The sequence below is a fragment of the Paenibacillus sp. FSL P4-0081 genome (assembly GCF_000758565.1).
GTDB lineage: Bacteria > Bacillota > Bacilli > Paenibacillales > Paenibacillaceae > Paenibacillus_AQ > Paenibacillus_AQ phytohabitans.
In genome coordinates, this window is record NZ_CP009280.1 from 1845488 (window position 1) to 1960830 (window position 115343).

At 47.6% G+C, this 115343-nt stretch carries 80 protein-coding genes and 5 pseudogenes (1 of these 85 cut by a window edge); 61 read left to right on the plus strand and 24 right to left on the minus strand.

Annotation, left to right across the window (positions count from 1 at the left end; all coding sequences use genetic code 11):
• The 7 genes and pseudogenes from P40081_RS07970 to P40081_RS08000 all read left to right on the plus strand — a co-directional run.
• Positions 1-393, plus strand: partial view of a hypothetical protein gene (locus P40081_RS07970; protein WP_042134576.1) — the 3' end only. The gene continues 1377 nt to the left of window position 1, outside the view; 393 of the gene's 1770 nt are visible here — the last part of the coding sequence; its start codon lies beyond the left edge, outside the window; the stop codon is at positions 391-393.
• A gap of 517 nt (positions 394-910) precedes the next feature.
• Positions 911-1684, plus strand: coding sequence for a hypothetical protein (locus tag P40081_RS07975; protein WP_042134578.1), 774 nt, complete (start codon positions 911-913; stop codon positions 1682-1684).
• 464 nt (positions 1685-2148) lie between these two features.
• Entirely contained in the window at positions 2149-2679 is a 531-nt protein-coding gene (sigK, locus tag P40081_RS07980) for an RNA polymerase sporulation sigma factor SigK (RefSeq protein WP_081965720.1), read from the plus strand.
• A 912-nt stretch (positions 2680-3591) separates the two neighbouring features.
• Positions 3592-3774: pseudogene (locus tag P40081_RS39260) on the plus strand (DDE-type integrase/transposase/recombinase); the annotation flags it as partial.
• Positions 3768-3962, plus strand: a pseudogene (locus P40081_RS07990) (IS200/IS605 family transposase); the annotation flags it as partial. The pseudogenes P40081_RS39260 and P40081_RS07990, both read left to right, overlap by 7 nt.
• A 306-nt stretch (positions 3963-4268) precedes the next feature.
• Positions 4269-6965: a right-handed parallel beta-helix repeat-containing protein gene (locus P40081_RS07995; RefSeq protein WP_042134580.1), complete on the plus strand. Its 2697-nt coding sequence runs from the start codon at positions 4269-4271 to the stop codon at positions 6963-6965.
• A 496-nt stretch (positions 6966-7461) separates the two neighbouring features.
• Positions 7462-7850 (plus strand): annotated as a pseudogene (locus P40081_RS08000) (sigma-70 family RNA polymerase sigma factor); the annotation flags it as partial.
• Between the two features lie 87 nt (positions 7851-7937).
• Here P40081_RS08000 and P40081_RS08005 read toward each other — a convergent pair.
• Positions 7938-8786, minus strand: coding sequence for a helix-turn-helix domain-containing protein (locus P40081_RS08005; RefSeq protein ID WP_042134583.1), 849 nt, complete (start codon positions 8784-8786; stop codon positions 7938-7940).
• A gap of 139 nt (positions 8787-8925) precedes the next feature.
• Here P40081_RS08005 and P40081_RS08010 point away from each other — a divergent pair, with 139 nt between their 5' ends.
• The gene (locus P40081_RS08010) at positions 8926-12009 is read left to right on the plus strand and encodes a glycoside hydrolase family 2 TIM barrel-domain containing protein (protein WP_042134585.1); all 3084 of its coding nucleotides are present in this window, start codon (positions 8926-8928) and stop codon (positions 12007-12009) included.
• Positions 12010-12245: 236 nt separating this feature from the next.
• Here P40081_RS08010 and P40081_RS08015 read toward each other — a convergent pair whose 3' ends face one another.
• The 6 genes from P40081_RS08015 to P40081_RS08045 all read right to left on the minus strand — a co-directional run bounded on the left by P40081_RS08015 (position 12246) and on the right by P40081_RS08045 (position 19258).
• Entirely contained in the window at positions 12246-13196 is a 951-nt protein-coding gene (locus P40081_RS08015) for an NAD(P)H-dependent flavin oxidoreductase (protein WP_042134586.1), read from the minus strand.
• Positions 13197-13786: 590 nt separating this feature from the next.
• The gene (locus P40081_RS08025) at positions 13787-14797 is read right to left on the minus strand and encodes a glycoside hydrolase family 130 protein (RefSeq protein WP_042134590.1); all 1011 of its coding nucleotides are present in this window, start codon (positions 14795-14797) and stop codon (positions 13787-13789) included.
• A gap of 34 nt (positions 14798-14831) precedes the next feature.
• Complete coding sequence (locus P40081_RS08030) at positions 14832-15785, minus strand: MTP-1 family protein (protein ID WP_231575305.1); 954 nt, start codon at positions 15783-15785, stop codon at positions 14832-14834.
• 30 nt (positions 15786-15815) lie between these two features.
• Positions 15816-17375, minus strand: coding sequence for an extracellular solute-binding protein (locus P40081_RS08035; protein ID WP_052421718.1), 1560 nt, complete (start codon positions 17373-17375; stop codon positions 15816-15818).
• A 58-nt stretch (positions 17376-17433) separates the two neighbouring features.
• Positions 17434-18306 carry a carbohydrate ABC transporter permease gene (locus P40081_RS08040; protein ID WP_042134591.1) on the minus strand — a complete coding sequence of 291 codons (873 nt, stop codon included), beginning with the start codon at positions 18304-18306 and terminating at the stop codon, positions 17434-17436.
• A 16-nt stretch (positions 18307-18322) separates the two neighbouring features.
• Positions 18323-19258 carry an ABC transporter permease gene (locus tag P40081_RS08045; RefSeq protein WP_042134593.1) on the minus strand — a complete coding sequence of 312 codons (936 nt, stop codon included), beginning with the start codon at positions 19256-19258 and terminating at the stop codon, positions 18323-18325.
• A 223-nt stretch (positions 19259-19481) separates the two neighbouring features.
• On the opposite strand from P40081_RS08045, the gene P40081_RS08050 reads away from it, so the two are divergent.
• Complete coding sequence (locus P40081_RS08050; RefSeq protein ID WP_042134595.1) at positions 19482-21806, plus strand: helix-turn-helix domain-containing protein; 2325 nt, start codon at positions 19482-19484, stop codon at positions 21804-21806.
• Positions 21807-22364: 558 nt separating this feature from the next.
• Here P40081_RS08050 and P40081_RS08055 read toward each other — a convergent pair.
• A complete protein-coding gene (locus P40081_RS08055; protein WP_081969874.1) occupies positions 22365-25538 on the minus strand; it encodes an amidase family protein in 3174 nt (1057 codons plus the stop codon).
• A 207-nt stretch (positions 25539-25745) separates the two neighbouring features.
• On the opposite strand from P40081_RS08055, the pseudogene P40081_RS08060 reads away from it, so the two are divergent.
• Positions 25746-26108, plus strand: a pseudogene (locus P40081_RS08060) (sigma factor-like helix-turn-helix DNA-binding protein); the annotation flags it as partial.
• A 121-nt stretch (positions 26109-26229) separates the two neighbouring features.
• Here P40081_RS08060 and P40081_RS08065 read toward each other — a convergent pair.
• Entirely contained in the window at positions 26230-27195 is a 966-nt protein-coding gene (locus P40081_RS08065; RefSeq protein WP_042134598.1) for an NAD(P)H-dependent flavin oxidoreductase, read from the minus strand.
• Between the two features lie 170 nt (positions 27196-27365).
• Here P40081_RS08065 and P40081_RS39265 point away from each other — a divergent pair.
• Positions 27366-27529: pseudogene (locus P40081_RS39265) on the plus strand (RNA polymerase subunit sigma-70); the annotation flags it as partial.
• A gap of 34 nt (positions 27530-27563) precedes the next feature.
• Here P40081_RS39265 and P40081_RS08070 read toward each other — a convergent pair.
• The gene (locus P40081_RS08070) at positions 27564-28406 is read right to left on the minus strand and encodes an AraC family transcriptional regulator (protein WP_042134600.1); all 843 of its coding nucleotides are present in this window, start codon (positions 28404-28406) and stop codon (positions 27564-27566) included.
• Between the two features lie 180 nt (positions 28407-28586).
• On the opposite strand from P40081_RS08070, the gene P40081_RS08075 reads away from it, so the two are divergent.
• The 6 genes from P40081_RS08075 to P40081_RS08100 all read left to right on the plus strand — a co-directional run bounded on the left by P40081_RS08075 (position 28587) and on the right by P40081_RS08100 (position 37918).
• Entirely contained in the window at positions 28587-30770 is a 2184-nt protein-coding gene (locus P40081_RS08075; RefSeq protein WP_042134601.1) for an alpha-galactosidase, read from the plus strand.
• 100 nt (positions 30771-30870) lie between these two features.
• Positions 30871-32655, plus strand: a complete 1785-nt coding sequence (locus P40081_RS08080; protein ID WP_042134602.1) for a sensor histidine kinase — start codon at positions 30871-30873, stop codon at positions 32653-32655.
• On the plus strand, positions 32639-34201 hold the full coding sequence (locus tag P40081_RS08085) for a response regulator transcription factor (RefSeq protein ID WP_231575402.1): 1563 nt from the start codon (positions 32639-32641) through the stop codon (positions 34199-34201). Before P40081_RS08080 ends, P40081_RS08085 begins: the two co-directional genes overlap by 17 nt.
• 85 nt (positions 34202-34286) lie before the next feature.
• Positions 34287-35243 carry an ABC transporter permease gene (locus tag P40081_RS08090; RefSeq protein WP_042134604.1) on the plus strand — a complete coding sequence of 319 codons (957 nt, stop codon included), beginning with the start codon at positions 34287-34289 and terminating at the stop codon, positions 35241-35243.
• A gap of 84 nt (positions 35244-35327) precedes the next feature.
• Entirely contained in the window at positions 35328-36164 is an 837-nt protein-coding gene (locus tag P40081_RS08095; protein WP_081969875.1) for a carbohydrate ABC transporter permease, read from the plus strand.
• Between the two features lie 50 nt (positions 36165-36214).
• Positions 36215-37918 (plus strand): ABC transporter substrate-binding protein, encoded by a 1704-nt coding sequence (locus P40081_RS08100; protein WP_042134606.1) that lies wholly within the window; start codon positions 36215-36217, stop codon positions 37916-37918.
• Between the two features lie 236 nt (positions 37919-38154).
• Here the strand turns inward: P40081_RS08100 and P40081_RS08105 are convergent, their stop codons facing one another.
• Positions 38155-38703 carry a TetR/AcrR family transcriptional regulator gene (locus P40081_RS08105; RefSeq protein WP_042134607.1) on the minus strand — a complete coding sequence of 183 codons (549 nt, stop codon included), beginning with the start codon at positions 38701-38703 and terminating at the stop codon, positions 38155-38157.
• Between the two features lie 187 nt (positions 38704-38890).
• On the opposite strand from P40081_RS08105, the gene P40081_RS08110 reads away from it, so the two are divergent.
• The 6 genes from P40081_RS08110 to P40081_RS08135 all read left to right on the plus strand — a co-directional run bounded on the left by P40081_RS08110 (position 38891) and on the right by P40081_RS08135 (position 44346).
• Complete coding sequence (locus tag P40081_RS08110) at positions 38891-39892, plus strand: NADP-dependent oxidoreductase (protein ID WP_042134608.1); 1002 nt, start codon at positions 38891-38893, stop codon at positions 39890-39892.
• A gap of 13 nt (positions 39893-39905) precedes the next feature.
• Complete coding sequence (locus tag P40081_RS08115; RefSeq protein ID WP_042134610.1) at positions 39906-40916, plus strand: NADP-dependent oxidoreductase; 1011 nt, start codon at positions 39906-39908, stop codon at positions 40914-40916.
• Positions 40913-41689 carry an SDR family oxidoreductase gene (locus P40081_RS08120; RefSeq protein ID WP_042134612.1) on the plus strand — a complete coding sequence of 259 codons (777 nt, stop codon included), beginning with the start codon at positions 40913-40915 and terminating at the stop codon, positions 41687-41689. Before P40081_RS08115 ends, P40081_RS08120 begins: the two co-directional genes overlap by 4 nt.
• Before the next feature lie 107 nt (positions 41690-41796).
• Complete coding sequence (locus P40081_RS08125; protein WP_042134614.1) at positions 41797-42375, plus strand: TetR/AcrR family transcriptional regulator; 579 nt, start codon at positions 41797-41799, stop codon at positions 42373-42375.
• A gap of 150 nt (positions 42376-42525) precedes the next feature.
• Positions 42526-43224 (plus strand): SDR family oxidoreductase, encoded by a 699-nt coding sequence (locus P40081_RS08130; protein WP_042134616.1) that lies wholly within the window; start codon positions 42526-42528, stop codon positions 43222-43224.
• Between the two features lie 42 nt (positions 43225-43266).
• Positions 43267-44346, plus strand: a complete 1080-nt coding sequence (locus P40081_RS08135) for an alkene reductase (RefSeq protein ID WP_042134618.1) — start codon at positions 43267-43269, stop codon at positions 44344-44346.
• A gap of 194 nt (positions 44347-44540) precedes the next feature.
• On the opposite strand, the gene P40081_RS08140 is transcribed toward P40081_RS08135, so the two are convergent.
• Positions 44541-46001 (minus strand): MDR family MFS transporter, encoded by a 1461-nt coding sequence (locus P40081_RS08140; RefSeq protein WP_042134620.1) that lies wholly within the window; start codon positions 45999-46001, stop codon positions 44541-44543.
• A 163-nt stretch (positions 46002-46164) separates the two neighbouring features.
• Between P40081_RS08140 and P40081_RS08145 the strand changes: the two genes are divergently transcribed.
• The 5 genes from P40081_RS08145 (at position 46165) to P40081_RS08165 (ending at position 54005) form a co-directional block, all read left to right on the plus strand.
• Positions 46165-46764, plus strand: a complete 600-nt coding sequence (locus P40081_RS08145) for a TetR/AcrR family transcriptional regulator (protein WP_042134622.1) — start codon at positions 46165-46167, stop codon at positions 46762-46764.
• Positions 46765-47057: 293 nt separating this feature from the next.
• Complete coding sequence (locus P40081_RS08150; protein WP_042134623.1) at positions 47058-50141, plus strand: ATP-binding protein; 3084 nt, start codon at positions 47058-47060, stop codon at positions 50139-50141.
• Between the two features lie 25 nt (positions 50142-50166).
• Positions 50167-50583 (plus strand): LytR/AlgR family response regulator transcription factor, encoded by a 417-nt coding sequence (locus P40081_RS08155; RefSeq protein WP_052421719.1) that lies wholly within the window; start codon positions 50167-50169, stop codon positions 50581-50583.
• Positions 50584-50730: 147 nt separating this feature from the next.
• On the plus strand, positions 50731-53334 hold the full coding sequence (locus P40081_RS36245; RefSeq protein ID WP_156118561.1) for a glycoside hydrolase family 28 protein: 2604 nt from the start codon (positions 50731-50733) through the stop codon (positions 53332-53334).
• 5 nt (positions 53335-53339) lie between these two features.
• Positions 53340-54005 carry a YczE/YyaS/YitT family protein gene (locus P40081_RS08165; RefSeq protein WP_042134625.1) on the plus strand — a complete coding sequence of 222 codons (666 nt, stop codon included), beginning with the start codon at positions 53340-53342 and terminating at the stop codon, positions 54003-54005.
• Positions 54006-54281: 276 nt separating this feature from the next.
• Here P40081_RS08165 and P40081_RS08170 read toward each other — a convergent pair whose 3' ends face one another.
• Positions 54282-54689, minus strand: coding sequence for a MerR family transcriptional regulator (locus P40081_RS08170; RefSeq protein ID WP_042134627.1), 408 nt, complete (start codon positions 54687-54689; stop codon positions 54282-54284).
• A 120-nt stretch (positions 54690-54809) separates the two neighbouring features.
• Between P40081_RS08170 and P40081_RS08175 the strand changes: the two genes are divergently transcribed.
• The 8 genes from P40081_RS08175 to P40081_RS08210 all read left to right on the plus strand — a co-directional run bounded on the left by P40081_RS08175 (position 54810) and on the right by P40081_RS08210 (position 67698).
• Positions 54810-55859, plus strand: a complete 1050-nt coding sequence (locus P40081_RS08175; protein ID WP_042134630.1) for an NAD(P)-dependent alcohol dehydrogenase — start codon at positions 54810-54812, stop codon at positions 55857-55859.
• A 252-nt stretch (positions 55860-56111) separates the two neighbouring features.
• Positions 56112-60176 (plus strand): S-layer homology domain-containing protein, encoded by a 4065-nt coding sequence (locus tag P40081_RS36250; RefSeq protein WP_081969876.1) that lies wholly within the window; start codon positions 56112-56114, stop codon positions 60174-60176.
• Positions 60177-60406: 230 nt separating this feature from the next.
• Positions 60407-60952 carry a PadR family transcriptional regulator gene (locus P40081_RS08185; protein WP_042134632.1) on the plus strand — a complete coding sequence of 182 codons (546 nt, stop codon included), beginning with the start codon at positions 60407-60409 and terminating at the stop codon, positions 60950-60952.
• Positions 60936-61427, plus strand: a complete 492-nt coding sequence (locus P40081_RS08190; protein ID WP_231575306.1) for a hypothetical protein — start codon at positions 60936-60938, stop codon at positions 61425-61427. Before P40081_RS08185 ends, P40081_RS08190 begins: the two co-directional genes overlap by 17 nt.
• 211 nt (positions 61428-61638) lie before the next feature.
• Positions 61639-63906 carry a helix-turn-helix domain-containing protein gene (locus P40081_RS08195; protein WP_042134636.1) on the plus strand — a complete coding sequence of 756 codons (2268 nt, stop codon included), beginning with the start codon at positions 61639-61641 and terminating at the stop codon, positions 63904-63906.
• Positions 63907-64136: 230 nt separating this feature from the next.
• Positions 64137-65093, plus strand: a complete 957-nt coding sequence (locus P40081_RS08200; RefSeq protein WP_042134638.1) for an ABC transporter permease — start codon at positions 64137-64139, stop codon at positions 65091-65093.
• Between the two features lie 14 nt (positions 65094-65107).
• On the plus strand, positions 65108-66007 hold the full coding sequence (locus P40081_RS08205; protein WP_042134639.1) for a carbohydrate ABC transporter permease: 900 nt from the start codon (positions 65108-65110) through the stop codon (positions 66005-66007).
• A 59-nt stretch (positions 66008-66066) separates the two neighbouring features.
• Positions 66067-67698 (plus strand): type 2 periplasmic-binding domain-containing protein, encoded by a 1632-nt coding sequence (locus P40081_RS08210; RefSeq protein ID WP_042134641.1) that lies wholly within the window; start codon positions 66067-66069, stop codon positions 67696-67698.
• 259 nt (positions 67699-67957) lie between these two features.
• Here P40081_RS08210 and P40081_RS08215 read toward each other — a convergent pair whose 3' ends face one another.
• The gene (locus P40081_RS08215; RefSeq protein ID WP_042134642.1) at positions 67958-68413 is read right to left on the minus strand and encodes a GNAT family N-acetyltransferase; all 456 of its coding nucleotides are present in this window, start codon (positions 68411-68413) and stop codon (positions 67958-67960) included.
• Between the two features lie 152 nt (positions 68414-68565).
• Here P40081_RS08215 and P40081_RS08220 point away from each other — a divergent pair, with 152 nt between their 5' ends.
• Both P40081_RS08220 and P40081_RS08225 read left to right on the plus strand, forming a co-directional pair.
• Complete coding sequence (locus tag P40081_RS08220) at positions 68566-69018, plus strand: MarR family winged helix-turn-helix transcriptional regulator (protein ID WP_042134644.1); 453 nt, start codon at positions 68566-68568, stop codon at positions 69016-69018.
• 68 nt (positions 69019-69086) lie between these two features.
• Positions 69087-70493 (plus strand): amino acid permease, encoded by a 1407-nt coding sequence (locus P40081_RS08225; RefSeq protein ID WP_081969877.1) that lies wholly within the window; start codon positions 69087-69089, stop codon positions 70491-70493.
• Here P40081_RS08225 and P40081_RS08230 read toward each other — a convergent pair.
• On the minus strand, positions 70490-71122 hold the full coding sequence (locus P40081_RS08230; RefSeq protein ID WP_042140865.1) for a LysE family transporter: 633 nt from the start codon (positions 71120-71122) through the stop codon (positions 70490-70492). The genes P40081_RS08225 and P40081_RS08230 overlap by 4 nt on opposite strands.
• Before the next feature lie 116 nt (positions 71123-71238).
• On the minus strand, positions 71239-71760 hold the full coding sequence (locus tag P40081_RS08235; protein ID WP_042134645.1) for a DUF3231 family protein: 522 nt from the start codon (positions 71758-71760) through the stop codon (positions 71239-71241).
• 231 nt (positions 71761-71991) lie between these two features.
• On the opposite strand from P40081_RS08235, the gene P40081_RS08240 reads away from it, so the two are divergent.
• Positions 71992-73272, plus strand: coding sequence for a bacillibactin exporter BcbE (locus P40081_RS08240; protein ID WP_042134647.1), 1281 nt, complete (start codon positions 71992-71994; stop codon positions 73270-73272).
• Between the two features lie 11 nt (positions 73273-73283).
• Here P40081_RS08240 and P40081_RS08245 read toward each other — a convergent pair whose 3' ends face one another.
• Positions 73284-75152 (minus strand): ATP-dependent DNA helicase, encoded by a 1869-nt coding sequence (locus P40081_RS08245; RefSeq protein WP_231575307.1) that lies wholly within the window; start codon positions 75150-75152, stop codon positions 73284-73286.
• A 349-nt stretch (positions 75153-75501) separates the two neighbouring features.
• Here P40081_RS08245 and P40081_RS08250 point away from each other — a divergent pair, with 349 nt between their 5' ends.
• The 15 genes from P40081_RS08250 (at position 75502) to P40081_RS08320 (ending at position 94964) form a co-directional block, all read left to right on the plus strand.
• Positions 75502-76572 (plus strand): SGNH/GDSL hydrolase family protein, encoded by a 1071-nt coding sequence (locus P40081_RS08250; protein ID WP_042134651.1) that lies wholly within the window; start codon positions 75502-75504, stop codon positions 76570-76572.
• 205 nt (positions 76573-76777) lie between these two features.
• Positions 76778-77656, plus strand: a complete 879-nt coding sequence (locus P40081_RS08255) for a LysR family transcriptional regulator (RefSeq protein WP_042134652.1) — start codon at positions 76778-76780, stop codon at positions 77654-77656.
• 205 nt (positions 77657-77861) lie between these two features.
• Entirely contained in the window at positions 77862-78764 is a 903-nt protein-coding gene (locus P40081_RS08260) for a transporter substrate-binding domain-containing protein (RefSeq protein WP_052421722.1), read from the plus strand.
• Positions 78765-78787: 23 nt separating this feature from the next.
• Positions 78788-79465 (plus strand): amino acid ABC transporter permease, encoded by a 678-nt coding sequence (locus tag P40081_RS08265; protein ID WP_042134654.1) that lies wholly within the window; start codon positions 78788-78790, stop codon positions 79463-79465.
• Positions 79432-80145: an amino acid ABC transporter permease gene (locus tag P40081_RS08270; protein WP_156118562.1), complete on the plus strand. Its 714-nt coding sequence runs from the start codon at positions 79432-79434 to the stop codon at positions 80143-80145. The genes P40081_RS08265 and P40081_RS08270 overlap by 34 nt, the downstream gene beginning before the upstream one ends.
• A 32-nt stretch (positions 80146-80177) precedes the next feature.
• On the plus strand, positions 80178-80963 hold the full coding sequence (locus P40081_RS08275) for an amino acid ABC transporter ATP-binding protein (protein WP_042134658.1): 786 nt from the start codon (positions 80178-80180) through the stop codon (positions 80961-80963).
• A 16-nt stretch (positions 80964-80979) separates the two neighbouring features.
• Positions 80980-81405 (plus strand): RidA family protein, encoded by a 426-nt coding sequence (locus tag P40081_RS08280; protein ID WP_042134660.1) that lies wholly within the window; start codon positions 80980-80982, stop codon positions 81403-81405.
• Positions 81406-81425: 20 nt separating this feature from the next.
• Positions 81426-81860, plus strand: a complete 435-nt coding sequence (locus P40081_RS08285; protein WP_042134661.1) for a RidA family protein — start codon at positions 81426-81428, stop codon at positions 81858-81860.
• Positions 81860-83131, plus strand: a complete 1272-nt coding sequence (locus tag P40081_RS08290) for an amidohydrolase (RefSeq protein WP_042134663.1) — start codon at positions 81860-81862, stop codon at positions 83129-83131. The genes P40081_RS08285 and P40081_RS08290 overlap by 1 nt, the downstream gene beginning before the upstream one ends.
• 286 nt (positions 83132-83417) lie before the next feature.
• The gene (locus P40081_RS08295; protein WP_042134665.1) at positions 83418-84620 is read left to right on the plus strand and encodes an ATP-binding protein; all 1203 of its coding nucleotides are present in this window, start codon (positions 83418-83420) and stop codon (positions 84618-84620) included.
• 17 nt (positions 84621-84637) lie between these two features.
• Positions 84638-90352, plus strand: a complete 5715-nt coding sequence (locus tag P40081_RS08300) for a HAMP domain-containing protein (RefSeq protein WP_042134667.1) — start codon at positions 84638-84640, stop codon at positions 90350-90352.
• A 407-nt stretch (positions 90353-90759) separates the two neighbouring features.
• Positions 90760-91050 carry a Gfo/Idh/MocA family oxidoreductase gene (locus P40081_RS08305; protein ID WP_042134669.1) on the plus strand — a complete coding sequence of 97 codons (291 nt, stop codon included), beginning with the start codon at positions 90760-90762 and terminating at the stop codon, positions 91048-91050.
• 555 nt (positions 91051-91605) lie between these two features.
• Positions 91606-92817, plus strand: a complete 1212-nt coding sequence (locus P40081_RS08310; RefSeq protein WP_042134671.1) for a sensor histidine kinase — start codon at positions 91606-91608, stop codon at positions 92815-92817.
• Between the two features lie 127 nt (positions 92818-92944).
• Positions 92945-94165, plus strand: coding sequence for a copper amine oxidase N-terminal domain-containing protein (locus P40081_RS08315; protein ID WP_042134673.1), 1221 nt, complete (start codon positions 92945-92947; stop codon positions 94163-94165).
• Positions 94166-94328: 163 nt separating this feature from the next.
• Positions 94329-94964, plus strand: coding sequence for a serine/threonine-protein kinase (locus tag P40081_RS08320; protein ID WP_042134675.1), 636 nt, complete (start codon positions 94329-94331; stop codon positions 94962-94964).
• A 22-nt stretch (positions 94965-94986) separates the two neighbouring features.
• Here the strand turns inward: P40081_RS08320 and P40081_RS08325 are convergent, their stop codons facing one another.
• Both P40081_RS08325 and P40081_RS08330 read right to left on the minus strand, forming a co-directional pair.
• Entirely contained in the window at positions 94987-95460 is a 474-nt protein-coding gene (locus P40081_RS08325) for a hypothetical protein (protein WP_042134676.1), read from the minus strand.
• Positions 95453-95773: a hypothetical protein gene (locus P40081_RS08330; RefSeq protein ID WP_042134678.1), complete on the minus strand. Its 321-nt coding sequence runs from the start codon at positions 95771-95773 to the stop codon at positions 95453-95455. Before P40081_RS08330 ends, P40081_RS08325 begins: the two co-directional genes overlap by 8 nt.
• Before the next feature lie 675 nt (positions 95774-96448).
• Here P40081_RS08330 and P40081_RS08335 point away from each other — a divergent pair.
• Positions 96449-97972, plus strand: coding sequence for a glycoside hydrolase family 43 protein (locus tag P40081_RS08335; protein ID WP_042134679.1), 1524 nt, complete (start codon positions 96449-96451; stop codon positions 97970-97972).
• A 92-nt stretch (positions 97973-98064) separates the two neighbouring features.
• Here P40081_RS08335 and P40081_RS08340 read toward each other — a convergent pair whose 3' ends face one another.
• Together P40081_RS08340 and P40081_RS08345 are read right to left on the minus strand one after the other, a co-directional pair.
• Entirely contained in the window at positions 98065-99009 is a 945-nt protein-coding gene (locus P40081_RS08340) for an NAD(P)-dependent oxidoreductase (RefSeq protein ID WP_042134681.1), read from the minus strand.
• Between the two features lie 57 nt (positions 99010-99066).
• Complete coding sequence (locus tag P40081_RS08345; protein ID WP_042134682.1) at positions 99067-99927, minus strand: helix-turn-helix domain-containing protein; 861 nt, start codon at positions 99925-99927, stop codon at positions 99067-99069.
• Positions 99928-100056: 129 nt separating this feature from the next.
• Here P40081_RS08345 and P40081_RS08350 point away from each other — a divergent pair, with 129 nt between their 5' ends.
• Positions 100057-101766 (plus strand): ABC transporter substrate-binding protein, encoded by a 1710-nt coding sequence (locus P40081_RS08350; protein ID WP_042134685.1) that lies wholly within the window; start codon positions 100057-100059, stop codon positions 101764-101766.
• Positions 101767-101852: 86 nt separating this feature from the next.
• On the opposite strand, the gene P40081_RS08355 is transcribed toward P40081_RS08350, so the two are convergent.
• Both P40081_RS08355 and P40081_RS08360 read right to left on the minus strand, forming a co-directional pair.
• Entirely contained in the window at positions 101853-102869 is a 1017-nt protein-coding gene (locus P40081_RS08355) for an alpha/beta hydrolase (protein WP_052421723.1), read from the minus strand.
• Between the two features lie 72 nt (positions 102870-102941).
• Positions 102942-103838 (minus strand): AraC family transcriptional regulator, encoded by an 897-nt coding sequence (locus P40081_RS08360; RefSeq protein ID WP_042134687.1) that lies wholly within the window; start codon positions 103836-103838, stop codon positions 102942-102944.
• A gap of 347 nt (positions 103839-104185) precedes the next feature.
• Here P40081_RS08360 and P40081_RS08365 point away from each other — a divergent pair, with 347 nt between their 5' ends.
• The 5 genes from P40081_RS08365 (at position 104186) to P40081_RS08385 (ending at position 113808) form a co-directional block, all read left to right on the plus strand.
• Positions 104186-107569, plus strand: coding sequence for a tetratricopeptide repeat protein (locus P40081_RS08365; protein WP_042134689.1), 3384 nt, complete (start codon positions 104186-104188; stop codon positions 107567-107569).
• A gap of 37 nt (positions 107570-107606) precedes the next feature.
• Positions 107607-109568 carry a glycoside hydrolase family 2 protein gene (locus P40081_RS08370; protein ID WP_042134691.1) on the plus strand — a complete coding sequence of 654 codons (1962 nt, stop codon included), beginning with the start codon at positions 107607-107609 and terminating at the stop codon, positions 109566-109568.
• 16 nt (positions 109569-109584) lie between these two features.
• Positions 109585-111945: a beta-galactosidase gene (locus P40081_RS08375; RefSeq protein ID WP_042134693.1), complete on the plus strand. Its 2361-nt coding sequence runs from the start codon at positions 109585-109587 to the stop codon at positions 111943-111945.
• Positions 111946-111976: 31 nt separating this feature from the next.
• The gene (locus P40081_RS08380; RefSeq protein WP_042134695.1) at positions 111977-113263 is read left to right on the plus strand and encodes a cellulase-like family protein; all 1287 of its coding nucleotides are present in this window, start codon (positions 111977-111979) and stop codon (positions 113261-113263) included.
• A 146-nt stretch (positions 113264-113409) separates the two neighbouring features.
• On the plus strand, positions 113410-113808 hold the full coding sequence (locus tag P40081_RS08385; protein ID WP_042134697.1) for a DUF488 domain-containing protein: 399 nt from the start codon (positions 113410-113412) through the stop codon (positions 113806-113808).
• 93 nt (positions 113809-113901) lie between these two features.
• On the opposite strand, the gene hmpA is transcribed toward P40081_RS08385, so the two are convergent.
• Positions 113902-115083 (minus strand): NO-inducible flavohemoprotein, encoded by a 1182-nt coding sequence (hmpA, locus tag P40081_RS08390; protein ID WP_042140868.1) that lies wholly within the window; start codon positions 115081-115083, stop codon positions 113902-113904.
• Positions 115084-115343: the final 260 nt, after the last annotated feature.

Genomic DNA, 115343 nt, shown 5'->3' on the forward strand with positions numbered 1-115343 from the left:
ATTCCTAATTTACAGAGGTTATTAAGTATACCAGTTGCTACAACCGAAGAGAAGTTTGAAAATTTTGTGAACACGGTAATGCAATCATTAATAGAGGTGCTGAATAAGGGGAATAGGAATAGCTACTTTTTTGTTGACTTTAAAAATTACTTTCCTAAAATTCAAAGAGTTCTTCATAAAATTAGAGTATATAGAAATGCGGGACATCATTTAAAGCTAGACGATCAAGTTAAAGAAAATTATTTTTTGTTTTTAAATGAAGATTTAAATGGGGCATTGCCGATATTTGTGGAAAACGGGTATCATATTCTACAGACGAAATTAATACGTGATCTTTATGATGTACTAATTGCAGAAGTAAACAACATTCGCTCAGTGTTTAATAGTTTGTGAATGCGATATTATTATTGTTAAACATGCTCAATAAATCAGGAAAGATAAAATGGTTAGAGAATAATTTTAATCAACTTTATTATCCAACCTCAAATTATGTCTGGTGAAATAAATGAGCGGAACCAGCGACAAAACAACGAATTACTAATTTTAAATTAGTATATTTAGAGAATTTGATTTGATAAATTTAAGTTTTGCCCTGAGGTCAGATGATATAAAAATGTGAATTCACAATACGGACAGCATGAGCCGCTCTGAGATTATAAGTGCGGCTCTTTTCAATTCTAGGGTAAGATGAATCCAAAGATGGTGGAGTTAATGCCATTGCTTATAACCCGCGCTCTGTTTTTGGTGGATAATATATGATGAAAAAATTTTATCAAGGTAACCTGAAATAGTGAAGTTTAAGATACTGTAAAATGAACATTAACTGAGAACTCTCCAACAGTTACTTGGAGCATTTGATTGGAAAAGAATTTTTACCTTTAAAAAATTCCAAAGTGGAGGGTAAGTATGTATGGAAACCTTTTTAAAGATCGTTCTGGCTAGTAGTAGTGTGCTTGCTATAAACTTTGTCTCAAAAACTCTAACGTCAAATAGCTTTGATAGATTACTTATTCCAAAATACCAAAAAATGTTGCAAACGGTTTGTGCCTTTATTATTTTAGTTGTTCTTTTTGTTGGTTATGGTGTACTTTTTGGTGCCTTTTTTAGTCAAATCAAAGATTTCAAACATACAGATGCAGCTGTGTTCCTTCTTTTCCTCGCATATGTTATTGGATTAATGGGTATAGGATGTGGTTGCTTATTGAAACTACGAAAGGAAAAGAAGACAGGCCTGGAATTAAATTATTCTGAGAAAAAGGTTGAATATATTATCGTTTCATTAGTTTTTCTGAATATTATTGTATATGGGTATTTCTTAAACGAGTTTTACTTATTGCTTGGAGTTAAAAAGGAACAGTATTACGGAGATATTGTTACATGTATTCTTGTGTTTTTTTCCATTACTTATCTTTTATTAAAAGCACAACTATACTTGCAAGGTTATAGGAAAAAACGTTGGCGTTACGTATTGTCCCCCACTCCAGAAAAAATAGAAGAAAAACACCTATATGTATTGTATGCAATATCTGCTACTCAACTTGTTCTATCAGAAGAGGATGAAAATGTACAGGATCCCATAAGTATTTATCTTTTTGATATGACTAAGCAAACTTATATGCATTTTGAAAGGGTATTAACCATAAAGAAAGAGGATGTTACAAAAACCATTTTTCTAAAAGGTTAGCCAACCTTGAAGGTAAAGAGCATTAGTTTGGAGTTAGTCCTACGAGTCAAGAGGAGCAAATCGTGGTTTGAGTGAGATGAAGTATTGGACCAAATAGTTAAAAAATTTGACTATGGAGGGAGGCGGGAGGTTGCGTCTTGAGGTTCTATATACGTTTGGATGTCCATGGTTCCGCAGGCTTTATCAGCTAAAACAACACTTCTGGACAGCGTTACGCCAGAGAGGAATTGGGGCACTATTCAATCATGGATACTTCATCATGTTTGAAATAGGAGTAACGAATACCCACCGCATCCACTGCTGCATGAATTTTGGTGTTTCGACCCACCTAAGGAAAATCCGTTCTCTTAGTTAGTTTCTACGTTTTTTCAAACTACTCCTTTATCTTCTTCATCTGCGCCTGCTGCGCTCTTATTCCTGTATAATGCTAAGCTGATTATATGTGAAATAAATTTCATTATTTTTTGACATCGCATCGTGTCCACAACCTCAAAAAATTCGACAACACCGGCGAAGACATGGAGGACCTCATCTCCATCGGCACCATCGGGCTGATCAAGGCTATTGAGAGCTATCGCCCGAATAAGGGCACGAAGCTAGCGACTTTTGCGGCCCGTTGTATAGAGAATGAAATCCTGATGCACTTGCGTTCGTTGAAAAAGACACGTAAGGACGTGTCCCTGCACGATCCGATTGGGACAGACAAGGAAGGCAACGAGATTACGCTGATCGATATCCTCGGTTCCGAGGCGGATGATGTGATTAAGGAAGTAGATCTCAAGATTGAGAAGAGCAAGATATACCGTAACCTCGACATTTTGGACGAGAGGGAGAAAGAGGTAGTCGTCGGTCGCTTCGGCCTGGATACCGGAGGAGAAGAACGGACGCAACGGGAAATCGCTAAGGACCTAGGGATCAGCCGTAGTTATGTATCGCGAATCGAGAAGCGCGCGTTAATGAAGCTTTATCATGAGTTTTATAAGGCAAAGCGATAACTTTTAAAAGCGACTTGTCCTCGGATGAGTTGCTTTTATTATTTTAATAATGCAGGTTATGAGTTTGAGTACATCTCAGTATAACCGATAAAAAGGAGAGTTTCATAACAATGAGCTACAAAGAAATATATGATCTCCATGTTCAATTTTTACATACGTATGAAAAACACGAAAAGCATCAAGGTCCATATCAGAGAGAAATAAATCATTTCATAAAGACAGTTTTTCCTGACGGAGGATGTGCTTCAAAAAAATTTTGTGTTAAATCAACTTGTAAAGATACATGAGAAGGGAAGGGCGGAGATAGTGAAATGGTTCAGAGAATTACTTCAAATGAGAATAAATATTAGAGAAGTACAAGTGGGCTTTCTTGAACTAAGGAATAATTCTTTTTTAACCTGTGCCTTTGTCGGAATGCATTGCCAAGATACTAACGGAAAAAGTCAGCCTGTTGATTCAGATTAATTTGCTACAAGGAACTTTAATTACCTATAATGCCATAAGTCATGCCGCTCACCTCGAGAGAGTTGGCTTTACGTATACCTTTTTTCCCAACTATGATCTCTGAAGGGGCACTAGCCAACAAGAAACGCTTTCGGTATTGCGTTAATGATAGTTTAGCGATACGTATGTATTATAGTATTCATAATGTGCTAATTAGGGAATTAAGACTGTTTTTATCAAGGATAAAAAAAGTCTTAAAATGGGAGACGCTATAAAAAAACCGACTAATCCCAATAAACCATTATGCGGCGAAAGGAATTAAATATATGACAATAATTAAAAACCTTATTCCTGGGGGACTGACCCCATAACGTGAGACAATATCAGAACACCTTTCAAGAAAACGGAACCCTGTCGTAAGATAGGGAGATAATCTTGGAGGTGTTTTTGCGTTGGCAACTAGAGTGAGTGGCTTACAGTATAGCGGACAAGCAAGACACATCTTTAGTTTTGGATACGCTGAATCAACTTCCAAAATGGGCAAATATGCTGCTTCATTGTGACCAAGGCAGCGTATACACGTCTCAGATGTACCAGACTGCAGTCAAAGGAAAAGGCATTACCATGAGCATGTCCCGCAAGGGAACGCCCGGCTAAAGTATAAATATGGGAATCGAAAGTTTTGGGTGGAGGGGTAATATGTGAGCACCGTAGGTTTAAATGAAGTCACCGTAGCTAAGTACATTCGTGAACAAGAAGCACATGACCAGGCGATAGATAAACCGAATGTAAAAGAGTACGAAGATTCATTCTGTGACAAAAGGAACAAAAAGAAATAAGCCTGTTTAACGGTTAAGTGAAAATTACAAATTACACTGAGCCTGAACAAATTTGTGGTCAGGCTAACGTCTTTAGGCGCAGTAGCGCAACAGGGGGTTATACCCCAAGAGCAAACCACCCGTTGGTCGGGTGGTCCTGATTGTCTTGCGAGGAAAGAGTCTGCACAAACGTCCGGATAGCATCCCCAAGAGGTCCGGATAACACGGGCAAAACGATTTATAATAAAAATGCTTTCCAAAAAGATACTTTTTGTCTTCATGCAATACAGGTAACGGCTCAGATTCTTACACACTGGAGGGAATGAAATGTTGAAAAAATTAAGCATCCGTAAGTTACTGGTGTATGTGCTTGTCCTGGCCCTCGTGGCACTGCAGTTACCGGGCGCCCCGAGGGTCTCGGCAGCAGCACAGACCTATGAAGCGGAATCCGCAACACTATCAGGAGGGACAGCGGCAGCTTCCGATCATACCGGTTACACCGGGACGGGATTTGTCGGCGGCTATACGGACAACAATAAAAGTAATGCTTCCGTGAAGTTTACTGTAAGCGTTTCCTCAGCGGGCAATTACACAGCAGCTCTAAGATATGCCAACGGTACCGGTTTCGCGCAGACCTTGAGTCTGTATATTAACGGCACTAGGCTGAAGCAAATTACGCTGCCGGCAACTGCGGACTGGAATACTTGGGGAGCGGCTGCCGAAACGGTTTCCCTGAATTCAGGCAGCAATACCCTTATGGTCAAATTTGATTCAACAGACAGCGGCAACGTAAATCTGGATAATCTCATGGTGGACATCTCCCTGGGCACCAATCTGGCCCTGAACAAAACTATAACTGCGAACAACACGTATTCCGGTTATCCTGCCGGAAATGCAGTGGACGGAAATGCAGCTACTTACTATGAAGGCGCGGCTAACAGCTATCCGAATACATTAACTGTAGACCTCGGAAGTGTGCAGAGTGTGAATACAGTCGTGCTTAAGTTCCCCTCCACCTGGGGGACAAGAACCCAAACGCTGTCCATACTGGGCAGCACCAACAACACATCTTACAGCACGCTGGCTGCTTCACAGACCTACTCTTTCAATCCGGTCTCGAACAATACGGTATCTATCTCCTTTACAGCGGCTTCTACGAGATATGTCCGGCTGAATTTCACAGCCAATACCGGCTCAACTGCGGGCCAGGTGGCGGAATTCGAAGTGTACGGCTCTGGCGCAGTTACACCGACAGCCACACCAACAGCAACCGCTACACCAACTCCAACTCCAACTTCTACACCTACACCGACGTCAACAGCTACACCAACCCCGTCCGCTGGAACCTATGGGGCGACTATGCCTTATGACACCTACGAAGCGGAGAATGCCTCGTACACCGGAGCGCTCATCGGCCCGCCCACTACAGCCGGCGAGCTTGCTTCCGAAGCATCTGGCCGAAAAGCGGTGAAGCTGACCTCCGCAGGCCAGTATATGCAAATTACCCTTGCCAAAGCTGTACAGGGTGTCACGATCCGTTATGCAATCCCGGATAATGCAGCCGGAACGGGCATTGATTCCGCGATCAGTATGTATATTGGCGGAACGCTGTTCAAGGATATCAGCCTGACCTCCAAATACAGCTGGAACTACGGGGAATGGGGGACTGAAGGCGGCGAGATCCGCTGGTCCAACAATCCCAATGCGGCTTCAACTACACCTGCACATATGTTTGATGAAGTATCCGTTGTACTGGATAAATCGTATCCAGCCGGAACGGTTATTAAGCTGCAGCGAAATGCCTCTAACCTGAACTTCAGCACTACCGCCTACGTAACCGTCGATCTGCTCGAAACGGAAGCGGTCCCGGCAGCACTTACGATGCCGTCAAATTACGTCCCGGTCACCTCGTATGGTGCAATAGCTAACGATGACATCGATGATACTACTGCTATCAATAACGCGATTACTGCCGTTAAAAACTCCGGCGGTACCTACAAGGGCGTGTGGATTCCCGCAGGAACCTTTACCTTGAACAACGGCATCAGAGGCGCCGGCTATAACGAAAGCGGCACAAGACTCTACCTCGATAGCGGCGTGTCCGTCAAAGGGTCTGGGGTCTGGTATTCCACCCTGTCAGGCATTTATGCGGGCTTCTACTTGAGAGGCGGCAATGTTACCCTGTCCGACTTTAAAATTAGCAGCAATGACCTTATCCGTGACGACTACAACGGTGTGACCGGAGTTGAGGGAAACGGTACGAATTCCACCATGAACAATCTGTGGATTGAACACGGAAAAGTAGGCTTCTGGTTCAATCAGACAGATGGCGTTACCATTTCCAATTCCAGGGTCAGAAACGTCTGGGCTGACGGCATCAACCTGCATAGAGGGACTTCGAATTCTACCGTTACGAATAACTCGATCCGTAACAGCGGCGATGATGGCATGGCCATGTGGTCGGATACCTACCTGGATACCAACAATACGTTCAGCTATAATACCGTACAAATTCCTACACTGGCGAACAACATCGCTATTTACGGCGGCAAGGACAACAAGGTTATCGGCAATTTGCTCACAGATACCGTGCGGACAGGCGGAGGAATCTCCTTCGGCACTAACTTCAGCCCGCCGTCCATGACCGGAACGTTAACGGTTCAGAATAACAAGCTGCTGCGCACAGGCTCCGCCCACCGTGACTATGGCTATCAGATCGGCGCGATCTGGGCCTACTGGCTGAACAACAGCGGTAAGGCGCAGAATCTCGCGGTCACCGTGTCCGGCAATACGATTCAGGACAGCACGTATTCCGGGATTTTCATTGAAGAACCGGCCCCGAATATTTCAGTGACCTATGCATCCAATACGATCCTGAATGCCGGAACTTACGGCGTATATATCCAGAGCTCCGCAGCCGGAAGCTCGGTGTTTAACAGCAACACGGTTACAGGCGCACCTTCAGGCAAATTCCTGAATACTTCGAGCAGTTTTACCGTTTCGGGTACGGGGAACAACTGGTAGACTTCGGAAGTAGACAGTACAAATAATAAAAGTTTTTTAAGCGGCCTTGGTCCTGAATTCAATGAGACTGAGGCCGTTTAGCTTTGCCCGCAACCGTTCGTATGCAATTAGGGGCGGACCATTATTATTCAAAAAATATATCTGAATCCTATGTATTGAACAAATAAGGACGTTGACATTATTTCGTTTAGAACTTGTGATTATGAAATGAGTATTGATGAGAATGGAATAATTTTGACCTGGAATATTTGGATGTGAGAACGCTGCATCTTTTATATGAGCATAAAAGGATAATGAATATAAGACTTAGCTATTTGAGTTTAAACGTAGTGAACATTTCTCCTGAAATATTGACCCGATATAGCAAATTAGAAAAAGAATCGTTGATTCTAAGAAATCTGAGTATTAAGTGTGGATTTACAAAAAGTTATAAGACATTTGATACAATCACATATCGATTTAAACAGATGATTGATGAAGAAGAAGAGATATTAACTTTGCTGCCCGCTGTATTGAAAACGAAATCCTGATGCACCTTCGTTCGCTGAAAAAAACCCGTAAAGATGTGTCCCTGCACGATCCGATTGGGACAGATAAAGAGGGTAACGAAATCACGCTGATTGATATCCTCCGATCCGAGGCGGATGATGTGATTAAGGAAGTTGACCTTAAAATCGAGAAGAGTAAGATCTACCGCAATCTCGATATTTTGGATGAAGGGGAAAAGAGGTCGTCGTCGGCCGCTTCGGCCTGGACACCGGCGGGGAGGAACGGACGCAGCGGGAGATCGCGAAGGATCTGGGGATCTCGCGGAGTTATGTGTCAAGAATAGAGAAGCGGGCGCTCATGAAGCTATACCATGAATTCTATAAGGCGAAAAGGTAAACTCATAATCACAAGGTAATATCCGTTAACAATAGAGCATTTATAAAGCAACTTGTCTGCGGATGAGTTGCTTTTTGTTTTTCAAACTTAATTTTGAACAGGTTTTGTTTTACGGATATATCGTCCTGGAGATACCCCTTCTGACTTCGTAAATTGTTTGGTGAATGAATATATATCCCCGTAACCAAGACTAACGGCTACGTGTTTGATGGGAAGTCCGGATAGCAGCATCATTTTTGCCTGTCTCATTAAATGTTCAGTGTGATATCGCTTAGGGGAAATCCCCGTAGTCTCTTTGAAAAATTTCCGAAAGTTCTCGTAGCCCATATTCACGGCAGATGCCACTTCCTGAATATCAAAGTGAGTATCATTGGAGACACTAATCAGCTCGCAGGCTTTTGTTATTTTACTTTCATTTTCATTGCTATGAGCATTATGAATGCTACTGTGTAATCTGATAATCAAATCCTGAGACTTCATTAGCAGGGAGGGAAGACTTTCATCTGTTGCACTTTTCAAGGCTTTCAGCAAGGAAACAAAATCAAAGAAAAAATCATTCGTATGCAGTGTCGATTGGACTTCCTTATCGGAATTAATAATTCCAAGTGTCTTTAAGTATGAATAGACAGGATACCCGACACTGATATAAAACTCGATCCATTTACCATCTGGTTCAATTGCAGTAGAGTGCAAACGTTCAGGTAAACGTTGAACAAGATCACCTGCTTGCATATGAGTAACGGTACCGTCCGTAGAAATAAACGTTCCACTGCCTTGCAAGACTACAAAACAGCTGTAATATCCTATCTTAAAATCATATTGAGAACGCTCTGCTGATCTTTTCCGCATAAAGCCGCAAGATACAATACCCTGATTAAAATCTTTGCCGATACATCGGTAGATTACATCATTTTCATTAATGTCTTCAAAATTCATGTATTCACACTCCTACCAAAATGGATAAATGTAATACCAGAATCAACATTTAATATAAGGGATTTTCCTTATATTATAGGGGTATCTACATTGAAAGATCAACCAATTAGAACAATGGACGGGAGTGTTATTTAAGCCGATGAAGCTAAGCAGAGATTGGGAAAATCAATATGTTACTCAAAAAAACCGTTATCCCATGCATGAGCCCTACGGAGTATACGAAACCGTTGAACAGGCTTTAAGCGGAGACCGGAGAAAGTCTAAATACGTAAAAAGCCTGAATGGAATGTGGAAGTTTAAATGGTTCGGATCTCCCGGTGAAGTAACGGATGAATTCTATAGTCCTGAACATGATGTGTCCCATTGGGATAATATTCCAGTCCCTTCCAATTGGGAGCTTTCGGGGTATGGAAAACCTGTATACACCAATATGTTGTATCCCTTTGTTCAAAAAGGGGAGGGCTCACGTCACGAAATTCAACTCAAGAATAATGAATACATTTTGAATCCGCCTCATGTGCCAGAGAGTAACCTTACCGGTTGTTACGTCCTTACGTTTGAAGTTGACGAACAGTTTAACGAAAGGGATATATTTATCGATTTTGGAGGTGTAGAATCATGTTTTTATCTTTGGTTAAACGGAAAAATGGTTGGTTATTCTCAGGACAGTAAGCTTAACGCTTCTTTTGATATCACGGATTACATTCAAAAGGGACAAAACCGTATAGCTGTTCAGGTTATGCGGTTTGGAGCCGGGACTTATCTGGAGGATCAGGATTACTGGCATCTCTCGGGGATCTACCGGGATGTTCTCATTTATGCAAAACCACGTATGCGCATTCATGATTATAAGATCGAAACCCTCTTTTCAGGGAATTACAACAATGCCGAATTAAGAGTGACGGTTGCACCTAATAATCAAGCGAATGGTTATGGTGAAGCCCATGTGCGGTTGTCCCTGTATGATAGCGAACAGAAATTGGTTACTGAGTTTGAAACGCCAAAGTTTGCGGATTGTGATTTCTACCTGCAAGAAAAATATGTAGCAAAGGTTACGAAAACCATTTCAAATCCTCAATTGTGGAGCGACGAGAGCCCTTACCTCTATAAATTGGTATTAGAAATGATTGATTTGTCTGGAAATGTAATTGATATTGAGAGTGCGAATGTCGGCTTCCGTGAAGTGAAGATCGATCGAAAAGGGGTTCTGAGAATTAACGGGAAGCGTCTCATTATACGGGGAACCAATCTTCACGCCTTTTGTCCTGAATCAGGACGAGTCGTAACAACAGAATATATGCGTGAGCAAATCCAGGTCATGAAATCGCTGAATATCAATGCGGTAAGAACAAGTCACTATCCGCACGCAATCGAATGGTATGACCTGTGTGATGAACTGGGCATTTACCTGGTGGATGAAGCCAATATTGAAACACACGGTCTTGGCGGCCAGTTAAGCGCATCCCCCGAATGGACACATGCGTATATGGAACGGGCTACACGGATGGTTCTGAGAGATAAGAATCATCCATCCATTATTCTCTGGTCTCTGGGTAATGAATCCGGTTATGGAGCGAATCATGCTGCGATGTACGGCTGGATTAAGGAGTATGACAAAACAAGGTATGTTCAGTATGAGTCTCTGAATCCTCCGGCAAATATCTCCGATATTATGGCGCCTATGTATCCTCAGAAAGATTGGATCCTGGATGTCATGGCGGAAAGCGAAGATTTGCGTCCTTTTATTATGTGTGAATATGCGTACGCGAAAAGTAACAGTAACGGGAACTTTAAGGAATTTTGGGATCTCATTCATAAATTCCCGCGGTTTCAAGGAGGATTTATTTGGGATTTTCAGGATAAAGCGCTGGTTAAGCATGATAAAGACGGGAATAAAAAGTATGTCTATGGCGGGGCATTCCAGGAAGAGGTTACAGATCCTGCTCCTGATATGTGCCTGAATGGTATTGTTTTCCCTGATCTCACTCTCAAGCCGGCTGCGAATGAAATAAAAAATGTACAATCTCCTATCCAAATAGATTACATGCCTGGGAATAATGGTTATCGAATTTATAATCATTACACGCATCGGGATTTAAGCCATTTGAATATGACTTGGGAGCTGGTTTGCGATGGCAATGTGATGGAAAGCGGTAGTTTGCCTAGATATCACACAGCACCCGGATCCGTTGATAAGCTTCAAGCGCCATACGATTCGTCTAAAGTCTCCGGGGAAGCTTTTCTTAATTTCTATGCTTATTTGGACGAGGACACCTTTTATTCTAAGAAGGGAACCTGTATTTATGCCTGCCAGATAGAGATTAAAGATTCTGTTAATAAAGTGCATACCGGAGATATTGAAAAGGATAGCTTGAACTATGATGAAACGACAAATGAAATTCGTATCTATAATGAAAATACAACGGTTCTTTTCTCGAAAGAAACGGCAGAGTTCATTTCTGTAAAATACAATCACAAGAATTATTTCACGGGAGGAACCAATAACTTCTATCGCCCTCCAACAGGAATTGATGGAGGTATTCATCTTGAATCGTCCAATTATGCAGATGAATGGAAAGCTCTCGGGCTCCATTCCAATGAGAAAGAAATCAAAAAGATTCGGGTATTTGCAGCACCGGCTGCTGTTATCATTCAAGTTCATGGTGTATATCATGGATGCATTGAAACCAAAACCAATTATACCGTCGGCGGCAAAGGTATAGAAATCACAAATACAGTTGTGAACAATGCCAAGGTCGACACCCTCCCGAGAATTGGGCTTAGCTTTAAGTTCTCTGATGCTTGGAAGAAGATGAAATGGTACGGCCGCGGGCCATGGGAAAACTACGCGGATCGTAAATCTGCCGCATTCGTTGGAGTATATGAAAGCACTGTAGAACAGCAGCACGTACCCTATATCTTACCGGTAGAATGCGGTGGTAAGGAGGATGTCCGGTATTTATATTTGTCATCCCAAGAACAAGCAGTAAAAGTATCGGCAGCGGGACATTTCCATTTTGATATTCATGGGCACAGTATTGAGCAATATGACAACGCCGCCTATGAAGACGAGCTGGGAAATTCAGATTCTGTTTATCTTAATATTGATTACAAACATGCAGGTCTTGGCGGAGATACCGGCTGGACCAAAAATATTCACGATCCATATAAAATTAAGAAAGGTATCTATGTTTATACGGTAACTATAGAAATCATTTCTTAAAAATCGAAATAGAAGCATCCGCTGAAACCATTGTTTAAACCAGACTAGAATGAAAGATTCACAGGTTTATCTCAAATAACCGGTATTCTAACTATGTAGGCAAAAAAAGCGCAGAAGCCGAATTCCGGTTTCTGCGCTTTTACTTAAGCTTAAGGGAGCAACGTGGAATTTCTCAAAACGAAATAGCTTAGAGGAAAATGAGATAAATATAAGGACTTATAAGATAGAGGTAATATTTATGCCCTTTGATACTCATTCATTAAATTGTCGATAATCTGCTGTACGGACAAAATCTCTTTAATCTCATGAACTCTGGACCCGGCAAAAACCAATCCGTTCTTAACATCTCCTCTAAGGGAAGTAAGCAGGGATTCCATTGTACAGAAGCGATGTGAACAAACCTTTAGACAATCATAGCATTTGGCTATCTTTAATTTGGCATCATTACTGATCCGGTCTGTAAATTCATTTCGAATCGCTCTTCCTTCCAGACCCACAGTAGACTTGATTAGGACAGTATCTCCTTGCTGAGCATCTACATACCTTTGCTTGAAGGCTAAGGGAGCATCACACTCATGGCTTGCCACAAAACGGGTACCCATTTGAACACCAGATGCGCCCATCCGAAGGGCTTTTGCGATATCATCCCCTGTCAGAATTCCACCCGCAGCAATAACCGGAATCGAAACGGCCTCTAAGACTTCAGGAAGGATATCAAACATGGGTCTGTCTGTACCTAAATGTCCCCCGGCTTCGAACCCTTCCACAACGACTGCGGAGGCACCAAGTCTTTCGGAAATTCGGGCTAATTTGGCGGATGAAACAATAGTTACGACAGGAGTACCATATTCTCTACCCCAAGCATAAATATCTCTAGAAATTCCGGCTCCGGAAATAATAAAGTCAACCTTTTCTTCTAAAGCAACCTTCATTTTCTCGGCAAAGTCCTTCACTGCGAATAGTACATTCACACCGATATAGCCAATTCCTTTAGAGAGTTCTCTTGTTTTGCGAATATGCATTCTCAGCTCTTCAGCAGTGATCCCTGTACCAGAGATGGTGCCGATCCCGCCCGCATTGGCTACAGCAGCGGCTAGTCCACTTAAGGATATGCCTACACCCATTCCACCTTGAATAACAGGAACTCTCGATTTAATATGTCCGAATTGGATTGTTGGAAGTTTCAATTACACACCTCTTTCGCAAGTTGAAGGAATACGATATATCGTAACACAGTTAAGTCTTTCCCGGATGTGACTGTAAACATGCTCAAACTATGTTAAATATCATGTCTTTCCACTTGTGATACAATATTTTAAATTGAAGTATTGCTTGTTAATGATGATATTCAAAGGAGATTTAGAATGAAACGCTTTCGCTGGAGCATTGCAGTTTATTTCGTGCTGTTCGTGTTTTCGGGAAGCCGTTCCGCATATCCGCTATGCTGATTACCGGGCGTACTATGAAGCGGTTCTGCTGTTGGGGGAAGGGAAGGGTGCACAAGCGCGGGAACATCTTGAGTCAATCAGGAAGCAATGGATGAGATCAGCGCTGCTCGCAGAAATTGAACTCCAAGCAGGTAATAGCGAAACTGCTATCACTCATGCCAGGGAAGCAGTAAGCGCTTCGAGAGGCGTCCAGCGTTATGTGTTACATAAGGAATACGAAAGAACGTTACCGCAAGCGGTTGAAGCTGTAACATGAGTTTTACAAAGTAAAAACGGGTATCCTCTTCATTCAAGGATGATACCCGCTTCTGTTAGTTAGGATGCCAGTCTCACTGTCCCAAACAAAGCCGGATCAGATCATCGACATGGGCGGTAGCCAGACATTCTACGGTATCGGCGGCTCCGTAATAAATTTTCACTTCGCCATCGTCCTCCAGGATCATGCCGCCGGGGAAGATGACATTATTGCGGAAGCCTCCGTCTATTTCGTAGGGGGCTTCAGGTGCAAGCAGCGGCGAGGCACTCATCCCGAGAATCTTCTTCGGATTGTCCAGGTCAAGCAGCATAATACCTGCGGTATACCGTTTCTTCCAGGACGGCTCCCAGCCGTGCTTCCCTCTGTCGGGATCGATATCCACCGCATGGAAGGTGGTGAGCCAGCCTCGATCCGTCTTGACTGGCGGCGCTGCCGGACCGATCTTGTCATTGGCGAACGGTACCTGCTCTACCGCCAGCAGCAGATCCGAACGTCCCCAATAGATCAGATCCGGCGACTCCGAGATCCAGGTGTCGAACCGGTCCTTGCCTCCGCGGCTGTATACAGTGAACGGCCGTTCCAGCCGCACATAGTTGCCGTTGATCTTCTCCGGGAACAGTACCATATTCCGCAGGTCCGGCGTAGACAAGCTCAATATTTCAAAGGATTCGAAGTCATCCGTGACTGCGACCCCTCCCCGGATACCATGACGTGTATCTACAGCGAAGCACATGTAGCAACGGCCGTCGATTACCGTCAGACGCGGATCGTAAGCGCGCACAACCTCTTCGTCATGCAGCTTGAATACCGGCTTGGGCCCTGCCGTCCAGTGAATGCCGTCTTCACTGAAGGCGATACCCAGATCCGTTGTATTAGTCGGTTCAAGGGTCTGCTTGTCGAGTGAGCCATAGTCATTGCGGAATACCATCACATACCGGCCGCCGAACTTAACCACTCCTGCATTGAACACAAGTGCGGTGGGATAAGGGACCCGGGCCGCATCCAGTACAGGGTTGGCCGGATGACGGTGAATGAGCGGACTGGATGCCAAAGCTCCTATGATGGATGTATTTGTATTAGTCATCGTAGAATATCCTCCTTGGATTATGAACTGCGTGCTAGACAATGCTTCCATAGGGTGCGAACGGATAGTCGATCGTAATACGTCCGGCCTGGCAATCACCAACGCCGCTGTACAGATCAGCCTTGCCGTCCCCCCGCATCACGATCCCCGAAGAAAAGACGCAGTCCGTCAGATACGGTGTCTTGGCGGGTCCCGGCGGGTAGCAGGAACGGCTGCCAATCAGATGCAGGTCATGGGATTCCCGGGTGATGGGATCGAAGATAAAGGCCATATTCAAATATACCTTGATTTCCTGTCCGTTCTCATCCTTATGCTGATAACAAATATGGCCGATAATCCCGATCTTGCCGCTGTCCAGCAGATAAGCCTGATTGACGCCTCCCCATTCGCCTGCACCAAAAATACCATGAATGTAAGGTGCATTCTCAATGACGTCTGCAGTCAACTCTTCCAGCTTGTCAATAACGGTGAAGCCTATCATGGATTCGCTGCCGTATTGGCCTCTCATCTCGCTGCCCCGCGGGCGCGAGAAGACACCAATCCTGCCGTCCGCCAGAGCAACAAGGCGAATATCTTTCATTTTGTTAGGACCGGTAGTGAAGTAGTACAAATCGTGGAGGTCAGTCCCCCGGTAAAAATACCCGAAAAACGTGCTGTATTTGCCGCTTTGATACTGCACATGCGTTCCGCCCAGGACAAGCTCATCACCGATTTCACTGATAAACGGGTCCTCCAGCGTATAAATCATGCTATTATCTACCACGGTCCACTCATCGTGACCGGTCTCCTCGAAGAGGCGGACCCAGGAGCGGGCCCATTCTTCGCGGCGTTCTACCCGGCCGAACAAGTAACGTTTGCCATCCCGTTCAAAAGGAATCGAAATATTATAGACATCAAACCCTTCCACGTTTTTAAATGATAAGGTTGCGCTTTCATAAATGGTTTTTGACGCTTCAAATTCTTTTTTTTGCTGGTGCAGGCTCAACATTTCCCCACTCCTTTATTGTATCAGCTCTTTTTATTGAAGAGAAGATTGATACTCCTGAAACTGTTTTTGGTATTCCGCAACTACCTTGTCCAGACCCGCTTTCTTCATTTTGTCCAGCGCTTCCGGGAATGCCTTATCGTAGTCCAGCACACCCATATAGATCGGAGTGATGCTGGCTGAAGCTTCTGAGAGAATATTGGTATATTCCGTTCTCACATTCGTTGGATCAAAAATAAAGTTGGCCGCAATACTATTGACCGCTTTGGGATTTGGCTCAAATAAGACTTTGTTATTGTCAGGAATACTATTCTCCAGGTCAAAGCGCATAAAGTTCACATTCCCGTTCTGCGAATCGGAGCCCCTGTACCTTGGATTGTTATTGTTATTCGGATCTTTGATCGGCTTGAGGCCCTTTTCGCCATCTTTGGTGTAGTGCTCACCCTCTATGCCATATTGAACCAGATCATAATTGTCTTGGCTGGCCAGCATCCAATCCATGAATTTCACGGCTGCCTCCGGATGTTTGCTGTTCACCGGTACGGCATTTCCGTTCTTGAAGGAGAGGGGCCGCAGATATTCTTTCTCCGGGTTAAACCATACTACTCCGATATCGTCTACTGTAGCTTTTGGATTGTATTTCTGGAGCCCGTTCAAGCTTCCGCCGGTTCCCAGGCGTACGAACCATTCCCCGCTGTCGAGCTGAGCATCTACCTGCTCCTGCTTCATGACTAGGATATCAGGATTCGTAAGTTCTTTGGTGTACAGCTCGCGCATGAAAGCAGCATCCTTCTTGAATTCTTCCGTCTCTATCCAGGATTTGACCTCTCCGTTCTGATTGACATAAAAGAATTTATCCTTAACAGTGAACGGGAAGCTGTCATAACTCCGGTGTAAGATGGAGGTATGCAGGGATATCGGGTCAAAGTCCGCCCGGGTGCCCAAATAGGGTTTGTTTTTCCCTTTCCAGTTCTTCATCACAATCTCCCAGGCGCTAATCAATTCAGCCGGAGTTGTCGGTTCTTTCAGATTGTTCTCGCGGAGAATGTCGCGGCGGATATTGAATTGCCCCTCGCTAGCCATTTCAACCCAGTAGGAGGGGACGATATAATATTTTCCGCCGATGGTTGCCCCGTTGAAGATATCCTCCGGGATATGCTTTTTGAGGTTTGCTCCAACCTTTTCAATTTCCTCTGAGATATCTGCCAGCGCACCCCGGGTATAGTAGTTAGAGAACGGAGTGCGGTCCTGCATGACATGAAACAAATCAAAATCTTCACCGGTGGACAGCATCAGGTTCAGCTTCTGGTCCCACGCATCCCAGGGGATGAAGATTTTCTCCACTTCAACGCCGACACCATCTGCAGCCAGCTTCTCATTGACTTTTTCGAACACCTTTTGGTAATCTTTGGGCTCGGTGCCGGGAACCACGTATTTGATCCGGACGACCTCAGAAGTATTATTATTGTCCGACTTCGGGGATGAAGCATTATTCTCCCCGTTTGCAGCCGGGCTGTCGGACGCCTTGCCGCACCCGATCAGTGTAGAAAGGGCAAGCACCACAGCACATAGAATGGCGTAATGTTTTTTCATGAATAATATAGACCTCCTCTTTTTATGCCTTATTTATGTTAACCCCTAAGGGATGACATCAGCCTTTAACTGAACCTATAACCAGACCTTTCACGAAGTACTTTTGCAGATACGGGTAGAGGAAGATGATCGGTCCGATCGTCACGATGGCTGTCGCCATCTTGACCGACTCCGAAGGAAGCGTAACGTCGCTTGTGCCGGCAAGCATGGCCATCTCGTTCAGCATGCTGATCTCCGATTGCATCTGCAGAAGCATAAATTGCAGCGGATACAAATCTTTGGTGTCAATCAGCATGATCGCATTCCACCAGTTGTTCCAATAATCCAGTCCATAGAAGAGGGCAATCGTCGCGAGTACCGGCTTACATAACGGAAGGTAAATCCTAAAGGCAATCACAATATCACTCGCTCCGTCTATGGTGGCTGATTCCCGCAGCGAGTCGGGAATTCCGTTCATGAAGTTACGTACAAGGAAGAGGTTGAACGGGCTGAACAGGAGCGATGGAATAATCAGGGCCAAGATATTATTAGTTAATCCGAGCGACCGGTTCATCAGATACCAGGGCACAATCCCGGCTGTGAAAATCATGGTGATAAAGAAGTAAAGGGCCAGCAGATTGCGGTTTTTCACATTTTTGTTCGCTAGTGTATAGCCTGCCATAGAAGTAATCAGAATAGCCAGCGTGGTACCGACGACCGTGACAAAGATAGAAATTCCGTAGCTCTGAATGACTTGGGAGCCGCCCGTGAAGATCAGCTTATAGGCATAGAGAGAGAATTTCTCCGGAAAGAGGCTGTAGCCGTTCTTAAGAATAGCATCCTCATCCGTGATGGAGATCATCAGCACGAGCAGCATCGGAAGCAGGCAAAGCGCCGAATACACCGCAGTCAGCGTGTACATGAGCGTCTTGCTGATTGACATTTTTTTCATAGTTACTCCTCCGGATTTAGTATAATGCGCCATCTTTGAAGAACCTGCGGGTAATGGCATTTGTCCCAAAGACAAGGATGAATCCGATGACCGACTGGAAAAGTCCAACAGCCATGGCTTCGGAGGGGTCGCCAATCTGCCGCAGGGACCGGAATACATACGTATCAATGATATCCGTGGTCGAATATAGGGTGCCGTTGTCACCGATGAGCGCATAGATCATTCCGAAATCGCCGTACATAATTTTGCCGACAGAGAGCATCGTCAGGATAATAACCGTGGGCATCATTAGCGGAAGCGTAATCCGGAAGCACATCTGCAGGCGGTTAGCCCCGTCAATCTCGGCTGCTTCATACAACGTCTCGTCGATACCGGTAATGGTCGCCAAGTAGATAATGGCACTCATTCCGGCTCCCTTCCACACATGCATGACCGTGAGAATCGCTGGCCAGGACTGCGCCTCGGTATACCAGTTCACTGAGGACATGCCGAGCTGGTTCAGCGTTTTGTTCACAATTCCCATATCCATTGAGAAGAGCGCATACAGCACATAGCTAATGACGATCCATGAGATGAAATTCGGGAATAACATCAGGGATTGACTGATCTTAACAAACAGCTTTTTGCGCAGCTCGTTTAGAACCAGTGAAATGGCCAGTGCCATCAGCGTACCAAAAATAATAAAGAGTAAGTTCAGGTAAATGGTGTTAAAGGTGACCGTAAGCGCTTTGTTGGACCGGAAGAAAAACTCAAAGTTTTTGAATCCCACCCATTCGCTATGAAATATTCCCTTGGTATAATTAAAACGCTGGAAAGCAATGACCATATAAGGATACGTCATATAGCCGAAAATAAACGTGTAGGCCATTGCCGGCAAAACCAACAAATAGGATGTACCATTCCTGCGGATGTCAGAAAGAATGCCTAATCCCGGACGCCGTTTTTTTCTCAATTCCTGTTCCCCCCATTTGTTATAAATGACGATTGCCTTGATTCCAGATTAGCCATCGCATCACAAAGTGTCTATTTCAAAACCAGGATAACGCTTTCAAATTCAAATTCAAGGCTTTCAAAAAAACGGAATGGCTTTCATTTTGGCCTGATTCAGTACCTTTTCGGCCCAAAATGTACTATAGTTTAGAAATGATAACGAGCAGTGTTGGGAGGAATTCAGCATGCGGACAACCATCAACCGGCTTGTTCGATACAAGGCATTTCAAAAGCTCACCATCTCATATTTCCTTCTCGTTCTTCTGACCGTAAGCCTGCTATCCGGTGTACTTTTCTCCCTGTTCTCCAGAAGTGCCATAAAGGAGATAGAACGTAATTCCCGGGCGATGTTATCCCAGGTTACCTACGCCTCCGATGTAGTCTATAATCAGGTCATCACTATAGGAAATACACTGCTTATTCAACCGGAAATCCTGTCATTTCTGAATGAGACGGTGGAGGACAAGGTAAGCAATTATCATATTTTTCAGCAGATCGAACAAATTACAAATGTGAACCCATATATACACAGTATCGGAATACATCGGCCTTCTACAGGAACTACCATTGATACAGCCGGGCTTCCGTTTGATTCTTCTCTTACCACCCTTAGCGCGAAGCAGTATATGGAGTTCAATCCGCGCAGTCTGAAGGCCCCGGGCCGCAACAACGGGAAGTCATTACAGTTCCTGACCTTCTTGCTGTACCCGAATTTCTCACCCCGGACCACAGGCAATCCGCTGATCTATATCAATGTGGAGGAGCAGTCGATTTTGACGACCATCCGCAAGATCAGCAACGCGGACGCCGCTAATAATGTTTTTGTAATCAATAATGAAGGTAAGGTGCTGTCTCATACCGATTCCAACCTGTTTCTGGAGGATTTATCCGAAGAGGAGTATGTGCGGAAGATATTAATCGAGAACCATAAGGAGAGCAGCTTCACCACAACGATTTCAGACCAAAGGAATCTGGTCACTTATGTAAAGTCAGAGGAACTGGACTGGTATTTTGTAAGCGTTTCACCGTATTCCGAGCTCATCTCTAACATTGACCAGCTCCGGGGGATTACGCTGCTGGTTACAGCCGGAATTGTACTCGCAGGTCTATTGCTCTCTGTCCTTTTGACCTCCAACATGAATAGACCCTTATCGGCACTGCTCGAAAAAGTCATGCCTAACCCGGCCAATCCGGCATCCGGTTTGGCGCCTATTGATGAATACAAGCTGATGACCGAGGTGTTCCAGTCCTATCATGAACGTGAGAAGTCGATGCAGTTTGTAATTACCCACTCGTCCCGGACCGTCCGGGAGCATTACCTGCATGCCTTGCTGCGTGGTCATTCACTGGAGCACTCGGTTTCGAACGAAATTATTAAGGATATCGGCGAGGAGGTAGCAGGGCCTTATTTTGGCGTTCTGGTATTCAAAATCAATGAGCTTGAACCACTAGGGGAGGGGATAGAGGGGAAACAGCAGTCCTTGCTGCGGTTCGCACTTGGGAATATCGCAAAAGAGATGCTGGAGCATATCGGCCCATGTGATGTTCTCATTATGGGAGGAAGTGAAGCTGTTGCCATCCTTCAATACACGGACAATCAGCTCCCGGAAGAACTGGGGCCTGCCTTGCGCAATATTCAAAGCTTCCTGAATCGCTACTTCAAGGTGACGGTATCTATAGGGATAGGAGATATATCCTGTGGAAAGGGGAATATTCCGTCCTCGTACACTTCTGCACAGCAGTATGTGAAATACCGGCTCATCTATGGGAAGGAAGCGATTCTGGATGCTATAGCGACACGCCGCCATGTGTTGACAGCCTTGAGTTACCCCAGCGCCTACGAGAAGAAGCTGATTGATGCTGTACAGGACGGCAAGCCGGAACCAATGGTTAGCGCAATCGAAGAATTTATAGATAAAATATCCAGCGGTTCCGTTCATCAGGTCATCACCTTTAGCACTCAACTCATGTTGTCTTTGCTTAAACATTTTGACTATTTACAGCATGTGCCGGAATCTAATTTCAATGATTACCTGCAAGCAATAACCGATATTGAACGGGCTGAAGATCTGACGGAGATCCGTAACCTATTCAACCGCTATTGCAGTACCATCTGCACATTAATTGAAGACAAGAATCACTGGCTGAATGCTCAAAAGCATAATATTCTCATCGAAAAAGCACAGAATTACATTCATGAACATTATGCCGAGCCTAACATCTCCCTCGATCTGGTGTCGAGCATCGCCGGACTGTCACCCAGCTATCTGGGGAAATTGTTCAAAGGAGCGACCCGGCAATCCTTCAGTGAGTACTTGAACAACACCCGGCTGGAAAAAGCAAAGGATCTGCTTGCTTCTACCTCTGAGACTGCGGCCAGGATCAGTGAATCGGTAGGGATATACAACATCACTTACTTCTCCACCTTGTTCAAGAAAAAGTACGGGCTGACACCTTCTGCGTTCCGCGAACAGGAGGCGATGAAAAGCACTATGAGTGATGAGGAGTGATATAAAAAACATCTGCTCTTCAGCAGATGTTTCTTCACTTGTTTACGGCTGCTCCGCATATCTCCACCAGGCAAATGTTCCGGCTATTCCGATTATCCCTGTATACGCAAGTATCAATATACTGCTGAGCTGTAAGGAACCGGTGCTTTGAAATACCGACGGGATGGTCCAAGGGAAATACGGTATAATCGCCAAACCTTTTGTGCACTCCGTCAATTAGTTCCCTTAGCGGTTAAAATCCGGAGACCAAGGCGACCGCTGCCGCTTTTCCGCGGGTCGTTCCGTCCTCTCCGCTGTTTAAGCGGGAAAAGGTTCTTCAAATCTTTCTAAAATCACAAAAAGAAACTGTCCTTTGGTAAAATGGAGGTACCACCCAATCACTTCAAAAGGAGCGTTTTCTTTGAGCAATGGGACCAAAAACAGAAAGCAGCGATTCTCCAATAACGGGAGAATCGCTGCTTTTTTAACGTTTGAAGCTTTTGAGAAATTTGAGAATCTGACTTGTCAGTAGAATATCTGCTTTTGGGACAGCCTCTTGTCTTTTATTCCTTGAGCTTCTTAATTCGCAGTCTCCAGTAATCTGGAGACCATTGTTGCAAACTCTGCTCTGGTAATATCTTTTCCAGGCTTAAAGGTACTATCCTCGTAGCCAGTAATAATATTATTGGATGCGAGTGCATCAATGGAATCATAATACCATGCATTTCTATTAACATCTTTGAAGGATGTGTTTCCAGTACCTGTAAGCTTAAAGGCTCTAGTGATCAGTGCCGCTAATTCACTGCGGCTTATCTTGCCGTTCGGACGGAAGGTTCCATCGCTATATCCGTTCATCAGGCCTGCTCCGGCTGCTGCGCCGATATACGTATTAGCCCAATGTGTTGGAGATACATCTGTAAAGCTGCTAGCCTGTCCTTCCAGCCCCATGTACGTTGCAATGACCTTGATGGATTCGGCACGGGTCAACCCTGAATCCGGACGGAAGGTTCCATCAGAATAACCCGTAAGTAATCCCTTGGCTATAAGCACATCAATGCTTGCTTTTGCCCAGTGATTAATGGTATCTGCGAAACTGACAACTTCCGGCGTAGGTGTTGGTGCTGCTGGTTCTGCAGGTGCTGGTGTTGCTGTAGGAGCCGGTGTTGGTGTGGGCGTTGCTGTTACCGGGGGAGTTACGGTACCTCCTCCAGGACTTGGATTGCTTGGTTCATTATCTACTGGATCAGGATTAGTAGGGTTAGAGACGTATTGAAGTGCTGGAGCATAGGCTGTAAGCAGTCTGGCTTGACTTTGTTGCTCAAGAGCATAGCCCATACCTAGAACTTTGGCATCGTCCCATGCTCTGCCAACAAGCTGCATGGAGATGGAATATCCGCTGTCGTTCGTTCCTACAGGAACAACTACCGTAGGGAGGCCGACATTAGACGTTAATACGCCCGTGTTGCGGTCAGAGCTTAATTGAGAGGCTGCTGCGTCATTGTTATATACGTCACTGATAAAACCTGCGTAAACCACAGCATCCACGCCATTCTCGTCCATCCAGCCTTTAATAACTTCCTTATAGTCCGTTCTATATTTGATGTAATCTTGTACAGCTTGTTCAGTCATGCGGGTAGGCTCTGTATATCCTCTTTGATTATAGATAAGCACCTTATCTGAAGCCAGTACACTTGCTCCATCAATGTAAGGGAAGTTCTTATGAAGCTCAATATAGCGCGCCCAACCTTCAGTAGATCCATTAATGCCTGAAGGACGGCTAGGCGCTGACGGTATTTTTGACATTTCAACCATTGTCGCACCCGCTGCCTGAAGCTCGGAGAACTTATTCATTACGGCTTGTCCGGTATCATCATCGGCATAACTAGAGACAAAGGAAGCAGGGATATATCCGATTTTCTTTCCTTTCAATGCATTAGTATCCAGAGATTCCTTCCAGTCAGCCGGACGCTTATGGTCTGCATCGGCAGTCACTGTGAAGATATCCTGTGGATCTGTACCCGTTGTAGCATTCAACATGATGGCCAGGTCAGTTACTGTCTTAGCAATGGGACCTGCATAATCCTGTCCCCAAGTGAGCGGCAATACACCTGTAGTACTTGCCATGCCGTCTGTACCACGGAAGCTTTTTAAGCTGGCGCCTGTAGTTGGTGCATAGAGAGATACCCCTGTCTGTGATCCCATGGCTGCTGCTGCAAAATCAGCTGCAACAGATACTGCCGAGCCGCCGCTTGAGCCAAAGGAGGTTTTCGATGGATACAGGGCATTCCATGTCTGCTGCCAGCCGCTCTCGCTAAAGCTTCCGCTGTTGGCGAACTCGGAAGTATTTACTTTACCAATAATGACAGCTCCAGCTTCCCGCAGCTTATTGACCTGGAATGCATCTGAATCAGGCCGCCAGCCTTCAAGCGCTTTGCTGCCGCCGGTAGTAGGCATATCCTTGGTATCATAGATATCTTTTATCGCAATGGGAATACCGAGCAAATCCCCCTTTGCACCTTGTGCGCGGGCGTTGTCAGCAGCTTGTGCCTGGGTAAGCGCAGTTTCAGAGACATGCAGGAAGGCATGGAAGCCAAGCTGGCCTTCATCGTATACCTTGATTCTATCCAAATAAGCCTGAGTAATTTGCACGGAAGTAGTTTTACCGCTAATCATATCCTGCTGCATTTGTGCAATGGATTTATTCGTAACATCATAGGGGGAAGAAGTGATGAATGCTTTAGCAGCAGGAGCCTCAGGAATCACCAGGGGATCTCCAGTATCCAGTCCCTCTATAGCAGAGATATCCCAGTTACTGATTGAACGGATTTGTGCGTTGGTTAATCCGGATATATCCAGCTGGCTATTAAGCCCGTTTAGCATCGTCACCAGATTCTTCAGGCCTTCTTCACCGGCTTCGCCCACTTGTACATAATGCACCAGGGATTTCGACTGACCCGGCTCAATATTTAATGTATTAATGAACCCGTAGAAATTCGCATCATTTCCGGACTTAGCTAATGGTGTTGTGAATGGATTCTGCTGCTGATTGCCTAAGCTAGTTAATCCATTCTCAAATGGATGTGGAGACCCGACTGCAACGCCCAGCGGCTTATTGTCTTTGGCACTGCTGTCTACAACAATCCATGAATCATCCGTAGTCACCTCCAGATCATTGGAGTAGGTTGCCTTGACTACTGAAGCATTTGCTGCTGTACCATACCCCAGAGAGCCGCCGAAAGAGACATCAACCTTTACGTTCATATCATTTTTATTAGTAAAAGTATCAAAGAATCTCGTACGATTATTTATAGTATCGACATACACATCACGTGTAACAGTTACATTTCCCAGATTTACAGACTGAGTCGAAGTGAATCTATTCACACCATCGTATTTCAAGTCAAACCCGCGCATCATTTGACCATTCATCAGTGAAGCTGTAGGCGACGACACTTTAACGAAGATATTACCGAAGCCTTGTACTTGTGTAGTACCAACGGTACGTAAACTTCCTGTGTCTAAGCTAGGCGCAAAGACATCATGAATCTCCCATACTGTGCCGCTTGCTGAAGTAACCCGAGTTAAAGCATCAGCGGTCTGAAACGGAATGACACTCGAAGCGATAACAGATAACGCAATGGACGTAGCTATAAATTGCTTTTTACTCCAATTATTTTTTGCTGGTGAATATTCGGAGCGGGGGGAACCAGAATGATTTCTTTTAGTTTTACTTAGACGTTTCAGCTTATTCATTTCAGTAATCTCCTCTTCCTGTATGTATATTTATTAATTAATGTTAGGAAATATAACATCATTATTTCTATCAGTCAATAACTATTAAAAATTTAATATATTTTTAGAGTTCTGATATAGATTAAATACTATATTTATTAAAATCTATAATATATATGGTAACTATCAGATATATTAACTAACATAATATGATACGTATGGTTCTGAATACCGATGTACCTCCGTTCGCTGAAAGAGACCCGAAAGGACGTGTCACTGCACGATCCGATTGGGACCGATAAAGAGGGCAACGAGATTACGCTGATTGATACTCTCGGCCCAGAGGCAGACGATGTGATAAAGGAAGGGGATCTGAAGATTGAGAAGAGTAAGATCTACTGCAATCTCGCTATTCTCGATGAACGGGAGAAAGAAGTCGTGGTAGGGCGGCTTGGACTGGATACCGGTGGGGAAGAGTGGACGCAGCGGGAGATTGCGAAGGAACTGGGGGGCTGGCGGAGTTATGTGTCGCGGATTGAGAAGAGGGCGCTCATGGAGCTTTATCATGAATTTTATTATTTTATAGATTAGGGGGCTTTATGATGACTTAATAAATATAACTAAATTTGAGTATCAAGCAAAAAAACCACTTATGCTCGGAAATCCCAAGCTTCTTAAGTGGTTAATCGTGCTTTTAAATTTTAGAACAACCTTAAATTGTCGGGTTCAATGCCCCTTGGTACTCATTTATTAAATTGTCGATAATCTGCTGTACGGACAAAATCTCTTTAATCTCATGAACTCTGGACCCGGCAAAAACCAATCCGTTCTTAACATCTCCTCTGAGGGAAGTGAGCAGGGACTCTATTGTACAGAAGCGATGTGAACAAACCTTTAGACAATCATAGCATTTGACTATCTTTAATTTGGCATCATTTCGGATGCGGTCCGTAAATTCATTTCGAATTGCTCTGCCTTCCAGACCCACAGTAGACTTGATTAGGACTGTATCTCCTTGCTGAGCATCTACATACTTTTGCTTGAAGGCTAAGGGAGCATCACACTCATGGCTAGCCACAAAACGGGTACCCATTTGAACACCAGACGCGCCCATCCGAAGGGCTTTTGCGATATCATCCCCTGTCAGAATTCCACCCGCAGCAATAACCGGAATCGAAACGGCCTCTAAGACTTCAGGAAGGATATCAAACATGGGTCTGTCTGTACCTAAATGGCCTCCAGCTTCGAACCCTTCCACAACGACTGCGGAGGCACCAAGTCTTTCGGAAATTCGGGCTAATTTGGCGGATGAAACAATAGTTACGACAGGAGTACCATATTCTTTACCCCAAGCATAAATATCTCTAGAAATTCCGGCTCCGGAAATAATAAAGTCCACCTTTTCCTCCAAAGCAACCTTCATTTTCTCGGCAAAGTCCTTCACTGCGAATAGTACATTCACACCGATATAGCCAATCCCTTTAGAGAGTTCTCTTGTTTGGCGAATATGCATTCTCAGTTCATCCGCAGTGATCCCTGTACCAGAGATGGTGCCGATCCCGCCCGCATTGGCAACAGCAGCGGCTAGTCCACTTAAGGATATGCCTACACCCATTCCACCTTGAATAACAGGAACTCTCGATTTAATATGTCCGAATTGGATTGTTGGAAGTTTCAATTACACACCTCTTTCGCAAGTTGTTGACATTATAAAACTCCTCTGGAGGAATAAGATATATCGTAACAAAGTTAAGTCTTTCCCGGATGTGACTGTAAACATGCCCAAACTATGTAAAATATCATGTCTTTCGACTGTTTTATTTATGATGTTGATATTAATTGAGGATTCAAGAAACAGTCGTGGTCGGACGGTTTGGTTTAGATACCGGCGGGAAGAGCGGAGGTAGCGGGAGATTGCGAAGGATCTGGAGATCTTGTGGAGTTATGTGCCGCAGATAGAGAAGAGGATGCTCATGAAGCTGTATCATGAGTTTTATAAGGGGAAGCGTTGAAGAAGAACTGCACCGGGCAGCTCTTCTTTTTTTTCTAAGTTTGAACCTTTGTTGGCGACGCCAGCATTTCGACCCGGTAATGTTTGGGTGAGGAGCCCTTTAGTTTCTTAAACATTTTGGAGAACAGCAAGGCATCATTGTAGCCTACGGACCTGGAAATATCAGCAATAGACAGTCCGGTGTTCCCCATCATTTCGCATGCCTTATTAATTCTATGGCGGATTAGATACTCCTGAATGCTGAGTTGCATACTCTGTTTGAACAACGAGCACAAATAGCTTCGATTGAGTCCGATAAATCGGGCAATATCCTCAACGGTAAACTTATACGGATAATTCATTTCAATGAAATTCTGTACTTTCTCGATGTAAATCTCTGTCCTTGATTCCATGTATTCTGGGGAAGTCACCGGACTGGACTCAATCAGAAGAGACAGCAATAAATAAAGCAGACCCGTCAGCTTGGTTTCCTGAGCTTTACCTAATCCTCCCGATTCAATCATCATCTGTAAATACTGTTCTATCCTATTGTCCCGGTCATAGCAGAAGATAGGGGAGCTCTTCGATAAACCTGCTTGCTTGAGAAGCGGTTCTGCTGCTGTCCCGTCAAACCCGAACCAACAATAAGACCAAGGGTTCGCGGTTCCAGCCTGATAATATGTGATTATATCCGGATAAATTAAAAAGCCTTGTCCTCTCCGCAGCTCATAGCGGGTACCGTCAACCTCATAGAACCCTTCCCCATCCAAAACATAATGGAGTAAATAGTGGCTCCTTACCGCCGGGCCGAAAAAGTGACCCGGTAGGCAATCCTCATTACCAAACTGAGTAAGATGTAGTCCCATATGCTGTTTACTGCGGGGCAAATATTCAATCACAGCAAAACTCCTTTGAAATTAATATCCAGCATTATAACATAATTAGTGATCATCATGCTATGTACTAAATGTGTATAGATAGTATATCCTTTTAGGGACAAACACCATTCGGTTAAGGATTAATCAAGTATTAAACCATGAATGGATGGGGTTTGCTTATCGAAAGAAGGGAGTTTGGTTATGGGCATCATCGTTCAAGAACAAGCAGGGTTGTTTCATCTGCAGTCCATGGGTATGAGTTATATCATTCAAATTATAGACGGGTACCCAGTACATATCTATTGGGGAAGCAAACTGAATCACCGGGAGCCAATGTCCAATATGCTTATCCATACCCCGGATACAGCCGGATTAGACCGCTTGCCTCAAGAATACCCGCAATATGGAAGCGGAGACTTTCGGAACCCGGCGTACCAGGTTGAGCTTGTGGATGGAACACGTATTACGGAGCTAACATACACGGGTTATCGGGTGACTAAAGGTAAGCCGTCTCTGACTGGACTTCCGGCCGTATACACCGAGGATAAGGCGGAGGCGGAGACGCTGGAGTTGGAATTAACCGATGCGTATTCGAGTCTTAAAGTGACACTTTACTACAGTATCTTCGCGGACCGGAATGTGATCGTTCGCTCGGCACTTTTCAGCAATGCAGGCGGACAGAAGTTACGGCTTCGCCGCGCCTTGAGTGCAAGTGTCGACTTTCCAGGCAAACGGGATTATGAGATTGTGTATCTTTCCGGCGCCTGGGCCAGGGAAGGGAATATTACCCGTAAGCCGCTTCATCAAGGAGAAACCCGGATCGACAGTAAAAGAGGCATGAGCAGCCACCAATTTAATCCTTTTGCCGCTTTGATCACTCCCGAAACGACGGAAGCTCAAGGTGAAGCTTTCGGGTTCAGTCTAGTTTATAGTGGCGGCTTTGAGGCGGATGCCGAAGTTGATTCCTTTGGCTCTGTACGGTTCAGCATGGGTATCAATTCCTTTGATTTCGCATGGCTGCTTAGTCACGGTGAAAGCTTTCAGACACCGGAGACGGTTATGGTCTATTCCGGACAAGGACTCGGAGAGATGTCACGGACGTATCATCGTCTGTATCGCACCCGGCTGTGCCGGGGAAGACACCGGGATGAAGAACGTCCTGTTCTGGTTAATAACTGGGAGGCCACCTATTTTGACTTTAACGCGGACAAGCTGGTATCGATAGCGGAAGAAGGAGCGAAGCTGGGGATCGAGCTGTTTGTGCTGGATGACGGCTGGTTCGGTAAACGGGATTCAGACAATTCCTCTTTGGGCGACTGGTTTGAGGATCGCCGGAAGCTTCCCGGCGGACTGGCAGATGTTGCGAAACGTATTAACGGCCTGGGACTAAAGTTCGGACTCTGGGTTGAACCAGAGATGATCTCTCCGGACAGCGAGCTGTACCGCAAGCATCCGGACTGGTGTCTTCATGTCCCTGGACGCAGACGCAGCGAAGCCAGATGGCAGCTGGTTCTCGATTACACCCGCCAAGAGGTGCGCGATTATATTTTTGACTCGCTTTCTGCTATATTCTCCGGCGTTTCTGTATCTTATGTGAAGTGGGACATGAACCGGTGTCTGACGGAGATAGGTTCAGCCGAATTACCGCCGGAACGGCAATCAGAGACCGCCCACCGCTATGTTCTTGGATTGTATGAGCTGTTAGAACGTATCACAAAGGCGTTTCCGGATATCCTTTTCGAGAGCTGCTCCAGCGGAGGAGGCCGCTTCGATCCGGGAATGCTCTACTACATGCCGCAAACCTGGACCAGTGACAATACGGATGCGGCGGAACGGCTGAAGATTCAATTCGGCACCAGCCTGGTTTATCCCATAAGTGCAATCGGGGCTCATGTATCGGCCGTACCGAACCATCAGGTTGGAAGAATAACTCCGCTTGATTTTAGAGGCAATGTTGCTATGTCCGGAAATTTTGGATATGAGTTGGATTTGACGAAATTCACTGACGAAGAAAAGGAAACGGTTCGGCGCCAGATCATTACCTACAAAGAAATTCGCGGCTTAGTCCAAAAAGGGGATTTATACCGGCTGAAAAGTCCTTTTGAAGGCAACGAGTCCGCCTGGATGTTTGTATCCGGGGACAAGAAGGAAGCCTTGGTCTACTATTTTCAAGTTACAGCGGTGCCGAACGCACCCCGGAGTTATCTGCAGCTCGCCGGTCTTGAACCCGAATTCGGATATGAAGTTCTGCCGGAGTGCAGCGGGTCTAGGTCTATTTATGGGGGAGATAGACTGATGAAGCTGGGACTGCCCCTGTCCTATCAACAGAAGGACTATGAAAGCGGCTGGTTCAGAGTCCGGGCTATAGATACGCTGAGGGATTGACCGCAATGAATTCATCATAATTTCGAATAGTGACTGCCCCTTTCCTATGAGAAGGGGGCATTTTTCGTGAAGCGGCCAATAGGGCCCGGGAGGATGAGCGATGTTTTTTTTTCGCATGATGAACGATATGAAAATGAAAAAGAAATTGGCCCTTACCTTTATCTCCGCTGCCGTTCTTCCTTTGATGTTATCTGGTCTGTTCTTAACCGGGAAGCTTCGGGAGATTGTTATCAAGGATGCCTTAACCCAAATTTCAAACAATGTGGAGCGTGTTCAAAAACGGACGGAAGAGCTGCTTAAGGTGCCGCTGGATATTTCTTACCGGCTGACGGTTGATAACAGGATGAAAAGAGTAGCCGCCCAAAAATACGAGGATTACGCGGAGGTTATTCAAGCCTACCGAGAATATACGGATATCCGGGACTACATTCAGTTGTACAAAGAGATATCCGGCATTCGTGTGTATGTCGTGAATCCGGGGGCACTCAATAACTGGGAGTTCATTCAACCGGATGAGAGGATCATGGCAAAAACATGGTACAAGGAAGCCATAGAACAAAAAGGGCTTGCCGGTTGGAATCTGATCAGAGACGAACAAAGCGGATCGGAGCAGCTCAGCCTGATCCGTTCGTTTCCGGCTGACTCGCTTGGACGTAAAGGCGTCCTGACTATTAACGTAGATCAACGGCAACTAAGCTCTATTCTGGATCAGGAATCCTTTATCACAATGCTTGTGGATAACAAAAACCGGATTGTCGGCTCCAATGAGGCCGGTTATTTGGGGAGGAAATTATCAGTAATGGATGGAGACCCACAGATTCTATCCGGACAAGAGGGAAGTTATGACACGGTAATCAATGGCAGAGACTCTAAAGTAGTTGTCGCCAGCCTGGAACCCGAAAACAGCTGGAACGGGCTTCGCATTATTTCGATTTTTACTTATTCAGACATTATGAGGGATGCCAACCGGGTTATTCGGCTTGGGGCCATTGTAATAGCGGCTAGCCTGATTTTTGCAGTGGTGCTTATCTATGCTTTTGCATCTCTGCTGTCCGGGAGGCTTCTTCGTTTAAGCAAGCATATGACAAGGGTAGGGTCCGGTTCCTGGGAAGCTTACCTCCATATTGATGGCAAAGATGAAGTGGGGTTATTGTCCAAGCAGTTTAATTCGCTTATCAGAAGTGTGCATGAACTGGTTCAAGAAGTTCAGGAAACGAATAATCAAAAAAATCTGGTAGAGCAGAGACAGAATGAGATGCGATTCAAGATGCTGGCGAGTCAGATCAATCCGCACTTTCTTTTTAATTCGCTGGAATCGATCCGCATGGAAGCCCATATACGCAAGCAGGATGATATCGCAGAAGCGGTATGGCTTCTGAGTACGCTTCTGCGCAGCAGCCTGGAGGCCGGTAACGGGAGTATTCCTCTGTGCAAGGAGCTTGAGCGTGTGCGCTGTTATCTTGATATGCAAAAGTTCCGGTATGAAGACCGCTTGGAATACCGCCTAGTGTCTGATCCTGATCTGGATACCATGCCTGTCCCTCCGTTGATTATCCAACCGCTGGTGGAGAACTCAATCATCCATGGTCTGGATAACCGCGAAGAGGGAGTAACGGTATGGGTTGAAATAAGCAGGGTCCCGAAGGGGGCCTCAGTTAAAGTGAGTGACAATGGAGCAGGCATCACGCCGGAACGGCTTGCGGGTATCCGGGCGGAGCTTGCCGAATCCATACATGAGCAGGAGAGCGAGCGGATCGGTATTCGAAACGTGAACGACCGGCTTGTGCTGCTGTACGGGGGAACGAGCGCCCTGAACATTGAGAGCACGCCGGGACAAGGCACTGTCATTACATTTTATATTCCTGGAGGTGTACCTGTTGATTAAGGTCGTTATCGTGGACGATGAGCCAAAACTCAGGCAAGGACTGCAGACGCTAATTCCATGGGGAAGCCTGGGTTATACCGTTGTGGCTGCCGCAGGAAACGGCAGAGAAGCCTTAAAGATCATTGAGGAGGAAGCTCCGGAAGTCGTTGTAGCAGATATCCGGATGCCCGTTATGGATGGCTTGCAGCTCATTGAGCAGGTAAGAGCGGCTGGTCATAACACGCAATTTATTATTTTGAGCGGATATGCGGATTTTGAGTATGCCAAGCAAGCGATCCGGTACGGTGTGGCCGGATACCTGCTTAAACCGGTGAATATCGGTGAAATGTCAGCTACTTTACAGCTTGTGAGGGAACGGATTGAAGAGGAAGAACGTAAGCGGACAAGCCCTCAGGCAGAGACACTGGACCGGGACTTATACCTGCATCGTCTGCTGGTCCCTCAGGAGAAGCCGGGAGAAACGATAAGGCTTGGTGCCGGCATAGGACAACCTGATTTGTTATGGAGCGGCAGCTACGAAGTCGTGGTTATTGTTCCGCGTGTTCCGGAAGCGGAACTGCCGGATGCGCTCAACCGGCTGGCGGCTGGGCTCAAGGTAATGGCAGAGGAGCGGAACCTGGGGGCTGTAACCGTCATTTCTCCCCATGTGGTGCTTCTGCTCAACACGCCGCTGCGCGGATCGCAGCGGCGCGATAACCTGTATGGCGAGATCCGGAATATTGCCGCCGGAATCCGGTTTATTGCGGCAACCGGGGGGGCTGTTACCGAAGCCGGACTTATTTGTAATTCTTATTCGAAAGCCAGAGAAGCGGCGAAGCTGTCTTTTTTCAGTGATAGAGATCGTCTCCTGGAGCCGGATTATCCCCCTGTCTGCCCGCCGGTACCTGCCGGTTTAACCGAAGACAGCAATGAAGAGTTCATGAGGGATTTAATCCTCCGCCTGTATTACTGCCTGGATGTAGGGAATAAGGCCATGGTAGCGCAGCTGCTAAATGAGGCGGCAGCGATGTATTGCGGGCAGCGGCAAGATGAGAATCACGTTAAACAAGCCTTCTTTTTTCTTTGCAATGGAATCATTCATAAGCTTGCCGCCGACTCCCGTTTAGAAGGGGAATCGATGGAGAAGGTCTCACGTTTCTTGAACGGGATCTATCAGCATGACCGATTACAGCAGCTAATAGAGGATATCCGCCGCTTTCTTCTGGATTTTGTGGAGGAATCTGATACACAGGGCAAAGAGCATGAATTCAAGAGAATGATCGACTTTATTCATAAACATTATGCGGAAGACTTGAAATTATCAACATTGGCCGGGCTGCTGAACTATAGTACCCCTTATTTGGGTCAGTTGTTCAGAATGAAGACCGGAGAGTATTTTAATACCTACCTGGACAAAGTACGTATCCGGAAAGCCAAGGAACTGCTGGCCCAAGGAATGAAAGTGTATGAAGTGGCAGAGCAGGTGGGTTACACGAGCGTAAATTACTTTTTCAGCAAATTTAAAAAGTATGAAGGCCGGTCGCCGTCGGATTATAAGAATCCATAATTTCTAGATGATTTTTCCCGAAATCATTGGTATAGGAAGCCCCTCCTCTCTAATTTATGATAGTTATGAAGAGAGGGGAGGAAGTATGAAAACGATAACGTTGAATGCGGAAAACGTATACACAAAAAGAAAAAAGAGCGCTTGGAGGGAGCTAATAAATCAGAAGTATCTTTACTACATGTCTATACCTTTTGTTCTTTGGGTGTTTGTCTTCCAGTACTTGCCTTTGTGGGGCTGGACGATGGCCTTCCAAAAATATAGACCCGGAGTGAGCTTTTTCGACCAAAAGTGGGTGGGCTTTGAGCATTTTCGTACCTTGTTCAAGGATGACCATTTTTATCAGGTGCTTCGAAACACGCTGGCGATGAGCTTTATGGGGCTGATTGCCGGATTTATCGTGCCGGTCGTTTTTGCATTGCTCCTCAATGAGGTTCGTGTTCAGGCATTGAAGAGGTTCGTCCAGACCGTTTCCTATCTTCCGCATTTTGTTTCCTGGGTAGTTGCTGCAGGGATCGTTACCAAAATGCTATCCACGGACGGCGGAATTGTAAACGATATCCTTCTCGGCCTGAACCTTATTGATCAACCGATTCAGTTTATGGCACAGGGGAACTTATTCTGGGGAATCGTGACCGGTTCAGATATATGGAAGGAAACAGGGTGGAACGCCATTATATACCTTGCCGCCATTTCCGGGATTGGCCCGGAATTATACGAAGCGGCCAGGGTGGACGGAGCGAGCCGTCTGCGGCAAATATGGCATATTACACTGCCTGGCATCCGGCCGACCATCATCGTTCTTTTAATTATGTCGATTGGACATTTACTGGGTACTGGGTTTGAGAAGCAATTTCTGCTGGGGAATCACCTGGTCATTGATTACTCTGAAGTGCTGGATTTGTATGCGCTTAATTATGGTTTGGCTATGGGCAGATACTCCTTCGGAACGGCAATCAACATTTTCAACTCGGTGATCAGCCTGCTTCTATTGTTTGCTGCCAATGGTATATTTAAGCGGTTTACTAACGAAAGCATCATGTAGATAGAGAGAGAGGAGGGGTTCCAAATCAACCACCGTTCGAAATCAACACAGGACCGGATACTGGCATTCGTAGTTTATCTGTCTATGATTGTGGTAACCGTATTGACGATATATCCGTTCTTGAACGTACTGGCGATTTCTCTTAACAATTCAGTAGATACCGTCCGGGGCGGGATTACCATCTGGCCGCGGGAGTTCACGCTGGATAACTATAGCCTGATTTTCACTTATGGAAGCTTAATAACCGGATTTAAAATATCCGTACTGCGGACGCTTATCGGTACTATAGCAGGTCTGATCAGCGGTTCAATGCTTGCTTACACACTTGCGCGCAATGACTTTCAGGCGAGGAGATTTATATCCATCTTTCTGGCGGTTACCATGTACATCTCCGGCGGTCTGATTCCGGGATTCATATTGATGAGAGATTTGAACCTGATCGGTACCTTTGCGGTATACATTCTGCCGGGACTTGTAAGCGCCTTTAATGTCTTCGTGATCCGCTCCTTCATTGATGGACTGCCGTATGCGCTGCAGGAGTCTGCGAAGCTGGACGGAGCCAACGACTTTACGATTTACTGGCGTGTCATTTTACCGCTGTGCAAGCCGGCCTTGGCTACCGTAGCCCTTTTCCTCGCGGTAGGACAATGGAATTCCTGGTTCGACACGTATCTGTTCAATGGGTCGGACGAAGCATTAACAACACTACAGTATGAGTTAATGAAAATTCTGCAAAGCACAACGACAAGTGCAACGAATTCCCAGGACGCGGCGAATATGGCTGAGCGGATGTCACAAATTTCACCGGAATCCGTCAAAATGGCAATCACGATTGTCGTCACTGTGCCTATTCTTGTCGTATATCCCTTCCTGCAAAAGTATTTTGTCAAAGGAATGACGCTTGGAGCTGTTAAGAGTTAGATCGTTCTTGTTCAAATAGCATTTTATCCATTATCTAGGGGGTTAGCTTCATGAAGCCAGATAAAAAAGGACTGATACTGTCTTCCGTGCTTGCGCTGACGTTAACGACGACGCTTGCTGGCTGCGGAGGGAATAACGGCTCCATTGCCGGAGAGGACAGTAACAAGGAAGGTGCTTCCGGTTCGGATGTAAAGCCGGTCACGCTTACTTATTTTTCAGAGGACAGCAGTACCAATTGGAATAACATGCAGGATGAAGTAGGTAAGGTTATTGCCGAAAAAACCGGTGTGACACTGGATGCCGAGTTTGCAGTGGGTGATCCGGTTCAAAAAATGTCGCTGATTGCGGCAACAGGCAATTATCCTGATTTGATCGCCGCAAAGGCGGATGTCGGCAAGCTTGTTGATGCCGGAGCTGTGCTCGATTTAACGGAATTGATAGACAAGCATGCACCTAATATTAAAAAACTGCTCGGTGATAAACTTGTCCGGACCAAGTACAGCTTAGATAACCAAGCAATCTATGCGGTTCCCACATGGTCCGCCGTAGATGAGAGGAAGTTTAAAGCCGACGGAGGCTTTGAACTGCAGCACCGTGTTGTCAAAGAAGCCGGTTATCCGGAAATACGCACAGTACAGGATTATGAAAAAGTCATCCAGGAGTATATCACCAAGCATCCGACGGACGAAAACGGAAATAAAAATATCGGCCTTTCCCTGAACGGAGACGACTGGCATATGTATCAGGTCACCAATTCGGGATTTCAGACGACCGGAGGGCCGGATGACGGGGAATATTTCATTGATCAGGAAACACATCAGGCAACGTATCACTTCCGCCGTCCGGAAGAAAAAGAGTATTTCCGCTGGTTGAATCACATGAACGATATCGGCCTGCTCGATCCGGAGAGCTTTGTGCAGAAGACTGACCAGTTCAAGGCGAAAGTCGCCTCCGGCCGGGTTCTGGGTCTGGCTGATCCTGAATGGGATTATGGAGATGCCCAAAATGCGCTAAAGGCTGCCGGGAAATTGGATCAGACCTATGGGCATTATCCGGTCACGATGAGTGAGAAATACAAGGACACCAGCTTCTGGCCGGCAGGCTTTGACGGAGGGTATGGTATTTCAATCTCAAGCAAATGCAAGGACCCGGTGCGTGCGATTCAGTTCCTCGATTACCTTGCCTCGGAAGAAGGGCAAATCCTGAACAACTGGGGAATAGAAGGGAAACATTACACGGTTGAAAACGGTAAACGGATGGTTATTCCGGCTGTACAGGAACGCATGGATAACGACAATGCAGCCTTCCAAAAAGAATCCGGTGTCGGCCTCTACTGGAATCTGATGGTCCATTACGGAGACGGTATTAAAGATTCAACCGGAAATTACTTTACCCGCAGTTACCCGGAGCAGCTGACCGCAAGTTACAGTGCACCGGAGAAGGAAACGCTGAAAGCTTACGGCGCCGAACATTGGAAGGATCTTTTCCCGTCAGAAGATGAATTTAAGCCCAGAGCTTATGGTGCGGCTTACACGATGTCACTCGCCAGCGACGATCCTGCTGTTATCCTGGGAGCCAAGATGAAGGACATCACCTGGAAGAGAATCCCTGAAGCCATTATGTCCAAGCCGCAAGAGTTCGATCGAATCTGGGAAGCCTATATGGCAGATCTGGATAAGGCCGGAGTGAAGGAAATGGAAGAAGCGTATACCATGCATATTCAGAACCGTATCAAGCTGTGGTCTACTAAGTAAATTGTTGATCAAGCGGGCTCATTCCCAGCGTGACAGGAGGGAAATGAGCCCGTTGTTCTGTGGAGAGGACTCATTAGACACAAACGAGTGAGAGAGCACAACATTAATGTAAGCGGTTAATATTATAAAAAACCGTGCTGCAATTTAATCTGCCGGGAGGAAAGCTGATGCGGTTAAACATCATCGCTTGGTACAAGCGCGGCGGGATTGTATCGCTGTGTTGGAACTCAAACGATTCAAAGACCCTTTTTGATTAAACTCCAGATGCGTTCAAATCTGTCTTGGTAGTCTGGAAGATTCCAGGATTCTTTGAAGGACGGGAGGCTAAACACCGCAAATGCGGAGAGAATTGCCTCTGCCCGTTCGAAGCGGGGATCGTGATAGTCCATGAAGCCGTCAATAATTTGATAGGAATCCCATAGAACATCGCGTAACACCAGGGGATTGCTATCCACATATTGTGTATTCAAGGCGAACATTTTGGGATTTTCGTTATAGGCGCGTTTTTTGGCGTTAGCAAATGCCCAGAGCCAATCATGGAGCAGGTCCTGTGCATTCATCAAATTTGTATTATCTAGTTTTATTTGTTCTGAAATCATCCGGTTGAACCAGTTTTTAGACACGGCTGCCCAGAGCTCTTGCTTATTCTTAAAGTGTTTATAAAGCGCGGCATGGGTGATATTTAATTCATCCGCAATTTGTGAAAGGGTCACTTCGGATTTTTCCGTGCGTTCAATTAATGCCTCCGCTGTTTCAATAATGAGCTCTTGTGTGATTTTAGCCACCGCGCTTCCAACCCTTCTTTCTTCGATAAATTCCTTATCAATCGTTTATACACCTGTCTCTATTTTATCATATAAAATGTTGGGTAACAATTGTTGACTTTTGTAACCTTTGATATTATGCTTGATGCATAAGTTACAAAAACAATAAAATGTTACTTATTACTCAGCGCATAGGAGGCTATTAATTATGAAAGCGGCGCAGATTACCAAGTATTCAAAAAAGTTCACGGTAGAAGTCAATGATATTCCAGTCCCGGAAATAAGTGAAAACGAGGTTTTGGTCAAGGTGAAAGCAGCGGCGGTTAATCATTTGGAATTGCTCATCGGGACCGGAAGCGTCAAGCTGATTCAGGATTATGAGTTTCCATTAGTACTCGGTAATGAGCTGACGGGTGTTATTGAAAAGGTCGGTAAAAACGTCCGGGGATTTGAAGTTGGTGAGGCCATTTATTCACGCCTGCCACTACAAAAAATCGGTGCCTTTGCAGAATACGCGGCGATTCATGCGGATGCCATCGGGCACTTGCCCGCTAATCTGGATTTTGTGACCGGTGCTGCTGCTCCATTAACAGGATTGACTGCTTATCAAGGTTTGCATGAAGAATTGGCTGCCAAAGCTGGAGAAAGCGTGTTTATTCCCGGGGGTTCTGGTTCATTTGGCCAAATGGCCATTCCTATCGCCAAAAGCATGGGGCTGAAGGTCATCGTTAGTGGAAATCCGCAAGCACGTGAACGGACAATGGCGGCTGGAGCAGACCAATATATGGATTACACGATGGAGAACTATTGGGAACAACTTCGTGATGTTGATTATGTGATGGATACCTTGGGACCAAGCGAATTTGATCATGAACTTTCGATTATAAAAGCAGGCGGTCGCCTTCTTTCCCTGCGGACCGGCCCTAACAAACGTTTCGCCGAGCATATGGGCTTGCCAGGCTGGAAACAAAAGCTCTTCACCATTGCCGGGGCCAAGTATGATCACAAAGCGAAGAAAAAGAAGATTCAATATCATTTCATTTTTGTTCGCAGCGATGGCGATCAATTAAAGAAAATTACGAAGATTATTGAAGATAACGGGATTGTTCCAGCGGTGGACCCCACAGAATTCCAAATTGATGATATCAATGAAGCACTAAAGCTTGTTGCTACAGGTCATCCCAAGGGAAAAGTCATTATCCGATTTTAAGGGGTGTTACCTTATGAAGGCTGCACAAATTTCGCGGTATTCCAAGATACTGGAAGCACAAATTAACACAGTCGCTGTTCCATCCATCACACCAACACGGGTTTTAATCAAGACTAAGGCAGCAGGTGTTGATCCACACCTTGTCTTGGCGATTACAGGCAAAGTTAAGTTGTTTGATCATTACGACTTTCCATTGACTCTGGGCAACGAGCTAGCCGGAGTAGTGATCGAAGTCGGAGCCGGTGTCATGGATTTTAAGGTAGGGGATCACGTGTACACCATGCCATCGTTAGATAAGATGGGGGCGTTTGCCGAATATGTCGCAGTAGACGCGGCGATTGTGGCTAAGATGCCAGCTAATCTTTCCTTTAAAGAAGCAGCGGCCGTGCCATTGTCTGCTTTGACGATCGTTCAGGCGCTAGCTATTTTAGATACTCGTCAAGGCGGCAAATTATTTATCCCCGGCGGTACGGGAGGCTTTGGTCAGATGGCCGTTCCTTACGCGAAGTCACAAGGGCTGTTTGTGACCGTTAGTGGTAGTGGATCAGCACGTGCCTTGGCGGAGCGACTCGGGGCAGATGAGTTTATCGACTATGCAACGCAGGACTATACTGACATACTGACAGGCTATGATTATGTTATTGATACGCGGGGCGCCGGCGAATTTAGTAAACAAATTAAGATACTGAAGCCTGGCGGCAAATTACTGTCGTTAAATGCTGGTCCCAATGCCCGATTCGCGAATCAAAGCACAGACTTGGCAACGGCGAAGAAGATTCTCTTCAGTTTACTGGGAGCACCTTTTGATGGAATTGCCAAATGGCAAAAGAAAAGGTATGACTTCTTATACGTGCAGTCGAATGGTCAGCAATTAGCAGCTTTCACACAGTATCTTGAAAAAACAAACATAAAGCCGGTGATTGATTCCGAGTACCCCTTTGAACAAGTGAATGCCGCGATTGCTAAGATTGCGACAGGGCATAGCCAAGGGAAAGTCATATTGAAAGTAGATGATGCAGAATGAAATTAAAAAATAGAACGATATTGGTGACAGGTGGGACCTCCGGGATTGGTTTTGCTTTTGCTAAAAGTTTTCTCGGCATGGGAAATACTGTGATTATCACGGGGCGTTCACAACAACGCATCGACCAGATAGTAAAGAACAATCCCGGACTTATCGGGATGACGGCAGATGTTAGTAATCCCAAAAGCGTTGAGCAGCTTGCTAAAGACCTGACGATTCACTATCCGAAACTGGATATTATTTTCAATAACGCTGGTATTATACACGAATTTGACTTGTTTGATGAAACTATTACCTACGAGCACATAACCGCAGAAATCGCCACAAACTTGAATGGGACAATCTATATCACCAAGGCTCTGTTGCCACTGTTAGCCAAACAACAGGAGGCAATGGTTGTTAACGTTAGTTCACTACTTGCTAATATTACAGTTGCCAACGCACCGACTTATTCTGCAACGAAGGCTGGCATCCACATGTTCAGTGATGCATTACGTGAGCAAATCCGGGCCAAAGGAAAAAACATTCATGTGATGGAACTTTGTCCACCTGTTATTTCTGAAACTAATCTCACGGACACTTTTGACGAAGGTTTCATGAATAAGGTGATCTCTTTGCCATTAGCGAAGCTTGTTAAAGTCGGTATTAAAGGGATGGAAAAAAACAAAATACGCGTAAATGCAGGTTTTACTAAGGTTATGCGCTTTTCCATGAAGTTCGCTCCGGATTTCATTACGCATACTTGGGGTCAAATGCTTCTTAAATCAAATTAAACGAGAATAGTGTGAATTAGTAGGGATTCTTAATGGTTTTTACCATTCATAAAATTCTTTACCGATCGTTCTCAATATGTTATATTGATTAACAGGGAGGGAATAGAATGGCAAGAAGCAAAGAATTCGAAGAGAACGTGGTATTAGAAAAGGCGATGAAGCTTTTTTGGGAACAGGGTTACGAGAAGACATCTATGACGGATCTGGTCAAGCAGATGGGAATCCATCGGAGAAGTTTATATGACACTTTTGGCGACAAGCATACGCTGTTTCTAAAAGCAATGGACCGATTTCGCGATAAAGTAAGTGCTGAGCTTGTAGGAGAAGTTAAACGCTCTAAGACTGCAACTGAGGCACTTCAGCTTATTTTTAGTTTCGTGATATGTGGTGAAGAAGATTCACCTTCAGGTTGTTTGATGGTGAATTCAGCGGTGGAATTGGCAATGCGTGATGCTGAGGTGGATGTAAAGACCACAGAATTGTTTACATTATCAGAACAGCTGTTCAAAGATATTATTCTGTGGGGACAGCAGGATGGAGAGTTTCGCTCAGATTATAATGCCAACGATCTAGCGGAACATCTGCATGCAGTTTATGTAGGGTTAAGGGTAATGACAAGGACCTCCATACGTAAAGAAAAATTACACCGTCTAGCCAATTTATCGATTAAACTTTTATCTAAGTAATTATTTATACTTAAGCTAATTTGAAGATTCAGCCTAGAAAGATATTAGTATAATTGCCTGTGTTTATTCTAGTATGATCGTTCTAGAATGAGAACGCCGTTCTATCCCTTGAATGAAGAATTGTAATCAAAACAAAAAGGAGCTAATACAATGAACATTTCTGAACAAGTAGCATTTGTCACTGGAGCAAACCGGGGTCTGGGCCGTCAGCTTACTCTTGAACTTCTATCCAGAGGGGCTAAAGTATACGCTGGTGCAAGAAATCCGGAGACCATTGATATTCCTGGAGTTACACCTGTAAAGCTTGATGTTACAAAACCGGATGAGGTTGCAGCAGCAGCAATCCTTGCTAAAGATGTTACGCTTTTAATCAACAATGCAGGATCATCTACAGGCGCTTCTTTGCTGGAAGGAGATGTGGGGAAAATACAATTGGAATTTGATACGCATTTCTTCGGTACGCTGTCCATGGTTCGTGCTTTTGCACCAATCATTGAAAAAAACGGGGGAGGATCGATTTTGAATATTCTGTCCGTACTATCTTGGTTTAGTATGGGAGCTTCCGGTGCGTATACAGCTGCGAAGGCTGCAGCATGGGCATTGACGAACGATTTACGTTTAAACTTGTATCCTCGTAATATTAGAGTAGCTGGATTACATGTAGGCTTTATGGAGACAGATATGACAACCGGTATAGATGCTCCCAAATCCAACCCTTCAGATATCGCAAAAATAGCTATTGATGGCATCGAATCTGGCAGCTTTGAAATTCTTGCTGATGATAACAGCCGAATGATACAAGGTGGACTTGCAGGTGGTGTTGCTGCAATATACCCACATCTTACTTAATCATAATTTCTTGTTAAACAAATTTAAAGAGGAGTGTTAATAATGGAAAAACTGTGGACTAAAACAAAAGTTGGCAATCTGGAATTACCGCATCGCTTGGCGATGGCACCAATGACACGCAGCAGAGCAGAGGAAGATGGTACACCGGGAGAATTAAGCTCCCTGTATTATGCTCAAAGAGTATCGATGGGACTTCTTATTACAGAAGGTGCACAACCATCCGATGATGGTCAAGGTTACTTAAGAACACCTGGGATCTATACGGAGAAGCATATTGAAGGGTGGAAGAAAGTTACGGATGCAGTGCATGAAGCAGGCGGGTATATTTATATTCAATTAATGCATGTCGGTCGTGTGTCGCACCCTGACAATACGCCTCATCACCGGCAGCCCGTTGCACCCTCTGCAATTGCACCAGGAGTAGAAACGTTTACGGCTACAGGCATGCAGGATATCCCCGTACCACGTGAGTTGAGTAAAGAAGAGATTCAAATAACCATTGCAGATTATCGTAAAGCTGCGGCCGCTGCTATTGAAGCAGGCGCTGACGGCGTTGAAATTCATGGAGCAAATGGTTATCTAATCAACCAATTTATCGGTGAAAATTCCAATAAACGTACGGATGAATATGGTGGATCAATAGAAAATCGAGCTCGCTTCGCGATTGAAGTAGCAAAAGCCATCGTTGACGAGATCGGGGCAGAGAGAACCGGCTTCCGCATTTCGCCAGGGACCCCTCTTGGCGGGATTCAAGATGGCGAACAAGGTCCTGATCTTTACCGTTACTTAACGCAAGAATTAGCGAAACTGAATTTAGCGTATCTTCATGTGATGCACCTCGGCAATGAAGAATTGCTTCAGGATATACGTTCCTTGTGGAAGAATCCGTTGTTAGTCAATCGGGCTGGACGGGGACTGGAGAATATTGGTGTTGATATCGAGAGTGGTCTTGCTGATCTGGCACCTATTGGGGTATGGTCATTGGCTAATCCGGATTTTGTGGAACGACTTAAAGCAGGCGCTCCATTAAATGAAGCAGATCCTGCAACATTTTATGGTAGTGGAAGCAAGGGTTATACGGACTATCCTACGTTGAAAGAATTGGAATTGCAGAAGGGCTAAGGATATATTGTAGAAGTATCTATGATACTTTTGGTTATTTGAAAAGCAAGAGCCTGTAAAGGAATTAATCCGCCGGTTTCTGGAGTCCTTGATAGGAATTTGAATTATGATTCGAAATATTATCCGTTATTAATCAAGATTAAGTAAGCAACTTATCCGCGGATAAGTTGCTTTTTGTTAGTGAATTCGGATTACTATTGAGGTTCTGAATTCTTCTGATTGGGCTTGAGAAGTAGACTGAGCAATGCTCCGGCAAGAGCAATACAAGCAGCTAACATGAAAGTGTCGGAATATGCACCCAGTCCGGCTGATGCACTGCTCACAGTTTCAGTTTCGCGCATCGTGGTACGCATTAAAAGGAAATTATTAAGACCTGCGATAGCGAGGGGAATCACTAGATCAGCACTGGCTGAGGTCATCGGCGTAACTCGGCTGATGGATTCAGGAGGTGCTGATTGCAGAATGTAAGTGTTAAGTGACATCATACATAATCCCATGCCAATACCCATCAATCCTACTATTCCGCCAATCATCATACCGCTTGTATCCTTATTCATTTGAGATAACAGTAACAAGGCTAAACCGATTACACTGAGCCCTGATCCAGCAAGCGGACGAATTCCAATGCGATCAAACAACCTGCCGCTAACCGGCATTAGAAGTCCTGAGGTTACCGCTAACATACTCATGACTAACCCAGCCTCGAACGGGCTATAGGCTCTGAAGTTCTGCAAGTATTGAGGGATGAATACGAGCGAGCCGTTGAGCGCTATATACTGTATCCAGCTGATCAGCATCCCTCTTCTAAATCGTACTTCACGAAAAGCACGCACTTCGAGAATGGGATGGGGATGTCTCAGTTCATGAAACCATAACCAAACCAGTAGCAGGAAACCAGCTCCTCCCATCAGCCATCCTGCCCAAAGGCTGGATTTAAGATTAATGCTTAGTGCAAGCAGAACAAATGCAGAAGGAGCCAAGAAGAGGCCGAGCGCATCCAAGGATTTCTTTTCTTTGGAGATAACAGATATTCGGGGCGGATTTTTTTTCAATAAGTGACGGCTTGCTAAAGCTAATGTAATCATTCCGATCGGGACATTAATCCAGAAGATCCAATGCCAGCTTATGGCCTCCAACAGCCAGCCGGATAAGACGGGGCCGGAAGCGGGAGCGAGCAGCATCGGAATGCCAAGCATCCCCATGATCTGTCCCTTTTTATTGTCAGGAGCAAGACGGAAGATCATAGCCATGCCAATGGGCTGGATCATCCCCCCACCCAAGCCTTGTATGATCCGGAAGACAATTAACTGATGTACATCCTGGGCCATTGCACACAGCACTGAGCCGATAACGAAAAAAGTGACTGTAACCATAAATGCTCTTGCTGCACCGATTTTGTCTGAAAACCAGCCCGAAAGCGGAATCGTAACCGACATAGCCAGCATATAACCTGTAATCACCCACTGCAAAGTGTCAAAAGAGACATTGAAATTATGGCTTAGATTGGTAATTGCCACATTCATTGCGGTACTGTCAATCATCACCATCATCATGCCGGGTATAATTGCCATTAGCATAAAAATAAATGTTTTTCTGGGTAAAGCGGTATTCTCTCTCGTAGTAGGTTCGTTAAGATAAATAGGTTGTTCTGCCATCTCTTTTTCTCCTTTTAGTGAACGTCGTGTTGATTAAATCTTTGTAGATGATTATAATCAAAACGTATAAAAATTCGATGAACATTTCCCGGATCTGTGTTTATTAATCAACAGCCGGAATTGAAATGATCAGTAAATCCTGTTTTTTTTAGGAGGAGAGGCAGTGCAAGAGAAAACAGACCGTCGTATTTTGCGAACCCGGCATCAATTGCGGGATGTGTTGCTTGATTTGGCTATGCAGATGCCTCTGGAGAGCATTACTGTAAAAATACTAACAGAACATGCCGGATTAAATAGAGGTACTTTTTATCTACACTATCAGGACATCCATGATTTTCATGAACAACTAAAGAATGATATCTTAGAGGAATTTCAGGCAATTATAAAAAAAATTAGTCATCCTATTGGAAGTACTCAGCCTCTTATGGAGCCTCCTTCCGGTTATGTACGGCCATTCGAGTATGTCATAGAACAAAAAAGGTTTTTCCAAGTTTTTATGGGGTCAACAGGAGATAATGTGTTTTCGTTACAACTGACAGAATTATTAAAAAAACAATTTCTCCATGCTTATCTGTTGCAGCATAAGCAGATTAAGCCGAGCGATGTTCCCGATAAACAGTATTATTTGTTTGCCTACCTGGCTTCAGCTTATGTGGGGACCATGCAATTTTGGATTCAACAGGATTTTCAATTATTGCCTACTGAGATGGCTATTTTATTTTCACAAATCTCGAGACTTGGTTCTGCTCATGTTCGTTTTTAATCTGTTGATCTTAGGCGATAAGGGAACTAGCTGGAGAATTAAAGATAACCAGCAGGAATGAGAGATTGAAGTCTCAATCCTGCTGGTTTTTTGTGTGATCATTAATATTGGGCTTTATTTCAATTAATTAATCTACATAATCTTCACAATTTCTACGAATTGCTTCTAGGAGAATCGTAATAGAGCATGCGCAAGAAAAGGACATGCCTCTACATGGTACAGATGATATGATGGAACTAAAGCTGTATTGAAATGAATAAAGATAAGGCTGAGAAACGGAGTAGATCCTCAAGATGAGAAAAATGCTGATGGGCCTGATTATAGTGGGCCTCGGATGTTTTGCTATATTATTCGGCCTAGTGAAAGCCTCTGATCATAAAGCCCAGAACCCCGCTCCCGCCCGGCATGGTGTACTGGATTTGAGCGCATGGAATTTTCAGGGAGAACAGGTCGTTTCGCTGGATGGACAATGGGAATTTTATTGGGATCAGCTGCTCAGGCCGGGGGGGACACCTTCTGTTTCTCCTGGATATATGCAGGTACCCGGTTTTTGGAAGCATGCGAATGAAGACGGGGGTCTAAATAGCCAAGGAGCCGTTACCTACCGTCTGAAGGTTAAGCTTGAGCCTTCGGCAACGATGTATGGGCTTAGAATATCCAACATCCGCATGGCCAGCGAGATCTACGTGAACGGGGACAGGGTTGCCGGCAGCGGTAAGCCCGCGGAATTCGAAAGCCTGTATAGGTATGAGAATAAACCGTACAATGCCTTTTTTACGGTACAGGGAGATACGGCGGAGATCATTATCCATGCAGCGAATTATGAGAATTCGCAGGGCGGGATTCCTTATAGCCTTTATTTCGGGAGCGCCGGGGGAATTCTTAAGCTGAATACCCATACAACCATTCTCAATTTAATTCTGATTGTATCTCTCCTTATGCTCGGGTGTTATCAGCTTAGTGTGTTTATTATACGGAGAGAGGAAAGAGGACTTCTTTATTTCGGACTCAGCTGCATTATTATCGCCTGGTCTTTTGCCAGCAACGGTGACCGGATTCTGGTTGAGTATGTGAATCTGCCGCATGAGATTTATTATAAGATTCAAGCCGTATCGCTGTATCTCTCCCTGATCACGATGGTCATGTTTATTAAGACTATGTGTAAAAGCATGATTCCTGAGTGGTTAATTAATAGTGTTGTCGGTGTGACGGCATTGTACATCGGCTTTGTGCTGCTCACGCCGTTTCAATGGTATTCGCGTTTCAATGCGGTATTCAGCTATCTGCAGCTATTCATCTATGTCATCATTCTGGGATTGATGCTTCATTCATACCTGAAGGGCAGGTATGGAGAATTCAGCAAACGGACACTGCTCCTCTTTATATTGGCCTTAGGCGGATATGTAATAGGGCTGTTTGATTACGGGTTGTATCTGAGCAGCCTGACACCCACTTACACCATAGGATACTGCTCCATATTGATTTTTTGTTTTCTGGCCTCCTTCCTCCTGTCTTACCGGTATTCGGAAGCGTATAAGACGATAGAAGGAATGGCTGTAATGCTACAGCAGGCGGATAAGCAGAAAGACGAGTTCCTGCTGCATACCTCTCACGAATTCCAGACTCCGCTTCACGGAATCATTAATTTATCCCAATCCATGCTGGAGACAGGAGCCGGAGCAGAAGCAGAAGCCGGAGAACTCAGCGCAAGCCATATCCAGAATCTGTCCCTGATCAGAGATACCTCCAGAAGGCTCTCGGGACTGGTTCATGACATTCTGGATATGGAGAAAATCAAACGTAACGAGCTAAAGGTTCAACTAACCGGTGTGGATGTCCGTGTGTCTGTCTCCCTCGTATTCGATTTATTCCAGGGTTTGATTACTGGTAAAAAAATCAGATTTGTCAATGCCGTACCGGAGCATCTGCCCCTCGTCTATGCGGATGAGAACCGGCTCAGGCAAATCCTCCACAATCTGGTCGGCAATGCGGTGAAATTTACTCATGAGGGTATGATTACGATTCATGCTCAGGTGATAGAGGGTCAGGTCAAAGTTGTGGTGGAGGATACCGGAGTGGGGATGAGCTTATCTGACTGGGAGGCTATATTCCAGCCCTTTGAGCAAGCACACTCTCCAGAGGAGTACGGGGGAACAGGACTGGGGTTGTTTATCTGCAGGAAGCTGCTGCATTTGATGGACGGTACCATCAAGGTAGAATGGTCAGAGCCGGAGCAGGGGACGGGCATCGCTTTTACACTTCCGGTTGCCGAAGCAGCCCGGAATTCACTCCCGGATTACGAAGCAGCCAAGGAATCTGCCTCCATAAGCGAAGAATGGGGCATGGCGGAATTACCAGGCCGGAGCAAGAGCACCTTCACGCTGCTGGCCGTTGACGATGAACCATCCAATCTCCAGGTCCTGTCCCGGGTTTTTGCCAATGAGCCTTATCAGGTTATCTGGGCGACCAACGGGCTGGAGGCCTTGGAAATGTTGAAGAAACGCTCTGATATCGACCTGGTTCTGCTCGATGTAATGATGCCCAAAATGTCGGGGGTTGAAGTCTGCAGAGAGATCCGCGGGCAATATTCCCTATTTGAGCTGCCTGTTGTATTGCTGACGGCGCGTTACGGCAATAGCGATATTGCTGCCGGCTTCAAGGCAGGGGCGAATGATTATATCATCAAGCCGTTTGATGCTGCAGAGGTCAGGGCCAGAACGGAAACGCTCCTGAAGCTTAAGAAGTCAGTGGAAGAAGCTTTGAAGGCAGAGGTGGATTTTCTCCAGTCGCAGATCAAACCGCATTTCTTGTTCAACTCCTTGAACTCGATTATTGCCTTATGCCGGACAGACGGCGCGCGTGCAGAGAAGCTGATTATGCATTTAAGCTATTACTTAAGAAGAAGCTTTGACCCGAAGCCTGACAGCTTTGTCCGGATCGAGGACGAATTACAGCTGGTCGATGCTTACGTGCAAATTGAGGAAGCCCGGTTTGAGGAGAGGCTTACGGTTGTATATGATGTGGACCCGCAGGTACTGAAGCGAAAGATTTTGCCGCTGACGATACAGCCTTTGGTAGAGAACGCTATCCGGCATGGGGTAACGAAGAAAATGGAGGGAGGAACGGTCAGAATCTCCATCTCCCTGGACAAGGATACGGTTTATGTGGAGGTGTGGGATAACGGGGGCGGTATTAGTGAGACGGGAATCCAAGCCTTATGGACAAGCGAAAGGGCTTCTTCCGAAAGAAGGGGAGTTGGACTCGTAAATATTCAGCGGAGACTGAAGCATTTCTATGGAGAAGCATTACAGGTATCCAGTGAAGAAGGGGAATGGACAAGCGTTCGGTTTCAGTTCAAAATTCAGCATTACGCGTAAGCCTTAGAAGAGGGAAGGGTCATTCATGAGAGTTGCAATTGTTGACGATGAACGGCTGGCGGTCCAGCGGCTTGTGCAAATCCTGGAGTGCCGTGACGATGTCGAAGTGGTTGGGGCATATACCAAATATACAGAGCTGCTGCATGAATTCACCCGGCTAAGACCTGATGCAGTCTTTCTGGATATTGATATGCCCGGAATGAACGGGCTGGAATTGGCCGCTTCCTTAATTGAGCTAGACGAGCACGTGGAAATTGTATTTATTACGGCTTATGATCAATATGCACTGGAGGCCTTCCGCGTAAATGCTGCCGATTACCTGCTTAAGCCGGTTGACGAGGATGCTTTGGCACGTACCCTTCAACGGCTCAACAATTATATTACAAAAGATTTTCCATCGGTCGCAGCAGGAAAATCAATTGACTTGGACTCAGGTTTATAAATTATGAAACTGCAGATCAAACAGCAAAAAGATATAATAAGAGAAAACTGCCAGGATGATCCGGTTCGGGTTGTTCCTAATCCATTGGAGGCTATTATGTTTCAAGTAACGGAAGCAACAGGGTGTCCTTTTGACAGAGGCTATTTAATGAAGGAAACGCATACATTTGATATCCGCAATTATGGGGCGGGTACGGAGAATGCGCCTGTGGAGAATACCAAGGCGATTAACCGCGCTATTCAGGCAGCATCTGCAGAAGGCGGCACTGTGATAATTCCTGAAGGCAGCTTCAGGGTATACACGATTCGTCTCTTAAGCGGCGTCAATCTGTACTTGTCGGCAGGCAGCGTACTTTCTGCAGCAAGAACGGATATCCGTCATTCCTATGAGCAGCAGAACGGGGAAGGCGGCAATTATGAAGAGCCTGAGGTTAATTTATATGCTGGTCTGCAGGATCACGGTCATACGTACTTTGCCAACAGCCTGATTTATGGCGCGGATATCCGGAATGTGATGATTTATGGGCCCGGGCTGCTGGATGGAAGTTCTTTGAATGATGAGGGAGAACTGGAGCAGGTTCTGATGGGCGGGGACCCGCATGAGCCATTGCGCCGGGACGAGCCCGGTCACCGCGGTGAATGGTTCGGCAATAAGGCGATTGCGATGGTGCGGTGCGAGAATGTCGCATTCTGCGACTTTTCTATCCTGGCCGGCGGCCATTTTGCCATTATAGCAACCTGTGTGAAGAATCTGCATGTCGGGCATATTCTTGTGGATACGAACCGGGATGCGTTTGATGTGGACTGCTGCGAGAATGTGACCATTGTTCATTCCACCTTCAATTCATTAACCGACGATGCTATTGTGCTGAAGGCCTCCTATGGCGGTGGAATCTTTATGCCGCTCCGCAATGTATTGATTGAAGACTGTGTGGTTAGCGGCTACGACACAGGCTCCGTATATGCGGGAACGTATACACAGGACAAGCTGATTGCAACAGACCGCTGCGGTCCTACCGCCCGCGTCAAGCTGGGTACGGAATCTACCTGTGGTTATGATTGTGTCACGGTCCGCCGCGTAGCGTTTAAACGGTCGAGAGGTTTTGCCCTTGAGGCCGTCGACGGGGCGGACTTAAGCCATATTATTTTTGAGGATTCCACGATGGAGGATATCAGCAGCTCGCCTATTTTCATCAAAATAGGAGACCGGGGACGTTTCCCGGTCACGGGGAATAGCACCGGGGAAGAGTTGATAGCGGCACGGGATGCAGCACCAAATGTAAGATTGGACCAGCCTAACTGGGTGCTGCCGGCCAAGGAACCGTATCAGGTGTATCCGGCAAGGCGCTATCTGCCAGCCTATAACAGAACACGCAAGGTTTCTGTGGACAGTGTGTCTGCTTTTAATGTTGTAGACCCTGAGCAGCCTTGCCGGTTGAACCCTGCTAACTATCATGAAGAGGGCGGCAAATGGTTTGCTGTCCGCTACGATGAGCACTCGAAGAAGTATGTGCCTGACTACACTAAGGAATTACAGGAAAGCGAGCTGCAGCTGTATGGCAATGCCAATGGTAGCGGCCGTATAGCCAATGTTCACGATATTATCATCCGCAATATTACCGCTAAGAATGTCGACCCCCGCTATCCCATTGAACTGATGGGGCTGGTAGGCAACCGGATTAAAAATGTCTCGATCTCCAATATTCAAGTGGAGTACCGCGGTGGTCTAAGTCTGGAGCATGCGGTGGAACAGCGCCAGCTGAATACGAACTGGGAGTATACCCGGTACGGCAGTCCGAAGCGCAGCATTCAGTTGCTGCCGTGGCTGGTGAACACCTTTTTCCTGAAAAATGAAGGGTTATTGCCCCGGGTGGAATGGAATCCGGAAGCAGGAGCGTGGAAAGATGCGCCGTTCAATGTACCAGAGCTGCCGGAGGTGTATCCTGAACCCAGCAACTGGGGAATCCTGCCGGCTTATGGTCTGTACGCCAGGCATGTGGACAATCTGTATCTGAAGGAGATTCAGCTGCGCTATATGACGGAAGATACCCGGTATCCCATTGTGCTTGATGATGTTGTAAGTGGCGCTCTTGAACATATCCATGCCAGCCATGCGCAGGGGGTAGAAGAAGTCGTACTGGTAAGCAGCAGCTTCAAACGGCCCGCAGGCCTGGAATATGTGCCGGATTATCCGTATCAGCAGACTGCAGTTGAGAATGTGACAATGGACAGCAATCTGTCCGTCAAAAGGATAGAAGTGGAGGCGCCTGCTCCAGGCACGCCGAAGGACAGCTTGTATCCGTATGAAACTGTTGCAATTCCCGAAAACGGCTATACATATCCGTCTGCAACCGAAGATTATCCTTTGCCTCAAACGGTATTCCGGCCCTTCTTCACAGTTGTTCCGGCACAGAGCGTGAAGGCAGGTGAGACGCTATCCTTTGCTGTTGTAGCCAGACAGCCTGCATTCGAGACTTCGTCCCGGGAGACCGATGGCAGTATTTATAACGAATACAGTCCAGATAAGGACCCGGCAGTTCAGGGGATTGCTGAGCCGATGACTGTAACAACGGGCAATCTGCCTGAGGGGACAACTTTTGACACTGCCTCTTTTGTACCAGGCCAGGCTTGTATGTTTAGCTGGACTCCTGCCTCTGCTGCGGTTCGTGATGAACCTTACACTGCCACTTTTATTGCTGATGACGGGATAATCCCGGTCAAGATGAATGTCAGCATTAAGGTTGTAGGATGAACTATATGAAAAGATATATGAATTCAGTAGACCCCAAACGATTGATCATTATGCTTATCGGGAATGTGTTTCTGGGGATGGGCATCAGCATTTTTAAGCTGTCCGGAATGGGGAATGATCCCTTCAGCGGAATGGTGATGGCACTTGCAGACTCCAGCGGGCTCGCCTATGCGAATTTTCTAATCTTACTGAACCTGGTGTTGTTTGTAATCGAATTTATTACCGGACGGAAGTATATTGGAGCCGGAACTTTCGTAAACGCCATTTTGCTGGGTTACATCGCTACCTTCTTTCATAGTACCTGGCTGGAGCTGCTCGGCGAACCTCAGCTATTGTGGCAGCGGGTGGTTACAGTGGCGATTGGTGTGGTGATCTGCAGCTTCGGGGTATCCATGTATCAGACGTCGGATGTGGGAATCGCTCCCTATGACAGCCTGTCCCTGATTATGAGAAATAAGTTTCCGGCAATCTCTTATTTCTGGCACCGGATGTTTACAGACGCTTTTTGTGCTTTGATCTGCTTCCTGTTCGGAGGCATCATCGGTTTGGGGACGCTGGTGTCCGCACTGGGCCTTGGCCCGATCATTCATTTCTTTAATGTGAGTTTTACGAACAAGCTTCTGGCAAAAAAAGGTCCGCCAGCAAATGAAGATTCTATTTCGCTGAGTTAACATTAAACAAGGGTAGCCCGGACTCTGCAAAATATTGCAAGCCCGGCTACCCTTTTGTCGTATACTCAGTCCTTGGGTTCCCGTTTATCCTTGTGATCCGGTGCAATACCGGGAGCCGACACCTCCGGATCATTACCCATCAGAGCACCCACAATTTCGTCCAGCTTGCCAGAGGCCCCTTTTTCATCGTTCAGGCTTGAATCGGCTTCAGGTATAGGGTGAACGCCCGGCCGGGTGAACCACCAAATTCTGCTTTTCCCGATTCACATCCTCCCGTTAAAAGCTGGTCACCTTTTTGGTTTTATGAATATCTTCCGTACCGCTGTCTAAGGCAGTCTTATAATAAGAGCATTTATGTTCGATGACTTCCATCGTTTTCTTCAGCTCCTCCATCTGTGCTTCAACTGAGGCTTTCCGCTCCAGGAACATGTCATATCTCTGCTGCAATGTGGAATCTCCCTCAGAGCACCACTCAATGAAATGTTTGATTTCCTTAATCGGCATCCCGGATGATTTCAGACATTCAATTATTTTTAGAGCTTCCATATCCGCTTCCTTGAACACGCGTCTTCCGCTGGAGGTCCTTTCGATAAAGGGCATCAGACCTTCCTTGTCATAGTAACGCAGAGTATGCGGTGTCATATTGAAATGTTCTGCAGCCTCAGTTATAGAGTATGTCTTCATCACGAATCTCCAGTCTCAATTGTATTTTGTGCTTGACTTAGAGTTAACTTTAAGTAATATCATATGGTTTGTAAAGTCGTCCTTACGGATTCTACTATGAACAAGAAGAGAGGTTACACCATGATACAAGTTAATGCACGCGCTACATTCAGCCAGGAAGGCCCGTTCAAGCTAACGACCATTGAGCGCCGGGAGCTTCAGCCGCAGGATGTTCTGATTGAGATTAAATTCGCCGGGATCTGCCACTCGGACATTCATACCGCCCGCGGGGAGTGGGGGCCAGTCAAGTATCCGCTCGTTCCAGGCCATGAGATTGCCGGGATTGTCAGCCAGGTCGGTTCCGGAGTTACAAAGTATTCCGTTGGTGACAGGGTAGGGGTGGGCTGTATGGTCGACTCCTGTGGAGAGTGCAGTAATTGCCATAAAGGCGAGGAGCAGTATTGCCTGCATGGAAATACGGGTACCTATGGAGCTACCGACCGGTACGGTCACTATACACAGGGCGGGTATTCCACCCATATTGTGGTGACAGAGGACTTCGTGGTCCGGATTCCAGACGCTATTCCGCTAGACGCTGCTGCCCCGCTGTTATGTGCCGGAATCACAACCTATTCACCGCTTCGCCATTGGGGAGCCGCTCCAGGCAAAAATGTAGCTGTAGTAGGTCTTGGCGGACTTGGACACATGGCTGTGAAGATCGCTCATGCTATGGGGGCTGAGGTTACGGTTCTGTCACAGTCACTGAAGAAGAAGGGAGACGGTTTGCAACTAGGGGCGGATCATTATTATGCGACTAGCGATGCGGAGACATTCAAGCAGCTTGCCGGTTCGTTCGACCTGATCATAAATACGGTAAGCGCGCAGATTAATATCGATGCTTATCTATCGCTCCTGGCGCTGGATGGTACCTTGGTCAATGTCGGTGCGCCTGCTGACCCGCTGGCCGTTAACGTATTCTCGCTGATCGGCCACCGCCGTTCATTTGCCGGATCGATGATTGGCGGAATCCGTGAGACGCAGGAGATGCTTGATTTCTGCGCCGAACATAACATTGCCTCTGAGATCGAGGTTATCTCTGCCGACCAGATTGATGAAGCGTGGGAACGTGTACTCGCCTCCGATGTCCGTTACCGGTTTGTCATTGATATCAGCACGATGGGTAAGGAATAAGGGGCGTATTGTTTAATAATATGTATCTTTTCTGCTTCAGTTAATATAGCGGCTGCATCCTTGCTGGGCAAGGGGGCGGCCGCTTTTTTTGTACGTTTAAGCAGCCGTATTCATTCATGCTAACTGTCATAATATTTACCTAGAGTTATGGGTTTATTGTATAGACTTGGATATTTGTTTATTATATGATTCTATTGGATCGATGGACCTAATTTAAGATTATCTAGTCTGTCGGAATCACAGGGGGGAATTATGAGGAAAAGAATTTTGAGTGTTGTGTTAGGGATGATCGTTCTAGTGAATTTAGTTTTTGGAAGTCAAGGAATTGCACTTGCTGCTGCACCACAGTCAACTGACAACATGACTGATATTCATGGCAGTTGGGCAAGCAGCCAAATTTCTAGATGGCTAGATAAGGGTTTGATTTCGGGATACGTAGATCATACGTTCAAACCGAATGCAAGCATTTCAAGGGCTGAGTTTGCTTCGGTTGTCAATAAAGCGTTTGGTTTTAAGAACGAGTCGCAGGAAGCTTTTAAAGATGTAAGTTCAGATAAATGGTATTATTCCGAAATTGGAAAAGCGAAGTCAGCCGGGTATATTTCCGGATTTGAAGACAATACATTCCGGCCTGAGGCAGCAATTAGCAGGCAGGAAGCCGCAAAAATGCTGTACATGCTGCTGCAGCTTAAGGGTTCTAATGATGATTCAGCAATAAAGGCGTTTAATGATTACGGCGTAGTACCGGCATGGAGCAAAACCTATTTGAATGAAATTGTGAGTAAAGGATACATAAATGGTTACCCGGATGGCACATTAAGACCTATCCAGACGATTACGAGGGCAGAGGCTGTTGCCATACTGGATAAAGTAATGGGTACTCTTGTTATGGACAAAGGGACCGTTGGCGGAACAGAATTAACAACAATATCGGGAAATTTAACTATTAACACGCCAGGGGTTACCTTGAAGAATACCAAAATTGAAGGGGATTTACTGTTAACAGCGGGTATTGGTGCTGGTGAAGTGAACCTCGATCAGGTGACTGTATCGGGAAGAACAGTTGTAGCAGGCGGCGGGGAGGATAGTATTCATCTGCTGGACTCCCAACTAAACCAAATGCTTGTGAATAGGCAGCCGGGGAGAGTCCGCATAGTAGCTCAAGGCAATACCCGGATTGGTACAACAATTGTAAAAACAGGAGCCAAGCTGGAGGGGACCAATAAAGAATCCGGCTTTGAATCCATTGAACTGGATCTTTCAAAGGCAGATGAATTTGTTGATTTAAGCGGCAGCTTCAAAACTATAGCAATAAAGAAACCTTCAATAGTTAATGTTCTTGAGAAGTCTGAGATTGGTGCGCTCGAGGTAGCCAAAGAGGCGGCGGCGAGTACGTTGAATTTAGCTGAAAGCAGTGTGCTGAAACAATTAACCTTGAATGCTTCTGCCCTAGTAAAGGGAAAAGGCACGATTGCAAAGACATTCATTAATGCCAGTGGTTCTAAATTCGAACAGGAAATTAAGGATTATGTTGTGGCCAAAGGCTTTTCGGTTGTTATTAACGGCAAAGAAGTAGGCGCGGAGCAAGCTGCCGCACAGCAGCTTGCCTCAAGCGTACAACTGCCAGCTGCCCCAGCAGTAGGCGGTGGCGGTGGTAGCGGCGGTGGAGGGGGTGGCGGTGGCGGAACAAGCCCGAGCCCTACTCCTCAGCCGCAGCCCGTTGAACTTCCAGAAGTGCTGGGAGTGTTCTTGGTTGAAGATCAATTGTATGCCAGGTTTGAGGAAACTGGTAACTATAGTAAACTGCAATGGGAGTTGTTTGATGATACTGCTGAAACAGGTTATGAGACAACCTACAAGAATACGGCAGAACAAGTTGGGGTCTATACGGTAAAGGGAGGCACTCTCCCTCCGGCTGAATATATTGCTGCCATTTCCAATGATGAATACGTTGACTTTTTACCTACTCTATTGATTAGCAAATCACTTATGAATGGGTCCTATTATCCTGCTGTTTATTACACAGGGGTGCTCGATGTCCACTTCCAAGTAAATCAGAATGGTATTGTCCTGCATTCAGCTCAGGCTTCTGCGGACAACACTCCTTTGGTGGATGGTGATGTAATTAAAGTATTCTACGGGGATTATCTGGTTATAAAAGCAAAATGGGATGGTTTGGGCAAAAAATGGGTTTATCAGGGGATTGTGAATAGTTTACCGGCCCCGGCGCTTGTTTCCGCAACTGCTTCCTCCAAAACAGATATCAAAATTAAGTGGGATGCAGTGTCTGGAGCTGAGTACTACCATATTTTCACCAGCAGTTCAGTAGATGGAACTTATAGTCCTATTAGGGATAATTCAGGAGCCAATGTTCAGGTAACCGGAACCTCTTATACAGATAGCGGGTATGCACCGAACACAACGGTTTACTATAAAGTAATGGCAATGGCAAATGATACTGCATCGGCACTCAGCAGTTCCGTTTCAGCTACAACGTTTATGAATGAGCATATGCAATTAGATTTCAATGTTACTGATAGCGTTCAAGACCCGAGCAAACCAATTATATATGCAACAGACAAACAAAATAAGAAACTAGTTGCCATTAACTATGAGACCCGGGAGACAACTGTTATTCCGTTTGAATTGCCTCCCGAAAGTATAGCGTATGCGAATGGCAAATTGTATGTGGGTCTGTTGAAAGCGGAGCATTCTCCGTACATTTTTGATGAACAGCAAAAAGGTGCTGTCGCTGTTGTGGATACGGCAACTCTCAGCTTAAGCCATATCTACGATATCAATTTGGACCCTTATAGCATTGCAGTGGACCGTGAAGGCTACGTGTATATTTCATCCGGCTCAGGCCAGTGGACGAAAATCCGGTCTTATTCTGGAGATTCTTTTACACCCATCGGATCTTCTACCATTAGTCATGCAACTCACATTCTTATGCACCCGACAATGAATAAGCTGTACACCGTTAATACAAATTCGTTTCCAAGAGATATTGGAACATTTACTGCCAAATATGGCGAATTCATAGGCAGTTATGATTCTCCTTATCACGGAGATTACCCGCTGACGACGAAGATTCATTTATCGCCGGACGGAAAGTATCTTTTCAATGGTGCAGGAACTATATTCTCAACCACGTATGACAGATTTGGTGATATGAACTTTGTGTATAAACTGGATGGGAATTATGAGGATATGGTGTTCGATTTGAAGCATGACAGGTTCTATACTGTTCAAGATCATCTAATCAACTCTTATGACTACAGTAATTTCAGCAAAGTTGAGACTATTCCAGTAGATGGAGCCGGCCAGCGGATTTTTGACGGAAACAATCAATTGCTCGCATTGACTACCTTAGAAGGTAAGACGATTCTTGAATTTGCTGATAAACCAACTACGGAGGAAGTACCGCCGGTAGGTACACCGGGGATTTATTTGGGCGGAACGGTTGTAGACGCTGTATACGACTCTGCTGACACTAAGGTTTATGCTATTGATCAAGCGTTCAGAAAATTAATTGTAGTAGATACTGCAAGCCAAACCGTTATAGAAAAAGTATCTCTACCTTATAAGCCGGCAGGGCTGACTGTATCAGAAGATGGAACAAAATTGTATATCGTGAATAAGGACGCTGATAATCTGGTTACTGAGGTGAGCTTAAGTGATTATTCAGTCACCCGGACTTTGGTGTATCCGAATCCTCCGGATTCCCGGGACTTCTCAGATCGCCATATTTATAACAAGTCAGGCCATCTGTATATCGTATTAGGTGACTGGTCTCCAACGCTGTTGGTTTTTGATGAAGCGACTTTCCAGCTAAGCAGAGATAATATAATAACTGATGATGGTATCGGAGATATGGTATTCACCAGTGATAACAGCAAATTCTATTATTGGAGTCAGTATGGATGGGATGCCGGATATGCCGGTTCAGATGTGTACGCCTACTCCATTAATGAAGATGGCAGTATCATCAAGGTTGATGAGTCCATTCTGGAATATCCGGGCCTAACCAGAGAACCGATGGATGCGCCGGCCTTATTAGTGGAAAGTCTGGGAATGATCATTGTGAAGAACAAGGCTTTTAATAAGGATAACTTGCAGGAAATTAAGGGGACATTCCCGGAACCAATTTATGCAGTGGATGAAGCGAGTAATACGGCACTGGGGAGAAACGGAATCTATGACCTTACAACCTTCCAAAAGGTCAAATCCATTAATTTAGCCGGTGCGACCAACATCTTCTATGATGATAAGGGAAACCTTTATTATTTATTTGATAACACTTTATTTATCAACTGAATTCAAATAACGGAATGATGAACCAACTGCAGTATTAAAAGCCCCTCTTATAGTGATATTGGAAAACTCTTTGAGTTATCTGATGGAACTTTAAGGGGCTTTTTTTGTATGCACAGCAAATGCTATTGACAAACCGGCCATGAAGTCATATATTCAATATATCGAAACGATATATATCAATGTATTATATATAAACCCGCTATATGTCGTACTGAAGAAGGAGGGAATGAATGCTTATATATGTAATACTCGGGTTTCTGTGTGAAAAGGATATGACAGGCTATGAAATCAAGCAGAAGATGATACGCAGCACCTCCAACTTTATTGATGCCAGCTTCGGCAGCATCTATCCTATGCTCAAGAAAATGGAGAAGGGGGAACTGGTCAAGGCTGAAGAAGGGGTAGAGGAGGGCAGATTCAAGAAAGCCTATGGGATCACGGAAAAGGGGAAGGGTGAGTATATGGAATGGCTACAGACACCCTGTACATTTTCCCCGTTCAATTATGAGTATTTAAATAAGCTGTTCTTCTATAAATATCTTGACGAGCATGAGGTTGCCCGGCTGATTGCCAGCTTCCGCACCACTGTCGCCAGTGAATACAACAAGCTTACTTTAATAGAAGAGAAGCACATTCAAGAGATGGGTGTATACGAACACGCGACGTTGAGGTTTGGCAAAGAATATTATCAGATGATTATGAATTGGCACGAGGAAATCATTAGCGAAATTACAGGAAAGAAGGAAGATAACAATGAGAATGACGAAGAAATTTAAATTGCAGATTGCAGCGGACAAGGTGGATTTGTACAAATGGGTGACGGAGATGACTCCAGGTGAATATGAATCATTCTCTAAGGGCCACAAGGCAATGGGCAGTTATTTTGAAGAAGGTGAGTTCTATATGGTTAATGTGGAGAATATGGGGAATGAGATGATTGTTCAGCACTATCAGTTAAAAGAGCATGCAGAGGATCATTTGCGGTTCTACTCTGACCGGACAGAAGCCTATATCATGCGGTGGATACCCGCCATTGTCGGAGTGCCATGGGAAATGAAGATTACGCCTATTGACCGTAACTCTTGTGAATTCAGCTGTACGATTGGTGCAGACTTCCCCTCACGGTTGCTGGCTATGGCAGCTTGGATAAACGGCCTTGGGGGGTTCTTTATGAGACAACATTTGGCCGGTGAGGGCGTGAAATTTGCTGAAAATATTGAAAAGAAGTTTAACAAAGCCAGTACACGCTGAGCTTGGGAGATAGTACATGTGTACACATACAATGTTCGACAATCTATGAGCAAATGACCAGACCGAGAACCCTATTTTATGGTATTATCATAGAACAGTATTTACGCAGGTAAGCTACTCTTCATCAATCTAAAGGTATAAGCAGAGAAGCCCAGTGTATGCGGGGCTTCTTTATTTTAGATAAATTTATCGTAGGAACAGGGGGCACACCATGAAAAAAACACCGATGATGCTACAGCTGGCATTGATTCTATTCTGTATCATGGCCATTCCGGCAGCGATCTTGACGTGGTATAGCGGGGCACAGATCATAGAAAACTCAGAGACAGCCATCGGTGAATCTGCACTTGCCGGTCTCAATGCCAACCGCAAGTTAAATGAGAATGCACTGGCCAATCTCGCCCAGGATACGGCGCGTCTGGCTGCAACCAATGTATTTGAACGCATCCGCAGCTTCGAGACGTATGACGAGGTGAACGCAAGCTACACTAACGTGACCAAGGCCTTGTCTGTGATGAATGAACTGCTGAACCTGAACCGCCGTGTAGACGGTGTTTATTCCTCATATTTTTATCTGAATAACTCCGATTATGTTATTTCTACAGACAATGCGGTTACGAAGCTGGAGCGGTATGAGCAGGTAGGCTGGACATCCGAAGCTCTGGCAGGCCAGAGAGGAATCAGCGGTGTGTGGGTACCCCGCGTGCTGGGCACGGGCGATCATGTGGTGTCCTATGTGTACCCTCTCAATCGTCTCTCCTCCACGACGGACGGATTGATTGTCGTCAATATGCGGGAGAGTCAGATCGGCAAATATCTGAATACGGCAGAGGCCGGGGACGGCCATTCCCTGCTCCTTGGATCTGACGGAAAAGTAATATCACACAGTGACAAGTCGCTGCTGCTCACCGACGGCTTTGAGCAGCCCTTCCTACAGGAAATCCTGAATCAGGATTCAAGCGAGGGCTATACATTCCGCGAGCTGGACGGCAACCGGATGGTTTACGCATGGAGCCGCTCGGCATTGTCCGGATGGTGGAATGTAAGCTGGAGCTCGATGGATAAGCTGATGACCAAATCACGGGATATGCAGGGGAATATTATTTTGCTTACCGGAGCTATTATTGTGCTGGGAACGGTACTGGCGGTCTTTCTCGCTACCTGGATGTCCAGACCACTCCGGCAATTAGTCCGGATGATACGCTCGAAAAGTAATCTGGAGGTAGTCAATAAGAATGAGCTTGCCTTTCTGAATGTGGCGTTTAAGCGGATGCAGGAGGAGGAGGAAGGCCTGTTCCAGCTGCTGCAGGAGCGCGAACAGGACACCCGCAGCTTCGCCGTTCACCGCCTGTTGCGCGGAGAGATTCCGCCCCGGATTACGGAAATCTTCCCTGAGCTGTATTACAGAATAGCTGTGGTCTCCATCGACCAGTACAGAGTGTATGTTGGCAATACGAATCTCGAGACACGCAGCTACCACGGATACCTGCTGAACGCGAAGTACGAGAGCCTGTTCCCGGAGGGGGTTCTGGCCCGTTCTGTCTATCACAGTGACGGATGTATTGTGATTGTAATCAACTTTGCTCCGGGCGGGGATGAGCAGAGTTGTGACCGGATCGATCAGGCGCTGGACAGAATCCGGGAGGAGTCGCTAGAGCTGTTGGGGCATTCTGTCACCATAGGGGTAAGCGGCTTGGCAGATGCACCCGAAAGGGTAGCCCAGCGGTTGTTCGAAGCGATGGAGTTGATTAAGCAGCGGATGATTAAGGGAGCCGGAAGCGTGATGTACTGGCAGGACGAAGAGGAGAACAGCCGTAAATATATGGATTCCGAGAGCAGCGAGCGGCGGATTCTCAACTTCCTGGATGCCGGCGATCTGAACGGGATACTTAAGGAGCTCCAGGTCATCCGCTGCCAGATCGGTTCAGCAGAGAATATTTCCTACGATAACATTATGTTCATTTATCACCAGCTGCTGGGTGCGACGATCAAGCATCTCCGTGAGAATCATATCAGTACCGGAAGAATGATTATGGGGAAAGGCAACATCTACACTCTTCTGGCATCGATGGATACGCTGGATGAGCTTGAGGAATATTTGCACGGGTTCTTCCAAGAAATCGTGCAGGACCTGGACCGGGGTACCCGTGAAGCCAATCATGGGGAACGGATCATTCAATATTTGCAGGATCATTACCGTGAAGAAATTGTATTGAAGGATATGAGCCATGATTTTGGCATCAGCTATTCCTATATGCGCAAGATTGTGTATGACTTAACCGGCAAGAGTATGATTGATTATCTGAACCAGCTGCGTATCGAGAAGGCCAAGGAATTGCTGCTGGATACCGACCTGACGATCAAACAGATTGCGGCAGAGGTGGGCTACTTTAATGTACAGAGCTTCAACCGGTTTTTCCGCAAATACGAGGGCATGCCGCCGAGCAGCTACAAAACAGCCAAGACCAAAAGCTCTTAAGGGCCTGCTTCTGGCCGTAATTATTCCATTCATGACTCTTAATGAAAACGTTTTAGCCTATCATATTTGATCATATTGCTGCTGCGGAGGCCTTATAAACCGCGTGGTTGTCAGTTTTAATGGCCAGCAGCATTACTCATCGTATTCAAAACCGGCTAATGGAGATAGCATAGAGCTCAGGCCGGTGGATGCAACTGGCACAGAGATAAAATGATGTAGGAGGTGAGACTTTGAAAGTTGCAAACGCTTCAAAGACAAATCAAAATGCTCTATTAAGAAAGAAACAGGGGCCCGGGTATTTTTTAAAGCGTGACTGGCAGCTCTATTTCCTGGTATTGATTCCACTGTCTTTTGTAATCGTATTCAAGTATCTGCCGATGACCGGACTTGTAATCGCTTTTAAAGACTACAAAATTGCAAAAGGCTTCTGGGGCAGTGAATGGGTGGGCCTCCAAATCTTCCAGGATATTTTCGCCAAGCCTGACTTTGCTCCTGCCGTCCGTAATACGCTGCTGCTGAATATTCTGGATCTGTGTTTCAGCTTCACGATGCCGATTCTGCTGGCGCTGCTGCTGAATGAGGTCAAAAGTATCCGGTTCAAACGCATCAATCAGACGCTGCTGTACTTGCCGCATTTCCTGTCCTGGGTCATTATCGGGGCCATCGCATATCAGCTTCTTAGTGAAGGCGGCGGTGTGATTAACAATCTGATTGAACTGATGGGCGGTACCCGCGTTCCGTTCCTGCAGGAAGACACGAACTGGCTGATCAGCTATCTGGCTATCGGTGTGTGGCAGAGCATGGGCTGGGGCACGATTATCTATCTGGCGGCGATGAGCGGGATCAACCCGGAGATGTATGAAGCGGCTACGGTCGATGGAGCAGGACGCTGGAGAAAGGTATGGAATATTACGGTACCTTCTATCCGTGCAACCATCGTAACCCTGCTGATCATGAATCTGGGGAAAGTAATGGAGGGCTCGTTCGAGCGCATCTTCGCTCTGCAGAACAAGGCTACCACAGAGTACACAACAACCATACCGGTTCTGGTATACCGCTGGGGGATTGAATCCGGTAATTTCAGCCGGGCGACCGCGCTTGGATTATTCCAATCTGTTATCGGAATTATTCTTGTAATAACGGCAGATCGCGTCGCTAAAAAGCTCGGTGAAGATGGAATATTATAGAAAGGAGGGAAACCATGAGAGCATCAACAGTCCGTTCGGCCTCACTAAGTAAAGGACGTTTGGACATCTGGGATGTGCTGATCCGCATCGTCTTAATTGTTGTTTCACTAATTTGTTTGCTGCCGTTCCTGCATGTCGTGTCGAAATCCCTGAGCTCTGACTCCTTCGTCATTGCCAATAAGGTCTTCTTGTGGCCGCAGGGCTTCACCATCGAAGCGTATAAGAAAATCTTCGCGGATGCCAGCATCCTCCGTTCCCTGTACATCTCGGTAATTGTAACCGTACTGTTCACGATTCTGGGAATGATTCTGACGATATGCGCTGCGTATCCGTTGTCGAGAGCCCAGTTCAAGGGCCGCCGGGTTATCACCTTCATTTTCCTGTTCACGATGTACTTTAGCGGGGGGATCATCCCGGATTACATGAACATTAATAATCTGGGACTGATGGATACGATCTGGTCACTGATTCTGCCCTTGTCATTCAGTGCCTTCAATTTGCTGATTATGAAGACATCGCTAACGCACGGGATTCCGGTGAGTCTGGAAGAATCGGCGCGCATCGACGGTGCCGGTCATTTCCGGATTCTGTTCAGCATCGTCCTGCCGTTGTCCAAGCCGATTATGGCGACACTTGCCCTCTTCTACGCAGTTGGGCGCTGGAATGCTTACCAGGATGCACTGTTCTACATCAAGCATGAGACTTCGCTCCGGCCGCTACAGCTGAAGCTGTATTATCTGGTCATTCAGGCGAGTGAAAGCTTCCAGCTGGAAGCCACCACAGTATCACTCAGCAACCCGGAAGTGCTTAAAGCATCCGTCGTGGTGTTTGCTACCCTGCCGATTCTCTGCGTGTATCCTTTCGTTCAGAAATACTTCGTGCAAGGAGTTATGCTAGGAGCCGTTAAGGAGTAGCCGTATGTTCCGCAAGCAGCAGTAAATAGCACCCGAAAATTAAAAATGGGGGAATTACGATGAACAAAAAAGGTTTTGCTTCATTAATGATGGCATCTGTCATGACAGCCGGCATGCTTGCCGGATGCTCCGGCGGAAATAATAAACAGAGTGCCGGAACGGACACGCCTGCAGCTTCCAGCAACCAGAGTGAGGGCTTTGCAGATTATTCACAAGGCTTTAAAGAGAAGGTTGCGATTGATATTCCGGTCTATGAACGCGCTTTCGAGGGCTGGAATGTAAGTGATAACTATTACACCCGCTGGGTTCAGGCGGAGTTCGGTGACAAATACAATATCGATGTTAACTTTGTACCTATCTCCCGCAGCAGTGAAGTAACTGATTACGAGCAGCTGCTCGCATCGCATAAGGCGCCGGATATTATTTTCCACTACGATATGCCTCAAGCGCTTACTTATTACGGCGAAGATGTGATGCAGGAGCTTGACTATTCAGAAATAGAAAATTATGCTCCAACTTACTGGGCAAATCTGGGTGAAACGATCCAGCAGTACGGCAAAGTGGACGATAAGAATACCTTCTTCTTCGCTGCACGTCCTGAAGCCGATAACTTCGTCAGTATCATCCGTAAAGACTGGGTGGAGCAGGTTGGCATGAAGGTGGAGGATTTGACCTCCCTGGAGAAGTATAATGAGATGCTGGCGAAATGGAAAGAAGCCGGACTTGGTGTGACTGCGGGGAATCTGATTAAGGACTTCTACAGCTATAACTATGCTTTTCGTGAATGGCCGGTGGATCAGGCATATCGTGCCCTGTATTCGGATGTAAGTGTTGCTGACTTCACCAGCGCTGATACCGAACGTTTCCTGCGCAATCTGAACTATCAGTACAATAACGGTCTCGTGGATAAAGAGTTCTATCTGCGCAGTGATGATAACAAGATCAAATCTGAATTCGTTGCCGGCAAAACGGGTAACTACGCATTCTATCTGACCAACAATGCCGATGTCTTCGCAGCTACGCTGGCCAACAACCCGGATGCCGAATTTGCGGTAATTCCTCCGAATGCAATGGTGCCGGAAGGTTACAAGCCTCAAGGACGCGCTTACTGGCCGTTCGGCTTCATCATGGGCATCAACTATGAGACTACGGATGAAGAGCGTGCTGCCGTCTGGATGTACCTCGAGTGGCTGAGCCAGCCGGAGAACCTGTTCAAATTCCAGAACGGTATTGAAGGCGAGAACTATACACTTGATGCTGAAGGCATTGCTGTGAAGAACCCGGATTACAAAGGCGAATCTGTCCTCTCCACGAACAACAATAAAGACTACTGGGGACTAGTGACTGAAATTGCACAATATCCGGATGCAGAGAAGACCCTCCAGTCGAATCTGCGTAACTGGTCACCGGCCGGCTATGAATATCTCGCCGAGGATATGGTGAAATACTACAACGAGGTTGCGGAATTCCGTACACCTGATGCCATGTTCAGTGTAGTGCTCGAAAAGGTTAATGAATACAAAGCGGATCTGAACTCGCTGTTCCAGGATCTGTATGTGAAGACCGTTCTGGCTCCGGAAGCTGAATTCGATGCAGCCTATGCAGATGCCAAGAAGAGCTTCCTTGATGCTGGATATCAGGAAATCCTTGATGAGAAGCAGGCAGCTATCGATGCGGGCCAGTTCCGTTGATTTGAAGTTATAACGACAAAAAGAGGCTGTTCCAAAAGCCATGAAATGGCTGCTTGGGACAGCTCTTTGTTTTGGAGTAGGATCAACGTGAGCACTTGGGTGGACGCTCCGCGAACGGACTGTTGTTCCAATCGCTGTGCTCTCCAGATTTTTTTCATTCCCCTTAGCGGTGAAAATCCGGAGACCAAGGCGAACGCATTCGCTTTTCCACAATCAGTCCGTCCTCTCCGCTGTTTAAGCGGGAAGCGTGTCTGTAATTTCACAATGCCTTCGTCATAAACACACTGTAAGGATCTTCAATGTAATCCGCAAACGGGCTGCAGGTCTCAAACCCGAATCGTTCGTATAATTTCCGGGCCGCCTCGAAGCCTTCCGTCGATCCGGTTTCCAGACTCAGCCGCACATAGCCTTGCTGCATAGCTTCCTTAAGGATGTGGGCAAGCATTGCAGAAGCGACGCCTTTTCTGAGGTGCCTGCCAGAAGTCCGCATGGATTTGATTTCACCATGATGGTCCCCAAGGTCTTTAAGCGCCCCGCAACCTAATAGCTCGCCGTGTTCCCAGGCACTCCAGAAGGTGATTTCCGGTGACCGTAATTTGTCCAAATCCAGTGCATGTACACTCTCCGGCGGGGATTGCTCAAACATGCTCTGTAAATGCTCGCTGATCAATGCTATGATTTCAGTTCCAGTCAAATTATCGATTCTAATCTCCATGTTATTCACTCCTGAGTGTAAGATGACGATCCAGGGCCATTCTACATTTGTTTTTTGTGCCAGAAACGCCATAATGAAATAACGATATTCATTAGTATATATAGATTTATTATTGTTGTAAATACAACATTATTGGACGGGCAGGTGATCAAGTGAAAGAGATACTGCGTGAGGTTGGAATGATTGCGAGGGCACTGGATTCTATAAGTAATATAGAGTTCAAGGAATTAGATCTGACTAAGGGGCAATATTTATATCTCGTCCGCATCTATGAGAATCCGGGAATTATTCAGGAGAAGCTGTCCGAAATGATCAAGGTAGACCGGACAACCGCCGCACGTGCAGTGCAGAAGCTTGAAGTCCAAGGCTTCATTGAGAAGAAGGATGATGAAACAAACAAAAAAATCAACAGGCTGTTTACAACTGAAAAGGGTGATCAGGCTTATTCTTTTCTGAAAAGAGAAGGGGATCATACGGACAGGGTTGCCTTAGCAGGGTTCTCCGGACAAGAATCAGAACTATTATTTCAGCTTCTGCAGAGAGTCCGGAAAAATATTGAGGTTGAATGGGAGTATGTGAAGAAGGGGAATAAAAGAGAGTACTAATTTGTCCGCCCGAGGGGAATTGTAGAGATGAGAACTCTCAAATTCGAATCAGGATGAGGACGGAATTCATGAAGCAAACCTCCAGTAAAACCGAAGAAGACAAGAAGCTTAAATGGTGGCAGCTCAGTTTATTGGGCACAGCAGGGACTATAGGAACCGGATACTTTTTGGGCTCGGGACTGGCCATCTCCATGGGCGGTCCTGCTGTGCTGCTGGCCTACATTTTGGCGGCTGGCGGAACCTATGTTGTATTTGATGCGCTGGCAAGGATGACGGCAGAACATCCGGAGCAGGGCTCCTTCCGGTCCTATGCCAAGAAAGCGTTCGGCAGCTGGGCAGGGTTCGGAAGCGGCTGGGTATATTGGTTCTCGGAGCTGCTGATTATGGGAAGCCAACTTACAGCGTTATCCATCTTCTCGCGTTTTTGGTTTCCGGCCGTACCGATGTGGGTTTTTGCTGCCGGGTTTGCCGCAGTGAGCCTGTTGATTGTGTTTTTCGGGAATAAGGGATTTGACCGGGTTGAAAATATACTGGCTGTCATCAAAGTGGCGGCGATCCTGATGTTTCTTGTGATTGCTGCTGCGCTTCTGGCAGGCTGGATCGGTGGGGGGAAGTTCACACCGAAGGTACCCCTTGGGTATAAGGCATTGTTTCCGTCAGGAGGTATCGGACTATGGTCGGCCTTTATTTTTGCTTTTTATGCTTACGGCGGCATTGAGGTGCTGGGGATTATGTCTTACAGGCTCAAGAAACCTGAGGAGGCTCCAAAGGCGGGGAAGGTCATGCTGCTCGGACTGGCTGGGGTGTATGTCCTGTCGATCGGACTTGCGGTGATCATGGTGCCGTTAAGCGCCTTCAACCCGAAGGAAAGTCCTTTTGTTCTCGCACTGAGCAGCGATCATCTGGCCTTTGTGCCGCATTTGTTTAACGGGGTGCTGATCATTGCCGGATTCTCCACGATGACAGCCTCGCTGTATGCCATTACCTCAATGATGATCACTCTTGCGCAGGAAGGCGATGCGCCCAAGTTATTCTCGAAGAAATGGAAGGATAAATATCCGTTCTACGCACTATGTCTGATTGCTGCCGGTCTAATAGGTGCTATCATGATGTCCTTGTGGCTGCCGGGAAAAGTATATGAATACATTACCACGGCTGCGGGCCTCATGATCCTGTATAACTGGTCCTTTATCTTACTCTCAGCCGGCCGGCTGCTTAAGCCCAGTCTTCTCAGCGGAGTGAAACGCTGGACGGGCCTGGTGCTGATTGCGGCTGCTGTAGCAGGGACACTGTTTCATGCGCTCAGCCGTCCGGGCTTCTACATCAGTCTGCTGATTGTTTCACTGATTGCGCTGAGTGACTGGATTGTTCAACACTATCGCGGCAAAAAAGGCGGTACCCATGAATCCCATTCCCTGCAGGGCGGTCCTGAGTTCCGGATCACAGGGATCAGGCTGCGCAAAAACAAGGTTTAATGAAAAAAGAGCAGCCGTGCAGCCTGTACACCAAAATAAAAACCAAAGCCAATCAGCGACAGGCCGGACAGTACGGAGATCACCTGTAATACCCTGACCGTCAGAAACTTACGGAAGAGACTGGAGGCGGCCGCCATGGTTACGTCCCAGAGCAGAATCCCGAGGACGATTGCCCCGCTGTAGATCAGCAGCTGCTGCATCGGATAATTACTGGCAGCCTCAGCCAATATCGAGCCGTATATCCCCAGCCAGAACAGGATGGACAGGGGATTGAATAAGGACATCAGAAATCCCGACACATAAGACCTGGACAGTGAGGCATCGCTTCCCCTTAGGCCGGCCACTGAAATGTCTCCTGTATTCTTGATGCTGTCCACCCCTGTATAGACGAGGACAAAGAACCCGAACAGCCACAAGAATACTTTCACAAACGGATCGTCCAGCAGGTGAATTAGGCCGAAATAGACAAGCAGCATATAGATAATATCTGCGCTGACCGCCCCCAGGCCAACAGCCCAGGCAGGCATGAATCCTCCGCGGAGTCCCTTGTCCAGCTGTGCAGCATTAATGGGCCCCAAGGGTGCGGAAAGAGATAATCCCAGAAAGATATAACCTATAAATACGTTAATGTTGTCCTCCCCCTTTATACAGATAGCATATTCTGGTAAAGGCGGATATAGGACAACCAAAAGAAGGCCCGCGAAAGATCGCGGGCCCTCTTTATGGGATGTTGAGTGTAAACAGTTTACACTCTAACGGTTTCAGGTCTTTTAGTTAGAAGAGGCGGTGGAATCAGCCAGCCCTTCTTCTTATTCAAATGCAGAATTTTAACGCCTATGGCTGCTTTGGTAAGGTGGTATTTGGCAAATAAGGCCCCGATATCTTCGCGGATGGATTGCCCCATAGCCTGACTGCATGCTACCAGTCCTGTAGCGGTATCAGCAGCAAGTTTGGCAGCTATTTCAGGATCTGTGAACCGTGCCCCCACAGGGATATCCTCAAGCTTGGCATCCGGCCGGTCTGGCATTACCGGTGCAGAGGCAAGACCCTGCTCGGTGAGCAGAGTATCGCACTCACTGATTTCCAGCTCTGCCTGATCAATTAATGTTCCTAATATTTTTTTGAGATCGTTATCGCCAGCGTGATACATATAAGCTCTGTAACACGACAATGCTCCCTTGGCTACCATCGAGGCTTGCCAGACCGTGAAGATTTCTCCATAGTGCATCGGTTCTTCTTTGGGGTTACCGCCTAAAATTCCTGTCATAAATAAACTCCTTTATTGTTGGATTTGAACAAGAACTAGCATGCCCGCAAAGAACATGGATGTTGCAGCATTTTCACCGATACAATCTAAATTCATAATATTGCTACATAATCTCAGCCGGACCTCCCTTTTTTGTTCAATGAACAGCATCAATATCTCCCTGCAGGGTGTATAAATAATGCTGTATGAACCACAATAAGCAGGATGTGATTACAAAGAAGGTGGTTCGCCATGAAAGGTTCAAAAGGAGCATTAATTGCACTTGCTTCCATCCCGTTAATCATGACACTTGGCAATTCCATGCTGTTGCCTATTCTGCCGCAGATCTCCAAAAAGCTTGGTATCAATGCTTTTCAGGTCAGTATGATCATCACGGTGTATGGCCTGATCGCCATCTTGATGATTCCGGTTGCCGGTTATCTGTCAGACCGCTTTGGACGTAAAATCGTTATCCTGCCCAGTCTCATCCTTGCGGCCATAGGCGGAGCTATTTGTGTTGCCGCTGCCTGGTTCTTAACCGGAGTAACTGCCTACTGGGTCATCCTCGGAGGGCGTCTAGTCCAGGGGATTGGAGCCGCAGGAGCCTTTCCGATCGTCCTTCCCTTCGTAGGCGATCTGTTCAAGGATGAGAAAGAGGTTAGTAAAGGATTGGGAATCATTGAAACCTCCAACACCTTCGGCAAAGTATTAAGTCCGATCCTTGGCGCGTATCTCGGTACATTGCTATGGTATGCACCCTTCATCGCGATTCCGGCCTTGTGTCTGATTTCCTTTGCGCTTGTTGTGTTTCTCGTCAAGAAACCAAAGTCAGAGGAGAAGGCCGAAAAGAAAAGCATCGGGCAATTCTTAACCGGCATTAAAGAAATCCTGCATGAAAGGGGCCGCTGGCTGTATGCCATATTTGCGATAGGCGGAATCTGTATGTTCGCAACCTTCGGCGTGCTGTTCTATTTATCGGAGACGCTGGAGTCGGAGTATAACCTGCATGGGGCCTCCAAGGGATTTGTACTGGCCATTCCCCTTGCACTTCTGTGTCTGGCCTCTTACGGAAGCGGCAAAATCATCGGCAAAAACAAGCTGTTAATGAAATGGCTCGGTTTCGGAGGTATGGCGGTGCTTACAGCAGCTATGCTGATAACAGGCTTTAGCCAGAATATATACTTCATGGTAGGCTTCTTAAGTTTAAGCGGTGTCGGGATTGGTGTGGTTCTGCCCTGCATGGATGCGCTGATCACGGAGGGGATTGAAAAAGAGAACCGTGGTACAATCACCTCCTTATACAGCAGCATGAGATTTATCGGGGTTGCACTGGGCCCGCCGGTCGTGTCACTTCTAATGAACCGGGGACATTGGGTTTTATTCGGTACTATGGCAGCCGTAGGGGCGGCTGGCGGGCTTCTGTCCTTTTTCGCCGTTACTCCAAGCAAAGGAGAGGCTGGAGGCGAGAACAATCTGAAGCAAACCAGCATGAAGCATAAAAAAGCAAATCCGATGCGCCAGCGTGTCCGTTAGAGCGGTTGATATCAAATCTTATCAAATTTCTCCTGTACAAACTTCTCCAGCACCCTGAAATCCTCGGTAACCCGCTTGAAGGGCAAAGCTCCCAGCACCTTATCCCGGTAGTCCTTACGGGCTCCGGCGGACAGGCGGGAATCGAGGATACTGAGCACACCCAGGTCCGTTTCACTGCGGATCAGACGTCCCGTGCCCTGCCTCAACCGGAGTAGCATGTCCGGGACGAATACGTCTTTCAAGGGGTTCTCAGCCAAAGAGGCCTTATATTCATAGACCGGATCGGCAGGGACCGGGAAAGGGAGCCGGACCACAATTAACTGCGATAAATCGGAGCCTGCGATATTTACGCCCTCCCAGAATACCCCCGTACTCAGCAGAACGCCTTTACTGGCCCGGAATTCAGCGATTACCCCATCCTGGGACGAGCCTTCCCTCTGCACATGCAGCGCCCAGTTAAGCTTCTCGGCGCTTAGCTTCTGATGAATGTACTTCATATCCTCTTTGGCCGAGAAAAGCACCAGTGTCCGCCCGTCCGTCAAATTGCAGAGTCTCAGCATCTCCTTGTACGCTGCTTCCAGATAAGCTTCCCGGTTGTTATGGTTATAGTAGGGAACGTTCCTGGCAATGTACATCAGGGTGTGGTTATCGTAATCAAACGGTGAAGCCTGGCGCTCCATATAATCTCCCCGGTATCCGAGCGACTCTGTCAGATAAGCATATTGTTCCTCCAGCGTATCTCCGGTCTGGCACAGGGTTGCTGACGTTAAGATGACAGAGGTCTTTCCGTTAAACAAGCTGTGTTTCAGGAACTGGCTTATGCCTTTGGGACAGATGCTGACCGTGCTCTCCCCCCGCGTATGGCTTGCCCAGATCAGATAGTTGTCCTCCGCTCCGGCGAGTACAGCAAAGAGGCCGATAAGTCCGTTCATGGCTTCAAAAGCATTGTCAATCTCCCGCTCACGCCGGGAAGTGAGGACGGACAGGCTGAGACTGAACTCTCTCAATACCTGAATTCCCCGCTGCAGCGGGACTCCTGTAATCTCCGATACTTTGATCCGGTCATTGTCCTGCTTGGCTGTGTGCAGCAGATCCGCCTCTACCTGTCTGAAAATATCCCCGGCGCATCTTTTTATGAATTTATATTGTGCCATTAGCTCCTTATCTGCGGATTGCCTGAAAAGAATCTGTAAGGCGTCCTCCAGTATGCGGCAGGTTCCCCGGAAGGTGAATTCGAGCGTTCTTGCATCTCTGACCTTTGCTTCGAGATTATGCGCTTCATCTATTACGATCAGCGCCGGCCGTTCCGCAATTAAGCCCTTGGTTCCTTCCTTCTTCTTAATCAGGTCACGGATAAGCAGGTCTTGATTAACGATGATGAAATCCATGTCGCCGGGGCCGGCATTAATTTTGGCCCTCATCTCGTAGAACGAGCAGGTGCTCCGGTAATGGCATTGCTCAAATTTGCAATCATTCACACAAACGCCGGACCATACCGCGTCACTAACACCGCCCTCAATATCTGCCCGCTCATCGATCCCGTAATTCACAATACGTTCGGCAAGCGCAGACAGGGGGGAAGCAGCAGCATCCGGCTTGATTAGTTCAGCTGCCCTGTACCGGCAGGCATATTGCCCCATACCTTTCCCGACTACGGAGCGGACTGAAGTGAACCCGAGCCGGCTGCCGATGAACCGCAGATCTTTATGGATCTGTTCGGAGAGCTGGATGGAGGAGGTGGCAATAATGACCGGCTGCCGGGAGATCTGGTTAATGAGCAGGCCGGGGATAAGGTAGGCAAAAGACTTGCCGATTCCGACTCCGGCTTCAATCATCGCATTGCGGCTATGTACATAAGCATCCGCGATATCCAGAGACATATCCTGCTGGCCGAGCCTCTCTGTGAGGCCGATCCTCGGAAACCGGTCGTACATCCGGAAGATGGCATTGACCAGAGCGGGTTCGATGTCCTTTTTCAGCTCCCGCTTCTGTAATTTATAGAGATCATTTAACCAGCTGATAACGACCGCCCCTTTTCTATAATCAATGATGTGCCTGTCCCGAATCTATTTGGGTGAGGTTGTTATTATCATAGATGAAGCGCTAACAGTCAAGGGTTAGAATGTAACAGATTCGCGGAATGCTCCAGTCTCTTTGTCAGACAGTTCTTGAAAACAAAAGGCGCGCCTGCTACTGTTACTGTTATAGAGCGGGAAGGAAGGTTTAAAGATGACAGAACACGCGCAAGTATTCAAACCTGCGGAGACACATGTGAAATTGACCGGCCGGACGCATTACAGCAATGATGTGCTGTGGCTGGCACTCTCCGGCAGCGGTATCGAATTTTCATTCTATGGCACCAAAGCGGAGATTACATTGAAAGCTGATACTATTGCCTTAACCGGTAATAATCTGGCCAGGATTGGCATCTGTGTAAACGGAGTACGGGTCATTGACGACCAGCTGGACACGCTGCTTAGAACGTATACGATATTTGAGAGCGAGACGGAGCAGGAGGTCAGGGTAAAGGTCACCAAGCTGTCTGAGGCGGCAATGTCCACGGCAGGGATTCAGGAGATTGCTGTCCATGCAGCGGATGGAATCAAACCCGCTCCGGCAAAAGTACATAAGATCGAATTCATCGGCGATTCCATTACCTGCGGCTACGGCGTGGATGATGAGGACGGGCTGCATTCCTTCTCCACAGCTACAGAAGATGTCACCAAAAGCTATGCTTATCTGACGGCCCGCCATCTTGATGCGGACTATAGTATGGTTTCGTATAGCGGCTATGGCATTATTACAGGATACACGGAAACCGATCAACGGCTGCTGACACATCTTCTCCCGGATTATTATGAACGGGTAGGCAAGTCCGAGGGTAAATTTGACGGCGTTCTGCTGCCCCAGGATATTCGTTGGGATTTCAACAGGTTTGTGCCCGATCTGATTGTCATCAATCTCGGAACGAATGATGATTCCTACACCAGAGACGATACCGGCAAGCAGACGGAATATGCCAGGGAGTATGCTGAATTCCTCAAAATGGTCAGACGCAATAACCCCCGCACACCCATTCTGTGTACGCTGGGCATCATGGGAGACAGATTGTATCCTTATGTCGAACAGGCAGTGAAGGGATATATGCAAGAAACAGGAGACAGCAATATTTCTGCCATGAAATTTGACGTGCAGGAGGCAGCGGATGGATACGCCTCCGACTCCCACCCTTCCCAAGCTACGCACAGTAAAGCTGCCCGGAAGCTGACGGCTCATATCAGGGGGCTTATGGAGTGGTGATAACAGAACTTTAATTTCGTCTTAGTCATTCAACGTTACCCACCACTTCGGTTTCGAAGAGGTGGGTTTTTGTATGAGACTATAGGTTGCTTTTTTTCTTATAATTTGGTTACATCTGAACATTAGATTCTTTTTTTGACACAGACTATACTAGACCCTAATGAAGGTCATCATTTACCAATCCATTAGCTTAGGGGGACGTCTCATGAATATCGAGAATATGGAGGCCTTTGTATTTGTAGTTCATTTGGGGAGTTTCAATAAAGCTGCTGAAGCCCTTTTCCTGAGCCAGCCTTCCGTTACGGCACGGATTCGTTCACTGGAGAATGAAATGAATGTAAAGCTATTCCACCGCAATGGAAGATATATTCAGTTAACAGAAGGCGGGAAAAAGCTTATTCCGTATGCGGAGAAAATTCTGCAGTCCTACCGGGAAGCCACCTATAAGATGAATCAGCATATCGCTCTGCCGGAAGAAGTCCGGATTGGCTGCTCTATATCCATATCTAATTATTTGCTCCCGGGAATACTGGAGAAGTTCAGAGTGAGGTTTCCGGATACCCGGGTTAAAATTTTATCCTATCCTTCTGAACAGATCATGACCCGTATTCTGGATGAAGAGGTGGATTTCGGCCTGGTGCGCACGACCACTCATCCCCGGATGGTGAGCAAGACTATGCTGTCCACTCCCATCGGCCTGTATTGTGCTCCCGGTCATCCCCTTGCCTTACGCAATGAGAAGATTAAGGCTGAGGAGCTGCGTGAGCATGAAATTATCTTTTATGATCATTTGTCTGAAGAGTGGCTGCTGCTTGTCAAAATGTTCGAGTCCATGCAGACCCGTCCTAATATTATTTTTGAGGTGGATAATATGGAGACTGCGAAGCGGCTTGTCGAGATCGGAACAGGTGTCTGTTTTTTGCCGGAGTATTCAGCAAGGATGGAGATTCAGAGCAAGGCTCTATATCAAATCCAAGTGGAGACAGAGGCAGATATTCATGCCAGAGTATCATTAATGTATTTAAAGGAAAAAGATGAAAATCCGGTTCTGGAGTTTTTCTCTGATAAAGACTTATACCAATGATGAATATATAACATATAGATTACTTATAATGTAACATCTAAATAGACAGTGTTTATAACAAACAAGATAATGTCTATTTTTTTTATTTAAAAAATCATGTTAAGGTAATAAACAAGAAATATACACATTTCCGTGTTAGGAAATCTAACCTTATGGAATGGCTGATTGCAGTGCATACCACAACATTTTGAAGGGGTGTTTCGTAATGGTACAAATTAAAAAGAGCTTTAAGTCTCTAGCGGTGATTACAATCCTGTCCTCATTGCTCGCAGGTTGCGGGAACTCTGCCAATAATGCTTCTTCAACAAATGCTGAGGCTGCAGGATCAGGAGAGGGCGGAACTGGTGTTAGCCAGGGCCTGGTGGATCAGATTAAAGCCGATGGCAAATTAAAAGTCGGTACGGATGCTACCTATGCGCCGTTCGAGTTTGTAGAGGATGGTAAAATTGTCGGCTACGGCTCTGAAATTCTGGCTGAAGTCGTTAACGGCCTTGGGGTTACGCTGGATCAGCCGGATACCCCGTTTACAGGAATACTGCCGGGGCTGGATGCTAATAAGTTCGATATCGTTGCCACTTCCATGACGATTACTCCGAAGAGACAAGAAAATTATCTCTTTACAGTTCCGATTGCCGAGGGAACGGCTGCGGTGATGAAACATAAAGGGGACGATTCGATTCAGACTATCGATGACTTGAACGGCAAAATTGTAGGTGTCCTGATTAACTCAGGCCCGGTAGATGCACTGAAGAAATATAATGAAGAATTAAAAGCAAATGGCGGCGGCTTCAAGGAAATGAAGGAATATGTCAGTTATCCTGATGCGTATCAGGATTTGGCTGCCAAACGTGTGGATGCAGTGGTCCAAGCTCTGCCGGCCATGTCGCAGCTTGTGAAAACCCGGCCTGATACGTATGAGATCGTCGGCACAATAGGTGAGCCAACCTATCTGGCCTGGATGCTCCGCAAAGGGGATACAGATATGCAGCAGTATTTAAACAGTGTGATTATCGGTCTGAAAGATAGCGGGAAGCTGGCTGAGATGCAGCAGCAATGGTTTGGATTCGAAATGGAGGTTCCTGACGAAATGTATAACGTCCAGGAGTAGGGATTAGTGAATCGAGGTGTGCAATGTTCGAATTTGAAACGGTTATGAAGTATTTGCCTAATTTGCTGCACGGTGCGCTATTAACGGCAGGAATATCGGCTGGTGCCATTGTACTCGCCTTTCTGGGAGGGGTTATTCTCTCGCAACTGAGAATGAGCGGTAATAAGATTCTGCAGTGGCCCGTCCGCGTGTATGTCAGCTTCATCCGGGGGATTCCGTTTATTATTCAGCTGTTCGTGATCTATTATGGAATTTCCCTGATTGGGGCGGATATGCCCACCTGGCTCATCGGCATGCTTGCACTGGCCATGAATTCAGCGGCGTATCAATCCGAATATTTCAGGGCAGGGCTGGAATCTATTCCGCCTGGTTATATCGAAGCGGCACGTTCTCTCGGAATGGGCAAGCTGCATATCCTGCTCCGGATCAAGATGCCGCTTGTGTTTGCCAAGCTTGTCCCGCCATTGACGAACGAATTCATTCTGGTCCTGAAGAACTCGGCGATTGTGTCAACGATTTCGGTGGTGGAATTGCTGCGTGTCGGCCAGCAGATTATTACGACCACCTACAGGCCAACAGAAATTTATATTATGGTTGCGGCGATCTATCTGACGATTAACTTAACGTTAATGTTCCTGATTAATATTTACCGTAAGAGGCAGTCGGTGTGGACCGGCAGAAGCGGGGGTGGCAGAGCATGACGGTGGATTTTTCCATTATTCTGGAGTATTACCCGACGCTGCTCCGCGGTCTCTATAATACACTGCTGATTTGTGCAAGCAGTCTGATTCTGGGGCTGCTGCTGGGGATGCCGGTCTGCATGCTGAGAATGTCCGGCAATTCCGTCGCCCGTTTTATCGGCAAATCTTACATTAATATCGTCCGCGGGACTCCTTTCCTGGTCCAGGTCTATCTGCTGTATTACGTGGGGCCTTTATATGGGTTAACGCTAAGCGCATTTGTATGCGGGGTAATTACCTTGACTATATTCGGGAGTGCCTATTTCTCAGAGATCTACCGCGCAGGGGTGGAGTCAGTGCCCAAGGGGCATCTGGAGGCAGCCAGCTCACTTGGAATGTCGCGGTACCAGACGTTTATCCGCATAACTTTTCCGCAAATGATGGCGCTTATTATTCCAATGCTCACCAATCAGCTGGTTGGTCTGGTTAAGGAATCGGCGATTCTCTCCACGGTGACCGTCCATGAGCTGACCTTTGCCGGAACCCGGATTATCGGTGAGACCTTCAGATATTTCGAAGTGTACATTGTGCTGGCGCTGCTGTACTGGGTTCTTAACACACTGCTGGCCGCATTGGCCGACAAATGGGAAGCGTATTTCACGAAATATATGAAGCGAAACAAGAAACCGGAGCTGTTCTAGAAGCTAGAGTTCTCAGTTGGGAGGAAATCCATATGACAAGCACTGTGGCTGTGGAAGTAACGGGGCTGCAAAAGAAGTTCGGCGATCAGCTTGTGCTCAAAGGAATTGATATGCACATTGAGATGGGAGAGGTTGTGGGGATTATTGGACCCAGCGGATCAGGGAAAAGCACACTGCTCCGCTGCCTGAATTTGCTTGAGACCCCAACAGAGGGAGTGATCCGGATTCAGGATGAGCTGTTATATGCCAAACATGCGGGACAAGCACAACCCTCCAAAATAACCAAAACCAAACCGAAAACAGGTATGGTCTTCCAGCAGTTCAACCTGTGGCCGCATATGACCGTTCTGGAGAATGTGATTGAAGCCCCGCTCCGTGTGAAGAAGGCCGATAAAAGGGCAGCGGTTCTGAAAGCGGAGGCGCTCCTTGAAAAGGTAGGCTTGCTGGAGAAGCGGGATATGCATCCCATTTATTTGTCGGGCGGACAGCAGCAGCGGGTAGCTATTGCCCGGGCGCTGGCCATGGAGCCGGAAATTATGTTGTTTGATGAGCCAACGTCTGCACTCGATCCTGAACTGGTCGGCGATGTGCTGAGAGTCATGAGAGATCTTGCCGGAGAAGGAATGACCATGATCGTGGTTACACATGAAATGGAATTTGCAGCCAATGTCGCCGACCGGGTCATTTTCATGGATCAGGGGGCCATTGTCGAGCAGGGAACTCCGGACGATGTGTTCCACCGATCTCAAAGTCCAAGACTGCAGCAGTTTCTGTCTAATACAAGCTTTACGACATTTGGCTCAGAGAAAATTTACTAAAAGGGGACTGTACATTATGGAAATTACGAGATACCGCAAGTTTTCGACCCAGAGCTTCTATCCTGCACAAATGGGAGAACCGGAGCATCATATTCAGAATGATTTCTGCATGGCTGTCCGTGCCGGGAACCGTATTTTTCTGAGAGGCCAGACAGGATTTGATCTGGATGGAAATTTCCGCGGAGTGGATGATGTGGCGGAGCAGACGGAACAGGCTTGCTTGAATATCAAACAGCTTCTGAGTGAAGCTGGGGGTTCTATAGAAAGTGTATGCAAAATCACTGTGTATCTAACCGACCGTGATTACCGGAGTGAGGCTTATGCAGTAATCGCCAGACATTTTCAGGGTGTATTTCCTTGCAGTACCGGTCTTGTTGTCAAAGGTTTGGCTCTGCCTGAAATGTTTGTTGAGATTGATGTGGAAGCGATTATAGCTGAATAAGAGCTAGGGGAGGATATCAGATGACGGCAACAACAGCAAGATTCAGAAAATTCAAAACCGGGGACTTCTACCCATCCGGGATGGGGGCATCAGAGCATCATGTGCAGAACGAATTCAGTATGGCGGTCCGCAGCGGGAGAAGGATTTTTCTTCGCGGTCAGACGGGGTTCGATCTGGATGGAACCTTCCATGGAATCAATAATGTGGCCGAACAAACGGAACAAGCCTGCCGGAATGTTAAGCAACTGCTGGAAGAGGCAGGGGGGACCATGGAGGATGTATGCAAAATCACAGTGTATCTGACAGAAAGAGAGTACCGGAGTAGCGCGTATGCTGTTATTGCTGAGCATTTTCGCGGCGTATTCCCCTGCAGTACAGGTTTGATTGTTGAAGGGCTGGCGTTCCCGGAGCTGCTGATGGAAATAGATGTTGAAGCCGTGGTCAGGGGGGAGTAGTGAATACGCGAAGCACAGACGTCATTTCGTTGCGGAGGGATTTCCATGCCCATCCGGAGGTGGGGTTTACAGAGTTCAGAACAGCCTCCATTGTGGTAGGGGTATTATCATCGCTGGGCTATAAGACCATTTATGGGCAGGAAGCGCTGGAGGGTTCAGTCAGAAAAGGGGTTCCCGCTGCAGAAGACCTTGAGACTGCTTATGAGCGTGCGTTGAGAAGCGGGGCAGATCCGGAAATTATCAGTAAAATGAAAGGCGGCTATACCGCTGTCATCGGTTTACTACAAGGCAGGCAACCGGGCCCCACGCTCGCCTTTCGGTTTGATATGGATGCTCTGCCAGTGGCGGAAAGCACGAAAGAAGACCATGTTCCGAATGCTGAAGGATTTGCTTCCAGGTACAGCGGGTTGATGCATGCCTGCGGGCATGACGGACATACGGCTATTGGATTGGCTCTTGCTGAGAAGCTGGCCCACGGACAATTTGCCGGGACGATTAAATTGGTCTTTCAGCCTGCAGAAGAAGGCGTCAGAGGAGCGGAGGCTATAGTTAGCAAGGGCTGGCTGGATGATGTGGATTATCTGTTCTGTCAGCACCTGGCTACAGATGCAGTCACAGGACAGCTTTTTGCCGGGGCGCTCGGATTTCTGGCCACGACCAAACTCACGGCTCATTTCAAAGGGGTGTCTTCACATGCAGGGGCGGCCCCGGAGCTTGGACGAAATGCGCTTCTGGGTGCAGCGACAGCGCTGCTGAATATTCATGCCATCCCCAGAAACAGCAAGGGACAGACCTATCTTAATGTAGGGGTGCTTCAAGGGGGGACAGCTGCCAATATTGTACCTGAATACGCCAAGCTGGTTATTGAGTGCCGTTCAGATTCCATGGAAATTAACAGCGACCTGGAGAGTAGGATCAGAACAATCACCCAGCACAGCGCCGGCATGCATGGTCTGACTTGTGAAATTGAAGTGACCGGTGCAGCCATCCCCATTGAGTGTGACGGGGAAGCTGTGTTGATTGTGGCAGAGGAAGCCGCCAGACTTAAAGGGTTCACATCTATTGCGGAACGTGCGGTAGTGGCTATAGGCAGTGAGGATGCCGGGTTTATGATGCGCCGTGTTCAGGAGCTTGGGGGCAAGAGCACTTATATGATTATTGGTTCTGACAGACCTGCTGCCCACCACCATCCTGAATTCGATATTGATGAGGCATCTCTGCCGCTGGCGGTTGAATTGCTGGTAGGTATAGCAGGGCGGCTGCTGGTGTGAATGGTAAGCAGAATATATGTGAACTATAGCATATAACAGAGTTTCAGCCTTCCGTACAGACGACTTCTGAGTACATTGGGAGCCGTCTGTTTTACAGGTTGTACGTTGAAGCGGCCCGTCTCCGGACGAGCGCTTTTTTTGTTTTCCCTTCACTGCTGCATACATAGAGAACAATGGGAAAGCTATAAGAGTAAAGGGAGTTTCGTTATTTGAAATTATGGGTATATAAGCTATATTTTCGAAATATAAACGTCAGCAAGCCACAAGTCGGAAAGTGAGGGTCCTCATGGATTTCCCAGTCAACATCCTTCTCGTAGACGATCACCCCGAAAACTTGCTTGCCATTGAGGCCGTTCTAAGCGGAGAACCCTACCATCTGTTCCGGGCATATTCCGGGGTAGAGGCTTTGCGCTGTTTATTGGAAGAAGAATTTGCTGTCATCGTAATGGATGTGCTAATGCCGGGAATGGACGGGCTGGAGACGGCACGCCTCATCCGGACCCGGGAGAAAAACAATTACGTGCCTATCATCTTTATGACAGCGACCAGTAATACAATGGAGGATATCTTCGCAGGCTATTCGGTCGGCGCTATGGATTATATGACGAAGCCCTTCGTCCCGCAGCTGTTTAAATCCAAAATCGAGGGGTACGTCAGCATGTATGAAGCTAACAAAACCCTGCAGATCCAAAGCGACATGCTCAAGAAACAAGCGAAGCAGATGGAGAAAACGAATCAGGAGCTCAGAGAGGCTAAGGAAGCGGCGGAAATCGCCTCCCGTGTGAAATCGGAATTTCTGGCCATGATGAGCCATGAAATCCGGACTCCGCTGAATGGGATCATAGGCATGTCCGATCTGCTGCTCACCTCCGATCTGCCGGAAGAATACGCTGAGATGGCAGGAATTATCCACACGAGCAGCAATGCACTGCTTTCGGTCATCAATCCTATTCTCGATTATTCCAAAATTGAATCCGGGAAGATGGAAGTGGAAGAGGCGCCGTTCTCCCTTCAGGACTGCCTGGCTGAAACGATTGATTTGTTCACAGCCAAAACCAGGGAACGGAATCTGGAGATGGCTGTGACCGTAGATCCTTCGGTTCCGCCTTATATAACGGGCGATATGACCCGCCTCCGCCAGGTATTGAATAATCTGGTGGGCAATGCAGTGAAATTCACCCATGAAGGCAGTATATACATAATGGTTAACAAGCTGTCCGAAGAGGCGAATACGCTTACGCTTGAATTTACAATTAAAGATACGGGGATCGGAATTCCCCCGGATAAGATAAACGAGCTGTTCCAGCCCTTCTTCCAGCTGGATGCCTCTACAACACGCAGGTTCGGAGGCACAGGGCTTGGATTATCGATCAGCAAATCTTTAGTTGAATTAATGGGCGGCAGCATCCGGGTAGAGCCGTCGAATGAACCAGGCGCCACCTTTGTTTTTACAATTGCAGTCAAACAATTCCAAGTAAATAATGCATAAGGGGCAGGGTTGATACTATGAGCGATCAGAACCAAAGCAAAGAGATAAGCGGAGATCAGATTGATGCCGGCGAATTGCTCAACGCCTTAATGGCGATGAAGAAAGGAAACTTCTCCCACAGAATGCCCTATGACCGCACGGGAATAGCCGGTAAGGTAGCAGATACCTTCAACGAGATCATGGATATTCAGGAGAGTCTGGTGAATGAAGTCCAGACAGTAGCCAGAGTGGTCGGTAAAGAAGGTAATCTGTCGCGCAGATTCGTGCAGAAGAATCTGGGCGGCTCCTGGGAGACCATTACCGATTCGCTGAACGGGATGGTTATTGACTTGATTCAACCGACCAGCGAGATGGTCCGGGTGATTAACGCCGTAGCCAAAGGCGATCTGTCCCAGAAGGTGGAGCTGGAGATCGAAGGGCGGCCGCTCACTGGTGAATTCCAGCGGACGGCAAGCAATATTAACATGATGGTGAATCAGCTTAGTACATTTGCCTCCGAGGTTACCCGGGTAGCACGCGAGGTCGGCACGGAGGGCATTCTGGGCGGGCAGGCAGATGTCAAAGGAGTATCGGGAACCTGGAAAGACTTAACAGACAGCGTGAATTACATGGCGACTAACCTTACGGATCAGGTGCGTAATATTGCGGCGGTAACGACTGCTGTGGCGAACGGTGATCTGTCAAAGCAAATTACAGTAAATGCACGGGGAGAAATCCTTGAGCTCAAAAATACGATCAACACCATGGTGGATCAGCTCTCCATGTTCTCTTCCGAGGTTACTCGTGTAGCGCGAGAGGTTGGCACGGAGGGTAAGCTTGGCGGGCAGGCAGACGTGAAGGATGTATCGGGTACATGGCGCGATCTAACCGAAAGTGTAAACTACATGGCCTCCAACCTGACCAACCAGGTGCGTAACATCGCGGTTGTGACCACTGCGGTCGCAAACGGCGATCTGTCGAAGAAGATTACTGCCGATGTCCAGGGCGAAATCCTTGAGCTCAAGAACACCATCAACACGATGGTGGATCAGCTGTCGACCTTCGCTTCCGAGGTTACCCGGATGGCGCGTGAGGTCGGTACGGAAGGGATCCTTGGCGGACAGGCAGATGTCAAAGGCGTATCCGGCACCTGGCGGGATTTGACGGAAAGCGTAAATTACATGGCCTCGAACTTAACCAATCAGGTGCGTAACATTGCCGAAGTAACAACCGCTGTCGCTAAGGGCGACTTATCCAAGACGATAACTGTCGATGCGAAAGGCGAAATTCTCCAGTTGAAGAGCACCATCAATATTATGGTGGATCAGCTCAGCAACTTCGCCTCTGAGGTGACACGGGTGGCGCGGGAGGTCTCCACGGAAGGAATTCTCGGCGGTCAGGCGGATGTGAAGGGCGTATCCGGCACCTGGAAGGATTTAACGGACAGCGTTAACTTTATGGCGGGTACCCTGACCGATCAGGTGCGTAATATCGCTGAAGTGACGACGGCGGTGGCCAAGGGCGACCTGTCCAAGCAGATCACGGTAAATGCGACCGGAGAAATCCTTGAGCTCAAGAACACCATTAACACGATGGTGGAGCAGCTCTCTACCTTCGCTTCCGAGGTTACCCGTGTGGCGCGTGAGGTGGGTACCGAGGGCATGCTGGGCGGACAGGCCCAGGTTAAGGGCGTTGCCGGGACCTGGCGGGATTTGACCGAGAGTGTAAACTATATGGCCTCAAACCTGACCAATCAGGTGCGTAACATTGCTGTTGTAACGACGGCAGTAGCGAACGGAGATCTGTCCAAGAAAATCACTGCCGATGTCCAGGGCGAAATCCTGGAGCTCAAAAATACCATCAATACGATGGTGGACCAGCTCTCGATGTTCTCCTCCGAGGTGACGCGTGTGGCCCGCGAGGTAGGTACAGACGGCAAACTGGGCGGACAGGCGCAGGTGAAGGGCGTCGGCGGAACCTGGAAAGACTTGACCGAGGGCGTAAATAATATGGCCCGGAATTTGACGGACCAGGTGCGGAATATTGCGGACGTTACGACGGCGGTAGCCAAAGGGGATCTGTCCAAGAAGATTACCGTAGATGTCAAAGGTGAAATTCTGGAGCTGAAGAATACGATCAACACCATGGTGGACCAGCTCTCGATCTTCGCCTCCGAGGTTACGCGTGTGGCGCGCGAGGTCGGTACGGACGGCAAACTCGGGGCGCAGGCGGAAGTTAAGGATGTTTCCGGTACCTGGAAGGATCTGACCGATACGGTCAACTACATGGCCAGCAATCTGACCATTCAGATGCGCAACATTGCCGGTGTTACGACAGCGGTAGCGAACGGCGATCTGTCCAAGAAGATTACGGTAGACGTTAAAGGCGAACTGCTTGAGCTGAAGAACACGATTAATACGATGGTGGACCAGCTGAATTCGTTCGCTTCCGAGGTTACGCGTGTGGCGCGCGAGGTCGGTACAGACGGTAAGCTGGGCGGACAAGCCCAGGTGCGCGGCGTCGGGGGGATTTGGAAGGATCTGACCGACAACGTTAACATTATGGCGACCAATCTGACGGATCAGGTGCGCGGGATTGCCAAGGTTGTGACTGCCGTTGCGAACGGTAATCTGAAGCAGAAGCTGACCGTGGAAGCCAAAGGTGAAATCGCCGAGCTGACCGATACCATCAATAATATGATCGAGACGCTGGCGACCTTCGCCGACCAGGTGACCACGGTGGCGCGGGAGGTAGGCGCCGAAGGGAAACTGGGCGGACAAGCCAGTGTGCCTGGAGCAGCTGGAACGTGGCGTGACCTGACCGACAACGTTAACTACATGGCGAGTACGCTTACCACGCAGGTGCGGGCCATTACGAATGTTGCCACGGCGGTAACGAATGGCGATCTGTCACGGGCCATCGACGTATCCGCCTCCGGGGAAGTCGCGACACTCAAAGATAATATTAACGAAATGATCCGGAACCTGAAGGAGACGACCCGGATCAATACAGAGCAGGATTGGCTCAAAACCAACCTGGCCAAATTCTCACGGATGCTGCAAGGGCAAAGAGATCTGTATGCGGTGAGCCGTATGATCCTGTCCGAGCTGGCTCCGCTTGTATCTATGCAGCATGGGGTCTTCTACATCAATGAGCCTTCTAACGGTGAAGCGGTTCTGAAGCTGTTCGCCAGCTATGCTTACCAGAGCCGCAAGCATCTGGCCAATGAATTCCGGGCCGGGCAAGGGCTGGTCGGCCAGTGTCTGATTGAGAAGCAGCGGATCCTGCTTACCAATGTGCCGGGCGACTATGTTGTAATTTCGTCCGCATTGGGAGAAGCTACCCCGCTTAATATTATTTTGCTGCCGATTATTTTCGAAGATCAGGTGCTGGCGATACTGGAGCTGGCCACCTTCCGCCCTTATAGTGATATCGACATCGCCTTCCTGGATCAGCTTACAGAATCCATCGGCATTGTGATCAACACCATGCAGGCGAACCAGCGTACGGAGGAATTGCTGATCCAATCACAGTCGCTCACCGAGGAGCTCCAGAAGCAGCAGATGGAGCTGCGGAGTACGAATGACGAGCTTGAGGATAAAGCGAAGCTGCTGGTGCTGCAGAAGGCGGAAGTGGAGAGCAAGAATCATGAGGTAGAGGTAGCCAAGCGTTATCTGGAGGAGAAAGCGGAACAGCTTGCGCTCACGTCCAAGTACAAATCCGAGTTTCTGGCCAACATGTCGCATGAGCTGCGAACCCCGCTGAATTCCCTGCTGCTCCTGGCAGAACAGCTGGCCGAGAACCCGGATGAGAATCTTCATGAGATTCAGGTGAAGTTCGCGAAGACCATTCAGGACTCCGGACTTGAATTGCTTAACCTTATCAACGATATTCTGGATCTGTCCAAAATCGAATCGGGCACGATTACGCCGGATTACAGCGAGGTTTCTCTGGCAGAGCTGACAGACGGGCTGGACCGTACCTTCCGCCATATGGTGGATGCCAAGAAGCTGGACTACCGGATCATCATTGATTCCGGCGTACCGGCCAGAATAGCAACGGATTTCAAGCGGCTGCAGCAAATTCTGAAGAACCTGCTGTCCAACGCCTTCAAGTTCACGGAGCAAGGGCAGATCATGCTGCAGATCCGCAAAGCAGGCGAGGGCTGGCATCCGGAGAATGAATCGCTGACGCGGGCCAAAACGGTGATCTGCTTCTCTGTAAGCGACACGGGAATCGGTATCCCGCCTGAAAAGCAGCAGATTATCTTCGAAGCCTTCCAGCAGGCGGATGGCAGCACGAACCGGGAATACGGCGGGACAGGCCTGGGGCTTGCCATATCCCGCGAGATTGCCGAGATGTTAGGCGGAGAAATCACCCTGTACAGTGAAGCGGGCAAAGGGAGCGTCTTTAATCTGTACCTGCCTACTGAAGCGGAATTCACCGAACCGGAGATCCCCAAGGCACATGTTCCGGAGGTGATCGATATCACCCCATCCAAACGCAGAAGTAATCTGGCTAAGCCGGCAGATGATACGTTCCTTGATGACCGGGATCAGATCGTGCCGGGAGACCGTGTCTTCCTGATTATTGAGGATGACCAGAAGTTCAATGAAATTATGCTGGATATGCTCCACAAAAAAGGTATCAAAGCCGTGATTACATCCAGCGGCTATGATGTGCTGGAGCTTGTTCATAAGTACCAGCCGATTGCTATAACGCTCGATCTGCATCTTGGCGGAGACGCCGACGGCTGGCTGGTACTCGAGCAGCTGAAGAACGATATTGAGGTGCGGCATATTCCGGTCTGTGTGATGACGGTCGATGAGGATGAGGTACTGCTGTTACAGCGGGGCGCTCATGATTACTTCCGCAAACCGGTGACCAATGAAGAGCTGGAGAATGCGCTCGACCGTCTGAACCAGTTTGCGGATAAGAAGACCAGGAATCTGCTGGTGGCGGTCCAGAATGAGGAAGAGCGCAAGCAAATCATTGAGCTGTTAAGCAACCCTGATATCAGTCTTACGGCAGTGGACACGGCACGCAAAGCGTTGAACCAGATCAATACCAAAGAATTCGATTGTGTGGTACTGGACAGCAGCCTGCCGGAGATGAATCTCATCCGGTTTATCCGGGATATGTACAAGAACGCGAAGAACAAAAAGGTTCCCGTCCTGGTCCACATGAGCAGGAAGCTGACACCGGCGGAAGAAAGCGATTGGGATGAGCTGGTCAAAATGGCGGTGCTCAAAGAGGTGAAATCGAATCTCCAGCTGATCGATGAAACGACCCTCTTCCTGCACCGCAAGGCGGAGAACCTGCCGTCCGGTTCAAAGGATAAGCTGGTTAAGCTGCATCACTCGGATGAAATGATTGAGTCTAAGAAAGTGCTTGTAGTGGATGATGATATCCGGAACATCTTCGCACTCACTTCCATTCTGGAACGTCATCAGATGAAGGTCATCCCTGCGGAGAACGGGCAGGATGCCATCACTCTTCTGGAACAGACGCCGGACATCGAAATTGTCCTGATGGATATCATGATGCCGGGGATGGACGGCTATGAAACGACCCGTGCCATCCGGCTCAAGCCGGAATTCAAGGACCTCCCCATTCTTGCGCTGACGGCGAAAGCGATGAAGGGAGACCGGGAGCTGTGCCTCGAAGCAGGCTGCTCGGATTACATTACCAAACCGGTCAACAGTGCACAGCTGTTATCTATGATGCGTACTTGGCTGGATAACGATATCTAAGACTTATAAAAACAGGAGCCGACCCCAAAGCCGTGAAAAGGCTGCTGGGGTCAGGCTCCTTTACCTGTTTCAAGGGGGAACATAGCGATAGTTGTATAATGTGCAATTAAAAACAGCGAAAGGGTATGCTTGCATCTTATAACTGTAATCTGTACAACTAAATCTGCCTGAACGGGTGAAACAATCTGCAAATGGAAATTTAATTGCACGAAATACAATTAAACAGATAATCGGTTGAAAATCAGACGATTTAGTTGTACAAAATACAACTAAATATACCGGAGGGATATACCTTTATCGGTTCATTGCAAGCCCTCAGCAAGTGATTTGTCAAAGTGGTTTTTATTGATTTAAATCTGACGTTATACCAGGTATAGCTTAGAATCTGCGGCAAGCTAACGGCACCTGTGCTGCCTAATCATCTGGAGCAGCTGATCATCGAGGGCGATAAGGCCACAGTGAAGCTATACAGCAGCGGCACCATCAGCGTGATTGATAACAAGGGTGTGGAGACTATAGTTTCGGAGAACAACGGCCTTGATTTCGAAGAGAGCCACTACCGCCTGCAGTCACATTTCATTCACTGCCTGAATACGGGCGGGGAATTCCAGACGAGCGGAGAAGACAATTTGAAGACGCTGGAGCTTGTATTCGAAACGTACAGAAGCGCTGAGGAACATAAGGTTATACATTTTTGAACAGCTTTAGCGCCTTGATGTGTTCATTATAAATGTAAAGAGGCCCGCAAATAGAGAAAATACAGACGCACTGATTCCAAAAAGTAATACTAGCCGTATAGAAGCCTGGACATTATTCGCAGAATTGATTATGAGGATGAATACACCCAGTATGGCTCCAATTATGAAATATAACAAAACATGTGTAATCATGTTGCGGTGTTTGATGGCTCTATCTATATACAATGAAGCAGGAGTTACAAGGATATGATCATTGTGAATACAATCGACAGAAGTAATGCAGAAAGTAAAGAAGCGAGGAGTCTGATCAAAGCAAGTAAATCCTCCTTTAACTGAAATTGGAAAAGTATAATTATGATCGTCTATTAAGATTTTAAAGTATCCAGAGGATGATTACCAACACCCCAAACTACTCCGCCTAAGCGGAAGGCTTGGGGTGTTCTATATTTATACAGATGTATATTTTAAAATTGAAATAAATATGGATTTGCTTTATTTTTAAGCAGGAAAATATAAACATATATTGAATACATCAAGCAAAGAGGGAGGATGGAAATGGGATACAGTGAAAATCAGTTGCGCTCGTCATTAACACCGGCAGTTTCAATGATTCTGAACACTCATTATCACTCTGTAATCATGAAAAACCCCCAATCCGCCTGGTTCATAGAGACGCATAAGGAATTGCTGGATGCAACCTTCACTATGACCTTAATGTCTATAATAGAAGCATTGTTCCTGGGGCCTTCTGATTATGAGCAGTACCTGCACACACAGGAGCAAGAGGGGTTTGCGCAAGGGGCTTATACTGCAGAGATATTTGGCGACCATTTTGATATTCTGCTTGAAATGAGCAAAGATTTGAACTTAACCGCCCAGAATATGATGTTCCGGACCATTGAAGTGCTTGTGGATGATTCGGCGAACCGGCTGTTTTTCTATAATCGGCTGATGGAATCCAACTGGACCCGGTTTACCGGCTTCGCTCAAGGTTATTTGTCTAATAAAAACCAGCAGATCGACAATCTGCATGAACAAAAAATTGCGGTTATGGGACAGATGGCCGCAGGTATGGCACATGAAATCCGTAATCCGCTGGCTTCAATCAAGGGCTTCGCCCAGCTTGTGAATAATAGGCTTAATGAGCCTGAGATCAAAGCTAATGAACTGCGTGCCTACATGGATATTACAATTAAAGAGATCGATACGCTGAACGGCTTAGTTACGGACTTCCTGATGCTGTCGCGGAAAGGGGATCATGCAAAGAATAGCGGCGTAGTGTTTAATGTAATCGAGGTTATACATAGAGTGAACAACATTGTGAATCAGCTCATACTTAGCGGCGATATTATTCTGGCAGTGGATTATTCGGATGAAACTATTCTGACTTTCGGAAATGCCTCACAGTTGGAGCAGGTCTTCCTGAATATTTTGAAGAATAGCATTGATTCCTTCACCGCATGCCAAGGCAGGATAGATATTACAGTGACCACGGCGGATGAGACCCATGAAATCATGCTGATCTTCAAAGACAATGGCGAAGGGATACCGCCGGATAAATTAAAACGGATCTTCGATCCGTTCTATACCACTAAGCTAAAAGGGACAGGCATCGGCTTGTCCATCTGTAAACAATTAATTGAAATGTACGGCGGCCAGATTAGGGTGGATTCGGAACTTCAGGCAGGAACCAGCGTGAGGGTAACTTTGCCGTGGGTGTGCGAATCCAATGAGCATGTGGAGGGTGGTCTGTTGAATGCCCAGTAGGGAGCTTTGGTGTGTTGGCTGCTTTTAAAAAAATAACATAATTCGACAAATTCCTATGCATTCATGTGGTATTCTTTGTAAGGTGATTTGGCCGCTGATAAGATTACTAGTTTGAAAGGGGAATTTGATGAATAAAAAATTTATTATCTTTATACTGGCTTGTCTGCTGTTTATGGTTGCCCCGCAACAAAGTTCTGCTGCTGCAGAATATCCAGATGTCAACATCGCGGTTAATGGAGTTTCGCTTGCTGGTTCAGAGCCTTTGTATGTGGAGAAGGGGAACACGCTTGTGTACTACCGGTTTTTCTTTGAGTCACTGGGAATGACCGTGGATATGAATGTGGAATTAGGAAGAGTTTATGTTTTTGACAGTGGGGAGGAAGACGCCAAACCGCTGATTACCTTATGGCTGGGCAGCAAAAAAGTAATGTATAAGGATAAAGAGGTGACACTCCCGGCACCTGTGCGGCGAATCGGAAATCTTACATATATGCCTGTCCGTTCAATCAGTGAAATGTTAGGATATCAGGTAAAATTCAATGTGGACGAACAGACTATTCTTCTAACGAAGACAATAACCGATGAAGGAGACAAGATCCGTCCTTTATTCGACAGCTTCTTTAAGGAGGGTCAGATCAATCCATCGCGTGAGATATTTACCGGTCAGGGATGGGATATTTATACCACTATTGATTCGGAGATGGGTGTAGATTTCAACTTCCTTCCTTTAAAGGACTCCACTGTCTCAGTAGATAAAATTGGATATCTCTCAGATAATAAAGCTGTCGTCAGAGTAGCCTATAAATCAGCATCCGCCGCATTTAAACGGGAGATTGACTTTATATTCACCGTCACCAAAGAAAAAGAGGATTGGAAGTTAGCCCGTTTATATTTGGAAGGCCCCAAATATGAGGTGGCCGAGGAGGCAACTGCAGGAGGTACAGTCAATGCCGGACAGGGCGGTGAGGCTGCAGCAGTTATGTCGGGTTTGGATGCATATAATCAGGCATGGGCAAATGGAGATGCAGCTGCAATCATTCAGTCAACATCACCGGCTTACATAAGCGAATTTGAAAGCGAGACTGGCCTGCAATTTGAGGATGAGATGGCCCAGCAAGCATACGGCTCTGAGAAACAGAAAGTGGCTGGAACCTATATTCCTTATCTAAGCGCTGATCATGCTGTCGTGTACGCAGCTGAACTGCATAAGGAATGGGATGATAACGATAATCTCGTGGAAGTACCGGTTGACGTAATGTTTCGTATGGATAAAACCGCAGACGGGCGCTGGACAGTACACAGCTTACTGGAACTGGTGGATAGTGAAATGACTATAACTTTACAGTAAATATTATTTATATTAGCGTAATGGATTTCTCCGGGTTGAAGGACCGGTTAGCTGCTGCTGACCGGTTTTTATGCTGCTCCCGGCATGGATTAGCTCAATAGTATGTTTTGGCGTACACTGGAAGGATAGAGCAATTATCGAACTGAGCTGCGGGGTGAGTGGAATGGAGAAGCTGATAGAACGGATCAAGGGTGAGTTATTGGCACAAGCAACGATAGAGAGTGTTGATCCACTGGAACCCGTAAAGGTCCGCAGCGTGCCGAAGCCCTGGAAGGTGCTGGGAACCGGGAATTACGCTGCCGTATTCTATCATCCGGAAGCTCCCGGTTATGCAGTGAAGGTGTACGCCCCGGGCAGGCCGGGCCTTACGGAAGAAGCAGAGGTGTACCGCCGCCTCGGCCGTCATCCGGCATTCTCCGAATGCTATTACAGCGGACCGGACTTTCTGATCCTGAAACGGCTGCAAGGAGTTACCTTCTATGACTCGATGAAACGGGGAATTCTCATCACCGCGCAGGCCATAGAAGATATTGACAGCGCGCTGGGTTATGCCCGGTCCCGCGGACTCCACCCGCATGATGTCCACGCCAAGAATGTGATGGTTCAGGACGGCCGCGGCCTGATCGTAGATATATCCGATTTCCTGAAGGATGAGGACTGCAGCATGTGGGAGGATTTCAAGAAGGCGTATTATCACCTGTACCGGCCTGTTGCCTCCCGCTGGATGTTTCCGGTTCCCCGGCCCATTCTGGAGATCGTCCGCAAGGGCTACCGGTTGTGGCGGCGGTTGAAGGAATAAGCTGGGCGGTCACTTATTTCTATTACCGGAGGATGGAGTAGTAGGCGACCGATTCGTCGATCAAGCGGGATAACGTCAACTCACGGAAGCGGCTGTTTACCGGGTATGGAGTAAAGGCGGCATGAGAGTTTACCTGATGCGCATGTCTTCCGTGCTCCGCGGTAACAGGAACCCTGGCCTGAAGAATGCCGGATAAGGCGGATTGCAGCAATCCAAGCTGACCTGTTGCCCACTCCTGCTCCTTGCGGCGCAAGGTTACCACTATCTCCTCCACTGTTGAATGGTGAATACATCTCAGAGGAGCCCCCCATTTCGTCAAATCAAAGGATTGTCCACTTCGTGTAATCTCGATCTCGCATGCCCCGTAATGAATTTGTTCTCCCCAGGTGAGCCGCAGCAGCAGATATAATGAACCGGCCCGGACCGGTCTGTTGGCGAACGAAGGAGTGGTATCAAATGCAAAGAGTTCAATCTGCGATAGCTTGTTACTATTCATGGATACTGCCCTCCTGAAGTTCCATAGGCACTATTGATGTTAAATGATGGGTTTGTTTCGCCCGGTCCAGATACCCCGTAAGCTGGGCTTCATTCTCGCAAACGGCCGCATGCTCCAGCCAGATACTATATTTAGTTTTACGGACAACAGACAGATGCAAGGGGAATTTGTCACGGGACCGGAGGACATACCAGCCGTCAGGCATACTTTTCCAGGGTTCCTTGAAGGCTGTCCACAAAGCCAGCCGCTTGCGCGTCTGCCAGTCACGTTCCTGCTGCTTGTCTCGGATGCTAGTGTAAATATTGTACAGCACCTGTTCATTCGAACAAGTGAAGGAGGCTGAGGCTCTGCAAAAGTGAAACAGCGTTTCGATCTGCTCTGCCCCAAATCCGTAACCTACAACATACCGTTACTTGCCCTCTTCGTACCACAGTACCCCAAAGCTCGTATACTCCAGACTTACCGGATCCAGCATATGCGGATGAATGCCCAAATAATAGGTTTTCGCTGTCTGTATCTCTGCCACTCTTCAAGACTCCCTCCAGTTGCTCACAGGAACTCAGCATAGGTGTTAATGGGAATCATACACGCAGTTCTATTCCATGTAAAAAGCGCAACCGGCCTTAAAGGTCAGCCATAGCACATATCCCGGCAGAAAGTGAGAATAATCCTGCTTATTCTTGGTGTCACCATGGTTTTTCTTCCGTATACGTTAGTTTGTTGCCTTCTTAACGGGATCTTAACTGATGGCAGAATAGTCTTATAAGTTCTTAATCCCGCCGCTTCACCGCCGTGATTTCCGGTAATCCCGGGGCGGGAGGCCGGAGATCATCTTGAACACCTTGCCGAAATGGGTGAGGCTCTCGAAGCGGGCAATGTCTATATTCTCCTAATCGGGTGACTTGAAAATTAAGGTTTGATATAGCCGGCTCCATTTACAATGGTAGGGATAGTTACAGCTAATTGAAAATGGACAGGAGCGCGGCCAATGCAATATACCAACCCCGTAATCCCAGGATTTCATCCCGATCCCAGCATCTGCCGGGCAGGTGACGATTATTATCTGGTGACCAGCACATTTGAATATTATCCGGGAGTACCCATTTTTCACAGCAGGGATCTTGTTCATTGGCGTCAGATTGGACACTGCCTTACAACGGCCGGACAGCTGCCTCTGGAGAATGCAGGGAGCTCCGGCGGAATATACGCCCCGACGCTCCGCTATCATAACGGCTGGTTCTATATGGTGACCACCAACGTTAGCGGAATGGGCAATTTCTTCGTCAAGACACAGAACCCGGAAGGTCCCTGGTCACAGCCGTACCCGGTTGCGCAGAGCGGCATCGATCCTTCCCTGTTATTCGATGAGGACGGACGCGTCTACTTTCAGTCCGCCCGGGACGGTGAGCAGGGGAACGGGATCTACCAGTGTGAGATTGATATCGAAACCGGGTGTATGCTGACAGAGAGTATGCTGATCTGGAAGGGAACCGGCGGCGCTCATCCCGAGGCTCCGCATGTCTACCGGAATAACGGCTGGTACTATTTGATGATCGCCGAGGGCGGAACGGAATACGGGCATATGGAGACTATCGCAAGAAGCCGCCAGCCTTACGGGCCTTATGAAGCTTGTCCGCATAACCCGATTCTGTCCAACCGCAGTATGCACAGCAGCATACACGCTACGGGTCATGCGGACCTGATTGAAGCGCAGGACGGCAGCTGGTGGGCGGTTTGCCTGGGGATCAGACCGGTCTCTTATCCGATGGGGCATCATTTGGGCAGGGAAACTTTTCTGGCTCCGGTGACCTGGACGGCTGAAGGCTGGCCGGTGATTGGGAACGGCGGCCACATCGAGCCGGTTATGGACTCGCCGCTGCTGCCGGAAGTTCGCTGGCCGGAGAAGCCTGTGCGGGACCACTTTGACGGCACCGGGCTTGGCCTGGACTGGACTTTTCTGCGCAATCCCGCAGAGGGAAGCTGGTCGCTGGAGGAACGGCCGGGCCATCTGGTGCTGCATGGCCACGAGGCCACGCTGAATGAAGCGGCTGCGCCTGCTTTTGTTGGCCGCCGGCTTAGTCACTTCACGGCCAATATAGCAGCAGCGCTGGATTATGAGCCGCAGCATGAAGGAGAAGAAGCCGGGCTTACGGTGTATAAGAATGAGAGGCATCATTATGAGCTGGTCCTCCGCACTGCGAACGGCCGGAGAGTCGCCGTGTTCCGGCGGACGGTCGGTTCGCTTCGGGTGGAGCATGTAGAAGAATGTCCGGCCGGACCGGTTATTCTGAGGATTAAGGCGCTGCCCGGCAGCATAGAAGCCTCGGTTCAAAGCCCGGAGTCCGGGGTGACGGAACTTGGCAGCGGAGAGACACATCATCTCAGCACAGAAATCTCCGGAGGATTCACAGGCGTATTCGTTGCGATGTATGCAACGTCAGGGTCTGGGCTGGCTACTCCGGCGGCGTATGACTGGTTCGATTATGAGCCGCTGGATCAGCCCGCGGTATAGAGTATGGAGCAGCGGTTCATGCATATCTGCTGTATGGACCGCTGCAACTGCTGCCTTGGCGGCGGGGTCACCCGTCCCCGCTGGAGTTTAAACTATAACTGATTGAGCTTGCTTTCAGGCTCTTCATCATTTCCTACACGTTTTATATTATTTATGAAGAAATCATATCTTTTTTTATGGAATTTTCGGCCATCAGGCATTCCTGCTGTATGAGGAGTAAGGATCACATTACCCAGATTCCGGAGCTCACTGTCAATGGGAAGCGGTTCCGATTCAAACACATCCAGGCATGCGCCTGAAATATCCCCGTTTTTTAAGGCATCTATCAAATCTCTTTGATTGACAATCCCGCCCCGGGCTGTATTGATGAAAAGACTGGTATTCTTCATTTTGCTCAATGCCGCTTTGTTGATCAGCTGTTTGGTTTGCGGAGTCAAGGGTACATGTACACTGACTATGTCCGATGTGCTTAGAAGAGTATCGAAATCTGTCATTTTCACCAAACCGTCAGATTGAGGAGCAGCATGTCTCGCATAAGCCAGCACATTCATATCAAAAGCCCCGCAAAACGCAGCTACTTTTTTGCCGATAGCGCCCAAACCGATAATCCCAATCGTTTTACCGTTTAATTCACTCCCTGTATAGTCCAATTGATGTTCATCCAGCTTGTTTTTCATGAAATGATCAAGAAACGGTATGTTTTTATAATAAGACAATATCAGTGCCATTACGTGCTCGGCCACTGCCTGTGCATTCACTCCTGCAGCATTGGCCACCCAAATACCAAGCTGTGTACAGGCAGGGATATCTACATTATCAAATCCTGCACCCGTCTGTACCAATTTTAGTTTTTTGGCGTTAGCAAGCAGGCTGTGATCCACTTTAATATGTTCAGGGATGAGTACCTGGCAATCTTCAATATGATGCAGCATTTCTTCTCCGGGCGGTACAATAACCACGTTCCAGTCTTGCGGAAAATACCTTACAATATTTGATTTTGCGGTCTCGTTAAAATAGCCAACGATGAGAATCTTCATTACTTAACCACCTTTCATATTTTTAAACATACTGAATAATTTTGTAAAACACAAATACTACTGCTGATTGCGGTAAGCCTTCGGGGACCTGCCGTACGTTTTTTTGAAGAGTCGGGTGAAGTAGTTGCTGTCATTAAATCCGCACCTATAGGAGATTTCGGTAATGGGGTGTCTGGTTTGCCTGAGCAGAGAGCAGGCCTGTTCCAGCCGGAGGCGCTGAATATAAGCAATCGGTGTAGTCTGATAATACGCCTGGAAGATCCGGTTCAAATGCCGGACAGAGATATCGGATTTGGCGGCAATGGAATCAAGGGTAACCGGTTCATGATAGTGATCCTCGATATAGGAGATCGCACTGGCGAGGTGCATCAGGCTGTTGTCCACGCCCTTCTCCTGAGTGTCATAATGTCTGGACAGATAAACGACAAGCTCCATGAATCTGGAGGCGAGCATGGTCTGATAGCCGTGGTGCTTCTGCTCATATTCGGTAATCATGCCGGCCACAAGCGATGACACATATTCCAGGCTGACGATGGGGAGGTTCATTTTGCTTTTATAGGTGTTAATGCTGCGGTAAAAGGGTTCTAATACAAACAGCGCCTGATAGCCGTTCAGCGTTCTTAAGTCCGGTCCGGCCAGCTTGAGCATATCGGCTTTGTACATAATGTTGCAGATCTTGAAATCATACGGGTCCTTATACGCATGCGGAGTACCGCCGTTAATGACGAATACATTGCCTTTCTTGATAAAGGCTTCCTCATCATTGACGATATGCGAAGCATGCCCCTTCAGCACAATCACAAGCTCCGAGAAATCCGCATGCATATGCAGATCCATATCTTCCTCATGGCCGCCGTATTGAATAAAGAACGGGAAATGCTCATCGGTCGTGAACCAGTTCAAATATACATTGCTCATAAAGCTCCCACCTCTGAAATACGTGTTTGTCTATATAATGCTAGTCTGCGACTCGAAAATCAAGGTTATCCGCCAACATCGGCGCTAAAATGAGACTGTAAACGCATTCAGCAAAAGGGGATGAGAGAGATGAAGGCAACACTTTCAAGAAAACTAGGCACGGCGCTTCTGGCAGGCACGCTGCTCATTTCGGCAGGCTGCAGCAGCAATGCGGGCAATAACGCCGGGGATGCTGCGAACGGGAATACCAGCGGAAATGATACAGCTCCGGTCACCTTTACCTTCTTTGGTGCAGATGCCAGTCCGAACTGGAACAAGATGCAGGATGATATCGGCAAAGAGATTACTGCCAAGACAGGGGTTACCCTGAATGCGGAATTCGATGTCGGCAGCGGCGGCGGTCAGGACAAAATCTCCATGATGGCAGCCAGCGGGGATTATCCCGAACTCATCTATGCCAAAGGCGAGCTGGGCAAGCTGGTGGATGCGGAAGCCGTCCTTGATCTGACCGATCTGATCGACAAATACGCGCCTAATATCAAAAAAGTAATGGGCGATAACATGAACCGGATGAAATACAGTAACGACAACCAGGCCATTTACTCGATCCCGACCAATGTCGGTGTGGATAACCAGAATTTTGATGCAACCAACGGCTTTCAGATTCAGCACCGCGTATTGAAGGAGCTTGGCTATCCGGAGGTCAAAACGGTGCAGGATTATGAGAATGTGCTTAAGGAATACGCGGCCAAGCATCCGACCACGGACGGGCAGCCGACCATCCCGATGACAGTGAACGCGGACGGCTGGAAGGTTATGATTACCGTCACCAATCAGGGGGATGTCACTACAGGCGGAACCAATGACGGCGAATATTATGTGAATCCGGAGACGTATGAGACGATGCTGCATTATAAGAAACCGGAGGAGAAGGAGTACTTCCGCTGGCTGAACCATATGTATAATGAAGGGCTGCTCGATAAGGACTCTTTTGTCCAAAAGGATGATCAATACAAAGCCAAAATCGCCAGCGGCCGGGTACTGGGTCTCACTTCTGTAGAATGGGAATATCAGGATGCGGAAAATGCCCTCAAAGCGGCTGGCAAAGATGAGTATACGTATGCGCACTTCCCGGTGACGCTGAGTGAGAAGTATAAGGATCATGCGATGCAGTCAGTAGGAGTGGACGGCTATGGCATCAGCATCACCACTGCCTGCAAGGATCCGGTCCGCGCAATTAAATTCCTGGACTGGCTGTCCTCGGAAGAAGGCCAGGTGCTGAGAAACTGGGGCATCGAAGGCAAACAATACAATGTGGACAAAGGACAACGTGTCATTCCTGCTGATATTCTCGACCAGAAGGTTAACGATGCCGCAAATTTCACCAAGAATACAGGGATTGGCTTATATTCCATCCTGGGTGTCCGCTACGGTGACGGGGTGAAGGATTCCACGGATAATTACTATACCACGAACTTCCCCGAACAGATCCTTGCCGAATATTCGGATGCAGAGAAGGAAAGCCTGGCCGCTTATAAAGCGACAACCTGGAAGGATCTCTTCCCTGCGGAGGATGAATTCCCGGTCAAAGAGTGGGGCGCGCTGTACAACATGCCGGTGCCAACCGATGGGGACTACCAGGTCATCTATCAAAAAACACAGGATATCGTCCACAAGCGCATACCGGAAGCCATCCTCGCCAGCACAGCCGAGTTCGATACAATCTACGATGATTTCATTGCAGAGCTGAACAAAGCCGGTGCTGAGAAGATGGAGAAGGAATATACGGAGCTGGTAAAAGCGAGAGTGGAGCTGTTTACCGGGAAGGATGTTGAGTAGGAGCATATGAAGAAACAGCGGCAATCCGGGACGGGGAAATAAGGTCCCGGATTGCCGCTGTTTGATTTAGCTGCCGCGCTCAATTTCTATGGCTGCGATTTATCGTTTAGAAATTTGACAACCTCTTCATAGGCGATTTGCGCAGGCCCCGTCTGTAGTTGGTAGATATAATCATGAGGCAATTTATTTCCGCTGCCTGTCCAATAAACACTTGTAACGTCAACACCCTTAGCTCTGAGAACGGCGTCCATTTCGTAGGTTTGAGGTTCCAGAGGATCAGCATCACCTGCGGTTATAAATGTTGCCGGATATTCGGAGGTGATATTTTTTACAGTTGAAAGCTCGTCTAATCTGGAGTAGTTTTCGTAATCTTTCTGTCCAGTGTAACTCCAGGCATATTTTCTAAACCCGGGGAAGTTATCCCGTGCTACAGTATCAAAGTCATATACACCATTCAATAACAGTAAGCCTTTCACGTTTGCAGCCGGTATATCCAAATTTACCCCGACTTGCTGTTCAAGAGTGGGATTAGTAATCATCGCTCCCAGCTGACTTGATATTTGCGCACCCGCTGAGTTACCGCCGATGAAGAGCTTTGCAGGATCTGCATTGTATTCCTCAGCATGAGTCTGCAGATAATGGATTGCTGCTGCGGCCTGCTGTATGGGAGCCGGATATCTGTACTCAGGAGCGAGCGAATAATCCAGGGAAGCCACAACATATCCTTCCGACGTTAAGAGTTTCGAGAAGGAACCCACTTGTTTCGCAGTACCTACGGTCCAGCCGCCGCCATGTATGAATAAAATCAGGGGCTTAGGCTTGTCTGATTCAACGCCAAAGGTATACATGGTTATCTGCGCATCGGGTAAACCCTCGACAGGAATACTGATTACGTCACTTTCTTCAACATCTATGATTTGTTCAGCGTACGGACCCACATTTACAGCATTCTCCTGGGTACTAATTAATGCTCTAAAAATAGCCACAAAAGGACGCGGTGTTAGCTGGTTTACAACGACAATTGCGATGATCAGGATAGCTATAATACTTAATGTGATTCCGGTTTTCCTGCCGATCCTGAATTTTTGAACTGATATGTTCATGGTGCCCTCCTAATGAGATTTCTTTGGGTCGAACCGGAATTTAAAAGGTACATTAATCGTTGTGAAGGAATGTTAGCCCTTTGGTATTTTCCGGTAGCTTGAAGGAGAGAAGCCCGAAATCTTCTTAAAGAGCCGGGAGAAATAATAAGGATCATGAATACCCACGGCCGAGCTGACCTCTTTAATGCTCAGTTCAGTAAGATCCAGAAGATGACCTGCCCGCTGGATCTTGAGCCGCAGGAAATATTCAATCGGAGAGACTCCGGTTTCGGAATTAAACAAATAGATCAGATGCTGTTTCGATACTCCTACATGGTTAGCCAGCTCAATGAGTGAAATGGAGCCGCCCATGTGTCCATTCATGTATTGAACCGCCTGCTCCAGATAAGTTTCGCGTTTCTTCTCTTGTGCGGATTTCCCGGCGCTCAGGCCAATTCCGGAGAGCAGCTGCCTTACGGTCTGCGCAACATGTATATGTGTAGTCAGGGCATAAGTCCGTTCGGCCAGCATCTCAAAGGCAGGGACGAACCATTCAATTAAACGGGCTTTACCGCTTGGTGATAATGAGAGGGGAGCATTAGATAAACCGAACAGCTGCACCAGTCTATTCGCGTGGCTTCCTTTGAAATGAAACCAGTAGATACTCCAGGGGTTCTCCTGCATTGCCCCATACCTGTGTGCGGTTTCGGGAGGAATAATCATCATGTCTCCCTGCTGCAGGTGCATGCGTTCTCCATGATTCAGCTCGATCCAGCCCGCTCCGGCTTCGCAAAAGATAAAGATATGCGACGGGCTGCCTTCCAGGCGTTCCCTGAAATGATACTGGGCGTTAGGGAAATAACCGATGTCCGTAATAAATAAGGAAGCAGTCAGCTCCTCCTGCTCCAGCTCCTTCATCCAGTATTCCGGAAGCACATATAGCTTCTCCTCGACAAACCCTTCAGGCTTGCGAATATGGTCATGACTCATTTCTGCTGCCCTCCCCCTGTTAAGGGAATATATAGAATCACTAAGCAATAAACGAAAAGCGAATAGGAACGGAGGGGGAATTTGGAACTGTAGGAGCGGTAGCGACCGCCTTTGTCACCGGATTTCAAACCGCGGACAGCGGCAATAATCAAGAAATCTGGTGACAACAGCGGCCGGAAGTCCAAATGTTCACCGTAGTGACGAACACGCTTTAAGTTTAATGCTTTTGGGCTTCTCATATATTTTCGAATAAGAATATAATCCATCACTTCCCGCATTTCGTCAATTGGAACCTTCCCCGGCAGACGCTAAAGTATAACTATCAAGACTAGGGAGGCAGTTCAAGCATGAAGCAAGAAGCTGTAGAGCATACATTGGAGGCGTCTCCAGCCGGATCTGGCCAAATCCAAGTTCGGGTGTGGGAGACAAGTGTGTTGATTCCTACGTATGAGGCGGGAGAAGCTGACCCCAATCCTATGTTTCTGGAGAAAAGAGTCTATCAGGGAAGCTCAGGCCGCGTGTATCCTCACCCGGTAATCGAGTCCATCTCGGATGTGAAGGCCGATAAAAACTACAAGCTGGTGATCCTGGAGAATGAATATGTCCGGATTGAAATTATGCCGGAAATTGGCGGCAGAATCTACCGGGCACTCGACAAGACCAATAATTACGACTTCGTCTACTATAACCGGGTCATCAAGCCGGCACTCGTTGGCCTGGCCGGGCCTTGGATTTCCGGGGGGATTGAATTCAACTGGCCGCAGCATCACCGCCCGAATACCTTCGGTCCGGTAGAATACCGGTATGAGCAAACCGAAGATGGAAGCGCTACAGTATGGGTCAGTGAAATTGACCGGATGTACGGCACCAAGGTTACCGCCGCCTTCAAGCTATATCCGGGCAAAGCTTACCTGGAGATTAATGCTCAAGTTTACAACCGGACACCTCAGCCGCAGACCTTCCTGTGGTGGGCGAATCCGGCTGTGGCGGTCAATGATCATACGCAATCGGTGTTTCCTCCGGATGTAACTGCCGTATTCGACCATGGCAAGCGCGATGTATCCCGGTTCCCGATCGCGACCGGCACCTATTACAAACAGGATTATTCGGAAGGTGTAGATATTTCCCGCTACAAGAATATCCCGGTTCCGACTTCTTATATGGCTTATAAATCCGATTATAATTTCGTCGGCGGCTATGATCACGGCGTAGAAGCTGGGCTGCTGCATGTGGCGAATCATCATGTTTCGCCCGGCAAGAAGCAATGGACCTGGGGCAATGGAGAGTTCGGCCAGGCGTGGGACCGTCAGTTGACCGATGAGGATGGCCCGTACATTGAGCTTATGACTGGCGTATACACGGACAACCAGCCTGACTTTACCTGGCTGCAGCCTTATGAGGAGAAGACCTTCACGCAATATTTCATGCCTTACAAGCAAATTGGGGTCGTGAAAAATGCTTCAATTGACGCAGCTGTCAACTTGGAGATTGATGCTGAATCCGGTCAGGCATTGGTTAAGGTGTATGCGACCTCAAAGCTGGAGCAGGCAGTCGTAGAACTTAGCGGGGCAGCCAACTGCTACCTGCGTGAGACGGTGGATGTGTCCCCGGTGGATGTGTATCAGACAGTTATAACACTGGAGAACGGTGAGCAGGAGCATGACTTGAAGCTGTCCGTCCGGAATGCGGAAGGCCGACTGCTGATCTCCTATCAGCCGAAACGTCCGGATATTGAGCGTATTCCCGATGCTGCCAAGCCGCTCGCGGCGCCGGAAGAGCTGCGTTCAGCAGAGGAGCTGTATCTGGCAGGCCAGCATCTGGAGCAATACCGGCACGCTACGTTCGAGCCGGAAGCCTACTATCTGGAGGGCTTGAAGCGGGACAGCGGAGATATCCGGCTGAATGTGGCATATGGAATCCTGCTGCTGCGCCGCGGACTTTACAAGGACGGTGAGCAGCATTTCCGCAAAGCGATCGAGCGGTTGACCTGGCGGAACCCTAACCCTTATGACAGCGAGGCTTACTATCAGCTGGGTGCCGCACTTCGCGGCCAGAACCGTTTGGACGAGGCCTATACTGCTTTTCACAAATCAGTCTGGTCGGCAGCCTGGCAGGATGCAGGTTACTTCTCTCTGGCGCAAATTTCAAGTCACAAGGGAGAGTATGCGGAAGCGCTTGACCAGGCGGAACGTTCGCTGATCCGCAATTCACGCAATTACAAAGCCCGTAATCTGAAGGCAGCTATGCTCCGCAAGCTTGGATTATTGGAGCAGGCCAAGGCATTCGCTATGGAAACTATGGGTCTGGATATCGCTGATTTCGGTGCCTATAACGAGCTGGCGCTGGCACTGCGTGCACTGGAAGACACTGCTGGTGCTGAAAAGGTTCTGTCCGAACTGCATCTGCTTATGCGCAGGGACGCACACAACTATCTTAATCTGATCTCAGACTATATGGACAGCGGCCTGCTGCCAGAAGCCATTGAGATTGGCGAAAGAGCTGTTCCTGCCGGAAGCTCCGTGTATCCGGTGCTGCATTACGTTCTTGGAGAGCTGTATGCACGTACGGGGCAGCTTCAGAAGGCAGAAGAGCAGCGCCGTGCCGGCCAGTCCGCAGATCCAGCCTATTGCTTCCCTAACACTTTGTTTGAGCTGGCACTGCTGGAGAGCACCGTTGAGGCCAGTCCGGAAGATGACAAGGCGCATTACTATCTGGGCAACTTCTTTTATGATAAAAAACGCCCGGAGGAGGCTATCGCAAGCTGGGAGCGTTCACGGGAGCTTCGGGGGGATTACGCTACTGTTCACCGTAACCTGGGACTCGCCTATTTCAACAAGCAGGACAACCCGCAGGCGGCCATGGCTTCGCTTGAGCAAGCGTACGCCTGCTCTCCGGAAGATGTGCGGATACTGTTTGAACTGGACCAGCTCCGCAAGAAGCTGGCCTGGACCTCAGCAGAGCGCCTCGCCATTCTTGAAACGAAGCGCGGCCAGGTGGAGCGGCGTGATGATCTTTTCGTCGAATATGTTACGCTGCTTAACAATCTTGAACGGTATGATGAAGCTCTCGTAGCCTTAAGCTCACGGAATTTCCACCCTTGGGAAGGCGGGGAAGGCAAAGTAACCGGACAATACAAGTTCGCCCATACGGAGCTTGGCAAACAGCATCTGCAGGCTGGACTTTACGGGGAAGCGGTTGCCCGCTTCAAGCAGGCTCTCGTCTATCCGCTGAATCTGGGTGAAGGCAAGCTGGAGGGTGCCCGGGAGAACAATATCTACTATTACCTCGGTATGGCCTACGAAGCTCTGCAGCAGAAACAAGAAGCCATCGCCAGTTATGCCATAGCTTCACAGGGACTGGATGAACCGGCAAGCGCGATGTTCTACAACGATCAGCCGCCGGAAATGATTTTCTACCAGGGGCTGGCGTGGCTGAAGCTGCATAATGAGAAGGAAGCCAAACGCCGCTTCAATAAACTGATTGATTATGCGGAGAAGCATATTTTTGATGAGATCAAAATGGACTACTTTGCGGTGTCGCTGCCGGACTTCCTGGTATTTGAGGATAACCTGGACCGCCGCAATGTGATTCACTGCCGGTATATGCGCGGACTGGGATTGCTTGGACTCGGACGTACCCTAGAAGCTGCTGAGGAGCTGGAAACGGCTCTATCCATGGAGCCTAATCATCAAGGTGCGATGATTCACCGCCGCTTATGTGTACAGAAGTGAAGGGTCAGATCGGGTTAGAATACACAGGTGAAAGGACGTGGGTATCCTGATTAATGAAGGGCGTTACACTGCAAGACTGGAAGAGGGCTGGAAGTTCCAGCCCGGTCCTGTAACCCGAGGCGAGCAGGAAGGATGGCAGGCTTCAGGCTTGCCGTCCCCGGTTACGGTCTCCGTTCCGCATACCTGGAATGTACAGGAGGGTCTGGAGGAATACCGCGGGGCAGGCTGGTATGAACAAATGTTAACAGTCCCTGACGAGTGGAAGGACTGCCGGATACGGCTTTCCTTTGAAGGGGCTTACCGCGATACGGATATCTGGGTTAATGGTGTAGAGGCAGGCAGCCACTACAATTCCGGCTATACCCCATTTGAAGCGGATCTGACCCCATATATTCATGCGGGAGGCGGGAACCGGCTTGTGATTCGAGTGGACAACAGCAACAGTGACGTGGCGTTGCCCCAAGGCAACAGCTTTGACTGGGCCGATGACGGCGGGCTGATCCGGCCGGTAACGCTTGTCGTCACAGGATTGGCGTCCATTCAGCAGCTCAAGGTGGAACCGCTGGTCATCTTCGCTGACCAAGGCGGACATACGGACGGCAAGCTATCTGCACGCATCAAGCTATGTGAACCATCAGCCGTTGCGCTCAGTGCAGACATTGCCGTCTACCGCAAGGATATCCGCATTTGGCAGGGAACCGAAGAGGTCACAGGCGGGGCCTTATCCTGGAGCTTCACAGACATCCTGCTGCCGGAGGTTGATTTGTGGCATTTTGACCATCCGGACTTGTATGAGCTTGAGATTGTACTGCGCACAGGGGATCAGGTCCAGGACCGGGTAGTCCGCCCGTTTGGCTTCCGGGAGATTGTTGTTAAGGGACATGAGCTGTGGCTGAACCGCGAACCGGTCCGGCTGATGGGTGTGGAGTGGATGCCTGGCTCGAATCCGGCGACTGGAATGGCTGAGAAGCAGACAGATCTGATTGCGATGCTTGAGCGGTTGAAGGAAGCGAATTGTGTCATTACACGATTCCACTGGCAGCAGGGAAATGATTTGCTGGACTGGTGTGACCGCAATGGTCTGCTGGTTCAGGAGGAAATTCCGCATTGGCAGCAGCCTTCAGAGCCGGGGAAGGAGACCTTCGCACTCGCCCTGTCTCAAGCCAGGGAGATGATTGATAGTCATGCACATCATCCGTGTATCTTTGCCTGGGGGATGGGGAATGAGCTGGATGGCCAGTCTGCAGTGACCCTGCATTATATGGAGCAGCTGAAGGCGGAGCTTCTGCAGCTAGACCCGAGCCGGCTGATCAATTATGTAAGCAACAGTGTTCTTTATCAGCCTGACAGGGATGCCACTGGTGCGGGTGATCTGCTCATGTGGAACGAATATATCGGAACGTGGCATGGAGATTTGGATGAGCATAAGGTCATCCGGCAGATTATTGCCGATTATCCTGATAAGCCCATTGTTGTGGCTGAATATGGGCTTTGTGAACCGGTGTTTGAAGGCGGGGACGCCAGAAGAACCCAGTTGCTTATCGAAAAAACAGAAATCTACCGCCAGTATCCCCAGTTCGCGGCATTAATCTTCTTCAGCCTAAATGATTACCGTACGCAAATGGGCGAAGAGGGTGAAGGGAAGCTGAAGCAGCGGATCCATGGTTCTGTAGACATTTATAACCGGGTGAAGCCGTCGTTTGCTGCCTTGCGTGAGATTTCTTCACCGCTCATGCTGGTAGAGTTACCAGTCTGGCACGACGGAGCGCTTGAGGTAACCCTGACATGCCGGAAGGATATTCCCAGCTATGCCGTGCGGGATTATTATTTAACGGTGTCCTCAGCAGGCGAGGAAGGAACCAGATTAGTCATTCCAGATATGCAGCCGGGAGATCTCCTGACCTTGAACCTCCCTGTGCAACCAGCGCCCGGACAGCAGCAAGTGCTTACCGTGTATCGGCCGAACGGGTACAGTGTAGTTGAACGGGAATTGAACTAAGGAGAGTCAGACCTTTATGAAGAACTACCCGATCAAAGTAAACGATGATAAAAAGAATATATTCTCAGGTCATATTAAGCTTGGCGGCGTGAACCCTTCGGGCGAACGGATCAGCTTTACGAACTATTATATGGAGAAGAACGGGGAGCCGTTTTTTGGTGTGTGCGGTGAATTCCATTTCTCCCGGTATGATGAAGCCTACTGGGAAGATGAGATTATTAAGATGAAGATGGGTGGCGTTAACATCGTCACGACTTATATTTTCTGGAATTTGCATGAAGAAATCGAAGGCATATATGAATGGGCAGGCAATAAAGACTTGCGCCGGTTCATTCAGCTATGTGATAAGCATGATCTGTACGTCATGATCCGTATCGGCCCTTTCTGTCATGGGGAAATGCGAAACGGCGGGATGCCGGATTGGCTGTTCGGCCGCCCGTTCGAGGTCCGCTCCAATGAAGAAGGGTATCTGGCCTATGTGCGGAGGCTGTATGCGGAAATCGGTTTGCAGGTGCAGGGCTTGCTGTACAAAGAGGGAGGGCCGATTATTGGCACCCAAATCGAGAATGAGCATAATCACTCTTCGGCACAGTGGGGCCTGACGACCGGCATCAATAATATGTGGCTGAATGGCGGCAGTGACGGTAACGAACATATGCTGCTGCTGAGAGATCTGGCGATTGAGGCAGGAATCGATACGCCTATTTATACATGTACAGGCTGGGGCGGTGCTACGACACCAGTACCAGATATGCTGCCATTGTGGGGCGGATATGCGTATTGGCCGTGGATTTACTATGAGACGGACCGCTTTGACGGGATTAAGGAGCATCCGGCAACGCCGGAGTATATTTTCCGCGACAAACATAATAACGACCTTCCGAAGAGCTACAATTTCGAGCCCTTCTACCAGCCGGAAGACTATCCGTATGCCTGTTGTGAGATGGGCGGCGGGATGGTTCAGTTCTATAAATACCGGTTCGAGTTTCCGTATAACAGCGTTCCGGCCATGTCTGTCATGAAGACGGCGGAGGGCTGCAATATGCTCGGATACTATATGTACCACGGGGGTAGCAATCCTAAGGGAAAGGTGAATCCGTTCACGAACGATCTGGCGACACCGAAGATTTCCTATGATTTCAATGCGATGATTGGTGAATTCGGACAAGTGCGCGAATCGTACAAGCGGACGAAGCTGCAGCATTATTTGTTCACCGGGTTCCAGAATCAGTTCGCTTTGACCAAGACGATTCTGCCGGGCGACACCTCGGAGAATGATCCGTACGATGTGAGTGAATTACGCTATGCCATCCGTTCACATGAAGGCTCCGGCTTCCTATTCCTGAACAATTTCCAGGATCATGTCGAGAATCATGATTTGCAGGATATGAACGTCAGCATTGAGCTTCCCGGTGAGACGATTACGATTCCGGCTCAAGGAGAGCTGACGCTGGGCAGCGAGAGCTTTGCGATTCTGCCGTATAACTTCGATCTGGCCGGTATTACGCTGAAATATGCAACCGCGCAGCTGATTACGAAGCTGGATGTGGAAGAAGAAGTGTATTATTTCTTCTTTGTGCCGGAAGGAATGAAGGGCAGTTATGCGCTGCAATCGGACGATGTGGCGGGTATTGAGACCGAAGTCGGTCATACCAGGCAGCTTGATGATCTGACGATCATTGAAGTGGAAGAGCAGACTTCGGGCATCGTGCGTCTTGTGTCTGCTGCAGGCAAGAAAGTTGTCATCTACACTATGACGGATAAGCAGAGCCTCGGGTTCTGGAAAACCGAAGTCCGCGGCAAGCAGCGTGTCCTGTTCACGGACTCGAATCTGCTCGTATCGGGGGATGAGATTAAGCTGGAATCCACGGATCGGGAGGAAGTCACGCTAAGTGTGTTCCCTGATTTTGAAGCTGGTTTAGGTTCGGTATCGGGCGGAGAGCTGGTGGAAGCATCAAAGGACGGTTTATTCACAACCTACAAACTGCTCGCACCGAAGAAAGATATTGCTTTTACATGGACGAAGGTCAAGGAAGAACGGGCGGTTCTTGAATTCGCATCCGGCTCTCTGGACGGTGTCAAAGAAGCCTTGCTCCAAATAGATTATACCGGCGATATCGGCTATGCCTTCATTGACGGTGATCTCATTAATGATAACTTCTGCAACAACACGACTTGGGAAATCGGACTCAAGCGGTTTGAAGAGCGGCTGGTTGACAAGGGAATGTATCTCTATGTATCACCGATCCGCAAAGGTACTGTCGTGACTAGTAATACGACGATGGCAGGCTGGAATGAGACCGCTGCTGAGCTGATTGCCTATATTGCTTCCATTCGTGCAGTTCCTGTGTATGAGCTTGTGATTAGAACGGAATAAGACGCGAATCCCCAAATTAGGAGTGATAATAATGAATTCAGTCATTCAAAAGTTACCGCGCAAACTGACCATCACCATGTGGGATTTCTCCTGGTACACGATGACCCTGCCCGGCGAGCCTTATCACGATTTGGCCGCACGCTTCCAGGAAGCGGTGGATAGAGGCTACAATACGGTCCGGATCTGTGCGATGCCGTTCTTATTGTTCACGGCGGAAGGTAAACGGCCGGGACTGCTGCATTTCGGCAGCCTAGGAGAAGTAGGGCAGCGGACACGCTGGTATAATTGCCGGGGCGGTGCCGAGCTGGACGGGCATGCCCACCTGCTGGAGCTGTTCAGGCAGGCCAAGGCACATGGCGTCTACATCATGCTGTCTTCCTGGGAATATCAGCAGAGTCCGAGCTTCCTGGCGTATCCCGCGCTGCGCGACGAACTGGCCGCTATCGCTCCTAAGGAACGATTTATGGCAATCGCCAGCTCCATGGATCAGCTCATCCGGTTGGTTAAAGAAGAAGGCTTCGCCAGTCAGATCGTCTATGCCGAGCTGCATAACGAGGTGGAATTCGGACAGCTTACCGCTGTCGGCGTGGAGCAGGGAATCGGAGAGACGGATACGCCTAAGCTGGTAGAAGCGATGCAGCCTTACATAGAAGAAGCGGTGGATTATCTCCGGGCACAGCATCCCGACATCCTGATAACGGCCAGCTATACGCTGAATGAAGCCTATCCGAAGGCTTATGTGGCCCGCAATATGCAGGTCGCCCATTATCATCTCTATATTAAAGGCGTATTAAATGAACTCATGGATGCAGCCGGATTAAATGATGAACAAATGTCATTTCCGAACGCCTTTGTCCGGTCTTTATTAAGAGAGGATGCACCTCCCTTTGAGAAGTGGACACTGCCGGCAGGGCAGGAATGGCGGATGGAGGGCAATCCGGTCGGGATGAAGCTCATCTACCTGCATGATTGGGCCGATCCGGACCGGTGGGACCTCTATTTATATGACCGTTACGGTGCCCATAAGCTGGCTATGCTGCAAAAGGCGGATATGCGCCTGGAAGAAGCCCATGAGTGGGCCTCGCATTCCGGCATACCGGTCGTTATAGGTGAAGGTTATGTCGGTTATACCCCGCTGCATGCAGGTTTCGAGGAAGGACCGGTCGGCAAATTCATTGCCGAGTATTCGCTGCGCAAAGGTATGGCGCTGGGCTTCTGGGGAATGACGTTATGCTCCAACTGTGCACCGCATCATCCATTCTGGAACGACATCGCCTGGCAGCAGAAGTGGAACCGTTTCATTCTTGAGGCGGAATAGCTGCTGCATATGGGCAGCCCTGCCTTGCTTGCTACGGTATTGCAATCTTATGGACAGCCTGTCACTGGCAGGGCAATTTGCCCCATGGTATATTGAGTGTACTAAACAACGGTTCGTTCCAGTATGGGTAACAGGAGGGAGACTAGATGTTGGAGCATTCCTGCCGGAGGTCAGCTGACCTTCCTTACTCTATATATCTTAAGCGCGTTTATGAGCCGGCGGCTCCGGGGGACGGGTACCGGATACTGGTGGACAGGCTATGGCCGCGGGGAATTACGAAGCAGCAGGCTGCCATAGACGAGTGGATGAAGGAGCTTGCTCCAAGCCCCGGGCTGCGCCAATGGTTCGGCCATATACCAGAGCGGTTTGCGGCATTCAGTAACAGCTATATCCGGGAGCTGGAGGAAGATCCGGCGCGGGGAAGACTTGCTGCGGAGATCGCAGAATTGGCGCTGGCGCAGGACGTTACACTGATATATGCCGCGAAGGACCCTATACACAATCATGCGCAGGTACTATATAAATGGCTGCTTTCCCGTCAATAAGCACACGGACCGCCCCGAATCGTAATGATTTGGAAGGCGGTCCGTGTGCTTTTTGGTATACCGGGTTCATGGGCTGCGTACTTAGCCCGCAATCTATCTGCTGCTCAATTGAAGTGCCGGTCCGAAGAACTCGTAATGAATCTGTGATTCTTCCATTCCGAGCTTGAGTAATTCTCCGATCATCGCTTCCATAAAAGGTACAGGTCCGCAAACATACGCATCGCCGGTAATGTCCACATAACTCTTCAGAATCTCACCTGTAATGACGCCGTCCGGACCGCCGGAGTAGAAGAATCTGGTCTTGACGCTGCTCATGGCAGCCGCATGTCTGTCGATATCCCGGCGGAAGGCGGCAAGCGCCTCGTTCCGCGCGGAATGGAGGAATACCGCCGGCCGGTCCGGTGTTACTGCGGCAACAGCCTCGAACATGCTCATCATGGGGGTAATACCTACGCCGCCGGAGATGAACGCTACAGGTGTGGTTTTGGTAACATCGAGCAGAAATTCGCCTGCCGGAGCGCTGACTTCAACAATGTCTCCTTCGTTCACCTGGTTATGAAGATAGACGGATACCGCACCATTCGGATCATTCGTCTCTTCACGTTTCACGGAAATACGGAATTCATCTGCCCGGGGAGCCTGCGACAGGCTGTATTGGCGGATCATGGTGTATTGCTCTCCGGGAATCAGCACACGGATAGAGATGTACTGGCCCGGCTTGTAATCCGGTACGCCTAAGCCGTCCGCCGGCTTCAGATAGAACGATGTAATACTGCCGCTTTCCTGAACTTTACGCACAACGGTAAAAGGCTTGAAGAAATTCCAGCCATTGTCCTGTTCGCGCGCTTCCTTATACATGCTGTCTTCGATGCCGATAAAAGCGCCTGCAATAACTCCGTATGCTTCTTCCCAGGCTGTAAGAATCTCATCCGTTGCTGCCTCGCCCAGCACTTCCTTGATCGCCTTCAGCAGAAATTCCCCGACAATCGGATAATGCTCCGGCTTGATGCCGAGGCTGACATGCTTGTGTGCAATCTGCACTACCGCGGGCAGAATATTCTCAAGATTATCTATGTGGACTGCCGCTGCGTAGACCGCATTGGCCAGTGCCGCCTGCTGGCGGCCTTGCGCCTGGTTGGCATGGTTAAATACATTCAGCAGTTCCGGGTGGGCTTCGAACAGATTCCGGTAAAACACCGTTGTAATAGTGGTGCCGTGTTCCGCCAGGACTGGCGCTGTGGATTTGACAATGTCACGGGTTTGTTGTGATAAAATAACGGTCATCCCCTCTCCATATAGTACAAAATTAATATATACGCTTTTTAAGATAAAAGATATATTTAAAATACCACTTTAACAAAATAGACAAAAAATATGATATCATCTGTAAATAATATCACTTACATAAGGCGGAATCAGCGTTCTCTTTCTTCGCTTATGGATAAACAGCACTTAAATAATCACAATTCTTCCAAAGAGGCCAAACCGGCGTTATATAGATGCTGTTTTTCCACTTGCTTGTTTTGTTGCCGAGG

Excerpts from the sequence above, each read along its gene's own strand:
- P40081_RS07975 (WP_042134578.1), top strand. The coding sequence starts at position 911 with ATGGAAACCTTTTTAAAGATCGTTCTGGCTAGTAGTAGTGTGCTTGCT.
- P40081_RS07995 (WP_042134580.1), top strand. The coding sequence starts at position 4,269 with ATGTTGAAAAAATTAAGCATCCGTAAGTTACTGGTGTATGTGCTTGTC.
- P40081_RS08005 (WP_042134583.1), bottom strand. The coding sequence starts at position 8,786 with ATGAATTTTGAAGACATTAATGAAAATGATGTAATCTACCGATGTATC.
- P40081_RS08010 (WP_042134585.1), top strand. The coding sequence starts at position 8,926 with ATGAAGCTAAGCAGAGATTGGGAAAATCAATATGTTACTCAAAAAAAC.
- P40081_RS08025 (WP_042134590.1), bottom strand. The coding sequence starts at position 14,797 with ATGACTAATACAAATACATCCATCATAGGAGCTTTGGCATCCAGTCCG.
- P40081_RS08030 (WP_231575305.1), bottom strand. The coding sequence starts at position 15,785 with ATGTTGAGCCTGCACCAGCAAAAAAAAGAATTTGAAGCGTCAAAAACC.
- P40081_RS08035 (WP_052421718.1), bottom strand. The coding sequence starts at position 17,375 with ATGAAAAAACATTACGCCATTCTATGTGCTGTGGTGCTTGCCCTTTCT.
- P40081_RS08040 (WP_042134591.1), bottom strand. The coding sequence starts at position 18,306 with ATGAAAAAAATGTCAATCAGCAAGACGCTCATGTACACGCTGACTGCG.
- P40081_RS08050 (WP_042134595.1), top strand. The coding sequence starts at position 19,482 with ATGCGGACAACCATCAACCGGCTTGTTCGATACAAGGCATTTCAAAAG.
- P40081_RS08055 (WP_081969874.1), bottom strand. The coding sequence starts at position 25,538 with ATGAATAAGCTGAAACGTCTAAGTAAAACTAAAAGAAATCATTCTGGT.
- P40081_RS08075 (WP_042134601.1), top strand. The coding sequence starts at position 28,587 with ATGGGCATCATCGTTCAAGAACAAGCAGGGTTGTTTCATCTGCAGTCC.
- P40081_RS08080 (WP_042134602.1), top strand. The coding sequence starts at position 30,871 with ATGTTTTTTTTTCGCATGATGAACGATATGAAAATGAAAAAGAAATTG.
- P40081_RS08090 (WP_042134604.1), top strand. The coding sequence starts at position 34,287 with ATGAAAACGATAACGTTGAATGCGGAAAACGTATACACAAAAAGAAAA.
- P40081_RS08095 (WP_081969875.1), top strand. The coding sequence starts at position 35,328 with ATGATTGTGGTAACCGTATTGACGATATATCCGTTCTTGAACGTACTG.
- P40081_RS08100 (WP_042134606.1), top strand. The coding sequence starts at position 36,215 with ATGAAGCCAGATAAAAAAGGACTGATACTGTCTTCCGTGCTTGCGCTG.
- P40081_RS08110 (WP_042134608.1), top strand. The coding sequence starts at position 38,891 with ATGAAAGCGGCGCAGATTACCAAGTATTCAAAAAAGTTCACGGTAGAA.
- P40081_RS08115 (WP_042134610.1), top strand. The coding sequence starts at position 39,906 with ATGAAGGCTGCACAAATTTCGCGGTATTCCAAGATACTGGAAGCACAA.
- P40081_RS08120 (WP_042134612.1), top strand. The coding sequence starts at position 40,913 with ATGAAATTAAAAAATAGAACGATATTGGTGACAGGTGGGACCTCCGGG.
- P40081_RS08125 (WP_042134614.1), top strand. The coding sequence starts at position 41,797 with ATGGCAAGAAGCAAAGAATTCGAAGAGAACGTGGTATTAGAAAAGGCG.
- P40081_RS08130 (WP_042134616.1), top strand. The coding sequence starts at position 42,526 with ATGAACATTTCTGAACAAGTAGCATTTGTCACTGGAGCAAACCGGGGT.
- P40081_RS08135 (WP_042134618.1), top strand. The coding sequence starts at position 43,267 with ATGGAAAAACTGTGGACTAAAACAAAAGTTGGCAATCTGGAATTACCG.
- P40081_RS08140 (WP_042134620.1), bottom strand. The coding sequence starts at position 46,001 with ATGGCAGAACAACCTATTTATCTTAACGAACCTACTACGAGAGAGAAT.
- P40081_RS08150 (WP_042134623.1), top strand. The coding sequence starts at position 47,058 with ATGAGAAAAATGCTGATGGGCCTGATTATAGTGGGCCTCGGATGTTTT.
- P40081_RS08155 (WP_052421719.1), top strand. The coding sequence starts at position 50,167 with ATGAGAGTTGCAATTGTTGACGATGAACGGCTGGCGGTCCAGCGGCTT.
- P40081_RS36245 (WP_156118561.1), top strand. The coding sequence starts at position 50,731 with ATGAAGGAAACGCATACATTTGATATCCGCAATTATGGGGCGGGTACG.
- P40081_RS08165 (WP_042134625.1), top strand. The coding sequence starts at position 53,340 with ATGAAAAGATATATGAATTCAGTAGACCCCAAACGATTGATCATTATG.
- P40081_RS08170 (WP_042134627.1), bottom strand. The coding sequence starts at position 54,689 with ATGAAGACATACTCTATAACTGAGGCTGCAGAACATTTCAATATGACA.
- P40081_RS08175 (WP_042134630.1), top strand. The coding sequence starts at position 54,810 with ATGATACAAGTTAATGCACGCGCTACATTCAGCCAGGAAGGCCCGTTC.
- P40081_RS36250 (WP_081969876.1), top strand. The coding sequence starts at position 56,112 with ATGAGGAAAAGAATTTTGAGTGTTGTGTTAGGGATGATCGTTCTAGTG.
- P40081_RS08185 (WP_042134632.1), top strand. The coding sequence starts at position 60,407 with ATGCTTATATATGTAATACTCGGGTTTCTGTGTGAAAAGGATATGACA.
- P40081_RS08190 (WP_231575306.1), top strand. The coding sequence starts at position 60,936 with ATGACGAAGAAATTTAAATTGCAGATTGCAGCGGACAAGGTGGATTTG.
- P40081_RS08195 (WP_042134636.1), top strand. The coding sequence starts at position 61,639 with ATGAAAAAAACACCGATGATGCTACAGCTGGCATTGATTCTATTCTGT.
- P40081_RS08205 (WP_042134639.1), top strand. The coding sequence starts at position 65,108 with ATGAGAGCATCAACAGTCCGTTCGGCCTCACTAAGTAAAGGACGTTTG.
- P40081_RS08210 (WP_042134641.1), top strand. The coding sequence starts at position 66,067 with ATGAACAAAAAAGGTTTTGCTTCATTAATGATGGCATCTGTCATGACA.
- P40081_RS08215 (WP_042134642.1), bottom strand. The coding sequence starts at position 68,413 with ATGGAGATTAGAATCGATAATTTGACTGGAACTGAAATCATAGCATTG.
- P40081_RS08225 (WP_081969877.1), top strand. The coding sequence starts at position 69,087 with ATGAAGCAAACCTCCAGTAAAACCGAAGAAGACAAGAAGCTTAAATGG.
- P40081_RS08235 (WP_042134645.1), bottom strand. The coding sequence starts at position 71,760 with ATGACAGGAATTTTAGGCGGTAACCCCAAAGAAGAACCGATGCACTAT.
- P40081_RS08240 (WP_042134647.1), top strand. The coding sequence starts at position 71,992 with ATGAAAGGTTCAAAAGGAGCATTAATTGCACTTGCTTCCATCCCGTTA.
- P40081_RS08245 (WP_231575307.1), bottom strand. The coding sequence starts at position 75,152 with ATGTCTCTGGATATCGCGGATGCTTATGTACATAGCCGCAATGCGATG.
- P40081_RS08250 (WP_042134651.1), top strand. The coding sequence starts at position 75,502 with ATGACAGAACACGCGCAAGTATTCAAACCTGCGGAGACACATGTGAAA.
- P40081_RS08255 (WP_042134652.1), top strand. The coding sequence starts at position 76,778 with ATGAATATCGAGAATATGGAGGCCTTTGTATTTGTAGTTCATTTGGGG.
- P40081_RS08260 (WP_052421722.1), top strand. The coding sequence starts at position 77,862 with ATGGTACAAATTAAAAAGAGCTTTAAGTCTCTAGCGGTGATTACAATC.
- P40081_RS08265 (WP_042134654.1), top strand. The coding sequence starts at position 78,788 with ATGTTCGAATTTGAAACGGTTATGAAGTATTTGCCTAATTTGCTGCAC.
- P40081_RS08275 (WP_042134658.1), top strand. The coding sequence starts at position 80,178 with ATGACAAGCACTGTGGCTGTGGAAGTAACGGGGCTGCAAAAGAAGTTC.
- P40081_RS08280 (WP_042134660.1), top strand. The coding sequence starts at position 80,980 with ATGGAAATTACGAGATACCGCAAGTTTTCGACCCAGAGCTTCTATCCT.
- P40081_RS08285 (WP_042134661.1), top strand. The coding sequence starts at position 81,426 with ATGACGGCAACAACAGCAAGATTCAGAAAATTCAAAACCGGGGACTTC.
- P40081_RS08295 (WP_042134665.1), top strand. The coding sequence starts at position 83,418 with ATGGATTTCCCAGTCAACATCCTTCTCGTAGACGATCACCCCGAAAAC.
- P40081_RS08300 (WP_042134667.1), top strand. The coding sequence starts at position 84,638 with ATGAGCGATCAGAACCAAAGCAAAGAGATAAGCGGAGATCAGATTGAT.
- P40081_RS08310 (WP_042134671.1), top strand. The coding sequence starts at position 91,606 with ATGGGATACAGTGAAAATCAGTTGCGCTCGTCATTAACACCGGCAGTT.
- P40081_RS08315 (WP_042134673.1), top strand. The coding sequence starts at position 92,945 with ATGAATAAAAAATTTATTATCTTTATACTGGCTTGTCTGCTGTTTATG.
- P40081_RS08320 (WP_042134675.1), top strand. The coding sequence starts at position 94,329 with ATGGAGAAGCTGATAGAACGGATCAAGGGTGAGTTATTGGCACAAGCA.
- P40081_RS08325 (WP_042134676.1), bottom strand. The coding sequence starts at position 95,460 with ATGAATAGTAACAAGCTATCGCAGATTGAACTCTTTGCATTTGATACC.
- P40081_RS08335 (WP_042134679.1), top strand. The coding sequence starts at position 96,449 with ATGCAATATACCAACCCCGTAATCCCAGGATTTCATCCCGATCCCAGC.
- P40081_RS08340 (WP_042134681.1), bottom strand. The coding sequence starts at position 99,009 with ATGAAGATTCTCATCGTTGGCTATTTTAACGAGACCGCAAAATCAAAT.
- P40081_RS08345 (WP_042134682.1), bottom strand. The coding sequence starts at position 99,927 with ATGAGCAATGTATATTTGAACTGGTTCACGACCGATGAGCATTTCCCG.
- P40081_RS08350 (WP_042134685.1), top strand. The coding sequence starts at position 100,057 with ATGAAGGCAACACTTTCAAGAAAACTAGGCACGGCGCTTCTGGCAGGC.
- P40081_RS08355 (WP_052421723.1), bottom strand. The coding sequence starts at position 102,869 with ATGAACATATCAGTTCAAAAATTCAGGATCGGCAGGAAAACCGGAATC.
- P40081_RS08360 (WP_042134687.1), bottom strand. The coding sequence starts at position 103,838 with ATGAGTCATGACCATATTCGCAAGCCTGAAGGGTTTGTCGAGGAGAAG.
- P40081_RS08365 (WP_042134689.1), top strand. The coding sequence starts at position 104,186 with ATGAAGCAAGAAGCTGTAGAGCATACATTGGAGGCGTCTCCAGCCGGA.
- P40081_RS08375 (WP_042134693.1), top strand. The coding sequence starts at position 109,585 with ATGAAGAACTACCCGATCAAAGTAAACGATGATAAAAAGAATATATTC.
- P40081_RS08380 (WP_042134695.1), top strand. The coding sequence starts at position 111,977 with ATGAATTCAGTCATTCAAAAGTTACCGCGCAAACTGACCATCACCATG.
- P40081_RS08385 (WP_042134697.1), top strand. The coding sequence starts at position 113,410 with ATGTTGGAGCATTCCTGCCGGAGGTCAGCTGACCTTCCTTACTCTATA.